Source organism: Pseudoduganella sp. GW821-FHT12E03 (genome assembly GCF_058807115.1).
The window spans coordinates 485,540-600,882 of record NZ_JBXAQJ010000001.1; the positions used below are offsets into that span (position 1 = coordinate 485,540).

A 115,343-nucleotide genomic window follows, 5' to 3' on the forward strand; every position below is an offset into this window, starting at 1 on the left:
GAGTATGCAGATGGCGTTGCGTCGGGGATCGTGACCCGTACAGGTGATACCGACCTGACGGCGAGTTATCCGCAGCATTTGTCGCCGCAGACCGGTAAGATCGTTGCACGCCTCAACACTGGTAACGGCGTGGCTGGCACGCGTAGTATCGCTTATCAGTACAGCGATGCGGCGATCGACGTCGCTGGCCGCGGTTCCCTGGGCTTCGGTACGGTGATTGCCAAGGATGAGCAGAGCGGCCTGACAACGACTGTCAAGTACAGCCACCAATGGCCTCATACGGGCATGGTGCGCTCGACGCAAGTCAGCAACAGCAGTGGCCATGTGTTGTCGATGGCAACAAATGCACCGACGTACAAGCCGATCAGCCATGCCGCCAACGGAGCGGTGACGTTTTTCCCGTATGTCGGGACAGCCCTGCAGACGCGCAGCGACGGACCGTCGTATCCGATCGGTACCTACACAACGGTCAATACTTATGGTGACAACTACGGCAATTTAACCCAACAGGATGTCACCAGCGCTGGCGATGGCGAAGTATGGCGCGGTAGTGTCATTAACCGCTATTACAACGATGAAGCGAAGTGGATTATCGGGCGCGTGACGCTGGTCGATACCAGCAGGACTGCCTTTGGCAGTACAGAGCAGACGCGCCGCATCGAGTATGACTATGACCGCGATAACGGTTTGCTGCGGGAAGAAGTTGTGGAGCAGGGTAAAGCAGAATATGAAGTGCGTACGACCTATGGACGCACCGGCAATGCATTCGGCTTGGTCAGCACGAAGACTCAGACCTGGAAAAACCCGCAGGGCAATGTGCGCATGCGAACGGCGACCACGAAATATGACACCAAGGGCCGCTATCCTTCCGAAGCCACGAACGCGAAGTTGCATAAGGAGACTTATGCGCATGATCCGGCCACCGGGGCGCGAATTAGCTTGCTGGACGCTAACAATTTGGCGGCAAGCTGGGAAGTGGACGGCTTTGGCCGCATCCGCAAGGAAAAACGCTCCGATGGCAATGAAATGCGTGTGTACCTCAAACAGTGCTACAGCTATTGTCCGGAACGCACCGATGCCGCAACTGTGCAGATCGTTGAGCAGTTCCGTGGCGCTACGCGCATTGCGGTGCCGCAGTTGACCTATGCCGATAGTGCAGGGCATATGTTGCGAACCTCGTCCATCGCATTCAATGGCCAAGGTACTTATGTGGACCAGGGTTATGACCATATGGGGCGTCCAAGCTGGATCAGTCATCCAGAGTACTACGGTAAGGATGCCAAGCGTGCAAGTGGCCGGGAGTACGACGAACAGGGCCGCGAAAAGCTGAACTACGTCTATGACGAGGCAGGGACACCGTCGGAAATGAAAACCGCGTATCAGGGCCTGAAACGTATCCTGACCAATGCACGTGGCCATTCGCGCACGGAAATGCGAAACGTGATGGGGCAGATCAAGGAAATACATGATGCTAAAGGCGGCGTAACGAAATTCGAGTATGACGGGTTCGGGAACCTGATCAAGACAACCGACCCGAGTGGTAATGAGATTTTCGTGAAATACGATCTGCTGGGACGGAAGATCGAACTGAATGATCCGAATCTGGGTATCGTAAAGTATGGTGTCGATGCGCTTGGTCGTACTTGGAAGCAAACGACTCCCAAGCAACGTGCAGCCGGTACTGAAGTCACAATGGAGTTCGACGAACTTGACCGGATGACGGCGCGTTACGAACCGGACCTGAAGAGTTACTGGGAATACGATACGGCAATCAAAGGCCAACTGACGGAAGCCTATACCGGTACATCGTCCGTCAAGGATTACCGCCGCGTACATGCCTATGACAGCGTTGGCCGTCCAAAGATGATCAGTCAGTCGCTGCGTGATGGCGTCTATACGAGCACGACCAATTACGACGACTGGGGCAGGGTCATCACGCAGACGTACCAGCGTGGTACCGATCCGGCCAAACGTTTCGATATGCGCTACAACGGCTATGGCTACCTGGCGACCGTTGAGCGCGGCAGCCTGAAACTGTGGGAGGTTCAGGAGCAGGATGCTGCCAATCGTTTGCGGAAGGCCGTGCTGGGTAATGGTTTGGTACAAACGCGCGAGTATAACGTGTACTCCGGCCGCTTTTTCGACGGCAAAGTGTTGGCGTCAAATGGGGAAGGGCGCTTGGAAGAGGGGTATACCTTTGATGCGGTGGGCAGTGTTCGTCAACGCACGCAGAGTTGGAATGGCAGCAGTTTTACTGAACACTTCGAATACGATGAGGTGGGCCGGCTGTCTTATGCGAAGCTGACGGAGATGGGCCAGGAGCGGCGTTTTGAATACCATAAAGACGGCCGCCGGGTCAGCATGCCAGGAGTTGGCACGGGACAATTCAATTATCTGCCGAGCGGAGCTGGCGCGGTACGACCTCATGCGGTGCAGAGCATTGAGGGTTTTGGTGCATTTGAATATGACGACAACGGCAACCTGACGAAAGCTCCATTGGGCCGCGAGGTGACCTGGAAGAGCTTCGATATGCCGCTGCGAATGTCGAAAGGCAGCACCTGGAGCGAGTTCACTTATGGGCCGGAGCATCAGCGTACCAACCAGGAGCGCAATGATGGCCGCATAATTTATGCCGGTGCACAGGAGGTCGAGTATAAAAACGGTGAAAAGATCGTCAGGACGTACTGGCCAATGGGGCTGGGCCTGGAGGTGGATAAGCCAGGGAAGGCGACGGAATTGCGCTGGCGTCATGTCGATCGCCTGGGTAGTCCGGTGGCAATTACCGATGAAGCGGGCGTGTTGTGCGACAAACTGGCCTATGATCCGTGGGGTAAGCGACGCGATGCAGTGACCCATACTACGCCGGACTGCCTGGACGGCAAGACGGACGATAATAAGGGATTCACTGGCCATGAAATGCTGGACCAGTTGGATCTGGTGCACATGAATGGGCGGGTGTACGATCCGTTGATCGGCTTATTCATGTCCGTTGATCCGTTGGTTGACGACATGAGCAGTGGTTTGAACCACAATCGTTACAACTATGTGCTGAATAATCCGACCAATCTGACCGACCCGACTGGGTTGGCTAGCGACGCGAATTGTAGTTCTCGCATTAGTTTTGCTCAATGTACTATGGTCGAGCGCGCAGGCAACGCCATTGTCAAGGCGGCGGCTGAAATTCTTGGCTTGGATGAAAAACAAACTGCGGAACTAAAGTCGGCATTTTGGAATCCTGAGGGCAAGATAAGTGTAACTGACGTGGCAAAGAAGTATGCTAAGAATGATTCGCCACACGGAGGGGCTGCGGCAAACAGTGGAACGGCAGCTTGCGGCCAATGTAATCGCTATCACGGCGGCGGATTGGGGCAAGAGGGACAATCTACCTTGCTTGATTTGCTTCCTGGCGTTGGCTCGGTTAAATCTGCTGGCCAGCTCGTTACTGGTAAAGATCTAGTTACTGGAGAGGAAACAAATCGAGCGGTTGAGGGCGGCGGGATTTTGCTCGGCATGCTTCCTGGTGGGAAATTATTGACGAAACTTGGGAAAGTTGGCGATGCAGCCGTCGAAGGCGAAAAGCTACTTTTCCGGCGCGGCGCAAATGACTCTAAGAAATTGCTGGAGACTCAGGCACAGGCCGCAGAGAACGTGCTCTCAAAACATGGCGTTTCGGTGAGCACAAGTGCTGCGGCAAAAGAAGGGCAAGTGGTGCGAAGCGCCACGCAGAGTTCTGTCGAGGCAGCAGGTTTTAAAGTGACGCAGACGGGCAAAGACATGAATCATCATACTGTCGAGATTCCAAAGCCAGTTACCTCAGAAATTGCAAGGATTTGGAATGAACTCTTCAAATAGACTACTTCATGATTTTTCTTCGACTTCGGGAATGCGAGGCGACCCTGGATTTGTGTTGATCGTGGCGTTTGATTATTACGATGGCCCGCAAAAGGGGTTCGCATTGTTTCCATCTGGTGTTGGCGTGCGATTCTCATCGCTGGGTGATTCAAGGTCTCGGCTCTTCCGCGCGTTCGAGTTAGTTCCGATTGAGGGCGACTGGTGGCCAAGGGTCCGGGCTTTGCAAGAGGCCATAACCTTTGAACCATCTAATAGTCGGGTAGTCGTTCCTGCGGAGAGTGGCGAAACGCTGACTCTGTTGGAACGAGATGTTTTTAATGCCGCCATGACTGGCTGCTACGTAAGCGTTGGGTCACCAAGTCTCGATTGGCTTGGCGTGTCCCCTGTCACAAGCGAGCAATTGGAGACTTTGCGGCAATTGGGTAATTCGTCGAGCGGCTTTCATTCAACTCATCAAATCATCAAGAAGAAATTGGGGAAGTAGCCGATTGCAAAATCTTTTGCAATCGGCCGCGACATCCAAAAAATAGTTCACGAGATGCAAAGCAATTTGCACTCTTCTACGAACCCGTTTAGTGCCAACCACACTGCTCGCGTTCTGAACATTGCCAGATCAGGCCAGTGTTCAGGGCGCGAGACAACGGGAACGATGAAGGACGAGACCAAACAGACTCCAAGCCTGATCGCTTCTGTTTGGTTTTTTTGTGTTTGAAAAATCTCCGTCTTGCCAGTAAATCCTGAATCGACAGGTAGGTGCCCCGTGTGTGAACAACATGCACCCAGCGGGGATGGGAGTCATCGTGCGCGCGCACGGGGGTGTGCATGGCTGGCTGTCCGACGAACGACGTAAGCGTCCATTTAGGACCGTATTGTGCGCGATGGCAGTTTAGTTGATGGCTGGCCGCAGGCCAGCATGCATTATTTGCCAAGCGCGAGGTGCTGTGCGCAGTTCCAGGGAAGGAAGTCGTCGACGCGATTGACCGGATGGTCAGCGATGTGTGCCAGCACATGGCGCAGCCAAGCCTCGGGATCAATGCCATTGAGCTTGGCAGTACCGATCAGGGAGTAAATGGAGGCGGCCCGTTCGCCGCCGCTGTCAGCGCCGGCAAACAGGTAATTCCGGCGGCCGAGCGCAATGCCGCGCAGCGCCCGTTCTGCTGCCGAGTTATCGATTTCGATCCGCCCGTCGTCGCAGTAACGCGTCAGCGCCGGCCATAGCTTCAAGGCATACATGATGGCGGCAGCGGTATCGGATTTCCGCGATAGTGTTTCGAGCGTGGCGCGGAGCCATTGCTCTAGTTGATTGAGTAGTGGCCGTGCTCTCGTCCGTCGCACCAGACATCGCTGTTCCGGTGGTTTGCCGCGCACTTCGGCCTCGATCCCGTACAGGGCGCCGATCCGTGTCAGCGCTTCGGTGGTGATAGCCGATGGCCGCGCGGCATGCAAATCATGGAATTTGCGACGGGCATGCGCCCAGCAAGCTGCTTCCTGCACTTGGTTGGTTTCAAAGATGGCGTTGAAGCCTGCATACGCATCGGCTTGCAGCACGCCCTTAAATTGAGCGAGATGGGTTTGCGGATGGATACCTTTGCGGTCCGGCGAGTAGGCAAACCACACAGCCGGCGGCACATCCGAGGCACTGTCGCGGTCATCACGCACATAAGTCCAAAGCCGTGCCGTGCGGGTGCTGCCATTACCCGGCGCCAGCACCGGGATTGGCGTGTCGTCGGCATGCAGCTTGGTGGCGGCAAACACGTGGCGCTGCACAGCATCGACCAGCGGACGCAACAAGGTGTGGCAGGCGCCGACCCAGTTGGCCAGCAGCGAACGGTCCAGTTCCACGCCTTCCCGGGCATAAATCACGCTCTGGCGGTACAAGGGCAGATGGTCGGCGTACTTGGCCGCCAATACATGCGCCAGCAGGCCTGGGCCTGCGATGCCGCGTTCCACCGGGCGGCTGGGTGCTGGCGCCTGGACGATGGCGTCGCAGCAGGCACATGCCAGCTTGGGGCGCACATGGCGGATGACGCGGAAGCTGGCGGGCACATATTCCAGCTGCTCCGCCACATCCTCGCCCAGGTGGCGCAGTGCACCGCCACAATCCGGGCAGGCCTGGTGTTCTGGCTGGTACACGCGCTCATCGCGGGGCAAGTGTGGCGGCAAAGGCTTACGTTTTTTGGATGGTGCACGCGGTTCTTGTGCCGGTTCAGCCTGCTGTGCGGCACCGGTTTCCGCTTCCAGGTCTTCCAGCTTCAGTTCCAGTTGCTCAATCTGCCGTTCAACCTTTTCGGAGCTGCGGCCAAACTGCATCCGCTGCAGCTTGGCGATCAGCAGTTTCAGATGCTCAATTTCAGCAGCGCGGGTATCGAGTTGCGCCTTCAGGCGCAGCACCTGCTCGTCACGCGCCAACAGCATGGCCTTCAGGGCAGCGATGTCGTCGGGGAGGTCGGTGGCGGTGAGCATGCACCGAGTTTACGGAACTCTCGGCACGTTTACAAGGCCGATTGTGGCCGCCAGGTGCGTTCCGGCCGGCGCCAGTCGATGCCCTCCAACAGCATCGATAACTGCGCCTGCGTCAGCATCACCGTCCCACTGATGGCTTGCGGCCAGACAAAGCGACCTTTTTCAAGTCGCTTGGCCAGCAGGCACAAGCCATCACCGGTCCACCACAGCAATTTGATCATGTCGCCACGTCTGCCTCGGAAGACGAAGACATGGCCGCTGAATGGATCTTCGGCCAGCGCGGTCTCCACTTTCGCCGCCAGTCCGTTCATGCCGGCACGCATATCGGTGACGCCGGCGGCGAGCCAGATCCGAGTGCCGGCGGGAAGGCCAATCATGCGCGCAGGCTTTGAAGTACAAGTCGCAGCAACGCAGCATCCGTGCCGGCGCCCACACGCACGGTGGCGTCGGCAATGGTGATCTCGATCGTAGCCGCGCGTGAGATGCTGTTTGACCTCTTTGCCGGCGCCGCCGCTTGCACCACAACCGGAAGCAGCGCTGTATTTTCCGTTGCAGATCCGGTCAGCAAACCCGCACGCAGATCGCGACGCCATTTGAACAGCATGTTGGTGTTGATGCCGTGGTCGTAAGCCAGCTTCGACACCGATACGCCAGGAGCGCAGGCCGCCACTGCAAGCTGATGCTTAAACTCACGCGAATAATTTGGACGCCCTTTACGATTGCCCGACTCCACTTCGGTGTCCACTGTAGTTCCCGCTAGAAAAATAACGGGAACTACTTTGGCAGAGGCTACTGGTTACGTACAGACGGTACTGGGTCGACGCTTACCGAACGACACGGAAAACACCAGTAAAGTATCGGCGGGTGCGGCAAGGCAGGACTCGGACGCTTACCCTGCTCGTTCAGTCGGCGCGTTTCCACGTAGCAGAACGCGGCCACGTCGGCATCGAGCAAGACCTTGTGGCCGCGCAGCAGGACGATGCGCTGGGTGATCGCACCAAGTTGCCACACAGGCGCAGGTTTCCCTGCACGGCATGCGGCGCGATGTGCAGGGTTTGCTCGTCGAAGAGATCGGCGCCCAGCCCGATGGCGCTCAGTTCGGTGCCGATGAAGGACTGGATCAACGGGCGCTCGACATCGTTGTCCGGCGCGCACAGTTGCAGTGATTCGGCCAATTGTCGCAGTAGGTGGCGGTAGGTGCGCATGCTATGGGGGGGCGGAAGCGGCCACTGTGGCGCATAGCGGCGGCAGCCTGCCGTGTTTGAGGTCACAGATTGTGACCTCAAAGCCCAACATGGGCCCTATGTTGGTGCCAAGTGGCGAGTCCAGCACGTTGGCGATCTTGATCGCGCCATGTATGGTGAAGCCATATGGCCGCAACATCGGGAATTTCAGCTCGGTGAAGCAGTTGCAATTTACGACCACCTTTGGTCTTTTCGCCGGCCGTAATTCGGATACCAAATGGGACGGGAAGCGTTCCTAAAAGCGCCTGACTTGTTCGTTGAGCTGCCCGGCCGGAACGCTCATACAGTTTTAAGGTCGCAAATGGCGACCTTAAAACCGCGCTTTCCTCCCTGGTGAGCGGAAACATGAAATCCGCGGGCGGCGTCCCAACAAAAAAACGGCGGCCAGGTATCAAACCCGCCGCCGTTTAGTTCGACATGCAAAGCGCAGTGATTACTTCACGCCATGCATCAACTTGTTGATCAACGGTGCGATCAGGAACAGCAAACCGCCGCCGATCATCAGGATCCAGAAGCCCGAGGTGTAGGCGTTCAACGCGGTGGCCACCGACATGCCGCTTTCGCCCGAAGCGTGCGAGGCGAAGATGCCGGACAGGTTGTTGCCGATACCGGTCGACAGGAACCAGCCGCCCATGCCCAGGCCGACCAGGCGGGTTGGGGCCAGTTTGGTCACCATCGACAGGCCGATCGGCGACAGGCACAGTTCACCGACCGACTGGATCACGTACACCATGAACAGGGTCCAGAACGGGATCTTGGCGTCGTCGCCGACCAGCGCGGTCAGGGCGAACCACAGCAGCGCGAACGCGGCGCCGTTGAACAGGATGCCCAGGCCGAATTTACGGGGGATCGACGGGTTGGCGTTGCGCTTGCCCAGCGCCACCCAGATCATCGCGATGATCGGTGCGCAGGCGATAATGGCCAGCGAGTTCACGGTCTGGAACCACGCGGTCGGGAAGGTCCAGCCGTCGAAGTCGCGGCGTACGATGTTTTCAGCCAGGAAGGTGAACGACGAACCGGCCTGTTCGAAGAACATCCAGAACATGATGTTGAAGGTGAAGATCACCATCATGGCGATGACCTTGTCACGCGCCACATTACCGTTGCGGAAGCCTTCCAGCAGCAGCATGCCGGCCAGGATGATGAACAGCACGGTCAGCACCACTTGCAGCTTCTGGCCGCCCAGCGCCAGCAGGAAGTACACCACCGGGATCACCGCGAAGCAGCCCAGCACCACGTACACCACGCGCGCCATGCTGGTCGCTTGCGGGTCGGGGGCGCCAACGCCTTTCAGGCCGCCACGGCCAATCTGGAACCAGATCAGGCTGATGATCATGCCGACGCCGGCCGCCAGGAACACCACCTTGTACGAAGGCATGCCGTCCACGCCGAACACTTTTTCCGCCAGTATCTGGGTCAGCACCGGGGCGATCAGCGCGCCGGTGTTAATGCCCATATAGAAGATGGTGAAGCCGGAATCGCGGCGCGCATCGGACACGCTGTACAGCTTGCCGACCATGGTCGAGATATTGGGTTTGAACAGGCCGTTACCCGCGATGATGGTTGCAAGGCCGACTTTGAAGATGGTGGGATCGGGAATCGCGATCATGAACAGGCCCGCGGCCATGAACACGGCGCCGACCAGGATCGAACGCTGGTAGCCGATCACGCGGTCCGCCACGTAGCCGCCGAACAGCGCAGCCGCATAGACCAGTGCGAGGTAGGAACCATAGGTCAGGTTGGCGTCCGCCTGGCCGGCAGCGCTACCGCCATGGAATTGGGCGACGATATACAGCACCAGCGCCCAGCGAATGCCGTAGAACGCGAAGCGTTCCCAGAATTCGGTCATGAAAAGCATCCACAGTGGGGCAGGGTGGCCCAACACCTGTTTATACTCGGGCGGCTGGATCTCCGCCGCCTTCTGCATCGTTGCACCGCTCATATGGTGCCTCTCCTAATTTTGGTTTTGATAAAAAAATATGGGACCAGAGCCAGGAAAAAACGCGCTTGTAACACGCCTTCCAGAGACCCGTATCCCACAAGGTGCGCCATTGTAATCTACCTTACGCGCATGTCCAGAAATTCGCTCGCTGCGCTGCAACATTGTGAACTTGATTGCAACAGCGTAGTGAGGCGCGATAGGCGTACGCTATCAATCGGAGGCCCCAAAATTGCTTACTTGGCGTATATTGGTGTCGCAGGGACAATAGTTGCAAAAGCGAATTTGAATAAGGATCTTCGTATCATGGAACATGACGTTGTCGATACCCTGATTTCCCCTGAAGGCATGCTGGAAGTGCTGACCAAGGCGGAAGTCGCCAAGTTGCTCGATTCCGGCAAGGGCGGGCTTTACAACATCTTCCGCAACTGCGCCCTCGCGGTGCTGAACTGCGGCAGCACTATCGACGATGGAAAGGAGTTGTTGGACCGCTATAAATCGTTCGACATCGACATCAAGCAGCGCGAACGCGGCATCAAGCTGGAAATCCGCGGCGCCCCGTCGATCGCCTTTGTCGACGGCAAGATGATCAAGGGGATTCACGAACATTTGTTTTCCGTCCTGCGCGACATTGTGTTCGTCTCCAATGAAGTCACGGACAACCCGAAATTCGACCTGACGCGCACTGACGGCATCACCGACGCGGTGTTCCACATCTTGCGCAACGCCGGCATCTTCAAGCCGCAATTGAATCCGAACCTGGTGGTGTGCTGGGGCGGCCACTCGATCAACCGCACCGAATATAACTATTCGAAGGAAGTGGGCTACCAGCTGGGCCTGCGCGCGCTGGACATCTGCACCGGTTGCGGCCCGGGCGCGATGAAGGGCCCGATGAAGGGCGCCACCATCGGCCACGCCAAGCAGCGCACCCATCAGGGCCGCTACCTTGGCATTTCCGAGCCGGGCATTATTGCCGCCGAATCGCCGAACCCGATCGTCAACAGCCTGGTGATCATGCCGGACATTGAAAAACGCCTGGAAGCGTTTGTCCGCACCGGCCACGGCATCATCGTGTTCCCCGGCGGCGCCGGCACGGCCGAGGAAATCCTGTATATCCTCGGCATCCTGCTGCATCCGGATAATGCCGGCACGCCGTTCCCGCTGATCTTCACGGGACCGGAATCATCGCGCGACTACTTTGCGCAGATCAACCGCTTTATCGGCACCACGCTGGGCGAAGAAGCGCAGCAGCGCTACAAGATCATCGTCGACGATCCGGAACTGGTGGCGCGCGAGATGCAGGCGGGGATCAAGGAAGTGCGGGAATTCCGCAAGGCGCGCAGCGATGCGTATTACTTCAACTGGGCGTTGCGCATCGACCAGGAATTCCAGCGCCCGTTCGCGCCGACGCATGAAAACATGCGCAACCTGAACTTGCACAAGAACCAGCCGGTGCACATGCTGGCGGCCAATTTGCGGCGTGCGTTTTCCGGTGTGGTGGCGGGCAATGTGAAGGAAGACGGCATCCGCGCGATCGAGCAGTATGGCCACTTCGAACTGCATGGCGAAACCGAGATCATGGGGCCGATGGATGCGCTGCTGGCGTCGTTTGTGGCGCAGAGCAGGATGAAGCTGGCGGGCAAGGCGTACACGCCTTGTTACAAGGTGATCCAGTAGGGCTAGTGGCCTGCTTGGCGGCTTTGTGAAAGCCGCCCTACGGGATTGGCGACCGCGCCGGTTCAGATAGAAAACGCCGCCGGGTTTGGTTTAACCGGCGGCGTTTTCTTTATACCGTTACATCAATCTTCCTTGCGCAGGTGCGGGAACAGCAGCACGTCGCGGATGTTCGGCGAGTCCGTGATGATCATCATCAGGCGGTCGATGCCGATGCCGCAGCCGCCGGCCGGCGGCATGCCGTATTCCAGTGCGCGGATGTAGTCGGCGTCGTAGTACATCGCTTCCTCATCGCCGGCATCCTTGGCTTCGACTTGTGCCAGGAAGCGGGCCGCCTGGTCTTCCGCATCGTTCAGCTCCGAGAAGCCGTTGGCGATTTCGCGGCCGACCATGAACAGTTCGAAACGCTCGGTGATGCCGGCACGGGTGTCCGATGCGCGGGCCAGCGGCGACACTTCGACCGGATAGTCGATGATGTAGGTTGGCTCCCAGAGTTGCGCTTCGGCGGTTTCTTCGAACAGCGCCAGTTGCAGCGCGCCCAGGCCCGAGTGCGCGTGCGGCTTGACGCCGAACTTCAGCAATTCAGCTTTGATGAATTCCGCATCGTTCAGCTGCGCGTCGGTGTAGCCCGGCGCGTACTTGTTGATGGCTTGCACGATGGTCAGGCGGTGGAATGGTTTTGCCAGGTCCAGTTCGCGGCCGCCGTAGGTCAGGGTCGCGGTGCCGTGCGCATCGACGGCGGCCTGGCGGATCACGGCTTCCGTGAAGTCCATCAGCCACTGGTAGTCGGTGTAGGCCGCATAGAATTCCATCATCGTGAATTCCGGATTGTGGCGGATCGACACGCCTTCGTTACGGAAGTTACGGTTGATTTCAAACACGCGGTCAAAGCCGCCCACCACCAGGCGCTTCAGGTACAGTTCCGGCGCGATGCGCAGGAACATTTGCATGTCGAGCGCATTGTGGTGGGTGATGAACGGTTTCGCGGCGGCGCCGCCCGGAATCGGGTGCAGCATCGGCGTTTCCACTTCCATGAAGTCGTTCTTTTCCATGAAGCGGCGGATCGACGACATCGCGGCGGTGCGGGCTTTAAAGGTGCGGCGGGTTTCTTCGCTGGTGATCAGGTCGACGTAGCGCTGGCGGTACTTGGTTTCCTGGTCGGCCAGGCCGTGGAACTTGTCCGGCAGCGGGCGCAGCGACTTGGTCAGCAGGCGCAGTTCCGTGACCTTGATGGTCAGTTCATCGGTCTTGGTCTTGAACAGCGTGCCTTTCACGCCCAGGATATCGCCCAGGTCATAGGTGCGCAGGGATGCCATGGCTTCTTCGCCGGTGGTGTCCAGGGTCGCGTAGATCTGGATGCGGCCGTCGCAGCGCGGGCCGGAAGCGTCTTGCAGGGTGGCGAACGCGGCTTTCTTGCCGGCTTCGCGCTTGAGCATCATGCGGCCGGCCAGCACCACTTCCACCGGCGCCGCTTCCAGCTCTTCGCGGGTCTTGTCGCCGTATTGCGCGGCCAGGCCGGCGGCCTTGTGTTCAGGCTTGAAATCGTTCGGGAAAGCCACGCCTTTTTCGCGGATGGCGGCCAGCTTGGCGCGGCGCTCGGCGATGATCTTGTTTTCTTCCTGTGGGACAGGGGCGTTGTCTGCAGTGCTCTCTTGTGTGGCCAGGTTTTCCGTAGTCATATGGGGTCCAAATAGTTTTTTTAATTCGTTTGCGCTTCCGCCGCGAACAGCGCGGCGATATCGAGTTCGCTGAAATCGCGGGCGACGGCAATCACGTTGTCGAATTCGGCAAACGCGCTGGCCGGCAGGGTGGTGGTCAGCACCACCGCGCGCATGCCGGCGCGGCGCGCCGCTTCCACGCCCAGCGGCGCATCTTCGAACACGATCGCGTTGGACGGCGCCACGCCGCAGCGCTCGGCCGCCAGCAGGAACACATCCGGATTCGGTTTGCCGCGCGCCACGTCGGCCGCGCCGACCACGGCATTGAAATGCTTGCGCAAATCCAGGCCGTCCAGGGTGAACGCGATGTTGTCGTTTGGCGCGGCGGTCGCCACGGCCAGCGCCACGTCCTGCCGCCGCGCCGCGGCCGTCAGTTCCATGAAACCTTCGACGGTTTTCAGGTGCGGCGCGTACAGTTCACGGTACAGCGCCTCCTTTTCATCGTCGAGTTCACGCGACTCTTCCTTGGTGTACGGCTTGCCGAAATACGTGCTCATGATTTCATGGCTTTGGCGGCCGGCCGTGTCGCGGAAGAAGGCATCGGCATCCAGGATCATGTCGCGGCGGGCGAAGAATTCCAGCCACGACTTCATGTGGAAGCCCATGTTGTCGACGATGGTGCCGTCCATGTCGAAGATGAAGGCGCGGCGCGCCGGGTCCATCGTCATCGTCATCGCTTAGACGCCCTGTTTCAGCGAAGCCGAAATGAAGTCGTCCAGGTCGCCGTCCAGCACGTTTTTCGTGTTGCCCGTCTCGAAACCGGTACGCAAGTCCTTGATGCGGGACTGGTCCAGCACGTACGAGCGGATCTGGTGACCCCAGCCCACGTCGGTCTTCGAATCTTCCAGCTTTTGCTGTTCGCTCATGCGCTTGCGCAGTTCCAGTTCGAACAGTTTCGCCTTCAGCATTTCCATCGCCTCGGCCTTGTTGCGGTGCTGCGAGCGGTCGTTCTGGCACTGCACGACAATCCCGGACGGGCCGTGCGTCAGGCGCACCGCGGAGTCGGTTTTGTTGATGTGCTGTCCACCGGCGCCCGATGCGCGGTAGGTATCGATGCGCAGGTCGGCCGGGTTGATTTCAATATCGATCGAATCATCGACTTCCGGGTACACGAACAGCGACGTGAACGACGTGTGGCGGCCGTTGGCCGAATCGAACGGCGATTTGCGGACCAGGCGGTGCACGCCGGTCTCGGTGCGCAGGAAGCCGTACGCGTGGTCGCCTTCGACCTTGATGGTGGCGGTCTTGATGCCGGCCACCTCGCCGTCGGACTGTTCCATGACTTCGACCTTGAAGCCTTTGCGCTCGCAATAGCGCAGGTACTGGCGCAGCAGCATCGAGGCCCAGTCCTGGGCTTCGGTGCCGCCGGCGCCGGCCTGGATGTCGATGAAGCAGTTGTTCGGGTCCATCGGATTGTTGAACATCCGGCGGAATTCCATGCCTTCGATGACTTTCTTGGTCTCTTCCGCGTCCAGCGCGATGGCTTCGAGCGTATCGTCGTCGCCTTCCTCCTTGCCCATGGCGAACAGGTCGCCCATGTCGCGCAAGTCCTGGTCGGCTTTTTCCAGGGTCAGGACGATCGCTTCCAGCGCTTTCTTTTCGCGGCCCAGGTCCTGGGCGCGTTTGGGGTCATTCCAGACGTTGGGGTCTTCCAGTTCCCCGTTTACCTGCTCGAGTTTCTCCGACTTGACAGTGAAGTCAAAGATACCTCCGAAGTTCGGCTTCGCGGGTCGTCAGATCGGCGAGCAGGGCGGAGAGGGCATTGATGCGTTCGGCTTCCATCTTATGGTCTTCTTCGTAGTGAAATCAAACCGGGAATTATACTCCAGAGCGCTCCCATCCCGGGGCAAACAGGCGCGATAACGGCATGTTTTCGCTTGAACGGCCCTGAACCTGGCAGTATCATCGCGCTCAACCTTTTGCCAAGTGGACAAACCCATGCGCCGTAGCCGCCTCCCGAAGCCTGTTTTCGCGCTGACACTGCTGTTGCTGGCGGGGTGCGCCGTCCCGCCGGCGCCGAACGGCGCGCAGGAGGGCGCCCGCGCCACCCTGGCGCTGCTGGAAACCTCGGATTTGCACGCCGCCGTGCTGGGCTACGACTATTACAAGCTGGCGGCCGATCCGAGCTCCGGCCTGGAACGCACCGCCACCCTGATTGCCCAGGCCCGGGCGGAATATCCAGACAATTTACTGATCGATAATGGCGATACGATCCAGGGCAATGCGCTGGCCGATTACCAGGCAGGTCCAAATGTCCTGCCCTGCGGCCAGCCGCTGGCCATCCACAAGGCCATGAATGCGCTGCGCTATGACGTGGGCATGGTCGGCAACCACGACTTCGATTATGGCTTGCCATTCCTGCAGCGCGCGGCGGGCAAAGGGTGTGCGGGCGCCGCGTTTCCCCTGGTCCTGGCCAATGTGGACGACGTCAACACCGGCAAGCCGCTGTTCCAGCCCTACCTCCTGATCGACAAGCGCATCCGCGCCACCGGCGCCGACGGCAAACCGGTGATGGCCACCGTGAAAGTCGGCATCATTGGCCTGACCACGCCGGTGGTGAACAGCTGGAACCGCAAGGCGCTGGAGGGGCGCGCCGTGGCGCACGGGATCGTGGAAACCGCCCGCAAGGTGATTCCGCGCATGCGCGCCGAGGGGGCGGAGATTATCGTTGCGGTGTCCCATGGCGGACTCGATGACACGCCGTATACGCCGGACATGGAGCACGGCAGCTGGCACCTGGCGCAGGTGCCGGGCATCGATGCCATGCTGACCGGCCACGCCCACCATGCGTTCCCGAATGCGGCCGGCGCTGGTCCGCAATATGGCTTGCCCGGTGTCGACAAGGTCAAGGGAACCGTGCATGGCGTACCGACCGTGATGGCGGGCCAGTGGGGCAAGCAACTGGGCGTGCTGGCGCTGGCGCTGACCATGGAGCAGGGGCGCTGGACGGTGGCGCGGGAGCGGACCGTGGCGCAAGTGCGCAGCGTCACGCCACACACGGCGCCGGACCCGGCGATTGCCGCGCTGGTGCGGGATGAACATGCCGGCGCGGTGCGCTATGTGCAGGCGCCGGTCGGGCGTTCGGACTATCGCATGACCACGTATTTCGCCGATGCCGGCGATGTCAGCGCGATCCAGCCCGTCAATCAGGCGCAGGCCGCGTACCTGGCGGCTTATGTGCGGACGAATTTGCCGCAGTATGCGGACTTGCCGGTGTTGTCGGTGTCGGCGCCGTTCAAGAGCGGCATGGCGGGGCCGGGCGACTACACGGATGTGAAGGCCGGCGTCCTGGCGCTGAACAACGCGGCGGACTTGTACCTGTATCCGAATGCGCTGGCGGGGGTCAAGGTGACGGGGGCGGGCTTGAAGGCGTGGCTGGAAAAAGCCGCGGAGCGGTTTAATACCATCGACCCGGCCGCCACCGCTGAACAGGAATTGGTGAACCAGGCCTTCGCCGGCTACAACTTCGACATGGTGACCGACAGCGCCCTGCAATACCGCATCGACGTGACGCAGCCGCCGGGCAGGCGGATCAAAGAGTTGACCTATCGGGGCAAACCAGTGGCGGACGGCGCGCAAATGCTTGTCGCCACCAACAGCTATCGGGCCAGCGGCGGCGGCAACTTCCCCGGGCTCGATGGCGGCAACATCATTTTCGCGTCGCCGGACGCCAGCCGCGATGTGCTGATCGGCTACATCCGCCAGGCGCAAACGCTGACGCGTGCCACCAATGGCGGCGCGCGCAGCTGGCGCTTTGCGCCGGTGCGCACCAGCGGGCCGGTGGTGATCCATTCCGCCCCCGGCATGCTGCAGGCGGCCCGCGATGCGGGGCTCAACACGGTGCGGGAATTGCGGCCCGACGATGGCAAGGGGTATGCGGTCTACAGCGTGGATTTGGCAGGGGATTAAGCTGGCCAAAATACATCTGGTCTATATTTGGTATCATTTTTCTAGTGCAATAGGTGTTGTGCCGATGTTAAAATCCGGGTTCCCTGACCTGGACAACATCCATGACCCTTCGCCACCTTGTCATTGCCCTGCTGGGCGCCGCCTGCGCAACCCAGGCGCCTGCCGCTGTCTTGAACAGTATCGATTTCGGCGTGGCGTCCGGCTACAGCGCGTTCATTTATGGCAACGTCAGCAAGGTGACGGACATCGAAGGCCGGGTGGCGGTGGGCGGCAACCTGCAGGCCGACGCGTATTCGTTCGGCTACCGCACGCCCTACGGCAACAGCGGCCCCAGCGTGGTGGTCGGCGGCAATATCCAGCTGGGCCATGGCAGCATCTTCAATGGCCCCACCACCAATGTGAACACCAATGCCAACATCGGCCCGAACACGGGCTACGCCATGAAGGAAGGCTACGCGGTGTATGCGGGGGCGAATAATTCCACCGTGAATTACCTGGATTTGCGCAAGGGGGCGACCGGGATCGACTTCAACGCCACAAAAACCAAGATGACGGACTTGAGCACGTCGCTGGCGGCGCTGGCGGCCAATGGCACCGTGTCGAGCGCAAATGGCGGCACCCTGCTGACGGGCGACGGCAAGTCCGACTTGCAAATCTTTAACCTGGCATCCGACAAGGTGAATAACCTGCAATTAACGAACGTGAAAGCCGGCGCCCACGTGGTGATCAACGTGCTGGGCAGCGGCACGGTCGAGATTTCCGGCGGGCAGAGCGGCCTGGAAGCACTGCGCGACCGCGTGCTGTTCAATGTCTTGAATGCCACCACGGTCAACGTCAACACGTTCAGCTGGGGTTCGCTGCTGGCCAACAAGGCCGATATCAAAGGGACCGGGCACCTGGAAGGCAATGTGATCGCCAATTCCCTGTCGTCGGCACTGGAGATCGGCTACGAAAGCTTTGCCGCCTATGAATTCCCGAATCCGAATGGGGGCGGCAAGGCGCCGGAACCGTCATCGGTGGCGCTGTTGGCGGCGGGCGCCATGATGATGGGTCTGCTGGCGCGGCGCCGCCGGCGCGCACAGTAAGGCGCTGCAGGGCTGCGGATGGTTTCGCAGCCCTGTTTGCAAACGTAAATTTGCAATTAACGAACAGTTGATGGGCCGGACCGGCAACGGCGCCGCCAGCGCGGCGGGGCGGCAGGCCGGCCGCGCGCTGTGATCGGTGGCCGGTTTAACAAAGAGCGGGCGCTAAAAGCGCTAGCATGGAATCGTTGCTTCGATGAGGACTCTGCCATGCCTGGGACTGTGCTGCTACCGGAGATTGCGCGTTGGCGCCGGGCTTTGTCGTGCGTGCCGGCAACGTCGCGTTGGCGGGCTTCCCGGGTGCTGATGGGGGCCCTGGCGCCGCTGGCGCTGCTGGCGGCTGTTCCGGCAGGAGAGGCCGCACCGGCATACGCGGCATCGTCCCGTGCCGTATCCCTGTCCGTGCCTGGCGGCCGCTTGCATGGCACGCTGACCGTGCCGGGTGCGCTTGATTGTCCGCCGCTGGTTGTGATGCTGGCCGGATCCGGGCCCACCGACCGCGATGGCAACAGTGCCTTGTTACCGGGCCGCAGCGACAGCCTGAAACAACTGGCGCAGGCGCTGGCGGCGCAGGGCATTGCCTCGCTACGCTATGACAAGCGGGGTGTCGCGGCCAGCAAGGCGGCCGCGCCGGATGAAAGCGTGTTGCGTCCCGCCACCCACGCCGCCGACGCGGCGGCATGGCTGCGGATGGCGCACGGCAGCCAGCGCTACGCTTCGGTCACCTTGCTTGGTCACAGTGAAGGTTCGCTGATCGGCATGCTGGCGGCGCACGAGGGCGGCGCCGACGGGTTTATTTCCCTGGCGGGGCCGGCGCAGGGCGCATCCGTTCTGTTGCGGCGCCAATGGCTGCCCAGGCTGACGCCGGACCTGGCGCGCGCCACCAGCAGCATGCTGGCATCGCTGGAGCAGGGCAAGGCGCAACCGCCCGCGCGCCCCGAGTTGCAAGCCGTGTTCCGGCCCTCGGTGCAGCCTTACATGATGTCGTGGTTCCGCTATGTACCGGCGCAGGAATTTGCGCGCCTGTCGTTGCCGTCGCTGATCGTGCAGGGGACGCATGATGTGCAGGTCGGCGTGGACCAGGCAAGGCTGTTGCAGCAGGCGCAGCCCGGCGCGGCCATGGCGTTGGTGGAAGGGATGAACCATGTGCTGAAAATGGCGCCGGCCGGGATGGCGCGGCAATTACCGTCATACACGATTCCAACCTGGCCGCTGGCGCCGGCGCTGGTGCGGGCGGTCACGGGATTTGTGCGCACGGCGCCGCAACGCCATGCCTGCCAGTCCAGTGCCCAGGTCAGTGGCGCGGGCCTTTTTGCTGCTGCACCAGGATAAACGGACTGACCACGCTGGCCCACAGTTCCGCGTGGGTGTCGGTCCAGCGCTGCGCCTGCTCGTCGGTGACTTTGGCCACCTGGCCGCTGGTCATCCATGCGGTGACGCTGGCTTTGTCGTCATGGGCGATGCGTACGGCCACGTCGATCAGGTCGAGTTCGTCGGCCACCCAGATCACGGTACCGGAAGCGAAATGTTTAATGAGTTCAGACCAGGCCACTCGCGCGGTTTCGCGGTTGACCTTGGTGTGAAGTTCGAGATCTTTTTCAGGTTTGGTTTGCATGGGCGACATGATAACCGATCCGGCGGGCGGCTGACTTGCGGCCGCGATCAGCCTGGGCGTAGTATCGGGTTCCATCCATCATTCTGAAGGGAGATCCGATGCGCAATATCCATCTGGCCCGTGCCGCCGCTTGCGCCACGCTGGCGCTGGCCGCAAGCGGCGCGCTGGCCGCCCCGTCCAACGCGGAATTGAAGCAGCAGGTCGCCGACACCGAGCGGGCTTTTGCCGCCACCATGAAAGCACGTGACCTGGCCGCGTTTACCGCCTTCCTGTCGGAGGAAACCGTGTTTTACTCCGGTCCCGTGCCGCTGCGTGGTCCGGCGCAGGTGACGCAATTCTGGAAGAAATTCTATGACGGCAAGGAGGCCCCGTTTTCGTGGGAGCCGGACCAGGTCGATGTCATCGATTCCGGCACGCTGGCGCATTCCTCCGGCCCGGTGTATGACCCCTCGGGCAAGCTGATCGCCCGCTTCAATTCCGTGTGGCGCCTGGAGGCGCCGGGGAAATGGCGCATCGTGTTCGACAAGGGGCAGGACGTTTGTGATTGCAAGAAATAGGTAGACGTAAAAGGCGGGCACAGCAGCGTGCGTGCCCGCACAGAAGGCGGACAGCGCGCGGCGCACCATGGGGCATCAACCAGAGGAGGCAGCCATGGACCGCTACTCAGCCACCCGTCTCGCGTTGCGCATTGGCGTATTTGTCTTGTCCATCAGTCCGGCACTGGGCCCTGCACAAGGGCAAGTCAGGGTGGGCGAGTTGATGGTGACCCCCGCGCAGGATGGGGTGACAGTCACGTTGGCACTGGCTGACCAGGCCGGACAGTTAAGAGTGCAACGGCCGGCGCCGCTGGTGGATCAGGCGCCTGGCATCCTTCCACAGCAAGAACCACAGCATCCGCAGCCACAATCACTGCCGCTGGAATCGGCGCCGGTGCAGCAAAAAATGCAGCGCCAGGAACCGCAGTATGTGCAGCTGCAACCAACCGAGCCGGAGCAGCAGCAACTGATGGCGCCGCCCGCCGTGACGCGGATTATCCTGACGGCGGACAGCCTGCCGCCGGCCCGGCCGCTTTCGCGCCCGCTGCCGCCCTTGCCCGCGCCGCGCACCCATGCGCTCGAACGCGACGTGCTGACTTTGCGGGCCGCCCACGCCGCCATGAAGCTGGAAGACCAACTGCACGACCGCAAAATGGCGGCGCTGCGCTAACGGAGCGGGCGGCGCTAACTTTAGCTTTTCTTCAGGTCGGCGTGTTTTAATACCGCCAATGAAGATACTGCTGATTGAAGACGACCTGGACCTGGGTAACGGCGTGCGCATTGCGCTGGCCAACCAGGGCATGGAAGCGATATGGGTGCGCACCCTCGACGATGCGCGGCGCCAGCTGGAAACCACAGGCTGCGACCTGGTGCTGCTGGACCTGGGCTTGCCGGATGGCGATGGCATTTCCCTGCTGGCCCATATCCGCCGGGTGCGCCAGGGCTTGCCGGTGTTGATCCTGTCCGCGCGCGATGCGCTCAGCGACCGCTTGCGTGGCCTCGATGGCGGCGCCGATGACTACCTTGTGAAACCGTTTGAACTGGCCGAATTGCTGTCGCGGGTGCGCGCGCTGGCGCGCCGCAGCTATGGCTTCGATGGCGAAGCTGTGACGGTCCGCGGCTTGTCGCTGCACGCGCCGACGCGCCGCGTGGCGGTGCAGGGCGCGCCGGTCGAACTGACCGCCAGTGAATATGAATTGCTGAAAATGCTCATCATGCGGGCCGGACGCGTGGTGACGCGGCGCAGCCTGGAAGAGCAGGCGCTGCCCGGCTCACAGTCCGGCAGCAACACGCTCGATGTGCACATGGCGAACTTGCGGCGCAAGATCGGCGACGGCTACGTGCGCACCGTGCGCGGCGTCGGCTATGTGATTGACCAGCAGGGCGCCGAATGATGCAGGCCGCCGTGGCGCCTTCGTGGATGGCGATGGCCTGGCGCGCGCTGACGGAGCCAAGTCTGGTGCGCCGCCTGCTGGTGGCGCAAATGGGTTTGCTGGCCTTGCTGTGGACCGTGGTGTTTATTTATGCCGCAACGGAAAACGGCACGGATGCGCCGGTGTTGAAGGAAACCAGTGTGTATCACGCGGTTGCGACCGTGGCGGACCACCTGGCCGACGCCCCGGCGCGCCAGTACCACAGCCTGGCGGCGCTCGATGCCGCCAACCGTCAGCGTTACGCGGAAGCGGAGGGCGTCACGGAACTGGCGCCGGGCCTGCTGGTATTGCAGCGCAGCGCCGTGGTGTACCGCTCGCCGCACGTGCCGCAGGGCGCCGATGCGGAAGCGTTCGTTGCCACCGCCGTCAGCGACGCCACCCGCAGCTATGACGATGGCCGCCGCAAGTGGCGCGTGCGGGTGGTCACCGGCGCCATGGGCGCGCGGGTGGCCATGTTCGTGCCGCAGGGCGGCTGGCACATGTTCATCACGCTGGCGTCGCATGGCTATTACCTGGTGCCAATGGTGATTTCACTGCCGTTCCTGCTGTTGCCCGCCTGGCTGTCGATCCGCCTGGCGCTGCGCCCCTGGCAACGGGTGGCGCAGGAAGTGGCGTCGCGCGGCCCGCAAGACCTGGCGCCGTTGTCGTACCGGGGCGAGCACCAGGAACTGGCGGCGATGGTGGACAGTGTCGATGCGATGATGGCGCGCGTGGCCGAAGCGTCGGCCCGCGAGCGCAGTTTTATTGCCGATGCGGCGCATGAGTTGCGCACGCCGCTGGCGGCCATGCGGATCAACGTGGAAGCGCTGCACACGCAGGCATGGGACTGGCGCCAGCGTGAATTGCTGGAGGGGATTTTGTCGAGCGGGAACCGCGCCACGCGCCTGGTGTCGCAATTACTGGTGCTGATGCGCAGCGACGCGGCCATTAACCAGGGCGATGCCGGCGTGCCGCTGGCGCTGGACGAATTGCTGCAAGACCGCATGGCCGTGATGTCCGGGCTGGCGGGCGCGCGCGGCGTGGAACTGGAATTGCAGGCGGTGACGGGCGTGACGATCGTCGGCTGGCGCGAAAGCCTGGTGTCGCTGGCCGATAACCTGGTCGATAACGCCATCAAATACAGCCCGTCTGGCGGCATGGTGCGGGTCGGGTTGTGGCACGTGGAAGGATGGGCCGTGCTGTCGGTGGAAGACCAGGGGCCGGGCATTGCGCCGGCATTGCGCGCACGCGTGTTCGACCGCTTTTACCGGGCGCCGAAACAGACGCAAGGCGGCAGCGGCCTCGGCCTGGCGATCGCACTGGGCGCGGCGCAACGGCATGGCGGGCGCATTGAATTGACCGACGGGGAGCAGGGCGGATTAAAAGTAGAAGTGTGGCTGCCGGCCGCATAATTTGCCGGAGGACGTTGCGGTATTCCGTAGGGCGGTTCGCTTGCGAGCCGCCATGCATGGGACAACGCGGCGCAAGCATGGCGGCTTTGTAAAAGCCGCCCTACGCACTCCAGGCAAGTGGGTTGGTTTCAGCGTGGCGGGATTTTACCGCTTGATCCTGGAATTGAGCTTGTCGATTTGGCGCGCCAATTCTTCCTGCATCATCGGCGACAGGTTGAGGAACTGGCAGCCGATCTGCACCTGCTCGCCCAGCAGGAACGAACGGTATGTGCGCGACAGGCGGATTTCCAGGTCGGCAATGACGACCGTGTCTTCGCCCAGTTCGATGCGCACGCGCTGCAGCTTGCGGCCGACGTGCAAGCCCTGGGCATCGCGTGGGGCGCAGCGCATTCCGACGCCGCCCAGCGAAAAGTCATACAGCTGCAATTCATGCGGCTTGCCATTCATGACGAAGGTGGCCGTGAAATACACGCCCAGCGGCGTTTCCAGGCGCGCCGACGAGCGGCGGTTCAGCACCAGGCATTTATCCGGAAAGACCAGCGGGATCAGGTGCGGCTGTTCCGGCTGTGCGGTCCACGCTTCTTGCGACAGCTTGAATTGCAGCTTGGCGCTGCGCAGCCAGGTGACAAACGTTGCTTCCCCGGGGGGAATTTGCTGGCCCTCGTTCAGTTCCAGCACGAAGTGCGGCAATTCCGGGTCCACCGATAAAATGCGCCCCAGGATCACGTCGGTGCTGGCGGACGGATAAATCGAGATGGCATCGCCATTTTCCGCCAAGATCGTCAGCGAGTCGCCGATATCGTCCGGGTCCGTCATTTCGTGCGGCTTGGCGCCCGAGACGATAGGCTCCACGGAATCCTGCAGCCGTGGCGGGCCTTTGCGCATTTCATTAGGAATGGGATCGTTCACAACCTTGGGTCTCGCTTAACGTATCTCTTTGATAAGGAACGGATTTTCACCTTAGTTTACAGTTTAGTCCAGCGTTTGGCTTGCCAATCAGAAAGTTGCAGCCTGTGCATAGGACAAACTGTGGTTAAAAGTGTTCGTCCGGCGACAAATATCGCCACTGACCTTCAGGCAAATTGCCCAGGCGAACCTTGCCAATACGAACCCTTTTTAATCCGACCACTTTCAGTCCGACCATCTCGCACATGCGGCGGATTTGCCGTTTCTTGCCTTCCCGCAGGGTAAAGCTCAACTGGTCTTCGTTTTGCCACACCACCTTGGCCGGCAGCAGGGGTTTGCCATCCATCCACAAGCCATGGTTCAGCTTGCGCAAATCCGCGTCCGGCAACCTGCCGCCCTTGGTGTACTGTACGCGCACCAGGTATTCCTTGTCGACTTCGGTGTGTTCGCCGATCAGTGTTTTCGCGATGCGCCCATCTTGCGTCAGCACCAGCAAGCCGACCGAGTCGATATCGAGGCGGCCGGCCGGCACCAGGCTGCGCAGCTGGGTGGGGTGGAAACGTTCGGTCGACGTGTCTTCGGTCCAGCGGTTTTCCGGCTTGACCAGGGTCACGGCCGGCTTGTAGCCATCTTCAGCCTGGCCGCTGACGAAGCCGACCGGTTTATTGATGAGAATGGTGACGCGCTTGGATTGCTCGGCGGCGGCTTGCCGTTCGACCGTGACGCGCTGGCTCGGGTACACCTTGGTGCCCAGTTCGCTGGCGACCTTGCCGTCCACGCGTACCCAGCCCTTGGCGATCCATTCATCGGCTTCGCGGCGCGAGCACAAGCCCAGTTCGGACATGCGCTTGGAGAGACGTAATAACTCTTCTGACATCGTTTTTCTTCTTTAAATCTTCAGTGCTTCTAATAATTCGGTTTCCAGCTGCAATTGCGTGCGCTGGTTGGACAGGGCGGCGCCATCGACCAGGAACACGTCTTCCACGCGTTCACCCAGGGTCATGACTTTCGCCGTATGCAAGTTGATGCGGTACTTGGTCAGCACGTTGGCGATCGCGTACAGCAGGCCGGTACGGTCATTGGCGGCAATCGACAGCAGGTAATACTGGCCTTTTTCGTCCGGCCGCAAATCCACGGTCGGCTGGATCGGGAAGGTGCGCGACTGGCGCGACAGCCGGCCCTTGACCGGCGACGGCAGCGGCGACTGGCTGGTCAGCAGTTCGCCCAGTTCATGTTCGATCAGGCTGATGATGTCGCGGTAGCTGTTGGCAAAGCTTTGCTCCGTCACCAGGAAGGTGTCGAGCGCATAGCCGTGTCGCGTGGTGTGGATCTTGGCGTCGAGGATGGAGAAATTCTTGCGGTCGAAATACGAGCAGATGCGCGCAAACAAGTCCGGCTGGTCTTGCACGTAGACGGCGATCTGCAAGCCTTCGCCGATCGGCGCCAGGCGGCATTTCACCACCGGCGTGGTGCTGTTGAATTTCTCGTACAGCGCGCGGGTTTGCCACGCGATGTCGGACGAGTCGTGGCGCAGGAAGTACCCCACGTCGAGCTGTTTCCACAGCGCTTCATGGGCTTGCGGATGCAAGCCGTACAGGCGCAAGGTGGCCAGCGCTTCCTGTTGGCGGTTTTTCAGTTCACGGTCGGCCGAATGCGGTTCGCCGCCCAGCACGCGCAGGGTCACCTTGTACAGGTCTTCGAGCAGCTTGGCTTTCCACGCATTCCATACTTTCGGGCTGGTGCCCCGGATGTCGGCCACCGTCAGCAGGTACAGGGCCGTCAAATGGCGTTCGTCGCGCACGGTCTTGGCAAATGCCTCGATCACGTCCGGATCGGACATGTCCTGCTTTTGCGCCACGTGCGACATGGTCAAATGCTGCTCGACCAGGAACGCCACCAGTTCCGTATCTTCCTGTGAAATGCCGTGATCCTGGCAGAATTGCACCACGTCGGCCACGCCCAGCTTCGAGTGGTCGCCGCCACGGCCCTTGGCGATGTCGTGGAACAGCGCCGCCACGTACAGCAGCCAGTGGTTCGGGAAGTTCGCCATCAACTGGCTGCAGAACGGGTATTCGTGCGCGTGCTCCGTCATCGTGAAGCGGCGCATATTGCGCACCACCATCAGGATGTGCTGGTCCACCGTGTACACGTGGAACAGGTCGTGCTGCATCTGCCCCACGATCTTGCGGAAGTTCGGCAGGTAGCGGCCCAGGATCGACATTTCATTCATGCGCCGCAAGGCATGCAGCATGCCGACTGGCGCCTGCAGGATGCGCAGGAAATATGCGCGGTTGACGGGATCGCGCCGGAACGCCGAGTCGATCTTGAAGCGTTCGTGCCACAGTGCGCGCTGGGTGCGCGCCGACATGCCTTTCAATTCCGGGTGTTCGGTCATGCGCAGGAAGACTTCCAGCATGGCCGACGGCGTGCGTTCGAAGGTATCGTCGTCGGCCATGTCGATGAAGCCGTTGACGTCATTGAAGCGCTCGTTGATGCGGACCGGCGCCCCTTCCTGCGGGAACAGCTGGGCTTCAATGTTTTGCAGCAGGATGGTGTTGAGCTGCGTGACGGTTTTCGCGGCCCAGTAGTAGCGCTGCATCAGGTGTTCGCTGGCGCGGCGGATGTGATTGCCGCTGCCGGTCGCGTGCAGGCCCACCGATTCGGCAATCGCGGTTTGCACGTCAAACACCAGGCGGTCTTCGCGCCGTCCCGCATGCAGGTGCAGGCGCACGCGGATATCCTTGAAGGCCCGCTCTTTTTCCATCAGCTGCTTGGCTTCGGTCGGCGTGATCAGGCCATTGGTGGCCAGGGTGCGCCACGAACTGGCCAGGCCGGCCGCTTTCACCATCCACAGGATCACGTGCAAGTCGCGCAAACCGCCAGGGCTTTCCTTGCAATTGGGTTCCAGCGAAAACGGCGTGTCTTCATACTTCGCGTGGCGCTGCTTCATTTCCAGCATCTTCGCGTGGAAAAATGCTTGCGGGTCCATGGCGGCGTCGTAGCGGGTGCGCAACTCGTCAAACAGCGCCGGGTTGCCGCACACCAGGCGCGATTCCAGCAGGCTGGTTTGCACCGTGATGTCGGCCTTCGACTCTTCCATGCATTCATCCACCGTGCGGATCGACGAACCGATTTCCAGTCCCAGGTCCCACAGCAGTTGCACCAATTCTTCCAGGCGGCCGCGCGTGACCTCGTCCGGCGCCTGGTGCAGCAGGATCAGCAGGTCGACGTCGGAGTGGGGAAACAGTTCGCCCCGGCCGAAGCCGCCCACCGCCACCAGCGCGGATTCGGGCGGCAGGGCGGCTTCGTTCCAGGCTGTGACGAGGACTTCGTCAACCACCTGGCGCAGGCGGCGCAGCAGCTTTTCCGGCATGCCATCCTGGCGGAATCCTTCGATAACCATCTGGCGGCCAGCTTTCAACTGGCCCTTGAGTTGTTCGCGCAACTCTTTCTTCATGGCGGCGTGCGGCATCGGCGTCAGGGCAGTGAAAAGTGAATCAAGCGGCGCGGGCGGATTGCGTGATGAAGGCGGGCGGTTGCGGCGAACCGGCCGACAGGGTCAGCACTTCATAGCCGGTGTCAGTCACCAGCACCGTGTGTTCCCATTGCGCGGACAGGCTGCGGTCCTTGGTTTTGATGGTCCAGCCGTCATTCATTTCGCGGATTTCGCGGCGGCCCGCGTTGATCATCGGCTCGATGGTGAAGATCATGCCGGGTTGCAGTTCATCGAGCGTGCCAGGGCGGCCATAGTGCAGCACTTGCGGTTCTTCGTGGAACACCTTGCCGATGCCGTGGCCGCAGAATTCGCGCACCACGCTGTAGCCGGCTTTTTCCGCATGCTGCTGGATCGCGTGGCCGATATCGCCGAGGCGGGCGCCCGGACGCACTTGCGCAATGCCCAGCCACATGCATTCATAGGTGGTGTCCGACAGGCGCTTGGCCAGGATCGACGGTTCGCCGATGAAGAACATGCGGCTGTTGTCGCCGTGGTAGCCATCCTTGATCACGGTGATGTCGAGGTTGACCACGTCGCCATTCTTCAGCACCTTGTCGCCGGGAATGCCATGGCAAATCACGTCGTTGACGGACGTGCAAATGGCTTTCGGGTACGGCGTATAGCCGGGCGGGCAATAATTGAGCGGGGCGGGGATGGTGCCTTGCACATTGCTCATGTATTCGTGGCACAGGCGGTCCAGCTCACCGGTGGTCACGCCGGCCTTGACGAATGGGGTGATGTAATCCAGGACTTCGGAGCCAAGGCGGCCGGCCAGGCGCATGCCGTCGATGTCGGCCTGGGAATGAATGGTAATGGGCATGTTTTGCGGTTCGGATGGAAACAGGTGGAATATGAATGGGATTATAGCCGACGCCCTATGGCAGAGCGGAACTTGGCGTGGATGTTGCCGTGAACGTCACTCTGATGTAAAATCTCGGGTTGCTTGAATTCGGTTTTGAGCAATGTTGTAAAAATCACTTTTTCTTAAACGCGAATCCGTTCAAAAAGGGTGCCCAATCAGTCAACTTGATGGCTGATGCAAGGGTCACTGGGCGGATTCCAGACATAACCCTGGAGTTTATAATGTCCGTAACTATGCGTGAAATGCTGGAAGCCGGTGTCCACTTCGGTCACCAGACCCGTTTCTGGAACCCAAAGATGGCTCCGTTCATCTTCGGTCACCGCAACAAGATCCACATCATCAACCTGGAAAAAACCATGGGTATGTACCAGGAGGCGATGAAGCACGTTCGCCAACTGTCGTCGAACCGTGGCACCATCCTGATGGTGGGCACCAAGCGTCAAGCACGCGACATCATCGCTGCTGAAGCGCAACGTGCTGGCGTTCCTTTCGTTGACCAGCGCTGGCTGGGCGGCATGCTGACCAACTTCAAAACGATCAAGACCTCGATCAAGCGCCTGAAAGACATGGAAGCGCAAATCGAAGACGGTTCCGTTGAGAAGCTGTCGAAAAAAGAAGCGCTGATGTTCACCCGCGAAATGGCCAAGCTGCAGAAATCCATCGGCGGCATCAAGGACATGGGCGGCGTACCTGACGCGATCTTCGTGGTCGACGTTGGCTACCACAAAGGCGCGATCACCGAAGCCGCTAAACTGGGCATTCCAGTGATCGGCGTGGTCGACACCAACCACTCCCCAGAAGGCGTTACCTACGTCATTCCAGGCAACGACGACTCCTCGAAAGCGATCACGCTGTACGCTCGCGGTGTTGCTGATGCAATCATCGAAGGCCGTGCCAATTCGACCGCCGAAGTTCTGGAAACGATCAAAGGCGCATCGGGCGACGAGTTCGTCGAAGTCAGCGAACAGGCTTAATTGATTTTCTGTCTCGGGTAACTGGGCAGAAATATTAATTCAGTAAAATCAGCAGTTTAAAAGGGGTGGCTTCAGCTCCCCCTTTTTTTTAACGACAGCGTATGGCGTGGCAACCCGAAGGCAGGCCTTCCGGCAGCCCCATACCCCCTCACAGAATTACAGGAGAAATACATGGCAGCGATTACTGCAGCGATGGTTGGTGAACTGCGTTCGAAAACCGACGCACCAATGATGGAATGCAAAAAAGCCCTGACCGAAGCTGACGGCGACATGAACAAAGCAGAAGAGATTCTGCGCGTTAAGCTGGGCGGCAAAGCAGCCAAGGCATCGGCACGCATCACCGCCGAAGGCGTGGTTGCGGTTTACATCGCCGGCGGCGTTGGCGCCCTGGTGGAAGTGAACTCGGAAACCGACTTCGTTGCGAAAAACGATGATTTCCTGGCCCTGTCCAACACCGCCGCCAAGCTGGCCGCGGAAAAGAACCCGGCCGACGTGGCTGCCCTGTTGGCACTGCCAACCGAATCCGGCCAGACCCTGGACGAAGTGCGTTCGGCCCTGGTTGGTAAAATCGGCGAAAACATGTCGATCCGCCGCTTCCAGCGTTTCGAAACCACCGCCAAGCTGGCTTCGTACCTGCACGGCACGAAAATCGGCGTGGTCGTTGAATTCGACGCCGCTGACGAACAAGTGGGTAAAGACGTGGCAATGCACATTGCTGCAATGAAGCCAGTTTCGCTGTCGGCCGACCAGGTGCCAGCTGAGCTGATCGAAAAAGAGCGTTCGGTTGCTCAAGCCAAGGCTGACGAAGATGCGGCCAAAGCGGCTGCCGAAGGCAAGCCAGCCCAGTCGCCGGAAATCGTTGCCAAGCGTCTGGAAGGTTCGGTACAGAAATACCTGAAAGAAGTGTCGCTGCTGAACCAGGCTTTCGTGAAAAACGACAAGCAATCCGTTGAGCAAATGCTGAAAGCGGCCAATGCATCCGTGAAATCGTTCACGATGTACGTGGTTGGTGAAGGCATTGAAAAGAAAGTCGACGACTTCGCTGCTGAAGTGGCAGCGCAAATGGCCGCTAACAAGGGCTAATAAAAAAACGGGCCTGGTGGCCCGTTTTTTTAGGCAGTATCCCATCGGCCTGCCGTGCGCGGGCCGATGTTGCAGTATAGTTTCACCCGAATAAAAACCTACTTAGGAGCCCCAGCTCATGTCCAAGCCAGCCTACAAGCGCGTTCTTCTCAAATTGTCCGGCGAAGCCCTGATGGGTGATGATCCTTACGGCATCAACCGCGGCACGATCGAACGCATGGTCGCCGACGTGGCCGAGGTCGCGAAAATGGGCGTGGAACTGGCCGTGGTGATCGGCGGCGGCAATATTTTCCGTGGCGTGGCCCCTGGCGCCCAGGGTATGGACCGCGCCACCGCGGACTACATGGGTATGCTGGCCACCGTGATGAATGCCCTGGCCCTGGCCGACGCCATGCGCCATGTCGGTGTGACCGCCCGCGTGATGTCCGCGATTTCCATTGAACAGGTGGTGGAGCCGTATGTGCGCCCGAAAGCGCTGCAATACCTGGAAGAAGGTAAAGTCGTGATTTTCGCCGCCGGCACCGGTAACCCGTTCTTCACCACCGATACCGCCGCAGCCCTGCGCGGTTCCGAAGTCAGCGCGGAAATCGTGCTGAAAGCCACCAAGGTGGACGGTATTTATACCGCCGACCCGAAAAAGGATCCAAACGCGACGCTGTTCCATACGATCAGCTTCGACGAAGCCATCGCCAAGCACTTGCAAGTGATGGATGCCACCGCCTTTGCGCTGTGCCGCGACCAGAAACTGCCGATCAAAGTGTTTTCCATCACCAAGCCCGGCGCGCTGATGCGCGTGATTATGGGCGAGGATGAAGGTACACTGGTTCACGTTTAAGTTTTATCGCTTTATTACCATTAATACCAATACTGCTAGACACAGGAGCAAGCAATGTCCGTAGCTGACGTTAAAAAGAACGCCCAGGACCGTATGGCCAAGTCCATCGACACCCTGAAGGCCGACCTGGCCAAGGTCCGTACCGGCCGCGCCCACACCGGCCTGCTGGACCATGTGATGGTCGACTATTACGGCAATCCGACCCCGATCAACCAGGTCGCCAACCTGACCCTGGTTGACGCGCGCACCATCGGCGTGGTGCCGTTTGAAAAGAAAATGGGCGCCACCATTGAGAAAGCCATTCGCGACTCCGACCTGGGCCTGAACCCGTCGACGCAAGGCGACATGATCCGCGTGCCGACCCCGGCCCTGACGGAAGAGCGCCGCAAGGAAATGGTCAAGCTGGTCAAGAGCGAAGGTGAAGATGCAAAAATCGCCGTGCGCAACATCCGCCGCGACGGCAATGAATCGCTGAAAAAACTCGTGAAAGACAAAGCCATTTCGGAAGATGATGAACGCCGCGGTGGCGACGACATCCAGAAGCTGACCGACAAGGCGATCGTCGACATCGACAAGCTGCTGGTGGAAAAAGAGAAGGAAATCATGACGGTGTGACCGTCTTGGGTTACCGTAGGGCGGCTGTTACACGGCCGCCATGCAGGCAGAGCGGCGGCGCTACGGCGGGTTTGTACAACCCGCCCTACGAGGCCGCCGTTTTCATTGAGTGTCACCCTTTTGGGTAGTATAGAGTTCATGAAATATTCGAGTTCGACCACTGCGGTGCCTGAAGCGCACAAGGTGCCACGCCATGTCGCCATCATCATGGATGGCAATGGGCGTTGGGCGACCAAGCGTTTCCTGCCGCGTGTCGCCGGTCACGTCAAAGGCGTGGAAACCGTGCGCACCGTGGTGGAAGCATGCGTCACGCGGGGCGTGGAGTATGTCACCCTGTTCGCGTTCAGTTCGGAAAACTGGCGCCGTCCGGAAGAGGAAGTATCGCTGCTGATGCGCCTGTTCGTGACCGCGCTCGAGCGCGAAGTCGCGAAAATGCACGCCAATAACATCCGTTTGAAAGTCGTCGGCGACCTGTCCCGCTTCAACGACAAGCTGCGCCAGATGATTGCCCAGGCTGAACGGAAAACCGCCAACAATACCGGCCTGACCGTGACCATCTGCGCCAACTATGGCGGCCGCTGGGACATCATGCAAGCCATCGGAAAAATGGTGGCCGCCCATCCAGGCGCCACGGAATTCCCCGAAGAGCAGCTGGCGCCCCATCTGGCCATGGCCTATGCGCCGGAACCGGATTTGTTCATCCGCACCGGCGGCGAAGAGCGGATTTCGAATTTCCTGCTGTGGCAGCTGGCCTACACGGAGCTGTATTTCACCGATACCTTCTGGCCCGATTTCTCGGTCGAACAATTCGACAAAGCCATCGCGTCGTACCAAAACCGTGAGCGCCGTTTCGGCCGCACCGGTGATCAATTGGCGGAAAAGACCAACTAATGCTGAAAACCCGGATCATCACCGCTGTCATCTTGCTGGCGGTATTGCTGCCCGTACTGTTTTTCAATTATGCGCCGGCATTCAACGCCGTGGTGCTGGCCTTCCTCGGCGCCGCCCTGTGGGAAGCGTCGCGCCTGTTCACTGCGCCCCGTCCCTGGCTCAACGCGCTGGCGTTGACCGCGGCATTCGGCTACACCTTCCTGCTGCGCGATATGAACGCGTCGGCCAATTTCTGGATGGCGCTGGGCGTGATGTTCTGGGTCATGCGCTTTGCGCCGGCCCTGAAGCTGGGCTTGCCGCCGATCGACAGCAAGGGCAGCCACATGCTGGGCTTCCTGTACTGCATTTCGCTGATTTCCTGCTTCGCCGCCATCGTCGTGCTGTTCCGCCACTCGGCCGCGTTCCTGCTGTCGGTGATGGCCATCGTGTGGGTGGCCGATATCGGCGCGTATTTCTCCGGCAAAGCCTTTGGCAAGCGCAAGCTGGCGCCATCGATTTCGCCCGGCAAATCGTGGGAAGGCGCGATTGGCGGCGGTATCGCGGTGTTGCTGCTGTCGGTGCTGTCGATCGTGTTTGCCGCCGGCGCACCGTGGCTGCAGGATACTTTCGCGGTACAACTGCAATCCCATAAAGGCTGGTTCATCACCGTGCTGCTGCTGGTGCTGATCACGGCCGCCAGCGTGATTGGCGATTTGTTTGAATCGATGCTCAAGCGCCGCGCCGGCATGAAGGACAGCAGCAATCTGTTGCCTGGCCATGGCGGTGTGCTGGACCGTATCGATGCGCTGGTGCCGGTGCTGCCGATGGCGGCGCTGATCACCGCGTGGATGTCTTGAAGGAATACCGCATGCAACGCATTACCATACTTGGCGCCACCGGCTCGATCGGCGTCTCCACCCTCGACGTGCTGGCGCGCCATCCCGACCGTTACAGCGTGTATGCGCTGTCGGCGCACAGCCGCGTGGAAGAACTGGCGGCGCAGTGCGCGCAATTCAAGCCGGCGCGCGCCGTGGTTGGCACGGCCGAAGCCGCCCGCCAACTGCAGGAACTGTTGCGCGCCCAGGGCGTGCGCACGGAAGTCGAATATGGCGAACAGGCGCTGTGCGCGATCGCCAGCGCGGCGGAAACCGATACCGTGATGGCGGCCATTGTCGGCGCGGCCGGTTTGGCGCCAACCCTGGCGGCGGCCCGCGCCGGCAAGAAAGTGCTGCTGGCGAACAAGGAGGCGCTGGTGATGTCCGGCCAGCTGTTCATGGACACGGTGCGCGACCATGGCGCGACCTTGCTGCCGATCGATTCCGAACACAACGCCATCTTCCAGTGCCTGCCGCACGGCTATGGCCGGGTGCCGGCTGCCGCCGGTGTAACGAAGATTTTATTGACCGCGTCCGGCGGACCATTCCTCAAGCGCGACGTGACGAGCCTCGAACAGGTGACGCCGGACGAGGCGTGCAAGCATCCGAAGTGGGTGATGGGCCGCAAGATCTCGGTGGACTCCGCCACCATGATGAACAAGGGCCTGGAAGTCATCGAGGCGCACTGGCTGTTCGGTACCCCGGCGGACCAGATCGACGTGGTGATCCACCCGCAATCGGTGATCCATTCGATGGTGTCGTACAACGATGGCTCCGTCTTGGCGGAACTGGGCAACCCGGACATGCGCACCCCGATCGCGCACGCGCTGGCGTACCCGGAGCGCATCGTCTCCGGCGTGGCGCAGCTCGATATCGCGCAGATCGGCACCCTGCAATTCGAACGTCCCGATTTCAACCGCTTCCCATGCCTGGCGCTGGCCTTCGATGCGCTGCGCGCGGGCGGCACGGCGCCGGCCCTGCTGAACGCGGCCAATGAAGTGGCGGTGGCCGCCTTCCTCGACCTGCGCATCGGCTTCCGCCAGATCGACCGCGTGATTGCACAAGTGATGGACGTCTTGCCGCATGGCGACGCCGACAGCATCGAGCTGGTGATGGCGCAGGATGCTGCGGCCCGCGCCGAAGCCGGGCGCATCATCGCCGGCCTGACGAAACCTTGAAGCTGACCCCATGAACCTGTTGCAGACCATCGTCGCCTTTGTCGTCGCGCTGGGCACCCTGATCATCTTCCATGAACTGGGCCATTACCTGGTGGCGCGCTGGTGCGGCGTCAAAGTGCTGCGTTTTTCTGTCGGCATGGGCAAGGTCGTGTGGTCACGCAAGATCGGCCCGGACCAGACCGAGTGGGCGGTCTCCGCCTTGCCCCTGGGCGGCTACGTGAAAATGCTCGACAGCCGCGATTGCGACATCAAAGGCTTGCCGGAACAAGACCTGGCGCGCGAATTCACGCGCCAGAACGTGTGGAAGCGGATTGCCATCGTGGCGGCCGGTCCGATCGCCAACTTCCTGCTGGCCATCGCCTTGTTTGCGGGCCTGTACATGGTCGGGGTGGCGGAACCCGCCGCCAAGGTCGCGCCGCCCGCCGTCAGTTCGCCGGCCGGTATCGCCGGCTTGCGCGGCGGCGACCTGGTCACCGCCATCAATGGTGAAAAAGTCCGGGTCTGGTCGGAGGTGCGCTGGCATCTGATCCAGGCCGTCATCGACAAGCGCGACGCCACCATCGACATCGAGCGTCCCGGCAGCGGTCGCCAGTCGCTGACCCTGCATGCCGATGCGCTGACCGGCCTGGACATGGAATCCGACGTGGCCGCCAAACTGGGGATCGCCCTGGCCCGTCCGCCGGCGCGCCTGGGCGACATCATGCCCGGCAGCGCGGCGGAAAAATCCGGGCTGCGCAGCGGCGACCTGATTGTCGCGATCGATGGCCAGCCGGTGTCGGACTGGATCGCCTTCACCACGGCGGTGCGCGCCGCCGGCGGCAAGCTGCTGCTGTTTGCCGTCGAGCGCGACGGCCACGTCATCGATATCCCCGTGACCCCGGATGTGGACCGTAAAGGATCTGTAACAGTCGGTAAGATCGGCGCGTACGTCGCGGCGCCGACGGATATGATCGAAGTCCAGGCCGGGCCGGTGGAAGCCGTTATCAAAGGCACGGCCAAAGTCTGGGATACCAGCGTCATGACGGTCAAAATGATCGGCAAAATGCTGGTGGGCGAAGTGTCGTGGAAAAACGTGACGGGTCCGATCACCATTGCCGATTATGCGGGGCAGACCGCCCGCATCGGGATGGCCAGCTATATCGGCTTTATTGCGTTCATCAGCATCAGCCTTGGTGTTATGAATTTGCTGCCGATTCCCGTTCTGGACGGGGGACTTTTACTGTATTATTCGCTGGAAGTTTTGACCGGACGCCCATTGCCGGAACGCGTAGGCGATATAGCCCAGCGTATCGGCGTGGGATTACTGGTCACATTAATGGCGCTGGCCGTATTCAACGACGTCGTGCGGTTGCTGTAAATACGCGGTATTTACAGCATCGCGTACGGCGTTATTGTTTTTGCGACGTCAACCGAAGAATTTGAATCACTGATTTTTGCCGATGAAATTACATTCCGAACGTTTTGCTTTGCCATCTTTTCGCCGCAGCTTGATCGGCGCCGCTGTCTTGGCGGCATGCTCCGGCAGTGCTTTTGCCATTAACCCGTTTACCGTCAAGGACATCCGTGTCGAAGGCATCCAGCGTACGGAAGCGGGCACCGTGTTCAGCTACCTGCCGGTGCGCGTGGGCGAAACCTTCGATGACAGCAAGAGCGTTTCCACCATCAAGGCCCTTTACGCCACGGGCATCTTCAAGGACGTGCGCCTGGAGAAAGACGGCGACGTGCTGGTGGTGATCGTTGAAGAACGTCCCGCCATCGCCAAGGTGGATTTCACGGGCACCAAGGAATTCGAGAAAGACACCCTGATTAAAGCGCTGAAAGATATCGGCGTGGGTGAAACCAAGACCTTCGACAAGGCGTCGGTGGACCGCGCCGAGCAGGAATTGAAGCGCCAGTACCTGTCGCGCGGCCTGTATGGCGTCAAAGTCACCACCACCGTCACACCGATCGAGCGTAACCGCGTCAACATCGTGTTCGCGGTGGACGAGGGTGAAATCGCCAAGATCAAGCAGATCAACTTCATTGGCAACAAGATCTTCTCGGACAGCGAATTGCGCGACCAGATCGCGCTGAACACGGGCGGCTGGTTCAGCTGGTACACCAAAGCCAACCAGTATTCCAAGACCAAGCTGACCGGCGACCTGGAATCGCTGAAATCGTATTACCTGAACCGCGGCTATATCGAAATGCAGGTCGATTCGACCCAGGTTTCCATCACGCCCGACAAAAAAGACATCTACATCACCATCAACATCACCGAAGGTGAAAAATACAAGGTGTCGGACATCAAGTTCGAAGGCGAGATGTTCGGCCGCGAAGAAGAGTTGCGCAACCTGGTATTGCTGCGCAAGGGTGAAACCTATTCGGGCGAGCGCCTGACCGCCACCAATAAACTGATTTCGGACCGCCTCGGCAACTTCGGCTACGCGTTTGCCAACGTTAACGCGAATCCGGAAATCGACCGTGACAAGCGCGAAGTCGCGTTCACGTTCTTCATCGATCCGGGCAAGCGCGTCTACGTGCGCCACATGAATATCGCCGGTAACACCACCACCCGCGATGAAGTGATCCGCCGCGAATTCCGCCAGTTCGAGTCGTCGTGGTACGACGCCAACAAGATCAAGCTGACCCGCGACCGCGTTGACCGCACCGGCTTCTTCAAGGAAGTCACGATCGATACGCCGGAAGCGCAGGGCACTTCCGACCAGGTCGACGTGCAACTGACCGTGACGGAAAAACCGACCGGCAACTTCCAGATCGGCGGCGCGTTCTCGCAAGCCGAGAAGTTCACGTTCAACGCGTCGATCCAGCAAGCCAACTTTGCCGGTTCGGGCAATACGGTGGGCATCAACCTGAACACCAGCAAGTACAGCCGGACCATCGAGTTCTCGAACACCAATCCGTATTACACGGATGATGGTGTGAGCCGCTCGTTCGACCTGTACCTGCGCACCATGAACCCGCCGGCGCTGAACCAGGGCTTCTATTCGATCAAGCAGCAGGGTGGCCGTATCAGCTGGGGCGTGCCGTTCTCGGAACTGGACACCGTGTACTTCGGCGCCGGCCTGGAGCGTTCGCGCATCACCACCGACTATTCGTCGCCGGTGCTGTACAAGACGTACGTGACCAACGTGACCGGCAATGTCGACGGTGTCGGCACCGCCACCACCACCGCGGTGCCGCTGACGGCGGCCTGGGCGCGCGATTCGCGTGACTCGGCCATCACGCCGACCATGGGTATGTACCAGCGTATCAACCTGGAAACCGACTTCGTGGGCCGCTCGAAGTATGTGCGCGCCGTGTATGAACACCAGTGGTACAAGCCGTTGCATCCGAAAGTCACCCTGGCGCTGCGCGGCGAGATCGACTTCGGCCACGGCCTGGCGGACAGCGCCTATCCGGTCTTCAAGAACTTCTATGCGGGCGGTATCGGTTCCGTGCGCGGCTACCTGAGCTCGTCGCTGGGTATCGTGGATCCGCGCTTCGGCGACGCCCAGGGCGGCGCTTCGCGCCTGATCGGTAACGCGGAATTGCAAATGCCATTCCCGGGCTCCGGCCAGGACCGCAGCCTGCGCTGGTTCGGCTTCCTCGACGGCGGCCAGGTGTACCAGGAAGGCCAGAAGATGCGCGCCTCCGAACTGCGCTTCTCCGCCGGCCTAGGCTTGTCCTGGATTTCCCCGGTCGGTCCGCTGAAGTTGAGTTATGCTAAGCCTTTGAACGCCAAGCCGGGCGACCGCCTGGAACGCTTCCAGTTCCAGATGGGCACGGGCTTCTAATATTTACTCGGAGAAACACGTTGAAGACTGCATCCGCACCCGCTCTGGTTGCCAACGCCATGCGCTCCGCTGCCATCGCCATGGCGATCGGCATGTGTGCGCTGTCGCCGGCACACGCGCAGTCCAAGATTGCCTGGCTCAGCACAGAGCGCATCTATAACGAATCCCGCCTGGCCAGGGCGGCCGGGGATCGCCTGGCCGAGGAATTCAAGGCGCGCGAGCGCGCCGTGCAAGACTTGGCCATCCGCCTGAAGGGCGCTTCGGAAAAGCTGGAAAAGGAATTGCCGGCCCTGCAGGAAGCGGAGCGCATCAAGCGCCAGCGCGAATACTTTGAGCTGGACAAGGAATTCCAGCGCCGCCAGCGCGAATTCCGCGAAGATTTGAACCAGCGCACCAATGAAGAACGCGCGGTGATTTCCGACAAGGCCACGCAAATCATCAAGCAGCTGGCCGCGACCGAAGGCTATGACATCGTGTTGCAAGACGCGGTGTGGGCCAGCCCGCGCATCGACATCACCGACAAGGTGCTGGCGGCGCTGGACAAGGGAAAATAAGCGGTAAATAAACTAAGACAAGGATTACCCGATGGGCACTCGACTAGGAGAATTGGTCGAACGCCTGGGCGGACAGCTGGTGGGCGATGCGAACCTGGAAGTTTCCGGGATCGCGCCGCTGGCTGACGCCGGCGTTTCGCACATCAGCTTTCTCAGCAATAGCAAATTCCGCACGCAGGCCGGCCAGTCACAGGCCGCCGCCCTGATCGTGTCGGAAAAAGACGATGAATACATCGCCGCCAACTATCCTGGCGCGCGCATCGTCTGTAAGAATCCGTATGCCTACTTTGCCCGCGCGGCGCAGTATTTCGAAGCGCTGACGGCGATCGTCAAACCGGCGGGCGTGCATCCGTCCGCGTTTATCGACCCGTCCGCGCAAATCGACCCGAGCGCCCATATCGGCCCGTTTGTTTCAGTGGAAGCGGGCGCCGTGATTGGCGCGGGGGTCGTGATTGAACACGGCTGCTTTATCGGGCGCGACGCGGAAATTGGCGCCGGTACGCATTTCTTTGCCAACGTCACGTTCCAGGCGCGCTGCAAGATCGGCCAGCGCGGCATCGTCCATTCCGGCGCGGTGATCGGCACCGACGGTTTCGGCTTCGCCAATGAAGGCGGGGTGTATATCCGCATTCCGCAGACCGGCCGCGTCATCATTGGCGACGATGTCGATATCGGCGCCTCGACCACCATCGACCGTGGCGCGCTGGCCGACACCATCATCGAAGACGGCGTCAAGCTCGACAACCAGATCCAGATCGGCCACAACTGCCGCATTGGCGCCCATACCGCCATGGCCGGCTGTGTCGGCGTGGCCGGCTCCGCCATCATCGGCAAGCATTGCACTTTTGGCGGCGCCGCCATGGTGCTGGGCCATTTGACCATCGTCGATGGGGTGCACGTGTCGTCCGGCTCGATGGTGTCGCGCTCGCTGATGGAACCGGGCCAATACACCGGCTTTTACCCGCTGGCGAAGAACGCGGACTGGGAAAAATCCGCCGCGATTGTTCGCAATTTGCCGGGAATGCGCGATAAAATCCGCGCGCTGGAAAAGAACAGTAAAACAAAGACATAACAAGGTAAATAAGATGACCACTAACGAAACCAAAACAATGGACATTTGCGAAATCAAAGCCTACCTGCCGCACCGCTATCCGCTGCTGCTGGTGGACCGCGTATTGAGCTTTGAAGAAAACAAATCCATCACGGCCATCAAGAATGTCACCGTCAATGAAGAATTCTTCAACGGCCACTTCCCGCACAAGCCGGTGATGCCGGGCGTGCTGATGGTCGAAGCGCTGGCGCAGACCGCCGCGCTGCTGTCGTTCAAAACCATGGGCATCAAGCCGGATGAAAATTCGGTGGTGTACTTTGTCGGCATCGACAATACCCGCTTCAAGCGTCCGGTCGGTCCTGGCGACCAGCTGAAAATGGACGTGGAAATCCTGCGCGTGTCGCGCGGCATCTGGAAATACAAGGCCACCGCCAGCGTGGATGGCCAGGTGGCGGTCGAAACCGAACTGATGTGCACCATCCGTAACGCAACCGACGCGAGCAAAGCAGCGGGGCAGTAATGACCAACATTCATTCCACCGCGATCGTCGACCCCAAGGCGCAGCTCGATTCGAGCGTCACGGTCGGCGCGTATTCCGTCATCGGCCCGAACGTGTCGATCGCGGCCGGCACCAAGGTCGGCCCGCACGTGGTCATCGATGGCCACACGACCATCGGGCGGGACAATGAACTGTTCCAGTTCTCGTCGATCGGCGCGCCGCCGCAAGACAAGAAGTGGAAGGGGGAGCCGACCCGCCTGGAAATCGGCGACCGCAATACGATCCGCGAATTCTGCACCTTCAATACCGGTACGGTGCAGGACAAGGGCGTGACCAGGCTCGGTAACGACAACTGGATTTCCGCCTACGTGCACCTGGCGCACGATTGCGTGGTGGGCAACAACACCATCTTTTCGAACAATGCGCAAATTGCCGGCCACGTGGAAATCGGTGACCATGTGATCATGAGCGGCTTCGCCAATGTGCACCAGTTCTGCAAGATCGGCGCCCACGCGTTTGTCGGCATGAGCACCAGCCTGACGCAAGACGTGCCGCCGTTTGTGCTGTTGAACGGTAATCCCGCCGCCGCGCACGGCGTCAATATCGAAGGCCTGAAGCGTCGTGGTTTCACGCGTGAACAGATCAATGCGATCCGCACCGCTTATAAAATCCTGTACCGCTCCGGGCTGACCCTGGAAGAAGCCAAGGCCGCCATGCTGGCGCAGGAACAGGCTTTGACGGACGACGTGGCATTGCACGCGCGCGCCATGCGCGAATTCCTGGATACGTCGACTCGTGGCATCGTCCGCTGATTCCCTGGCCAGCGGAAAACTGGCAATCGCGCTGGCCGCCGGCGAGCCGTCCGGCGATGTGCTGGCGGCGCGCCTGCTGTCCGGCTTGCGTCCGCACTTGCCGGACGCGCGTTTCCATGGCATCGGCGGTCCCGCGATGGCGCAGTACGGCTTTGAGTCGCACTGGCCGATGGACAAGCTGACGGTGCGCGGCTTGCTGGCCGTGATTCCCCGCTACCGCGAAATCAAGGGCATCCAGAACGCGCTGCGCGACCAGTTGCTGGCCGAACGGCCGGCCTGCTTCATTGGCGCCGACTATCCGGGCTTTAACCTGGGCCTGGAAATGCAGCTGAAGGCGGCCGGGATTCCGACGGTTCACTACATCGGCCCGCAAATCTGGGCCTGGCGCGGCGGGCGCATCAAGAAAATCATCAAGGCCGTCTCGCACATGCTGGTGGTGTTCCCGTTCGAAGAGGAAATTTACCGCAAGGCTGGTGTGCCGGTCAGCTATGTTGGCCACCCGATGGCCGAACTGGTGCCGCTAACCATCGATGAAGGCGCGGCGCGCCGCCAGCTGGGACTGCCGGAAGACGCGAACGTCGTCACCCTGATGCCGGGCAGCCGCATGTCGGAACTGAAGTACAACACGGCGGCCTTTGTCGGCGCCGCGAAACTGCTGCTAAAACGCGACCGCTCGCTGCGCTTCATTGCGCCGATGGCGGGCGAACGCCAGCGCCAGATGTTCCTGCAAATGGTGGCCCAGGCCGGATTGCAGGACGTCGACATCACCTTGCTCGATGGCCAGTCGCATACCGCGATAGCCGCCGCCGATGCGGTGCTGGTGGCGTCCGGGACGGCGACCCTGGAAGTGGCGCTGCATAAAAAACCGATGGTGATCGCTTATAAAATGATGGCGTTGGAATGGCAGATTTTGCGCCATTTCGGCTACCAGCCATGGATCGGGCTACCGAACATCCTGGAGCGCGCCTTCGTGGTGCCGGAATTGCTGCAAGACGACGCCAGCCCGGAACAGCTGGCCGACGCCATGTGGCAACAGTTGACCGACGCGCCGCACCGTTTGCAACTGGCGGAGCGTTTCACCGCCATGCACCACAGCCTGCTGCGCAACAGCGCGCAGGAAAGCGCGGCCGCCGTAATGAAAGTCATTGGACAATGAAATCTCCGCAACCGGGCTTGTTTGACGACTTGCCGTATTCGCCCAGTGACATCATTTGCGGCGTCGATGAGGCGGGGCGCGGTCCGCTGGCCGGCCCGGTGTTCGCCGCGGCGGTGATCCTCGACCCGAATCAGCCGATTCCCGGCTTGCGCGACTCGAAAAAGCTCACCGAGGCCAAACGCGACGAACTGGCGCCGCTGATCCGCGCCCATGCGCTGGCCTGGGCCGTGGCGCAGGCGTCGGAAGCGGAAATCGACAAGATCAACATTTTGCAGGCGTCGATGCTGGCCATGCGGCGCGCCGTCGAAGCGCTGTCGGTGGCGCCGACCTTGGCGCTGATCGATGGCAACCGCTGCCCGGTCATGAAAATCCATGCGATTGCCATCATTGGCGGCGACGACAAGGAAGAAGCGATTTCCGCCGCATCGATCCTGGCGAAAACCGCGCGCGACGCGGCGCTGGTGGAATTGCACACGCTGTATCCGGAATATGCGTTCGACCAGCACAAGGGGTATGGCACGGCGCTGCACCTGGAGCGCCTGAAAATGCACGGCCCGTCGCCGGTGCACCGCCGTTCGTTCGCCCCGGTGCGGCAAGCCCTGATGCTCCGCGATTTATTATCATGAAAACAATCACCTCGCGCGATAACGCGCAATACAAGGATTTGAAACACCTGGCCACCAGTGCGCAGGCCCGCAAGAAAGCAGGGCGCACGCTGCTGGACGGCGTGCACCTGGCGCAGGCGTGGCTGGATTTGCGCGGCTTGCCGGAACAGTGCATCGTCGCGGAATCCGCGCTGAACCACCCGGAAGTAGCTGAGATTGTCGGTAAAGTGCAGCATGTGCACGGCCATATCCTGTGCCTGCCGGATGCCTTGTATCACGCCTTGTCGCAAGTCGAGCATGGTGTCGGCGTCATGTTCTTGGTGGAAACACCCCACAAGGCGCAGCCAGCCAGCCTGACCGTCAATGCGGTGTTGCTGGACAACGTGCAAGACCCGGGCAATATGGGATCGATCTTGCGCAGCGCCGCGGCCGCCGGTATTAAACAAGTGTTTTGCAGCGCGGGCAGTGCGTTTTGCTGGTCGCCCAAGGTCTTGCGCGCCGCCATGGGGGCGCACTTTGTCTTGGACATCTTTGAAAACGTGGATTTGCCTGCGCTGGTCGCGGCGTCGGCCATCCCGGTGCTGGCCACCAGCGGCTATGCCACGAAAACCTTGTACGAGATCGACTTGAAACGCCCGGTGGCGTGGGTCTTTGGGCATGAAGGGCAGGGCGTTTCGGATGCCTTGCTGGCGGCCGCCACGCAGACCGTGGTGATCCCGCACCTCGGCAAAGTCGAATCCCTGAATGTCGCCGCGTGTGCGGCAGTATGCTTTTTCGAGCAAGTCAGGCAGAATCAATCCTGAGAAGCAATTTTCCATTCGGAAATTTTTTGGCGCGTGACAGCCTGATGCCGTAGGGTGGTTGCCGCCTTGGCGGAAGGAAACCGCCTTACGGTGCGGAGTGCCTATGGAATTATCGGAGTTGAATTTCCTGGTCGCCGAAGGCGATGCGGCGCAGCGTGAAGCGCTGGTTGCAATGCTGCAACGCCTCGGCGCCGCCCATGTGGCGGATGCCCCGGATGGGCATGCGGTCTTGCGCCACCTGTCTTCCGGCATGGCGCCGCCGATCGATATCGCTGTGCTGGACCTGGCGTTGCCGGGCGTGGATGCGCTGGAATTGATCCGCCGCCTGGCGGAAATGGGGTCGCCGGCCGGCGTGATTGTTGCAGGTGCGCAAAAGGCCGATGTGCTGTTTTCCATTGAGACCATGGCGCAGGCCTACGGGGTGAACGTGCTCGGTGCGATTGCCAAGCCCGCTGGCGAGCAGCGTATCAAGGCGCTGATCGACAATTACGCGCCGCCGGAACACCGCGCGCGCGGCCATGCGGCGCCGCAATTTCCATTTGCGGAAGTCGGGCGCGGATTACAGGCGCGCGAATTCGATCCATTCTTCCAGCCTAAAATCGAATTGGAAACCGGCCAGGTAAAAGGCCTGGAAATGTTTGCGCGCTGGCGCCATCCGCAACATGGTATTTTAGGCCCGGCCTCGTTTATGCCGGCGCTGGAACAAAATAACCGGATTGATTTTCTCGACTGGTCCATGATCGAGAAAACCGTGGCGGCCTGCCGCACCTTGCATGACCAGGGTATTCCTATTTCCTTTTCCCTGAATGTGGACCAGGCGACATTGGCGCATCCGCAATTTATTGCGCAAATGAATGCTTGCCTGCAGCGCCATCGTATTCTCGCTGACTATATTACCTTTGAAATGACGGAATCGTCCGTGTTATCGGCGGAACCGCATTTCCTCGAACGCTTGTTGCGCTTGCGGATGCAGGGATTTGGCCTGGCCATCGATGATTACGGTACCGGCCGCTCCAACTTGCAGTTGCTGGCCGCCGTGCCTTTTACGGAATTGAAAATCGACCGCAGTTTTGTCGATGGCGCGTCAAAAAAACGCGCAATCAGCACGGTATTAAAATCCTGCCTGAGCCTGGCGCGCAGCCTGGAACGCAAATCGGTCGCGGTCGGGGTGGAAACCAAGCAGGATTGGGATTTCCTGCAAGGGCTGGGTTGCACTTATGCGCAAGGGTATTACATTGCAAAGCCGATGCCGGTGGATGAATTCCCCGGCTGGCTGAACGACTGGCGCCAGTTCTTTTGAACTAACGAATTTAATCCCCACCCCCGACGCCGGCATGCGCAAGCTGCCGGCGTTTTTCTTTTGGCGAATCCTGTCTATACAAATAATGCGCCAGAAGAGGTTTTTAGTGACTTTTATGCCAATATTTGGCGCGAACATGCCAGATATTGTTGCGAAGGCCGATGCCGCAACGGTGGGGCCGATGTCGCGGCGCAAAAAAAGCCCGCCTGCTTGCGCAAGGCGGGCCGGGTGTGATGGACGGCGATCAGTAATCGCGGCGATTCGGTTTGATCTCTTGCAAGATCGTGGTCGAGATTTCCTCGATCGACTTGGTGGTGGACGACAGCCAGCGGATGCCTTCGCGTTTCATCATGAATTCCGCTTCGTTGACTTCATAGCGGCAGTTTTCAATCGACGCATATTTGCTGCCGGCGCGGCGTTCATGGCGGATTTCCGACAGGCGTTCCGGGGAAATGCTCAGGCCGAAAATCTTGGTTTTGAAGGCATATAACGCCGATGGTAATTTGCCGCGCTCAAAATCATCCGGAATCAGCGGGTAATTCGCCGCCTTGATGCCATATTGCATGGCCAAGTATAAACTGGTCGGGGTTTTGCCGGAGCGCGATACACCAACCAATATCACATCGGCGGATGACAGGTTTTTATGCGACTGGCCATCATCGTGCGCCAGCGAGAAATTAATGGCCTCGATCCGGTTTTTATATTCTTCGCTGTCCACGATATTATGCGAACGGCCGATGGTATGCGTGGATTTGACACCCAATTCACCTTCCAGCGGCGCCACAAAAGTCTGGATCAAATCCATATGCATCGCATGGGCGCGCTGAATGACTTCCGATAACTCGTTTTTTACCAGAGTGGAAAATACAATCGGACGCTGCCCGTCGGCAATTGCCGCTTCATTGATTTTTCGGACCGCTTCATACGCTTTATCGAGGGTATCGATAAAAGGCAATCGGACCTGCCGGAAACGTAAATCGAACTGGGTCAACACCGAGTGGCCAAAGGTCTCGGCCGTGATGCCGGTGCCATCCGAAACAAAGAAAACCGTACGGGCGGCTTCGGGCAGGGGCGCGGGTCGTTGCTCTTGCGTCATAGTAGTATTACTCAATCTAATAATTGTGAATCGTCAATTTGCGCTATAGGCTGTAGAATGGCACGCAACGGTACGATTGTGCTGCACAGCGTCAAGAATAACAAGAACACAGCCATGCAGCCGACCCGGAAGATTGAAGAACCGTCGCGAGCGCAGACCAACAGTGCAACGCGCAGCAGGTTCTTCGGCCTTCCGAAAAGTTTCTATCATCAGTAAGGTGTCTCTATGACTAACTTGTCTAACGTAGCAACTTTGAAGGAGCAGCAGGATGGACAGGCCACGTATGTGGCTTCGTTCGAACACTTGCGCATGACGGACGTCGAGTCCGTTGGTGGCAAGAATGCATCGCTGGGTGAAATGATTTCCCAGCTGGCCGGCGCCGGCGTGCGCGTGCCCGGTGGTTTCGCCACCACGGCCCAGGCCTTCCGCGACTTCCTGTCGCACTCCGTGGACGGCGGTAAATCGCTGGCCGACCGGATTGCCGACCGCCTGGCCGGCCTGGACATTGACGATGTCCGTTCGCTGGCCCAGGCCGGCGCGGAAATCCGTCAATGGATTATCGATACGCCATTCCAGCCACGCCTGGAAGCGGAAATTCATTCCTTCTACGAAAAACTGGTCGCCGACTCGTCGACTGAAATGTCGTTCGCCGTGCGTTCTTCCGCCACCGCGGAAGACTTGCCGGACGCGTCGTTCGCCGGCCAGCAGGAAACCTTCCTGAACGTGGTGGGCATTGAAAATGTCCTGGACGCGATGAAACACGTGTTCGCGTCCCTGTATAACGACCGCGCGATTTCCTATCGCGTGCACAAAGGCTTCACCCACGCCGAAGTGGCGTTGTCGGCCGGCGTGCAGCGCATGGTGCGTTCCGACGTCGGCGCCGCCGGCGTCATGTTCACCATCGATACCGAATCGGGCTTCAAGGATGTCGTGTTCGTCACGTCGTCGTACGGCCTGGGCGAAACCGTGGTGCAAGGCGCCGTCAATCCGGACGAATTCTATGTGCACAAGCCAATGCTGGAACAGGGCAAGTCGCCGGTGATCCGCCGCAACATCGGCTCCAAGCTGATCAAAATGGAATTCACCAGCGAAGCCAAGGCTGGCCGTTCCGTGAAAACCGTGGACGTGCCGGTGGAACTGCGCAACCGCTACTCGCTGACCGACGCCGAAGTCGTCGAACTGGCGAAATACGCTGTCATCATCGAACGCCACTACCAGCGTCCGATGGACATCGAGTGGGGCAAGGATGGCCGCGACGGCAAGCTGTATATCCTGCAAGCCCGTCCGGAAACCGTCAAATCGCAGCAAAAAGCCAACGAAGCGCAACAGCGCTTCAAGCTGAAATCGACCGGCACCGTGCTGACGTCGGGCCGCGCAATTGGCCAGAAGATTGGCGCCGGTCCGGTGCGCGTGATTTCCGACCCGTCGGAAATGGAACGCGTGCAGCCGGGCGACGTGCTGGTGGCCGACATGACGGACCCGAACTGGGAACCGGTCATGAAGCGCGCCTCGGCCATCGTCACCAACCGTGGCGGCCGTACCTGCCACGCGGCGATCATCGCCCGTGAACTGGGCGTGCCGGCGGTGGTCGGCTGCGGCGACGCGACGGACGTGCTGAAAGACGGCACCTTTGTCACCGTGTCGTGCGCGGAGGGCGACGAAGGCAAGATTTACGACGGTTTGCTGGAAACCGAAGTCACCGAAGTGTCGCGCGGCGCACTGCCGGAACTGAAGACCAAGATCATGCTGAACGTGGGTAACCCGCAGCTGGCCTTCGACTTCCAGTCGGTGCCGAACGCCGGTGTGGGCCTGGCCCGCCTGGAGTTCATCATCAACAACAACATCGGCGTGCACCCGAAAGCCATCCTGGAATACCCGCACATCGATGCCGACCTGAAAAAGGCAGTGGAATCGGTGGCCCGTGGCCATGCGTCGCCGAAAGCGTTCTATGTCGACAAACTGGCCGAAGGCATCGCGACGATTGCCGCCGCATTCTGGCCGAAGAAAGTCATTGTGCGTCTGTCCGACTTCAAGTCGAACGAGTACAAGAAGCTGATCGGCGGTTCGCGCTACGAGCCAGATGAGGAAAACCCGATGCTGGGCTTCCGTGGCGCGGCGCGCTACCTGTCGGCCGACTTCGCCGGTGCGTTCGAAATGGAATGCGCGGCCATGAAGCGCGTGCGCAACGACATGGGTCTGACCAACGTGGAAATCATGGTGCCGTTCGTGCGCACCCTGGGCCAGGCCGAGAAAGTCATCAACCTGCTGGCGGCCAATGGCCTGAAACGCGGCGAGAACGGCTTGCGCGTCATCATGATGTGCGAAGTGCCGTCCAACGCGGTGCTGGCGGACCGCTTCCTCGAGCATTTCGACGGCTTCTCGATCGGTTCCAACGACCTGACCCAGCTGACCCTGGGCCTGGACCGCGACTCCGGCATGGAATTGCTGGCGGCCGACTTCGACGAACGCGATCCGGCCGTGCAGGAATTGCTGAAGATGGCGATCCAGGCGTGCCGCAAGCAGGGCAAGTACATCGGTATCTGCGGCCAGGGACCTTCGGACCATCCGGAACTGGCGGTGTGGCTGATGCAGCAGGGGATTGAATCGATGTCGCTGAACCCGGACTCGGTGATCGACACCTGGCAAAAACTGGCGTCGATGCAATAACGAGTTGAGGTTCAGGTAACCTCCAACCCCCGCCGCCGTCATGGTGGCGGGGGTTTTTAATTTTCACTACCCTATGGCCGACTTACTGAAAAAACTGAACCGCAACCCGCTGACCGGCTGGCTGGTGCGCGCATTGGGCTTGCCGGACCCGGTGGAACTGGCGCGGCACGACGGCGGCTATCAGGCGCAGCCATTGGCCGGCAAGCGCGCCTTGCTGTGCCGCTCGCCTGAAGGCTATGCCGCCGGGCAGCTGGCGTGCGCGCTGGCGGCCGATGGCGCCACCGTGCTGCATGCGCTGCCGGCGGCGGAACAGGAGCGGGTCGATATCGTCGTGATGGACGCGACCGGCTGCGCCACGCCGGCCCAGTTGCGCGCGCTGTACGATGCATTCCACCCGGCGATGCGCCGGATTGCCCGCAATGGCCGGGTGCTGATTGCCGCCGCCGATCCGGCTGAAGCGGCCGAAGCCGGCGCCGTGGCCGCCGCCACGGCGCGCGCGGTGGAAGGCTTTTGCCGCTCGCTCGGCAAGGAACTGGGGCGTAAGGGTGTCACGGCCAACCTGGCCTATGTGCAGCGCGAAGCGGCGGACCGGCTCGACGGGTTGATTCATTTCTTTTGCGGCAAACAGGCGACCTATGTGTCCGGCCAGGCGGTGACGGTGACGATGCAGGTGAAAGCGCCGAACGCCGCGCCGATCGCCCCCGCGTTGCCGGGCAAGGTGGCGCTGGTGACGGGCGCGGCGCGCGGCATTGGCCTGGCCACGGCGGAACGCCTGGCGCAGGATGGCGCCACGGTGATTTGCGCCGACATGCCCGCCGCTTCAGCCGAACTCGATGCGCTGTGCATGCGCATTGGGGGCATGCCGCTGGAACTCGATATTGCGGCGCCGGATGCCGCCGCACAGTTGGCGGACTTGCTGATGGAGCGGTTCGGCGGCGTCGATATCGTGGTGCATAACGCCGGCATTACGCGCGACAAGACCCTGGCCAAGATGGACGGCGCCACCTGGGATGCGGTGTTGAACGTAAACTTTGCCGCGATTGCCGCCATCGATGAAGCGCTGCTGGCGCGGCGTGTGCTGCGCGATGACGGCCGTATCGTCTGCCTGTCGTCGATCAGCGGTGTGGCGGGTAATTTCGGGCAAACCAATTACGCCGCGACCAAGGCTGCGCTGATCGGCTACGTGGCGGCGCTGGCGCCGGCCGTGGCGCGGCGCGGCATTTGCGTCAATGCGGTGGCGCCCGGTTTTATTGAAACCGCCATGGTGGCGAAAATGCCGTTCATGACGCGCGAGCTAGGGCGGCGCCTGAACTCCGTGCAGCAGGGCGGATTGCCGCGCGACGTGGCGGAACTGGTCACCTTCCTGTGCACGCCGGGGGCACACGGCATTACCGGCAATACCATCCGGGTGTGCGGGCAGGGATTGATCGGCGCTTGAAAACGGGCCGTCAAATTAACAATTTTCTTAGCGGAAACTGCGAAAAATTGGCTACAATGCAAGTAAGGCGGGCGGCACGGCTGGCAGCCTGAAAAGTAAAACCTGCCGCCCGACCGGGCCGCAGGTTTTTTTTTGCCCCGGGTGCCGGGCTTTCAGGGCGGGCTCCGATTTTTAATCTCGGGTGCAGGGCCTCCAGGCTGGGCTCCTATTTTAATCTCGGGTGCCGGGCCTTCAGGCCGGGCATCCTCATCATTACGAGGCGTATATGTCTGACTGGTCGTTCTGGATGTGGGCAGCCGGCGTGACGGTGGTGCTGGAACTGCTGACGGGAACCTTTTATTTGCTGATGATTGCAATCGGCCTTGCGGCCGGTGCGTTGGCTGCCGTCGCCGGCTGCGGCATCGCGGTGCAGACGCTGGTGGCCGCCGTGGTGGGCGTGCTGGCGACCGGGCTGCTGTGGCGCAGCAAGGCGGGCCGGCCACGGACCGTGGATGCGGCGTTCGATCCCAATGTGAACATGGATATCGGCCAGACCGTCAAGGTGGCGGACTGGCAAAACGGCACCGCGCGCGTGATGTACCGTGGCGCGCTGTGGGATGTGGAACTGGCCGCCGGCAGCCCGCTGGCGGCCGGCGTGTACACGATACGCGAAGTAAGGGGCAGCCGGCTGATCGTCGGCGTCTGAATCACCAACTGGAGAATTCAATGGAAATTGGAATTGGCAATGTCTCGTTCGTCCTGTTTATCCTGGCGCTGGTGTTTGTGTTCAAGACCATTAACGTGGTGCCGCAGCAGCATGCGTGGGTGGTGGAGCGCCTCGGTAAATACCATGCGACCCTGGGCCCGGGCCTGAACATCGTGGTGCCGTTTGTCGACCGCATCGCGTACAAGCACGTGCTCAAGGAAATTCCGCTCGATGTGCCGCCGCAGGTCTGCATCACCAAGGATAATACGCAGTTGCAGGTGGACGGCATCCTGTATTTCCAGGTCACCGACGCCATGCGCGCCTCGTACGGTTCGTCGAACTACATTGCCGCCATCACCCAGCTGGCGCAAACCACCCTGCGTTCCGTGATCGGCCGCATGGAACTCGACAAGACGTTTGAAGAGCGCGACCACATCAACACCACGGTGGTGAACGCGATCGATGAATCGGCGTCCAACTGGGGCGTCAAGGTGCTGCGCTATGAAATCAAGGACTTGACGCCGCCGGCGGAAATCCTGCATGCGATGCAGGCGCAGATCACGGCCGAACGGGGCAAGCGCGCCCTGATCGCCGCTTCCGAAGGGCGCAAGCAGGAACAAATCAACATCGCCAACGGCGAGCGCGAAGCGGCCATCGCCCGTTCCGAGGGCGACAAGCAGGCGGCCATCAACCGCGCGCAGGGCGAGGCCGCCGCCATCGTGGCGATTGCCGATGCGACGGCGGCCGCGCTGCGCGAAGTGGGCGGCGCAATCCAGGCGCCCGGCGGTGAAGCGGCCGTGCAGCTGAAGGTGGCGGAACAATATGTGGGCGCGTTTGAAAAACTCGCCAAGACCAATAACTCGCTGATTGTGCCGGCCAATGTGGGCGACATGAGCAGCCTGATCGCCACTGCGCTGCAGGTGGTGAAGACGCAGCAAAAGACGTGAGTAGAATTGAATAGGGGGAGGCAATGAGTGTATGGGATATCGGGCCGTTCGATAACGACCTGGCGCTGGACTGGGTGCAGGACTTGCAGGAATCGAACGACCTGTATTACATCGAAGACACGCTGAATAATGTGCTGGACGAGGGCGATGCGGACATCCCGATGCCGTTCGCGTGCGAGGCCTTGGCCGCCATCGATGTGCTGGCGCGGCTGCAGGGGCAGCCTGGCGACGAGGCCGAGGACGATGTCGATGCGTGGGTGGAGACCGTGCGCAAGAAATTCAAGCGCCGCGCCGACCTGGTGGAAAAATCGCTGAAGGCACTGGACTTGATCGTGTCGGAGAAATCGGAACTGGCCAGGGAATGGGCGCAGACCGACGAGCATGTGGCGTGGCGCGGCATGGTTGAACAATTGCGCGCCCGTGTGGCAACAGTGTAGGAGGGCGGGATGGCGGAAGATAAGAAATACTGGTTCCCGGCGAAGAAATATGGCTGGGGTTGGGGCGCGCCGGTGACTTGGCAGGGGTGGCTGGTGTTGCTGGTGTTTTTGGGCGCGCTGACCGGTGGCGCGCTATATATCGATCCCCAGGCGTCGCCGCTGGGCTACTTTGCCTATGTGACCGTGCTGGCGGCGGCGTTCATGGGTGTTTGCTACAAGACCGGCGAGCCGCCGCGCTGGCGCTGGGGCGACAAATAACCTATGGTGGCTGGCGCACCGTGCTGGCGCCGCCACCAGCGCTTCCAGCATCGCGTTGCAAGCATGGCGGCTTTATAAAAACCGCCCTACGATCTTGGGGCGGTCCCGGCCCCTTTGGCCGCCGCCAGCGCTTCCCATCCCTTTGGCGGCGCACCATTCAACCCGGCCCGCGTGGCGAAATCAGCCACCGACTTGAAATGGCCATCCTTGCGCGGCGCCGGCCGACACGCCCGGCAGTAGCGACAGGTGTACCCGCTTGGCCGTGTTCAAGTCACCGAGCGCCGGCGCGGACGCGGCAAAACCCGGCGTGGCTTCCTTTTGAATAGCGTCAAACAGCGGGCCGGACCGCAACCTGGTTGGCACCGGCGCCGTGCCCGCACCGCTGGGGCGCGCCGGTCTTTGCGCTTCCTGGTTGAGAATCACCGGGACAAAACCCCCGGTTCTTCTGCGTTTGCGGTGCATGCGGCGCCCAGTGCGCATGCCAGCACCAGGTATTGCGGGAACTGCATGCCGTCTCCTGTGCGGTATGGGGAAAACGCCATAGCAGGCTGGTTGCCAATACCCCGTCAAAGTGGCATTGTGTAGCTTGGAATCAACAAGTCGGGACTATCGTGAGTACTACGCTGTATTCGGCCTTTGTGCCCGTATTTATCCATTATCTGCAGCAACTGCATTCCACGTTGGCTGTTGCGGAAAATCATGAGCGCCGCACGGGCCGGGCGCTGGTGGGCGCCGCGCTGGCCGAAGGCATGTTCCCTTTCGCCCAGCAAGTCACGACCGCGTGCGGCTTCACGGTGCGCGCCGTGTGCCCGCTGCTGGGCGCGGACTTGCCGGTGCTGGCCGGCGGCGACCAGGACTGGAATGCCTTGCGCCTGCGGATCCAGGCCACCGTGAGTTTTCTCGAGCAAGTCCCGGCCGATAAAATCAATGCGGCGGAAGACCGCCAGATCGTCACCACGGCGGGCCTGGTGTCGCCCGTGTTTTCCGGCAGCGATTATGCGCTGTCGTACGCGCTGCCGAACTTCTTCTTCCACCTGGTGACGGCGCACTCAATTTTGCGCAGCCATGGCGTGCCGGTCGGCAAGGAAGACTTCGACGGCTACCACCAATACCAGGCGGGTTTCAGCTTCCCGCAATCCAAATAGGGAATACCCATGCTGCAATTACGGCCCGGCTGCGAATGCTGCGACAAAGACTTGCCACCCGATGCGCCTGATGCCCGCATCTGCACCTTTGAGTGCACCTTTTGCGCCGACTGCACCGACACCGTGCTGCAAGGCGTGTGCCCGAATTGCGGCGGAGAACTGGTGACCCGCCCGCGCCGTCCCGCCAATAAACTGGCGAACAATCCCGCTTCCACCGAACGCATTTATAAGCCTGCCGGATGCGGCAAGGCCGCCTGAATCCACTGTCATTGAATCGCACTGTCATTAAATCGTTATGAGCCTGCAATCCGTACGCGAATTTTTCGCCGCACGTCAACTCGACATCCCCATCATTGAACTGGAAACCAGCACCGCCACGGTGGCGCTGGCGGCCGAAGCGCACGGCGTGGAACCCGGCCGAATCGCCAAGACGCTGGCGTTCCGCCTGGCCGAAGGGCGCGTGATCCTGCTGGTGGCGGCGGGCGACGCCCGCATCGACAACCGCAAATTCAAGGAAGCCTTTGGCAAGGGCAAAATGCTGGCGGCGGACGACGTGGTGGCACTGACCGGCCATCCGGTCGGCGGTGTCTGTCCGTTCGGGCTGGCGCATCCGCTGCCGGTGTATCTCGATCAGTCGCTGCAAGCGTACGACGTGGTGCTGCCGGCCGCCGGCGACGTGCACACGGCGGTGCGCGTCGCTGTGGCGCAGCTGGCGGAGATTACCGCCGGCATCTGGACCGATGTGTGCCAGGCGCCGGTGGCGGAAGCGGCCTGACCAGGTCACCTCCACAGCACCGGCACCCATGCGCTATTACCCGGAACACGACATCGCGGCCGGCGCCGCGGCCCTGGAAGAGTTCCTTGCGCCGCACCGCCATGTACTGGTGCTGACCGGCGCGGGGCTATCGACCGCCTCCGGGATTCCCGATTACCGCGACAAGGATGGGGTACGGCGCGGCCGGGCGCCAATCCAGGGCCCGGATTTCCGCCGCTCGGACGCGGTGCGCCGCCGATACTGGGCGCGCAGCCTGCTGGGCTGGCCGACCCTGGCGGGCGCCGCGCCCAATCCCGGCCACCTGGCGCTGGCGGCGTTGGAGCGGCAAGGCAAATTAGGGCAGGTCATTACGCAAAATGTCGATGGCTTGCACCAGCGTGCCGGCAGCCGGCGGCTGATTGAATTACACGGCAACATCCACCATGTGGTGTGCCTGGCGTGCCAGGCCCGCTATGCGCGCGCCGCTATCCAGCAGCGCCTGCTGGATGACAACCCCCATTTGCTCAGTGAAGACCTGCAAGTGAAAGTGCTGCCGGATGGCGACGCGCAAGTGGAGCCGGACGCGCTCGAACAATTCACGATCCCCGGTTGCGCGCAATGCGGCGGCGTGCTGCAGCCCGATGTCGTCTTCTTTGGCGATAACATCCCGGCCGAGCGCACGCGCGCCGCGCTGCACGCGATGGAGCAAGCCGATGCGCTGCTGGTGGTGGGATCGTCGCTGATGGTGTTTTCCGGCTATCGCTTTTGCCGCATGGCGGCGCAGGCCGGCAAGCCGATCGCGGCGATCAATGCGGGAGTGACGCGGGCCGACGATTTGATCGGACTGAAGGTCGCGGCCAACGCCCAGGACGTGCTGCCGCGCCTGCTGGAAATGGTATAAACCGTTACTGCAACAGCATCGAGCGCACGATGCCTTCCTTGGCCAGCGCGTAATCGTGCGCGGCCAGCACGTAATTCGTGTTGGGCTGGATGACTTTCACATTGACGAACACCATGTCACTGGTCTCCGCATACGAGCCCACCACCACGGCTTGCGCCTTGTGCGTCAGCGCCATGTCGCTGACTTCGCGCGTCAGCATCATTTCACCCTGGTTGCGCTTCATGTACACGCTGTTGCGCAGCTTCATTTCCAGCATGTTCATCTTGCCCTGCGCCATGCGGGTGGAGATTTGTTCGGAAATCAGGCGGCCCAGGGTGGTGGTCTGTTCCAGCGCGTCGATATTGACGACTGTCGCCATGATCAGCGGCTTGTCGGCCACCAGCTTGCCGTTCAGCTGGGCCATCAGGGCATCGGCGGCTTTATAGTTCGATGCGATGAACTGGTTCGACGAGACCGTCGCGTAATTAGGTTCTTCTTTGGCTTGCGGCACGATCGCCGAGCATGCGGTCAGCAACAGCGGAACGGAAAGCAAGGTTGCGGTTGCCAGCTTGCGCATTATTTATCACCCCGGACAGAAAATGTTTTAAAGGCCTTGTCGTCGTCTTCCGGCAAGCCGTACAAGGAACGGTCGCTGTCCGACACATAGTACGCCGAGCTGTTGCGGGCGTAGTAACGATACTGGTCGGAAATGGAGACGGTCACGATCAGTTCGGTTTTGGGCGTCGGACCGGCAGCGAATTGCGCCATATGGTAAGACGCGGCGTCCATCGCGCCCAGCGCGCCGGTCGACATCAGCACCGGATCGGCGGTGGACGCCAGCAGCCACACGCCAGCCACAATCGACGTCGGCACGCCGGCATAAATGTAGCGATGGCGGTGCGGCGAGAAGGTCAGCGCCTGCACATTGACATCGACTTTCAGCGATCCGGCTGGCACCTTCGACACCACGTAGCCGGCTTTCACCAGGGTCGACGCGATTTCCTCGGTCAGTGCGCGCTGGAATGGCGACGCTTCGGGCGGCGCTTCCGACACGTAATACGGACGCTGCGGCGCTTTGGCCAAATCTTCCGACAGGCGTGTCTGGATATTGCCGGCGATCGCGCCCCAGTGCGCGGCCGCTTGCAGCTTGAGCTGCTTCGAGGTCTCGAAGTTGGTGGGGATCGGCGCCGGGGAATAGGGGACGGCGCAGCCTGCCAACAGCACGCCGGTGGCCGCAAGGGCCAGTGCGCCTGCAATGGGTTTCGCCTGATTCACTTTTGCCATGTCATCCTCGCCTGAATTGGTGCTTGTACTTGCCACCCCAGTTTATCATGGATGTTTCTAGGGAGAAAATCAGCGCCAGCAAAAAAGCCCGGCGTGAGGCCGGGCTTTATGCCAATTCGTGGCGCAATAACGACGCGGTGATTATCGACGATGCTGCTTCATGGCGGACGCGACTTCGCGCGAGGCATCGCGGTCTTTCTCCGAAGCACGCTTGTCATGCTGCTTCTTGCCTTTCGCCAAGCCGATTTCGCATTTCACGCGGCCGCCCTTGTAATGCAGGTTCAATGGCACCAGCGTGTAGCCGGAACGGGTGGCTTTGCCAATCAGTTTATCGAGCTCATGGCGGTGCAACAACAGCTTGCGGGTGCGCACGGCGTCGGGATGGATGTGGGTGGAGGCGGTCGGCAGCGCGCTGATGTGGGCGCCGAACAGGTACAGTTCATCGCCTTTGATCGTGACGTAGGCTTCCTTGATCTGGACTTTGTTGTCGCGGATTGCCTTCACTTCCCAGCCTTCAAGCACGATGCCGGCTTCATAGCGGTCCTCAATGAAGTAATCGTGAAAGGCTTTTTTGTTATCGGCAATAGTCATGGGTGCGTAAAGTCAAGCTTGTTTGTTAAACTACGGTCTTTGCAGACCAATATCATAACAACGGTAACACAATGGCAGTAGTGCATAAGTCGGTTATTCTTGGCTTTTCAGCCGAACAAATGTTCGAACTGGTGGCCAAGGTCGAAGATTATCCCAAATTTCTGCCCTGGTGTGGCGGCGTCGACGTGCGTGACCGCAGCGAACACGCGGTCGTGGCCAGCGTGGCGATCCACTATCACGGTATCCACCAGAGCTTTACCACGTCCAACGCCAATACGCGCCCGACCAGTATTCGCATGACCCTGGTGGACGGACCCTTTAAAACGCTGGACGGCACCTGGACTTTTAAACCGCTGCGCGAAGATGCGTGCAAGGTGGAGCTGGATTTGCACTATGAGTTTTCCAGCCGTATTCTGGAACAGGTGATCGGGCCCGTGTTCAGCATGATCGCCAACAGTTTTGTCGATTCCTTCTGCAAGCGGGCGGAGACGGTGTATGGCAAATGAGCAAATCAACGTGTCCGTGTGCTACGCCACGGACACCATTGAATTCCTGCGGGAGTTGCGGCTGGAAGCCGGCGCGACGATTGCCGATGCGCTGAAGGTCAGCGGGCTGGCGTATGAAGTGCCGGGCGTCGACGTGAATACGATGACGGTCGGGATCTACGGCAAGAAGAAAACCCTGGATACCGTGCTGCGCGAGCATGACCGGGTCGAGGTGTACCGGCCGCTGATCGCCGACCCAAAGAACGCGCGCCGTCGCCGGCCGGCAAAGAAGCCCGGGTGATTGCGCGCCGCGCAAGCCGCCCTGTCAGCGCTGCCGCCCGCGCCAGCGGCAATACCGCGCACGCATCGCGGGTTTGTCCGGGCGCGGCGCCACTCCCGCCTCAGAACCGGTGCCGCAACCCCACCGCCAGTTGCCGGTTCCCCGTGCCCGGTTCTTCGCTGTTGCCCGCCGTATAACCCGCGCCGTTGCGGTTGTGGATTTGCACGCGGGCCGCATACACATCGGTGCGTTTCGAAAAGGCATACGCCGCATACAGCGCCGTCTGCACCGCATCCTGATTCCGGCGCGTGCGGTCATCCTTGTACACCACCGTCGCGATACAGGTCCATGGCCCGCGCGGCACCGACACGCCCAGCAAGGCATCGTTGCTGGCGCTGGACGCCACCGGCGCCACGCCGCCAAACGGCGCGCCCGCGCTGTTCAGGGGGGAGGAATTCAAGCCCCGGTTGACGCCATAGCCCGCGTATACTTTCGCCACCTGCAAGTCGTAGTTCGCGCCCAGCAGCCAGTTGCGCGCCGAACCCGCGTCCGGCGCTGTTGCGGTCACGTTGCTGCGGTTGTGCATGGCCAGGCGCACGGTCAGCGGACCGTTGCCGTAACCGAAGGAGCCGCCGAACTGGCGGCCGATGGCGCTGTTGCCGGCGGTTTCTCCGGCCACCACCATCGCATCGGCGCTGAACCCGTGCCAGGCGGTGCTGCGGAACAGGACCGAATTGCCGGCCCGGAAACCGCCCGGCGGCATCAGGTTGTTGGAACGGCCAACGCCATTACGCAGCGGATCGATCACGGTATTGAGCGTGGTGAACAGCGGCGTGTCCTGCAAGCCGACGCTGACGGCACCGGCCTTGCCGCGCAGGCCGGCAATGCTGGTGCGGCCGAACAGAGTGCCGTTCTGCGTCGGGATGCCGGTGTCGGCATGGATGCCGCCTTCGAGTACAAAGAAGGCGGACAAGCCGTCGCCGAGGTCTTCGCTGCCTTTGAAACCCCAGCGGCTTTGCGTCGCCATGCCGCTGGTGACGCGGGTGGACGTGCCGTTGATACCGCCACGGTCGTGGGAAATGCCGACGTCCATCACGCCATACAAGGCGAGATCGGACGCGGCGCTGCCGCCGGCCGCGCACAGGGCGGCCAGCGCGAACAAGCGCTTTTTCATGTTGTCTCCGGAATGTCTGGATGCGGCGGGTCCGCAAGCCCTGCCGCTTTGGTGCGGATTTATTGCGCGGCGGCAGGCACGGCGCTGGCGGGTTCCGGGTCGGGGATCGGTTCGATCTTGCCCAGCACGAACACGAACGACACGATGCCGACGATCAGGATCACCCCGGCCACCAGGAAGGCATTGGCAAACGAATTGGTGGCGCCCACGATCAGGCCGGTGACGATCGGCGCGGCGGCGCCCATCAGGTTGTTGGCGAAGTTCATGATGCCGCCGATGGTGCCGGCGCCGCCTTTGGGGGCGATCAGCGAGGGCAGGGACCAGCCGACTGGGGCCGCCGCCGCCAGGCCGCCCAGCGCGATGGAAATCCAGAAGATGGCCCAGGCCGGATCGGTGGTTTGCGTGGCGCCGAACACCGCCAGGCCGAACAGCATGCCGATCACCAGCACGGCCTTGCGCACCATGGATTCATTCTTGCCCTTGGCGATCAGGTGGTCGATCAGCCAGCCGCCCACGATCAAGTCCGTCACCGTCGCCACCATCCAGGGAATGGCGGCATAGCCGGCCGATTTCAGGATGCTCATGTTCATGGTTTGCACCAGGTAGCCCGGCAGCCAGGTCAGGAACAGGTAGAACGTGTAGCCATAGGCGGCAAAGCCGATGGTCAGGCCCCAGATCTTGGTCTTGGTCAGCAGGTAGCCCAGCATGTTGAAGGCGCCCGCATCGGACGGACCTTCCGGCGCCGCGCCGCCGTCGCGGATATAGCGCAATTCTTCCTTGCTGAGGTTTTTGTCGGCGCTCGGGTCGCGGTAAAACACATAAAACGCGATGAAGTAGGCAAAGCTGAGGAGGGCGGACAGGGCAAAACCCCAGCGCCAGCCATAAGCCACGATGGTGACCGCCACCAGCGGCACGCCGATCACATTGGAAAACTTGGCGGCCGCGTCAAAGATCGCCGTGGCCATGCCGCGTTCCTTGCGCGGGAACCAGTAGCCGGTGGCTTTGGAGCTGACCGGGAAGGCTGGCGCCTCGGCAATACCCAGCAAGATGCGGGCGATAAAGATCCCCGCGAACCCGCTCGACAGCGCCGTGATGGTGGAGGCCAGGCCCCACAGGAACGCACCCCAGCGTCCCACGGTGGTGGGACCGAAGCGGTCCAGCACCATGCCGACCGGGATTTGCAGCAGCGAGTAAGACCAGGCAAAGGCGGAAAACAGGATGCCCATGTCGAGTGGCGACAGGTTGAACGCTTCCTGGATTTGCGGCGCCGCGACGGACAGGCCGATGCGGTCGATGTAGTTGATCAGCACGCCAATGCCGAGCAGGGCGCCGATGCCCCAGCGCCGTTTCGGGATGTTCCTGGTGTTGTCGGTTTTCAAAATCGTCTCCTGGTATGTAAGGCTAGCGCGGTGCGGCGCCGAGAATGGTGCCGGCCAGTTGCTGCGGTGCGGCGGCAATGTCCAGCGTGAGGCCGGCTTCATCGGACTGCAGCGGTTCCAGCGCCTGTAGCTGGCTGTCGAGCAGGGCGGGGGGCATGTAGTGGTCTTTGCGGGCGGCGAGGCGTCCGGCAATCACCTCGCGCTTGCCCTGCAGGTGGGCAAAGCGCAAGGCGGGATCGCCTTCGCGCAACAGGTCACGGTAGCGCCGCTTCAATGCGGAGCACGACACCACCAGGCCACGCCCGCTTTCCCGGGCGGTGGCGATTTCCTGCCTTAAGCGCTGCAGCCAGGCGGCGCGGTCCGCATCGTCGAGTGGTATGCCGGACACCATCTTGGCGACATTGGCCGGTGAATGGAAATCATCGCCTTCGATAAAATCGGCGCCGAGGGCATCCGCGACCCGGCGCCCGACCTCGCTTTTACCGCTGCCGCACACGCCCATCACGACCCATCGGCTTGCTTGTTTTGTGTGGTTCATTTCGGTTGAGTTATGAGTTTGACATCAAAATGATAGCGCTATCAGTAAGATGAAGTGTCATCCAACATGATCCATCGGTCAAGGAAAAGTTATGCTGCAGCGCAGCATTTATGAGAATTTTGCATGGGATGTCACCCTCCGGGGTCAGACCCCAAATGTGACAAAAGCGGACATTCCGAGGCTGAAAATGTCCACTTTTGTCATCAACGGGTTCTGACCCCAGGAGGGGGGCAGGCGGTGGCGAGTGCTTACGCGCTTTCGCGCGCCATCACCGTGAAACCGAGGTCGATATGCTGCTGTTCCGGCTGGTCGCCCTTGATCAGCGTTTGCAGCAGGGAGGCCGCTTCGAAGCCGATCTTGTAGCGCGGCGTGGCAATCGTTGTGCACGACGGGTGCATCAGCGCCGATGCGGGTAAATCATTGAAGCCGCAAATGGCCAGTTGTTCCGGCACCGCGATGCCGTGCCGCTGGCAATGGAAAATCGCGCCGTGCGCCAGGTCGTCGTTGCAGCAAAAGATCGCGTCGAGCCCCGGCATGCCGGCGCGCATACGCTCGACCAGTTCGCCGCCCAGCGCCAGGGTGGAGGGATCGGGCACCATCAATTCCAGCATCGGATCGAGCTTGCCCGCTTCCGCCATCGCCATGCGGTAGCCTTCCTGGCGCTTGATGGTCCGCTCGTCGAGCTGCGCGCCCATGAAACCGATGCGCTGATACCCTTTCCGCAGCAGGTAGCGCGTCATCTGGTAGCCGGCCTGGATTTGCGAGAAACCGACCGAGACGCGGTCCGGATCGGTGGACAGGTCCATCATCGACACCACCGGCACGCGCGAGGTGGCCAGGGTTTTTTCCACGCCCTTGCTGTGCGACAGGCCCGACAGCAAGATGCCGTCCGGGTTCGACTGCATGTACACGTTCAGCAGCTTTTCTTCTTCCGCGTCGGAATAGCGCGTGTTACCGATCAGGATCTGGTAACCGTAAGGGTCGAGGGCATCCTGGATCCCCGCCAGCACCGCGGTAAACACGGCATTGGACAGGGACGGCACCAGCACCACGATCACGTTGGATTTCGACGACGCCAGCGCCCGCGCGGCGCGGTTCGGCACATAGCCCAGTTCTTCCACTGCTTTTTCGACCCGTTCGCGCAACAGCGACGACACGAGTTCCGGCTGGCTGATGGCGCGCGACGCGGTCATGGTCGCCACACCGGCATGGGCGGCCACCGCCGCCAGGGTTACACGGCCGCTGGCGCGGCTCTTGCCATTCGAAGTTCTGCTCATTGATTGTTGTTGTGTTCTTGTCTCTGAATCGTTCAGTGTACGGTCAGCGCGCACATCCCGCCAGTGCCGCCTTGTTTTGCTTGCTGCGCTCGGCGCGCTGGGCTTCGGTGAGGACGCTGCGCTGGCCATCCTTGTCGAAGGTGCTCATGCGGATGCCGGACTCCAGCGCCAACTGGTTGCTGCGGGCATTGTCGCAGTTGGCGGTTTCCGCCGCTTTCTGCGCCGCTTCCTGCGCGGCTTTCTGGCCGGCTTCGGCGGCTTCGGCCTTGCGCTTGTTGAAGTCCGCGTTGCGTTCGGCCAGCGTTGGCGGGCCTTTTGCCTTGTCGTCTGCCGCCTTGGCGCTGTCGGCGGTCGGCGCCGCGCCCTTTGCCGCCGGATCGTCGGCCGCGCCAGGGGCGGGCGCCACTTGCGCATTGCGCGGCTGGCGCAGGATGCGGTTCAACGGCACCGAGGGCGGCGGCGGCTGGTCGGACAGCTGCTTCATGCCCTTGTCATCGAGCCAGATGTAAGGCGCCTGGGCCTGCGCCAGCGGCGCGTTCAAGAGCGCGGCCAACAGCATGCCGCGCAACAGGTGAAGTTGTGAATATTTCATCGTGGCAACCTTTTTCATGACAGGCTGATTCTCCATGAAAAGCCTTTGAAGTCAACCGCCAGCATGGAATTTCCAATGGGTAAAGACGAAATGGCTGATTTTCTGTATAATCTACTTTTGCGCCAATAGGAAATGTACTATGCGTTTACTCCAAAAAGCACTCACCTTCGATGACGTGCTGCTCGTCCCAGCGTATTCCAATATTCTCCCCGCGGATACGTCCCTCAAGACTCGCCTGACCCGCAATATCTCCCTGAATATCCCGTTGCTGTCGGCAGCCATGGACACCGTGACGGAAGCCCGCCTGGCGATCGCCATGGCGCAGGAAGGCGGCATCGGTATCATCCACAAGAACCTGAAACCGAAAGACCAGGCCCGCGAAGTGGCCCGTGTTAAACGTTTCGAAGCAGGTGTGCTGCGTGATCCGATCACGATTCCGCCGGATATGAAAATCCGCGAAGTCATCAAGCTTACGGAGCAGTATGGCATTTCCGGCTTCCCGGTGATAGAGGGTAAACAAGTAGTTGGTATCATCACCAACCGCGATTTGCGCTTCGAGCAGGAGCTGGACGCGGAAGTGCGCGCCAAGATGACCCCGCGCGACAAGCTGGTCTACGTGAAAGAGGGCGCGGACACCAACGAAGCCAAGCGCCTGATGAACAAGCACCGCCTGGAGCGCGTGCTGGTGGTGGACGACACCTTCGAACTGCGCGGCCTGATCACGGTAAAAGACATCCAGAAGTCGACCGAGCACCCGAACGCATCGAAAGACAAACACGGCAAACTGCTGGTTGGCGCGGCAGTGGGCGTGGGCGCAAAAGATGAAGAACGGATCGAATTGCTGGTCGCGGCCGGCGTGGACGTGCTGGTGGTCGACACCGCCCACGGCCACTCGCAAGGCATCCTGGACCGCGTAAAGTGGATCAAGGAACGCTTCCCGCAAGTGGACGTCATTGGCGGCAACATCGCCACGGCGGCCGCCGCCAAAGCGCTGGTGGAGTACGGCGCGGACGCGGTGAAAGTCGGTATCGGCCCAGGCTCGATCTGCACCACCCGTATCGTGGCCGGTGTCGGCGTACCGCAAATCACCGCGATCTCGAACGTGGCGCAGGCGCTGGAAGGCACTGGCGTGCCATGTATCGCCGACGGCGGCATCCGCTTCTCGGGCGATATCTCGAAAGCACTGGCAGCCGGCGCCTCGACCGTCATGATGGGTTCGATGTTTGCCGGTACCGAAGAAGCACCGGGTGAAGTGATCCTGTACCAGGGCCGTTCGTACAAGTCCTACCGTGGCATGGGTTCGCTGGGCGCGATGTCCGACGGCTCCGCTGACCGCTACTTCCAGGACGCGGCCATGAAGCAGGACAAGTTCGTACCGGAAGGCATCGAAGGCCGCGTGGCCTACAAAGGCTCGGTACTGGCGATCATCTTCCAGCTGGTGGGCGGCGTGCGCCAGTCCATGGGCTACTGCGGCTGCGCCACCATCGACGAACTGCGCGAAAAAGCGGAATTCGTTGAAATCACGTCGGCCGGCATGCGCGAATCGCATGTGCACGATGTGCAAATCACCAAGGAAGCGCCGAACTACCGATCGGAATAAGCTTCACGAACGCCGGCACCAGCGCAACGCGGTGCCGGCGTTGTTTCACACGCAGTATCAGACGCACCCCATTCCCATAGCTTTTACCCACATCCATGCACTCTAAAATCCTCATCCTCGATTTCGGTTCCCAGGTCACCCAGCTGATCGCCCGCCGCGTGCGCGATTCCGGCGTGTTCTCCGAAGTTTATCCGTACGATATCGGCGACGACTTCGTGCGCAACTATGGCGCGTCCGGCGTGATTTTGTCCGGCAGCCATAACTCCACCCTGGAAGGTGATTCGCCGCGCGCACCGCAAGCGGTGTTCGAACTGGGCGTGCCGGTGCTGGGCATCTGCTACGGCATGCAAACCATGGCGGCGCAGCTGGGCGGTAAAGTGGAAAACGGCCTGGTGCGTGAATTCGGTTACGCCGAAGTGCGCGCCCGCAACCACACCAAGCTGCTGGACGGCATCAACGACTTCGTAACAAGCGAAGGCCACGGCATGCTGAAGGTGTGGATGAGCCACGGCGACAAGGTGCTGGAAATGCCGCCGGGCTTCAAGCTGATGGGCGACACGCCAAGCTGCCCGATCGCGGCAATGGCCGATGAGGACCGTCGTTTCTATGCCGTGCAATTCCACCCGGAAGTCACGCACACCGAGCAGGGCAAAGCCATCCTGGGCCGCTTCGTGCACGAAATCTGCGGCATCAAGGCCGACTGGAACATGCCGGACTACATCACCGAAGCGGTGGAGAAGATCCGCGCGCAAGTGGGCACCGATGAAGTGATCCTGGGCCTGTCGGGCGGCGTCGATTCGTCCGTGGCCGCCGCGCTGATCCACCGCGCCATTGGCGACCAGCTGACTTGCGTGTTCGTCGACCACGGGCTGTTGCGCCTGAACGAAGGCAAGATGGTGATGGACATGTTCGCCAAGAACCTGGGCGTCAAAGTCATCCGCATCGATGCGGAAGACCAGTTCATGGGCCACCTGGCCGGCGTGACCGATCCGGAACAGAAGCGCAAGATCATCGGCCGTGAATTCGTCGAAGTGTTCCAGGCTGAATCGGCCAAGCTGGTCAACGCAAAATGGCTGGCGCAAGGCACGATTTATCCGGACGTGATCGAGTCGGCCGGCAAGGGCAAGAAAGGCCAGACCATCAAGAGCCACCACAACGTGGGCGGCCTGCCGGACACCATGAAGCTGCAATTGCTGGAACCGCTGCGCGAACTGTTCAAGGACGAAGTGCGCAAACTGGGCGTGGCGCTGGGTCTGCCGCATGACATGGTCTACCGTCACCCATTCCCGGGCCCGGGCCTGGGCGTGCGCATCCTGGGTGAAGTCAAGAAGGAATACGCCGACCTGCTGCGCCAGGCTGACGCGATCTTCATCGAAGAACTGCGCAACACGCCGTACGAGGCCACAGTGGTGCCAGGCTTCGACCAGGACAGCGTGCCGAAGAACTGGTACGAAGCGACGTCGCAAGCGTTTGCCGTGTTCTTGCCGGTGAAATCGGTTGGCGTGATGGGCGACGGCCGTACCTATGAATACGTGGTGGCGCTGCGCGCGGTGCAGACGCAGGACTTCATGACGGCGCACTGGGCGCACTTGCCGCATTCGCTGCTGGGCAAGGTGTCCAATCGCATCATCAATGAAGTGCGTGGGCTCAACCGTGTCGTGTATGACATTTCCGGGAAGCCGCCTGCGACCATTGAGTGGGAATGACAGAATATTAGCTGTCGTTGTGTTTTGTAATTAAATAATGGCCTCGAATCGGGGTCATTATTTTTTTTCGGTACGCCATCGGACCACGCCCTTCGACATCGGTGCGATGCGCCATGAACGACCGTGCAGGGTTGTTCCAGGGTTAAAAGGAAATGCAATGATGACTAACCTGCTTGAAGAAATGTTGTTCTGCGAATTCATGCTGGTGTGCGAGTCCCACGACTGCCGCGCCTTTTTTGAATTCGAAGAAGTGGCCCATGATCCGATGGACGAGTGGGCCAAGCGGGCGGCTGTTGCGGCGAGGGAGTGCGGTTGGACGATCGGTCGCACGGGACTCGTGAAATGCGCAAAATGCGCCGCGCGCACTGACTGATTTCCGGTGTCCACCGTGCGGTTACTTGTGCGGTGGGCGCAGCCGCTCCGGAATGGGGCCGCAGTTCCTGCCGTATAATGTCGCCTCGCCCGCATTCCCCATCCCACATCAACACGTTCCGCTACCGCTGTCCCTGCCGCGACTGGGTACGGATGACTATTGCCATGACCAACAACACCCCGCGAGCCGCCTGGTTCACGGACCTCCGCTTAAACTTCCTGGCCGGCCTGACCACTTCATTCGCGCTGGTGCCCGAATGCATCGCCTTTGCCCTGGTGGCGCAGCTTAATCCGCTGATGGGACTGTATGGCGCCTTTATCATCTGCACCATTACTGCGCTGTTCGGCGGGCGTCCAGCCATGATTTCCGGCGCGGCCGGTTCGATGGCGGTGGTCATCGTGGCTCTGGTGGCGCAGCATGGCGTGCAATATCTGCTGGCGACGGTGGTACTCGGCGGAGTTTTGATGGCGCTGTTCGGCCTGCTGCGATTGGGGAAGTTGATCCAGATGGTGCCGCATCCGGTCATGCTGGGCTTCGTCAACGGCCTGGCGATCGTCATCGCGATGGCACAATTGGAACACTTCCGGCAGCCGCATGCGGCAGGCGGCGGCTGGCTGCAGGGCATCCCGCTGGCCGTCATGGGCGGCCTGGTGGGGTTGACCATGGTGATCGTGGTGGTGTTGCCACGCGTGACAAAAGCCGTGCCGCCCGCGCTGGCGGCGATCGTGATCGTCGGGTTGCTGGGATATGGTTTGCAATTGCCGGTCCGCACCCTCGGCGACCTGGCGCAAATGGCCGGCGGCCTGCCGGTGCTGCACGTTCCCGAGGTGCCGCTGAACGCTGAAACGCTGCGCATTATCTTTCCCTACGCGGTGCTGACCGCCATGGTCGGCTTGCTGGAAACCCTGCTGACCTTGAGCCTGACCGACGACATCACGCAGACGCGCGGACTGCCGAACCGCGAGTGCATCGCATTGGGCGCGGCCAACGTGGCCGCTGGCCTGTTTGGCGGCATGGGCGGCTGCGCCATGATCGGACAGACCATGATCAACCTCGGTTCGGGCGGACGTACGCGCTTGTCTGGCATTGTCAGTGGCGCCATGCTCCTGCTGTTCATCCTGTTCCTGTCGCCCCTGATCGGCCATATCCCGCTGGCCGCGCTGGTCGGCGTCATGTTCGTGGTGGCGGTTGAAACGTTTGCCTGGGGCTCGCTGCGGGTGCTGGGCAAGGTGCCGCGGCACGATGCGCTGGTGATGGTGGCGGTGACCGTGATTACCGTCTTCACCGACCTGGCAACGGCGGTCCTGTGCGGCGTCGTGATCGCCGCGCTGAACTTTGCCTGGCAACACGCGCGCGACATCCGCGCCGAGATCGACGACAGCGCGGCGGGCGTGCGCACCTACCGGCTGCATGGCACGCTGTTCTTTGCCTCGGCCACCCGTTTCCAGGAATTATTCGCGCCGGCGTCCGATCCGGCCCGCGTGGTGCTCGACTGCCGCCTGCTGCAGATGGCCGATCATTCGGCCATCGCCGCGATGGAAAGTCTTTACCAGCGCTATGCCAGGGCGGGCAAGCAGTTGCAGGCCAGGCACTTGTCGGCGCGCTGCGAAATGCTGTTGCAGCGGGCCGGTGTCGCGGCCGCCTGACGTCGTTCCAAGGCAGCCACTGGCGCGCCGGATCCACCTCAACAACGATGAAATTGCCCAATTGAATTTAATTGGCCTTCAGTGCTAGACTCATGCCGTTGATTAATAGGCAAGGAAAATGAAGGCAAAATACATGTTGGCCGCCCTCGCATTCGTCTTCCCCGGTGCAGCGGCGGGCGAGGCAATGCAACCGCAGCAACTGCAGCGGGAAATCACGTCCGCCACTGCGCGCTTTTTTGACCGGTTCCGCATGAAACCTGCGAACGAGAAGATTGCTGGCGGTGCCGCGCTGGACGCCTACCTTCTGTCACTGGACCAGGACCGGTTGGCGTTCTCGCAGCCTGATATAGATAAACTGGAACCCTTGCGCGCTGCATTCGATAGCATCGGTGACAGCAAGGCAATCGATGCGGCGTTCGCGTTGTTTGGCGACTATCAAGTACGTATGGCGGAGAAAGTTAGCTATGCCAAGACGTTGCTGGCGGAATCTGGCAAGACACGAGCCCTGTCACAATCACTGAGTGAACCTAAGCCGACGGCATGGGCGGCGTCGGAGGAGGCGTTGCGTGCGTTGTGGCGCCAGCGTGTGGAGCGGGATATACAACGGCTGCGCGGTGCGGGCTGTGCTGAAAAAAACATCATTCCAACGTTGCAGCGCCGCTATGACAAATATCTCGGGCGCGTGCAGTCGCTGACCAGCGCCCAGGTATTGGAAACCTTCCTGAATGCCTACGTGCAGTCCCGTGATCCCCATGCCGCGTACTTGCCGCCGGAGCTGCCTGAACCTGGCTCTGCAAAGGGCGTCGGCGTCGGGCTCACGCTGCAAAAGAAAGGGGACATGATCGTCGTGCGCGACCTGGTGCAGGGTGGTGCCGCTGTGCGCAGCGGCCAGATCGCGAGCGGTGACAGGATTGTCGGTGTGGCACAAGGGGCTGGAGAAGATATGACGGAAGTGATTGGCTGGCATGTCGACGATGTTGCCGCACTGACCAGCGGGGCGGCGGGTTCCGCCGTCATACTGGACCTGTTGCCAGCGCTTGCGCCGCCCGATGGGATGCGCAAGCGTGTTGAATTGGTACGTGCGCCCGTTCCAGCGCAGCAGCAACGCGTGCGATCGCGGATCGAGATGGTCAGCCTGGATAAAACTCCACACCGGGTCGGCGTCATTGTCATACCGGCGCTCTACCAGGATTACAACGCGCGCATGGCGGGACACAAGGACTACACTAGTGTCGCCCGCGATGTCGGCAGCGAATTGCGGACGCTGAAGGAAGCCGGGGCGCAGGCGATTCTACTGGACATGCGCAATAACGGCGGCGGACCACTGGTTGAAGTGTTCGACCTGGCCGGGTTGTTTGTACCGGGGGCGAAAGTCATGCAGCATCGTAATGGCCAGGGGCGGGTGGAGGTTGAATTTGCCCCGCCAGGCTCCCCCGTATGGGATGGACCGCTGGGGGTGTTGCTGGACAGGGGCTCAGCTTCGGGCACGGAAATTTTTGCTGCCGCGATGCAGGACTACGGCCGCGCCATCCTGATTGGCGACGCCACGCATGCGCGAGGAAGCATCCAGGTGGCGCCATCACTTGATGCTTCATCGTCGCCAGATCGGCGTTATGGCTCGCTGAAACTCACCGTATCCCAGACTTTCCGCTCGAACGGAACGCCAATCCAGTACGTCGGTGTGACGCCCGACATCCTGGTGCCGGGAGAAGCCGATATACCTGGCTCACCCGTCAAGTCGGCAGGACCGGTCATCCCGCCAATCAAGGCGGTGGATATCAAGAAGGTGGGCGACACCTCGGCGCTGGCGAAGGCGTTGGCGGAGCGGCACAGGGTCCGATCCCGGAAGGCGCGCGTGGCGGTTGCGGATGTTCGACAGGAGCAGATGGAAGATGCCTTGCGCATCATGGGTGACATGATTGCTCTGGCTGCTGGCGGCGATGTACGCTGAAAAGATCACGGACTGGCGGATTCAGGCGCAAGTTCGCTGCCCGGGGGCCAACAGGCGGTTGTGCGCAAGGAAAATTTGGTTCTTCCGCGCGCGGTCCCGTGCACTCATCGCGACGCTGGAGTCCCGGTTGAAGATGGATCTGCCGTTCGTGGCTTACCGGCAATTGGCCCTGGAGCCCTGCGAGGACAACGAAAAGGCCGCGATCCTGCGTTTCATCGCCACCAATTACCAGAACTCCGAGCTGGACCTGGCCACTGTTGCCGCAGGCACGGGGGCGAACCGCAACAAGATCAACGAAGTGTTAACAACAGAACTCGGCATGACGTTCAGCAGCTACCTGAATAAATTGCGGCTGATGGAAGCGGCCAGACTACTCACCGACCTAACCAGCGCGTCCGTGGCGGAAATCGCGCATTCGGTCGGCTATGCCAATGGCTCGTACTTCATCAAGCTGTTCAAGGAAGAGTACGGCTGCACCCCGAAGGCGTTTCGAAACCTGTCAGCCCGACAGGAAACGGCTTCCGGTCACTTTCCGGACGGCAGGTCGGACTAGTCGCTCGACAAGGTTTGCTAACCGGCAATCATCCCGCGCAGTTGCGTGCTGTTATGTTTCTCCTGTCCCTTCCGGGCATCGATGCCGGTAATGGTCCCGCCGTGGTTTGTAAACATCCAATATGTCTACAGGAAGGTGCTCGTCGCGTTGGTTTGCTATCCGCCCGCGTGGCCGTTGCCACCGTGCGCGGCGAGGAACATGGCGACGGCCGAGCGGCAATAAGATTCGATTTCGTTGTCGTCCTCTGCTGTCGCCTCATCGAAGCGCGCGATCAGCAAGAGATCGGATCCTTTGAAAAGCGCGGCAAACAAGCGGGCGGATTGGCGAGGGGCGGGCACGTTCAGAACCGCCTTTGCGTGCAACAGACGCAACAGGGCCTCGATTTGCGCAATGACATGGGCGGGCCCGGCTTCGTAATGGAGCTTGCTTAACGACTTTCGATTCTTCTTGTCGGCCATGATCATGGCTTCGACACCGCTGACGTCCGGGCTCAACAGCGTGCGAAGCAGGGATGATCCCATCGCCATGAGTTGATCTTCGGCGGAACCCTCGGCACCTTCAAAAAGCGCCCGTGGCGCAAACTGATGGCAGCGGGCCGCGATGGCCGTGCTGAACAACGCTTCTTTGTTCTCAAAGTGCCGATAGATGCTGAGTTTGGATATCTTCGCCCGCTGGGCGACCTTGTCCATTGTCGTCGCTTGAAAACCCAATTCCACGAAGAGTTCGCATGCGGCGTCGACGATCGTTTGTCCCAGCGCCTCGTTGGCTGGCCGGCCGCGCCGGCCCTGATTGTTTTCGGTCACGATAATTCCAGTACTTGACAGTATCCAAATTAAAGATTTACGATACCACGTAGTATTTTAAATGTGCAAGCCAATTCACCAGGTGCGGCCCCCTCCATCCACAACCCGGAGTTTATTACCATGAATGACGTCATCATCATCGGCGGCAGTTTTGCCGGCCTTGCCGCCGCTCTGCAGCTCGGCCGTGCCCGCCGCAAGGTCACCGTTCTCGATACCGGCCTGCCGCGCAATCGCTTCGCCGGCCACTCGCATGGTCTGCTCGGCCACGATCACAAGCCACCGCTGGACATCCTGGTCGCGGCGCGGCAGCAACTGGCGCGGTATCCCACGATCAGGCTGGTCAATGCCCGGGCCGACAGCATCTCCGGTGCCATCGACGATTTCTCCGTCCTCACTGGCGATGGCGAAAGCCTTGGGGCGCGCCGCCTGATCCTGAGCTATGGCGTTGCCGATCAGATGCCTGATGTTCCGGGCTTTGCCGAAAGCTGGGGCACATCCATCGTGCCTTGCCCTTATTGCGACGGCTTTGAAGTCGCCGGCCGGCATTGGGGCCTGGTCTGGTCCGGACCGCAGTCGCACCAGTCCGCTCGGTTGTTCCTCGATTGGACCGATAAATTAACGGTCTTCTCCGATGGCCACGACATCCCGCCCGATATCCAGGCCGATCTGGCGGGCCGCAACATACCTGTCGTCGATGGCCGGATCGTTGAGATTGCCCACCACAAGGGCCATATCACCACGGTCAATCTCGCCACCGGCCGCAACATCGCCGTCGACGTCCTGTTCGCGCATCCGCGCAACAAGCCGTCCGCAAGCCTGCATGAACCACTGGGCCTCGCCACGGTCGATACGCCCACCGGCGTCGTCCTCAAGGTCGACGAGCGCCGTCAAACCAGCATGCCAGGCATCTACGCCGCCGGCGACCTCACGACGGCCTTCTTGCCATCGGTTACCCAGGCATCATCGCAGGGTGCGATGGCGGGTATCTTCGCCCAGCAATCGATGCTGGCTTGAGAGCACAGATTCCCTGCTCCGGCCGCGTCGTCGGCTTCGAAGAGGTCGGCGCGGACCGGCGCGGTGAAGGACGGCGCGTCCAGTTGGTTAGGAACGAATTTGAACAAGGATATGACATGGCACAGAAAGATACTTATCAGATCGCCGATTGGAACGGTCAAAGCGGGGAGCGTTGGGTCGCCAACCAGGCCCGGCTCGACGCTATGGTGGCGGTATTCGGCCAGGCCGCGATTGAAGCCGCCGCGCCCGAATCGGGCGAGCGTGTGCTGGACATCGGCTGCGGCGCGGGCGCGTCGAGTCTGGCACTGGCCGCCCGCGTCGGTACGGACGGGGACGTGCTAGGCGTGGACATATCCGAGCCGCTGATCGGCCGGGCGCGCGCGCTTGCGCCACCGGATGCGCCAGTCCTGTTCCAGGTGGCCGATGCCAGCAGCGCCGAGCTGCCCGAGGGCGCGTTCGACATCCTGTTCTCGCGTTTCGGGGTGATGTTCTTCGACGATCCGACAGGGGCCTTCGCCCATATGCGACGCGCGCTGCGGCCGGGCGGGCGGGTCGCTTTCGTCTGCTGGCGCGGCGCGGCCGATAACGATTGGGTGCGCCTGCCGATGGGGGCGATCAAGGGCATCGTCCCGCCGACCGCGCCGACCGGTACCGAAGCACCCGGCCCATTTTCGTTCAGCGACCGGGAGCGGATCGCGCGCATCCTCACGGCGTCCGGCTTTGTCGATATCACTATCGCACCCTTCGATGCATCCATCCCGTTCGGCGAGGGCGGAACGCGGGACGCTGCGATCGACGACGCGGTGAGGATGGCGCTTGAGGTCGGCCCGCTGTCGCGTGCGCTCGCTGGTCAGCCCGACGACATCCGCGCCCGTGCCTCGGCCGCGACTCGTGCGGCCTTCGCGGACCTCCCCGGCGAGCGGTCGTTGATGATCAACGGCGCGGCGTGGATCGTCATGGCGCGCAATCCGGCAAGCTGACAGGGATGAAGAGGGAAGACGCCCCCTGATCGGCGCCTGCGCCGGTCAGTTTTATAATGCCGCCTATCATGTGGAATTTCTGGCCATGCAGGCTTGGGTGAGCTGGTCCCCGGCTATTAATCAGTGACATACTTTAGAAGGCCAAGCAATGATGGATAACCTGCTCGAAGAAATGCTGTTCTGTGAATTCATGCTCGTGTGCGAGTCCCATGACTGCCGCGCATTTTTTGAATTCGAAGAAGTCGCCCATGATCCGGTGGAAGAATGGGCCGAGCGGGCGGCGGTGGCGGCGAGGGCGTGCGGTTGGACGATCGGTCGCACGGGGCTGGTGAAATGCGCAACGTGCGCGGCGCGCGTTGACTAAACGTCTGGCACGGCGGCCGGGGTCTTTTCAGCGGAATAAATTTGATTTCACATGATGGGATCCAGGGTGCGGTTCCCTCGCTGAGATTTCTCAATCTACAGAAATTCGTTCCACATTGTGGTGCGTTGTTGTAAGTCATTGGTTTTATTGAATATATTCTGGACCGTTTTGTTTTCGGGTTGCCGGATTCGGGTGACGATGGCCCTTATGATGAAGTGAATGATGTGCGATCCGCTGCAAGCGGCGGATCGCAAGCGCAACCAGGTTTCTATTCACTTTCTATTCAAGGAGTCTCACATGGAACTGCATTCTGGCGAAAACCGATCGATCCCTGCCATGCCTGTTTTTTCCCGATACGGAACGACCGGCATGGAAAATCTGGCGCCGGCCGGTTTTGCTCAACCCTTCAGCCGTGTTGGCATCATGGGGGTGGGCGAAACAGGCATGGGCATGGCGGCCAGCCTGCTGGAGTCCGATATTCCGGTCACGGTCTTTGAACTTGCGCGGGAACCGCTCGATCTGGCTACCGCGTCGATGCGGTCGGCTTATCAGGACGCGGTGAGCGACGGTGAACTGACGGCGGCCCAGCGCGACCGGCGGGTGGCGTTGCTGGCAGCGACCATCAACCTGCATCACTTGAAGGACTGCGATGTGATCGTCGACGCCCTGTGCTCGAGCGCCGCTGTCAAGGACGGTATGCTGCGACGGCTCAATGAACTGGCCAAACCCGGCGCCATCCTGATCGCTTGCGTCGCCGGCGCGGACGCCACCGCCGAGGTCAGCCGGATTGCTTCGCTGATGCGGTTTCCCGAGAATGTGGTGGGACTGCGCCGCTCGAACGGTGCGGACGCGGGGCAGTGGGAGCTCATGCCTGTCAAGGCGACGTCGGAACGCGCCTTGGCGACCGCGACCCGGGTCGTGCAGAACCTCGACATGTCGCAGTTGGCCGCGTTGCCACCTGTTTTGTGACCGGCTTGTGCGGACGAGCGGTGAGGCGCACAGGACGCGGATTGAATCCGGTCCGGAAGCGTGATTTTCGGTGGTGGTATTTCTAACGGAAACGCGCCCGGTTGAGTAATGGCCCCGGTGGGGCCATTATTTTTGCCGGCGTTTTTTATGGTGGCCCGCCAAGCAGCGCCTCGATCACCTGCGCGCCGCACGCGGGCCCGTCGAAACGGCGTACGTCGCGCTGCATGACGGCCAGCGCCGCGCCCACGTCCGGCTCGGCCAGCAGGCGGTCCGCGTGCGCGCGCAACATTGCCGGATTGTGGCGCACACGCGATACGCGCGCGCCCACGCCGAGCTGTTCGAGGCGCTGCGCGACCCAGGTCTGGTCGAACACAAATGGAAAGGCAATCATCGGCACACCGCAATACAGGCACTCGGCGGCCGTGTTGTAGCCGCCATGCGCAAAGACCAGGTCGAATTGCTCCATCAGATGGAACTGGTTGACGAATGGCCTGCCAAGGATGGTGGCCTCGAGCGGCAAGTCGGCGAGCGCTTCGCTGACCAAGTCGGGCGGCGCCGAAAACAGGAACAGGCAGTCCGCCTCGTTGTGGGACAACACGATATTGCGGAAAATGCGCAACGCCACCGCGCGGTTGTGCTCCATGCCGGCCAACACCGAGCCCAGCGAAACGAAGAATTTCTTGCCCTGGAATCGGGCAATCCGGTCCGCCAGGGCCACGTCGTCGTCGCTTGGCTCGCGCCGCACAAAGCCCGGACCGACAAAGGATACCGGCACGTTGCCGGTGGTGCCGTTGGTACCGATGATGCCGTTGGTGCCGGTATCACCCATGACGCCGCTGGCGCAGGCCGCGCCCGGGTCACCCGGCGCCGCCGCGCAAAAGGCCGGCGTGGCAAAGCAGAGATAATGCGCAGGCAAGGCCTGCGCACCGGCGCCGCCTGGCACGCTGCCCATCAAACGGGCGTATAACTCCGCGCTCAGCTCGGCGAACAGCGCGTTGAACGCGCCCGCCATGCCCTTGCTGACGCAGGACGTCAGTTCGTCTTTTGGCAGGAACTCCAGCGGCGAGCTGATCGTGTAAGCAAAGCGGCAAGACAGTTCACCGGCCAGCAGCGGCGCCAGCGGCAGCAACTGGTCGAACAACAGCAAGTCCGGCGCGAACTCCCGGCAATGGCGCAAGGTGTCGGCATGGACGTCCAGGCAGAACTGTTGCAAGGCTTGCAGCGCTTCCGTTACCAGGCGGCCCTCGGCCACGGCGCCGATCGCGTGCTCGATGTTAGCCGATGGCACCGCGACGCGCCGCAGGCCCGGGGGCAGCCAGAACGGCCGGCTGAAATAGTCGATCACCAGCACCTCGTGGCCGCGCGCGCGCAAGCCCTCCGCCAGCGCCACCAGGGGCGTCATGTGGCCGAACAGTGGCGGCGCCGCACAAACGATCCGCGCCATCGCTAGCGCTCCACCGGAAACAGCGCCGGCGCGGCCGCACGATGCCAGGCCGCGTCGGGCAGTCCCGCCAGGAACGCTTGCAGGGCCGCCGCGACGGCATCGGCGCGCTGGATGACGAAGTCGTGTTCGCCTTCCAGGATGGCCAGCGCGCAGTCGTTGACCAGCGCCTGCTGCTTGCGCGCGTAGTCATGGTGCCCGGCGCGGCTCGAGTAGATCAAGGCGGTCTTGCAGGCGATGCCCTGGAATGCCGTGTCGCTGAAGGGCTGGTCGCTCAGCACCTCTTGCCGGAAGCTGGTCTGCTTCAAGACATCGAGGCGCGCCTTGACGTTCATGAGCGCGCGCCGGCGCCGTTGTATGTCGCCGCGCAAGCGCTCCTTGATCGGATCGATGAATCCGCCGCTCGGAGAAAAATCGCCGCCCAGCACCGCGCTCACGCCGTCGAGCATGGCATCGATGTCGTGCGCCGCCACCGGCAGCGGCGGCGTATCGAGGATCACCAGTCCCGCCGCCGACTGCGGATAGCGCATCGCCCATTGCGTGGCAATGTGGCCGCCATAGCTGTAGCCGACCACCACCACCGGACCGTCGGTGTGGCGGCGCCGTACCCGTTCCAGATCGTCGGCGTGGTCGGCCAGCCGGTAGCCGTCCGGCGGCGCCGGCGACAAGCCGTGGCCGCGCTGGTCGTAGGCTACGACGTGATACGCCTTCGTCAGCGCGAAGGCATAGCCGAGCACCCACAGACCGGCAGTGCCGGCCATGCCGTGCACGAACAGGATCGTGCGCCGGTTGGCCCCGCCCAGCGAAACCGCATTGAGCTCGGGCGCCGCGCCGGCCGTCACGCCGCGCGCTCCGGCTGGGATTCGGCGATGGAGGCGGCGATGAATCCGGCGATATCGCCCACCGTCATGCCGACGATCCGCTCCATGGTCATCTGCCCGAACCAGGACTCGAAGTCGACCGCGGGAAAGCGCCTGAGCATGATTTCGATCACCTTGGCGATCTCGATGCTGTCGAGCTCCAAACCCCCGCTCAAGGTGGTGTCGCCATCGATCACCATTTCCTGCGCCCATTCCTCGCCAACGACCTGGTGGACCGCGTCGCGGATCGCCTGGATGGCCTGTTCTTTTGTGATTGACATCGTTTGTTCCCTGGTTATTGTCATACTTCGTGTTGCACTTCCTGCTGTTCGCGCACCCAGCTGATCACGTGACCGTCCTTGTGGCGGCGCGCCTTGAACGCGGTCCCTTCGACCAGTCCGCTCCATCCGGCGCCGTTTCCTTGCACCTCGCGCACCCTGATCCGGCGCGGCGCGCCGGCCAGGCCACGGCCGTTGCATTTGCCCCAGGCTTCCTTCGCGGTCCAGAACAGGGTCTGCCAGAAGGCCCGCTCGGCGTCCGGCTGCGCCGCGAAAAACGCGATCTCGTCGGCGTCATAATTGAGCCGCTCGAAGGCTTCGCCGCGCGTCTCGATGCACTCGACGTCGATGCCGACGCGCCGCGTGCCACCGACGATGACGGCCGCGATATCGGGCTTGTGGCTGATCGACAGCGCCAGCGGCGCCGCATGCCCGGCCACGATGCCGAGCGGCGCGCCATGCTCGTCGTGGCCGATCTCGATCTCCGACGGGAACAGCGTGTCGACGCCGCGGTGCCGCGCCAGCCACTGCTTGAGGCCATCCTTCGCCGCCACCATGCCGCGCAATATCGCGTTGCGCTGCCCCATGGTCTTGCTGCCGTCGACCCGGGCGGTTTCGCTCCCGGTCAGGTAGCTCTTGGTCAGCATTACCCTGGTCCAGTTGGAGCGGAACGCCAGGTCGAAGACGAACAGGCCGTCCTCCAGTTGTTCACTGATCGCGTTCAGGCGCTCGGGTGTGCGGAAGATCGCGAACAGCGAGGGATCGCCGCTGAAGCGGCGGCCGGTGAACTCGCTCACCCGCACCTGCACGTGTCCGTCGCGGCTCAGCTCGAGGTCATAGACAAACTCGGTTTCGCTGATACGGCGCGTGAAGACATGGCAGTCATAACGCTCCGACGGATCGCGCAGCGCCGCCAGCGGCGCGAAGAACTCGAGCTTGCCCACCTTCAGCGGCAACACCACATTGTCCACATCGTAGTGCGAGCAGAACCATACGCCTGCGACCTGGAAGGCGCTGTCGACCAGCGCGCCCAAGCCGCCGGCGGCGGCCACCTCGCCGGTCATGCCGCTGGTGTCCATTGGCCCCAGCTGCTTGATGCCCTGGTACAGCGGTCCGTGGAATAGCCAGCGGTCCCGATAAATGTGCTCGAGCTGCAAAGGGAAGGGCGGCACATGGCCGGCGTCCATCTTGCGCCCGGCGCCTGCCGGCGCCGGCGCCACCGGCAGGCGCTCGGCCACCTCCACCTGGCAGGAAAAGCGGTCTTCGACCACCACCGCATACTGGTTGTGCTCCTTGCGGTAGAGGCGCGCCTCCAGCGCGAGCGGGCCGCGCACTTCCACGAAACGGAAGGAAAATGCCTTGTGGACGGCGCTGATGCTGTAGCCCGGCAAATAGTCCGACACCACCGCGCACGCCAGTTCGATCATCATCGTCATCGGCACCACGGCCGAGCGCTCGGCGATCGGTCTGCCCGCATGGGACTGGTAAATCTCGTGATCGTACAGCTCCGGGTAGCGCGCATGATCGATCTCGATGGTCTGGCGATGGACCACCGCATGTGGGTCGAGCGGTGGCTCGCTCGCCGCCTCGGCGTGGGCCGGTGCGCGCGTTGACGCAGACACCGATGCAGATGCAGACGCAGATGCAAATGCAGACGCCGACGCCGACGCAGATGCAGTTGCAGTTGCAGACCCAGACGCCGACCCAGACGCGGTTGCAGTTGCTGGCGCAGGCCCTGGCGCGACCACCGAGGACCGGCTCGCAACCGCGCCAAAGGCCGCCAGGACGTCGTGTTGCGCGCGCTGGAACACGTCCATGCTGTGTGCATGCAGTGCCGCGCAGCTTTGCGCGCCGGCCGGCAGCAATCCGGCAGGCGGCGCCGCTGGCGCTACCGCCGGACCCGCCAGGAACGACAGTGCGGGCATGACATGCAGTTCATTGAGGTTCCCGTCAAGCGACATCGGCGCGGTGCGATGCGGCGGCGCTGGCGCCAGCGCCGGCGCCGGGGCGGTTGCTTCGGACTGCTCCTGCAGGCACAGCCCGAAACGCTTGAAATCGATGGCTTTGCCTTCGGCGTACAGGCCGGCCGCCGCGCGCCGCAACATCTGTTCGCTGCTCTTGTCGGCGCTGCTGGCGTCGAGCGTCATGTATTCGCCGCCCTTGAGGGTGTCGGCGACAAAGCCGCTCAAGCCGGCATTGCCGACCTGCAGGAAGACGCGGAAGCCGTCCTGGTGCAGCCGTGTGACCAGCTCGCGGAAGCGCACCGGCGTGGCCATGTTGTCGATGATGACTTCCTTGACCTCGGCGGCGGCCTGCGGATAAGGCCCGGCCAGGCTCGAGGACCAGATCGGCATGGCCGGTTCGGACAGCACGATCTGCTCCACCAGCGGGCGGATGCTTTGTAATCCTGCGCGGATGTACGGCGTATGGGACGCCGCCTCGACCCCCATGTCGACCGACAACAGTCCTTGCGCGCGCAGGCGCTGCCGGGCTGTCTCCAGCGCGGTCGCGCTGCCGCAGATGACGCAATGGCCGGGGCAGTTGTCGACCGCGACGGCGACGCCGTCGATGCCGGCAAGCAGTTCGCGCACGTGTTCGGCGCCGCCCCAGACCGCCACCAGGAAGTAGCCCTTGCCCATCACGCCGTCCTGCAGGGCCAGCAGGCGCTCGACCAGGATTTCCAGCTGCGCCGCGCCGATCATGCCGCTCGACACGCAGGCGATCCACTCGCCCAGCGAGTGGCCGGCAATGGCATCGGGCGCGATGCCGAGCGCGCCGAACACGTGGTACAGGGTATTGGCGGAAAACACCGTCTGCAGGCTGCTGCTGACCAGGGCGTCGTCGCCCTTGGCCGACAGCTGCGTGAGGTCGAGGCCGAAGCGCTGCGCCAGCTCGCGGAAATCGGGGTTGACCTGGTTGCCCAGGCCGGGAAACAGGAAGGCCAGCTTGCCGCCCGCGCCGAGCAGGCCCTCGGGCGTGAAGAAAATATCCTGCTTGCCGCGCCAGGGCAGCCCGCGCGCGACGATGCGTCTGGCCTTGGCCAGCCGTTCAGGGGAGGGCGCGAACAGCACCAGCCGGCACGGCCCGGCGCCCGGATGCAACGCGCCGCTATCGAGGTCCGCCAGCAGGCTGGCCGGATCGGGCCGCGCCAGCGCCAGCACGGTTTCCCGCGTGGCCAACTGCCGCAGGTCCAGCCCGACCGGCACGCTCACCCGCGCCGGCGCGGGCGGCGCGCTCATGACCAGGTGGGCATTGATGCCGCCAAAACCGAAGGCGCTCACGCCGGCCACCCGCCCCGCGCCGTCGGCCCACGGCGTGCTGTGGCGTGGCACGTGGAAGCCCTGCGCGGCCAGGTCGGCCCGCAGTTCGCGGCAGTGCAGCGAAGGCGGCAGCACGCCATCCCTCAGCGCGCAGGCGGTCTTGATGACGCTGGCGATGCCGGCCGCGCCCAGCGTATGGCCGATCATCGACTTGACCGATCCCAGCGCCACGTGCCGCCCCTGCATGTGCGGTCCGAAGAATCGCAGCAGCGAGCCGCTTTCCACCTCGTCGCCGCGCGGCATGCCGGTGCCATGGCATTCGATGTAGCCGGCGCGGCCCGGATCGATGCCGGCGCTGCGCCAGGCGGCATCGAATGCCTGGACCTGGCCGTCCGAGCACGGCGCCAGCAGGCTTTCCGCGCGGCCGTCGCTGCGGCTGGCGACGCCTTCGATCACGGCGTGGATGCGGTCGCCGTGGGCCAGTGCCTTTGCGAGCGGCTTGAGCACCACCAGGCCGGCGCCTTCGCCCAACAACAGGCCGTCGGCGCCGCGGTCGAAGGGACGGATCTGTTCCTGCCGCGACAGCGCGCCGATATTGGTGAACATCGACCAGTAACCCTGGGTCAGCGGCACGTGCACGCCGCCGGCCAGCATCACGTCGCAGTGCCCCAGTTGCAGCTGCATGATGGCGTTTTCAATCGCCACCAGCGACGACGCGCAGGCGGCGTCGAGGATGTAGCTGGGACCGCACAGGTTGAGCCGGTTGGCCAGGCGGGAAGCGGCAAAACCCGGCACCAGGTTGCGCGTCAGGCTGTTGTCGAAACCAGCCTTGCGCTCGGCCACGAAGCGCTCGGCGAAGGCGTCGAGCTGGGCCTGGTCCAGCCCCGGAAAACTGTCACGCAAGCCCTGGCGCAACTGCGGCAGCAGCTTGATGCGGTCGAGGAAGCGCATCGTCACCGGTCCGATCGGCATGGTGCGCCCCAGGATCACGCCCACCGGCAGCGCCGGTTTCTCGCGCCCGCTGCGATTGATGCCGGCGTCGGCCAGCGCGCTGCGGGCCAGGTCGAGCATGATGAACTGGTCGGCCTCGGCTTCATCCACTTCGCGCGGCACGATGCCGTATTCGAGCGGATCGAAGGTCAGGTCCGCCACCACGCCGGCGCGGCCGCAGTACGTCTGCTCCAGGCCGGGCGCGCTGCCCGGCGTGTAATAGTTGCCCTGTTTGCCCCAGCGCTGCGCCATCGGATAGGCGCTGATGGCGTCGACGCCGCCCTGGATGTTGTTCCAGAACGTGGCCAGGTCCGGCGCCTGCGGGAAGCGGCACGACATGCCGATGATGGCGACTTTAAATCCCATGGCGGCGCCCCCGTGCGTATGTCTGTGTCTGGTGGCTCATGCGACTTCCTCGTTCCAGAACAGGGCTTCGTCCTTGACGCAGGTGGCGATCAGGCGGCTGGACCGCTTTCCGGCGCCCAGTTCGTCGAACAGGAAATCGACCCCCTGGCGGCGGCTGATGGCGTAGATGCCCATTCCCTCCAGGTGCTTTTGAAGCGTTTCGTCGATCATGCCGGCGCCTTCCCACGGCCCCCAGTTGACCGACAGGTAGTGGCCGCTGCGGCTGGCGTTCAACGCCATGGCGCGCTTGTCGAGGTAGGCGTTGGCGGCGGAATAGTCGGTCTGGCCACGGTTGCCCAGGGTGGCCGAAATGCTCGAGAAGAACACCACGAAGGTCGGTTCGGTCAGGCGGCCCAGGCTGTCGAGCACGTTTTCCACGCCGCTGGCCTTGGTGTGGTAGACCCGCGCCAGCGAAGCTTCCTGCTTGTCCTTGATGAAGCGGTCGTCCAGGATGCCGGCGCCAAACAGCACGCCATCGATGCGCTGGTAGCGCGCCATCACCTCGCCCAAGGCGGCGTCGACCTGGGCCGGCTCGGTGACGTCGGCCTGCAGGTACAGGATCTCGCCGCCGAAGCCGTCGAGCTCCTCCATTGTGCGGCGCATCTGCTTGTCGGCCAGGATGGCGCTCACCGTCGCCTCGATGTCCCTGGCGCGCATGGCGCCGTCCTGCCGCGCCAGCAATGCCTGGCGCAGCGCGGGCGCCGTGTCGACACCGGGGAAGGGCTCGGCGCCGGCTGGCAGCGGCGAGCGCCCCAGCAGCACCAGCCGGCAGCGGTATCGTTCGGCAAATGCCGAAGCGAACCAGCTGGTAATGCCCTTGGCTCCGCCGACGATCACCACCACCGCTTCCGGCGCCAGTTGCAGCGCTTCGGTCGAGCTCACGTACGGCGGGCGCGGCAACGCCTTGCGCACATGCCGGACGCCGTCGCAATACGCGACCGGCTGGGCCAGTATCTCGGGCTGGCTGAGGATTTCGCTGAGCACGCGTCCGGCCAGCGCCTCGCTATCGAGCCCCGCCGCGTCGTGCAGGATCAGCGGACGGATCATTGGCACCTTCGGCCATTCCCAGCGCAGGCTCACCAGCATGCCGCTGGCGCCGCTGCCGCACGAAGGCGCATGGTAGCCGCCATCCGCATGGCGCAGCGGCGACGGGTCCATCTGGATCGTCATCACCGTGTCGATGGCGCGTGCATCGCAGGCGCGCAAGGCATGGAACAAGCCCAGTACGTCTTGGTAGGGATCGTCATCGCGGTTGAAGTACAGGATGCCGTTGGTGTCCAGTTGCAGTCCGGTCTGGAGCGCATCGCGTTCCAGTGGTTCCAGCCGGGCGCCGAGCGCGTCCAGTGCCCGGCGCAGCGCATCGTACAGCGCCGGCGGCGCGCCGACGCAATGAATGGTCTTGCCAGCCAGTCGCGCTGGCGCCGCAGGCTGCAGCGGCTGCGCCGAATACAGGACCTCGAGCACCCTGAGCGGCACGGCCGGGGTGGGCGGTGCCGGGGAGGGCGCCACTGGCTGTTGCTCCGCATGTTGTACCGTGTGCTGCGCCGCGTGTTGCACCGGCTGTTGTCCCGATTCTTGCGTCGGCTCCTGTCCCGCCGCCGGCACCTGCTTGGGCTGGCTGTAGTCGGCCAGCCAGGCGCTGATGCCGCGCAGGGTCTTGATTTTGGAAACTTCTTCCAGGAATTGCGCGGCGTCGTCGCCCAGTTCGTCGGGCGCGCCGGTGCCGGCCAGGCCGAGTTCCTTGCCGATTTCGGACAGCAATTCGACCCGCTTGATCGAATCGATCCCGAGGTCGGCCTCCAGATCGAGATCGGCTTCGATCATTTCTTCCGGATAGCCGGTGCGGGCGCAAATCAGGGCCTTGAGCCTGGCTTCGATGGCGCCCCGGTCATAGGCCACGGGCGCGGCCAGTTCAGGCGTCGCCATCGTCGCTGGCACCGACTCCGACGCATTCGGTACCGCGCTCCGCCCCACATAGTCGGCCAGCCAGACGCTGATGCCGCGCAGCGTCTTGATCTTGGAAACTTCTTCGAGGAACTGCGCCGCATCGTCGCCCAGTTGATCGGGCGCGCCGGCATCGGCCACGCCCAAGTCCTTGCCAATCTCCGACAGCAGTTCCACACGCTTGATCGAGTCGATGCCGAGATCGGCCTCGAGGTCGAGATCGAGCTCGATCATTTCCTCGGGATAGCCGGTGCGTTCGCAAATCAGTGCCCGGAGTTTGCGCTCGATCGCCGCGCGGTCCGCCAACGGTGCGGCGGGTTTGGCGGGTGCTGCAGGTGTGGCAGATACAGCAGAGATGGCAGATACGGCCGCAACCGGCAGGGCGGCCGGCGGCGGGGCCGCCACCGCCAGCTGCGCGCCGCCGCTGATGGCGGCCGGCATTGGCATGGCCAGCGGCGCCGGCGCCGCCCCCAGGTAGCCCAGCATGACATCGCGCTGCTGCTGGACGAAGTGACTGACGCTGTCGAAATAACTGCGCATCACCGCCGCGCGCGCGCCGTCGTCGAGCAGCACGGGCTGGGCAATCGCCGGCGCCAGCGCCAGTTTCTTGCCCAGCGCGGGATCGTAGGCGTGCGCAGGCAGCTTCCCATGCAGCGGTCGGGCGTGCTGGCCATTGACACTCCACATGGTGGCCGCCAGCGGTGCCGGATGCGCCAGGTCGAGCCGGCGCAGGCGCCGGTTGGCGTACAGCGCCGCCGGCGCCAGCGGCGCACCCAGGGCGGCCAGCCGCGCCAGCGTGTTCATCAGCCCTTTGAGCGGCGGCGCATCGCGCAACAGCAGCGGCAGTGCCTGCACCGGCGCGCCATCGAGGATATTGTTCACCAGCGAACACAGGGCGCCACCCGCGCCAACTTCGACAAAGGTGCGCACGCCTTGCTCGTGCATGGCGCGGATCATGGCCTCGAAACGCACGGGCGCGGCGATTTGCCGCCCCAGGGAATCGGCCAGCGTATCGGCGTCCATGCCGTCCGGGTAAGGCACGGCGTGCTGGTTCGACCAGACCTTTGTTGCCGAAGGTGTGGGTGCCAGCGGCAACCGGCGCAGGTAGGCGCCGAAGTGCGCGGACGCCCCGCCCAGGGCGCGGCTATGGAAGGCGCAGGCGACCGGCAGGATGCGCGCGCGCACGCCGCCCTGCTTGAACTTTTGCTGGGCCGCCGCGATCGCTTCAGTGGGGCCCGCCAGCACGGTCTGGCGCGGCGCGTTCAGGTTGGCGATGTCGAGTTCTCCCAACTCGCCGAGCACCGTAGCTACCAGCGCCGCGTCGCCCTCGACCGCCAGCATGGCGCCGCGCTCCGCGCCGTCAAGACTGGCCAGGATGCTGTCGGCGCGCTGGCGGCTGATTTCCACCAGCGTGCCGGCCCCGATGCTGCCAGCGTGGCACAAAGCACTCAGCTCGCCGAAACTGTGGCCGGCCAGTTGGCTGGCCTCGATGCCGAGCGAACGCAACACCTGCGCCGCCGCCAGGCTGACGGCGGCGAGCGCCGGCTGCGCCATGCGGGTGTCGGTCAGCGCGGCTTCCTGCGCGGCGCGCTGCTGCTCCGACAAGGCGCTGGGCGGATAGATTGCCGCGCACAGCGCCTGCTCGCCGGACAGGTGCGTGCGGGTGGCCGGGAAGTAGGTGAACAGGTCGGCGCCCATGCCGATGAACTGGCTGCCCTGGCCAGGGAACAGGAAGGCCAGCTGACCCTCCAATGGCAGGCCGGCACCCACGTGGACGCCGAGCGGGTCGGCCTGGCCCTGGGCCGCGCGCGCCAGCCGGACGCCGAGTTCGGCCACGCTGGAGGCGACTACCGCCAGCCGCACCGGGCCCTCGCCCTCGTTGCCCAGGTGGTGGCTGTAGGCGATGTCGCACAGGCGTTCCTGGTGGCCGCCGGCCAGCCAGGCCTGCAGGCGCGCGACCTGGTGGCGGGCCTGATCAACGCTGTGGCCACGGAACAGCAGCAGTTCGCACGGCCAGACCTGTGGCGCGGCCGGGATGGCGGCGGCGCGGCCGGCATCGCCACGGTCGATCACCAAGTGGTAATTGGTGCCGCCGAACCCGAACGCGCTGACGCCGGCCTTGCGCTCCTGCTCGAGCCAGGGCATGGTGCGGGCGGGGAAATAAAAGGCACTGTGTTCCGGCCGGTAGTACGCGTTGGGCTGCTCCACATGCAGGGTGGGCGGCAGCAGGCCCTGTTCAACCGCGTAGGCGGATTTGATCAGGCTGGCGATGCCGGCGGCGCACTTGGTGTGGCCGATCTGGGTCTTGACCGAGCCCAGGGCGCAGGCGGCGGGGGCGCTGCCGGCGCTGGAAAACACGGTTTCCATCGACGCCAGTTCGGTGCGGTCGCCCACCACCGTGCCGGTGCCATGCGCCTCCATCAGGCCGACTTCGGCCGGCGAGATGCCGGCGCGCCGGTAGGCGCGGTTGAGCGCCCGTTGCTGCCCTTGCCGGCGCGGCGCGGTCAGGCCCAGCGACTTGCCGTCGCTGGCGCCGCCGATGCCACGAATCACCGCGTAGACATGGTCGCCATCGCACAACGCGTCTTCGTAGCGCTTGAGCACCACGGCGCCGGCGCCTTCGCCCAGCGCGATGCCGTCGGCCGTCTCGGAAAAACTGCGGCACTTGCCACTGGATGACAGCGCGTGGGTGCTGGAAAACATCAGGTAGTCATGGATGCCGTTATGGAAATCGACGCCGCCGGCGATGGCCAGGTCGCTTTCGCCGTAGCGCAATTCCTTGATCGCCGCGTCGATCGCCGCCAGCGACGAGGCGCAGGCGGCATCGACGGTGAAGTTCTGGCCGCCGAGATCAAGCCGGTTGCTGATCCGGCCTGACACGACATTGCCCAGCACGCCGGAAAAACTGTCTTCCGTCAGGCGCGGCAAGCCGGCCAGCGCTTCACCGAGCGCCGGTTCATCGAGCAATTGCGGCAACATGATGCGCAGGCCATAGGCGCCGGAGATATCGGCGCCCGGTTCGATGCCGAAGATGACCGAAGTGCGTTCGCGGTTGAAAGGCCGCTCGAGATAGCCGGCGTCCTGCAAGGCCTGGTAGGCCACCAGCAGGCCGGCGATCTGGGCCGGGTCGATCGAACCCAAGCTTTGCGGCGGGATGCCGAACAGGGCCGGGTCGAAATGGAAGTCCGGCACGAAGCCGCCCCATTTCGAATTGGTTTTTTCGCCGCGCGCGCCGGACGATTTCGGATCGTAATACAGCTCCTGGCTCCAGCGCCCGTCGGGCACTTCCACCACGCTGTCCTTGCCCTCGATGATATTGGCCCAGAATTCCTGGGCCGTCAGCGCGCCGGGGAAGATGCCAGCCATGCCGACGATGGCGATGTCGCAGGGCGAACCACGCCGCGCCGCATGCGCCGCGCGCGCCGGTGCGCGGTCATCGCGGTATTCGCGCAGCAGCTCCGCGCTGGCCGCCAGTTCCTGGTGCAGGCCGGCGATGCTGAGTACTTGCTGGCGCAGGCAGGCGACGTCGCCGATCATGTACATGCCCTCGTTCAGCTGCGTGTCGGCGTCGACCGCGGTGGCGACTCCGTCGATCCGCTTGCTGCCCTTGGAGGCGATGCGCAAATGGCCGGCGTTCAATTGTTCGAGCGCCAGGAAGATTTCGTCGCGGTTCTTGCCTTCGTCGCGCAGCCGCAGGCGTTCCTGTTCCAGGAAGTCGACATACGGCGTGCGCAGGCAGCGCGTGACGTGGCCCGGCCGGGTCTGCACCAGCGCGGTTTCGCTGCTGGCCACGGCCAGTTCCTGGTAGGCCGCCAGGATTGCGCCTTCGCGCACCGCTTCCTCTGTAAACAGATACGCCGTTCCCATCGAAATGCCGATCCTGGCGCCCCGCGCCGCTAGCGGCGCGCACATGGCGGCCAGCAGCGCGCCGGACAGGCGGTCGTGCAGGCCGCCGGCAAACAGCAGAGACAATTCGCCGCAATGGTCGAATTCCAGCGCGCGCGTAATCTGCCCCTCCCACAAGGTCATCGACGACAGCGGTCCGACATGGCCGCCGCACTCGCGCCCTTCGAACACGAAGCGGCGCGCGCCGCTGGCCAGGAAACGCTCAAACAGGCCGGTGGTGGGGCAGTGCAGGAAGACCGCGATGCCTTGCTGCTCGAACGCCTTGGCCTGATCGGGCCGGCCGCCGGCCAGGATCACATGGGACGGCGCCATGGCCAGCACCAGTTCGGCCTGCGCCTTGTACAGTTCGGGCGGCAGGAAACCCAGCAGGCCGACGCACCAGGGCTTGCCGTCGAGGCGCTCGCGGGTCTGCTCCAGGATTGGGCGGGCCCGCTCAGGCGAGAGCACGGCCAGCGCGATCGACGGCATGGCGCCGGCCTCGGCCACCGCAGCCGCGAAGCCGGGGCGGTCCGACACTTGCGCCATCGGTCCCTGCACCAGTGGATAGCGCAAGCCATGCTGTTGGGCGAACGGGGCGTCGGCGCCGAACAGCGGCGCGCGGCTGGCCTGGCGCAGGTGGCCGGCGATGGCCTCGTCGGTCGCGTGCACCAGCGCGGCCACGTCGCCGTAGAGCGAGTGGAACAATTGGGCCAGCGCCAGGTCCTCGCCGGCCAGCAGCGGTGCGGCGGCGCTTTTCATCCGCGCCAGCACCTGTTCCCGGCTGGTTTCGTCGGGGACGTCGGGCAGCAGCTTGTGGCGCAGGAAGCGGTAGCCGCCGGCGACAGCCGTCTCGGAACCATTGATCGCTCTGAACAGCGGGTGCAGCGCGGGATTGTTTCGCGCCGCCGGCATCAGCGCCAGTTGCGCGTCGTACAGTACGCCTTGGGCGCCAGCCAGCACCGTCGCCGCCGCGCCGTGCGGCCCCATGCCGCCCTGGACCCAGAACGGCAGCGCCAGGCGGCCATGGACCTGCTGCAACAAGATGAAACTGTTGAAGGCGCCGACCCGGCCGCCGCTCTCGGCACCCTTGAGGATCAGGCCGTCGGCCCCGAGGCGCTGCGCTTCCAGCGCCTCCTCAAGCGACACCACCTGCACCAGGTGGAAGAAGCCGGGCAGCGCCTGGAACTCGGACGGCGCGGCGTGCATCAGCACCTTGACGCGCTCGCGCAGTGGCGCCAGCGCCGTCTCGGCCAGGCGCACCCCTTCGGGCAGTCGCAGGCCGAAGCTGCCCGGCGCCGCCGCCTGGACCCGCTCGATCGCGGCGAGTGCCTGCGGCCAGTCGCGCCCGACGTCGAGGAAGGCAAAAGCGCCCGCGCGCATGGCGTCGGCCACCAGACGGTAGTCGGGCGTCTCGAAGGGCGACACGATCAAGACACTGTTCAGGGTGTCGGGCAAACCAGCCTCAGTTTTCATGCTTGTAGTTCCTTGCGGTTCAGATTGTAGGTTTATTTCTTGTGAAACCACGTGTGCGATACTCGACTGCAACAGCGCGGCTCTCTCCCAAACCCGCTGTCTGCCGCACTTTCAATGTCCAGGCCGCACCGGCGCCAAGACCATTTGCTGCCATACCACTTTTTGATTCTTTATCCGTACTACATAATTTTTAGCGGGACAGTATGGGTGGCGGGCTGGCGTCAGTCTTGATCTTTTTGCATGGGAAAAGGTGTTAAATCGGCACAATGGGCGGGGCTGCCGGCGTTGCGGCATGCGTTTGGCGGGGGCGTTTGCCTACCGGAATCACATTGCCTTGGAAAATGAAGCGTTCGCGCTAGAATGTTAAATATACTTAACATTAATTGAGCTAAACAATGAATCTGGCCCAAATCGGCGGCGAAATCCACAGCAAACGTATCCAGGCTGGCTTGCTGCAATCGCATGTCGCCAAATTCGCCGGTCTGTCTCGCGTGACGATCAACCAGTTGGAGAACGGCACGCTGAAGGACCTCGGCTACACTAAGTTGAAGGCAGTTATGGACATTCTTGGCCTGGACATGGAGACCGTGCAACCGTCTGGCCTTAAAAGCGCGCTGGCAGTCGCCGCGCGCAGCATCAGCGCCAGCTACCGGGAGGTGATGACGCCGGAGATGCTCTCAATGATGCTGCGTTCCGGCCAGGCGCCGGAACAGTTCCAGCCTCACTTAATGGCCTTGCTCGATGAGACGCCGTTGCCGGTCGTGGTGAAAGCCGTCGCCGAGGCGGCCACGCCCGACGTGCCCGCGAAGAAAATCATGAAAAACCTCAGCCAGTGGGCGAAACAATGGAAAGTATGCAGAACGGTTTGGTCATAAAGCAGGGCCTGCTGTTCACGCCTTGACACAGTTATGTTTTAATAATGCCCCCAATATCCGTAGCATTTGACCAAGTAATGTTTGTATTAATGACATATTTAAATAAAAGACAAGATTTGATAAAATCTTTTTTTGCGGCGCTGGTGCTGGCCCTGCTAGCCGGATGCGCTAGTCAGCAGGCAACCATTCGTCCTACTGCGACGTCCCAGGAACAAATTGCGCCCAACTATGGCGCGGTGGCGTTCAGGCTGACGATCAGTGGGCCCAACGTAAGCCAATTTTTTGCATTCTGGAACCAGGTGACAGTGAAAGGGAAGGATGCGGACGGCGGCAGTAAGCTGTACAGCGTTTCCCTCAGTAATCTTGGTGCTACCGGTTCCGCAACGTATTTTGGTGCACTGCCGGAGGGCGATTATCAAATTGACGTGTTTTCCAGTGAGAGTTGCGGCGTAGTTTGTTTGACGTCGACCGTCCGCTTTAACGGTAGCGGACCGACCTTTAAAGTTGAGCAAGGGAAAATCAGCTACCTTGGTAACTTGATTTATGCCAATTTTGGTAACAAACAGACTGGCTTGATCTCACGGCCTGTCACCGACAGCGACAATTTCCGTGTATGGCTGCAGACCTATTATCCAAGTTTCGCGAGCTTGCCGCTTAGTGGTGACACCGGCAGTTTCAAGCGCAGCGAAGCAGCGTACCGGGCGGCCCAGGACTTCACCAGCGGCTACCTGCATGGCGCGGTACTGCCGCAGGGTTCTGTGCTATTCCATAACCTATCAGGCAGCTTACGCGAGGTGACGTGGCCCGCACGTGCCCGCACCATCAACACAGGGCTGAATTCGCGCATTAATGCAATGTTGCCGTTGAACGCGGTGCACTGGGTCGTGACGGGCGATTTTGGCGAGGCACGTGAGACGCTGGATGGCGGCCGGTCATGGCGAGACGTCAAGCTCAACCTCCCAGATGGCCTGATCTACGGTCTGTACAAAGGCAAGGAGGCGGAATTGCTGGCGTTTGTCGCTCAAAAAGGTGTACTCGGTGTCTACGCGGGTCCGCTCGGGGGACCGTGGCGGCGGCTCTGGAGCGATAAGTATGAGCAATCCCTGATGAAGGGCGGTATTGCCGCTCCGGAAATTCATCCCAGCGATGACGGTAATCGCTTGTTGGTGCTAGTGCCGGGGACGCCTTCCTACCGGCTCGACACGCGCAGCTATGACCGGTCGGAATTCGAACTGCCCGGCGCAATTATGCAAGCGACGGTATCCGGTGATGACGTGATCCGCTGCCGCTGCAATAAGACCGGCCTGTGGGTAAGCACGTGGGAAAGCCGTGATGCGGGTAAAACATGGCAAGACTCCGAATTGGCGCGCACCCTGCCGCTGCCGCACTATCGTAACAAGTTGACCGGCTTTAATACCCATGAGACCGGCCTGTTCCGCACGACCGACGGTGGCAAGAATTGGGAATTGGCATACAAGCAGGAGCGCCCCTATTGGCCGTATCTATTTAAACCGTATTCCTTCAACTTTGTGTTTTCCGGAGAGCAGCGGATTGTTGCAACGGATACGCTTGATGGGTTGATTGCCAGTGAAGATGGCGGTGCGACGTGGGAGCCGGTGCGGTATTCTCGGTGAGCACCAAGTCTCGCCCAATTACTTTCCGCACTGGTTCTACATTTGCCGTGTAAGCGGGCGGGTTAAATATTTCGAGCGGGCTGGCTCAATTCGGTATCAGCGCCGCGCAGGGACGAGACTTTCCCCTGCGCGGCAGTCAACCAGCCTACTTCAACCGATCCCACAGGAAGCTATAAACCATCCCATAAAGACGGGCCTGCTGTTCCCCGTTCACCGCTCCGCCATGCCCGCCATCCATGTTTTCCCAATACAAGACCGGATGCCCCTGTTCCTTCATGCGGGCCACCATCTTGCGCGCATGGGCCGGGTGCACGCGGTCGTCCCGGGTCGAACTGGTGAAAAACACCGGCGGGTACGATCGGCTTTTGTCGAGCAGGTGGTAAGGCGAATAGCGTGAGATGTAATCCCATTCTTCCGGACGGTCCGGGTCGCCATACTCGTCCTTCCACGATGCGCCGGCCAGCATGTGGTGGTAGCGCTTCATGTCGGCCAGCGGCACCTGGCTGACGACCGCGTTGAACAGGTCGGGGCGCTGCAGCGCGGCGACGGAAACCAGCATGCCGCCCAGGCTGCCGCCCATGATGCCGAGGTGTTGCGGCGACGTGATTTTTCTGGCGATCAAATCCTCGGCAACCGAGATAAAATCGTCGTACGAGACTTGGCGCTTTTCCTTCAGGGCGGCTTCGTGCCAGCGTGGCCCGAACTCGCCGCCGCCACGGATGTTCGACAGCACGTAGACGCCGCCTTTATCCAGCCAGGCCCGGCCGACGGTGGCGTTGTACGACGGTTTCATGGAAATCTCGAAGCCGCCATACCCGTACAGCAGGGTCGGGTTGTTGCCGTCGAATGTGACGTCCTTGCGCATCACGGCGAAATACGGAATCCGCGTCCCGTCGCGGGCGACAGCAAAGTGCTGTTCCACCTTGAGGTTTGAGGCGTCGAAGAACGACGGCTGCGATTTCAACTGCCGCCGCTGGTCGCTGCCGACTTCCCCCAGGTGCAGCGAGGTCGGGGTGAGGAAGTCGTTCAGCACCACGAAGTAGCGGTCCGATTCCAGGTAGTCGAGCGGCGAGACCGACACGTTGGCGAATGCCGGTGTCGCCACCGTGCGGCGTTCCCATTTGCCTTTCTGCTGGCGCCACTCGTGCACCTGGCTGCGCACGTTGACCAGTTCGTTCAACAGGACGGCGCTTTTGGTCGTGGTGACCGATTGCAGCGAGCGGGTGGCGTCGGGCTGGTACAGGACCGTGAAATCGCGCTTGCCCGCCATGAAGCCGGAAAAGGCGATCGACAACAGCGAGCCTTGCAGGTATTGACGGTTGCCGACCTTCCAGTCCCCGCGCAGGCGGATCAGGAGCTGGTCCTGGAAGGTGAAGGCGGTCGCACTGTTCGGCTTGTCCAGCTTGACCAGCTTCCCGCCATGGCGGTAGTACAGCTCGTTGGTGAAGAACGAGGTCGACCTCAGGATAAACTCGCGGTTGACTCCCGGATACTGGTCAGCGTATCCGGCGGCGCTGATATCGGCCTGCTGCCCTTCGAACACCAGCTTCGCCGCCTGCAATGGCGTTCCCCGTTTCCATTCCTTGACGATGCGGGGGTATCCCGAGCTCGTGAGCGATCCGGGACCGAAATCAGTGGCCACCAGCAAACGATCGCGGCTGACCCAGTTCACGTCGCTCTTCGCTTCGGGAAGGGTAAAGCCTCCCGCGACAAAGCTCAGGCTGCCAGTGTCGAACTCGCGCACCACGTGCGCATCCCCGCCGCCCCGGGTGAGCGAGAACAGGCAGCGCTCGGCGTGCGGCTTGAGGCAGTCCATGCCGTGCCATACCCAGTTCTCTTTCTCTTCGCGCGCCAGGCGGTCGACGTCCAGCACCACTTCCCACTGCGGCGCGTCGCTCATGTAGCGTTCGAGCGTGGTGCGCCGCAGGACGCCGCGCGGGCGCCCGGCGTCTTTCCAGAAGTTGTAGACGTACTTCCCTTGCTTTTCGACGAAAGGAATCCGCTCGCGCGAGTCGACGACTTCGCGGATCGCGTCCGTGGTCTGCTGCATGCCCGGCAGCGTACCCAGTTGGCTGGTGGTGCGGTCGTTCCACTGCCGGACCCAGTCCAGCGCCCGCTCGGAGCTCACTTCCTCGAGCCACAGATAAGGATCGGCTTCCGGCGCGGGCGCCGGGGCCTCCGCATGCGCACTGGCGCAGAATAGCAGCGCGGCTGCCGTTGCAAGGCTTCGTGCCCTGATTGGTGTCATGTTGCGCACTCCCATCAGAACTTGTGCTCGACTGTCACCATCAAGGTGCGCGTGCGCAGCGGCATGGCGGTTGCCGGGATTGAAGGGTACAGTTTGGCCGGTTCCTTGCGGTCCAGGAGATTGAACACGTTCGCCGACACGGTGGTGCCGGGGCGGAAGGTGTAGCGGGTCCACAGGTCGACCGTCGTGTCCGAAGCAATGCGGCACTCGTCCTTGCTCACGCCCCGGTCTGCGCAGCCTTCGATACTGCTGGTGGTATCGAGCTTACCCCAGGCGAGTCGGGTGCCATCGGTAAAGTTCGCACGCAGGCCGGCCACGATCGGCCCCCGTTCCCACGACATCTTGGCGACCGCGCGCGCGCGCGGGGTGCCGCGATAGCCGACATAGTTCTCGGTGTAGGTGTTGTCGAAGCTGTTCCATTGCTGGTATTCGAACTGGTGGTTGTATTCCAGGCCCAGGTTGAGCGTCCCCGGATCGCCCAGGTTCCAGCGGCCCTTGACGTCGATATCGAGTCCGGAGACACGGGATTTGCCATAGTTCTCGTACTGCATCGCGATAGTACTGATCGGGCCGGTCGGGAAGGCGATGGTTTTGCCGGACAGTTCGAAGGCCCTGCGAGCGATGTCCAGGTCTTGCGCGGTCAGCGCGTCGCGCTGCACCAGTCCGGCCGACCTGTCTTCGTTGGCGAGGATCTGGTCGACATCCTTGACGGCGATCTCGTCACGGCGCTTGATGTTGTAATAGTCGATGGTCAGACTGAGCGCGCGGATCGGCTGGAGCACCAGGCCCGCCGTGAAGCTGTTGGTGTATTCGGGCTTCAGGCCGGGATTCGGCGTGATCGACGACGGGAAGCTGACCGTGCAGCCCAGCGCGTAGGCGGTGAGGGCCAGGTTCTTGTCCGCCGCGTTGCCGGTTTTTAAGATATCCCGGAGTTGCGTGGCGGCCGCGCAGCGCTTGGGGTCGGTGTAGTTGTTGTTGAACCAGGAGGCGCCGCCATTGCCGGTTTCCGGCAGGCTCGGGGCGCGGAAGCCCTGGGAGGCGGTGCCGCGCACCATCAGCTGGTCATTCACGGTATAGCGCAGCCCGAGCTTGGGTACGACGGCGCCGGCCTGGCCGATCACCTTGTCGCCACGCACCGCAAGGCTGGCTTCCAGTTGTTTGGTGAACGGGGCCGCGAGCTCGGCGAAGGCCGCCGCGACCGTGCGCGAGCCATCGATTTTCACGCCGCTGAAACCGACGATGCGCGCCGCCAGCACGTTGTCGCTGCTCATATGCTCGAAAGTTTCGTGCCGCAGGTCGACGCCGGTCGCGACCTGGAGCGGACCGCCGCCCAGCATGAACAGTTCGCGGTTCGCCTTGAAGTCCAGGAAGGTTTGACGGTATTCGCCGTGCGAACCCATTTCCGGGAACATCTTTTCCAGCAACTGGCGGTCATTGGTCTGGCCGAACTTGTAGGCGCCGCTGACGATGGCGTCATAGTAACCGTAACGGTCCCGGTACAAGTGCTGCTGCTGGCGGGCCTTGGAACCCATATGCCCGATCGCGCCATCCCACTCCCAGCCCAGGTTCGCGCCCTGGAGTCCGGCCAGCGCGCGGAACTGTTCCGACGAGCCGACATTCTTGAACATGTCGCGGTCGTCGGCGAAGCGGTAATTGAGGCCGATAGGGAAGTCATAGGGATTGTTCGGGTGGCCCACCGGCAATTGCGGATCGGTAAAGTACTGCATCTTGCCGCTGATCGAGTCATACCAGGACTGCGGAACGCCATTGACGTTGCTGCGCGGTGGCGCCGTGTTGTAGTTGTTGCGCGTTTTTGCCAGTTGCAGTTCGCCGTAGGCGGTCATCCCGCCGGCCAGCTTGAGCCGTCCCGAGCCCAGGAACGTGGCGCGTTCCGCCGGTGCGCGGGCCAGGCTGTCTTGCCAATAGTCATAGAAGCACAAGCCGCCTTTCAGGTTCTCCGGTGCGCAGCCAGGCGCCGCGACATTGATCGATTTCCCGGCCAGCGACGGATCGCGGTAGTTGGCGGGGTAGCGGCCGACATAGTTGCCGGGCACAGAGCCGGTGGAGGTCGCGTCACGGTCGGGGTTCATGCGGATAAGCCAGTCCGGCAGCAGCGGACGGATCTGGCGATCGGTGAATTTCCCGCGCGAATACAGTTCAAGATGCGCGAAGGCGTTATAGCCGTCCGCCTCGAAGTCACCGGCGCCGCCGATGATCGAAGCCTTGTGTTCGCGGTCGAGGAACGAGTGTTTCACCGATTGCTGGGCCGAGGCTTTGACGCCGATGCCGCGGAAATTCTTGCGCGTGATGATGTTGATCACACCAGCCACCGCGTCGGAACCATAGATCGCGGATGCGCCGTCCTTGAGGATCTCGACGCGCTCGATGACGTCGCTGGGGATGGAGTCGATGTTGACGAAGTTGGACTTCAGCCCGTCGGCGAAGCCATAGGAAGACAGGCGCCGGCCGTTGAGCAGGACCAGCGTCGCGCCCGTGCCGAGGTTGCGCAGGGAGACGCCGGTGGCGCCGCTGGCCCAGGAGTTTGTCCCGCCCAGGTCGCTGATCGCGCCGCGATCGTTGCTGGTCAGGTTATTCATGATTTGCGCGACAGTCTGCGCGCCGCTTTGCTCGATCTCCTGGCGCGACAGGACCTGGACCGGGGACGCCGTTTCCTGGTCCACGCGCTTGAGATTCGAGCCCGTTACGGTGACACGCTGGACGTTCTTGTCGTCCGCAGCCTGCGCCAGGGCGATACCGGGAAAGGCTGCAACCAGCGATGCGACCAGGACGGTGTACTGCAATTTACTGCTGTGTTTCACGACTGTCTCCTTGTTCTTCATGGGCGATTTGCTCGCTCTACATGTTGTCGCAAGGATAATTTTGGAAGGTGGTTACTGTCTTGAGGGTTTTTCGGTACTTTCACGATGAAATCGGCACACCGCTGCAAGGCGGGCGGGTGCGTGCCGCACCCGACAGGCCGACGTTGTGTAGACAACCGTCTAGGAAGCGCCCTGGCGCAGGACCGTTTGTGGCGCAAGCTCCCGCAGTGCGCCGCCCCGAACCTGATTCGATCCCGGCCCAAGGTTGCCGCCCGGCGTCAAGCGCGATATCGCCGATCGCCTGGCACCCGCAGCGAGGTCGCCGGGCCGGTTCAATCCGGTGGCGACCACGGTCACACGCATGGCGTCACCCAGCGCATCGTCGAAGACCGCGCCGAACTTGATGATGGCGTCGTCGCTGACCTGCGCGCAGATGACGTTCATCACCTGCTTGGTCTCGCGCAGTTTCAGCGTCTCCTCGGATGCGGTGATGTTGACCAGCAAGCCGCGCGCGGCGTGCAGGTTGGAGCCATCGAGCAGCGGGCAGGCGATGGCTTCCTCGGCCGCCTTGACGGCGCGGTCGCTCCCTTCGTGTTGGGCCGAGCCCATCATCGCGATGCCGGTCTGGCGCATGACGGTGCGGACGTCTTCGAAGTCGACGTTGATCATGCCAGGAACGGTGATGATTTCCGTGATACCGGAAACCGCCTTGCTCAATACCTCGTCGGCGGCGGCGAACGCCTGCTTTTGCGTGATGTCGTCGCCCAATACTTCCTCGAGGCGGCTATTGAGGACGATGACGAGCGAGTCGACACTTTTCGCCAGCAGCGCAATGCCTTCCTCGGCGACCCGCATGCGCCGCGGGCCTTCGAATTCGAAGGGCTTTGATACCACGCCGACCGTCAGGATGCCCATTTCGCGGGCCACTTCGGCGACCACGGGCGCCGCGCCGGTGCCGGTGCCGCCACCCATGCCGGCCGTGAGGAACACCATATTCGCGCCCTTGAGGGCGTCGGCAATGATGGTGCGTTCGCGCAGGGCGTTTTCTCGGCCGGCAATCGGGTCGCTGCCGGCGCCAAGGCCGCTTTCGCCAAGCTGGATCCGCTTTTCGGCGCGGGTATGCGACAGCGCCTGCGCGTCCGTGTTGGCGCAGATAAATTCGAAGGGGGACAGCCCGGAGGCCGCCATATGGTTGACAGCGTTGCCGCCGGCGCCGCCGATGCCGATGACTTTGATGACCGTCGCCGGTGGGGTATGTTTAAGGTCTGACAAGAAGGACTCCTTTCGATGGAATTGCGCCCGGCCAGCCGTGCCGTCCAGCGGCCGTCAGCAGTACTGGCCAATGCCGAGTCCGTTAGCCTACTTGCTGAGGCGCGCACGATACAGCGCATAAAAGTTTCATTCGAAAGCATTTGTAATATTGCGTGCAATTGCGGCCAGCCATGGCTGTTTTTCGCCAGGGCGGCATTTTTTTTTCGTAAAGGCGTGGAAATATCTTCCGCTTTTGGCTGAAAAAATGTATGGTATTAAATAAATTACGTACAACACTGATTTGAGCAAAGGACCATCCATGCCAACCACTCCGGCGCCCGGGGCGCCACGCCTGTTGTTGATGTCGCCTGAAGACAACTGCCTGATCGCCCGCACCACCCTGGACGCCGGCGAGGCGCTGGCGATCGACGGCGTGACGGTCGTCCTGGCTGAAACCATTCCGCTTGGCTACAAGGTGGCCCGCAGTGCGCTGCGCCAGGGCGACAAGGTGCTGCGCTATGGCGCGGTGATCGGCACCGCCACGGCGGCGGTCGCGCGCGGCGCGATGCTGCACACGCACAACCTGGCCAGTGACTATATTCCCACCTATACGCTGGGCCCGGACGCCCATGCCTTCATCGGACGCACCCACTGATCATGAACACCACCATGCCCGCACTGACGGGATACCTGCGCGCCGATGGCCGCAAAGGTATCCGTAATATCGTCGCCGTTGCCTATACCGTCGAATGCGCCCACCACGTGGCGCGCCTGGTCGTCAATGCCTTCCCCGGCAAGGAAGTGCACCTGATCGGCTTCCCGGGCTGCTACCCGAACGATTATGCCGACAAGATGATGAAGCGCCTGGTCACGCACCCCAACGTGGGCGCGGCGCTGATCGTCTCGCTCGGCTGCGAAAGCTTCAACCGCCGCGGCCTCGAAGAGGAAGCTGCCGCCAGCGGCAGGCCGGTGCATACCATCACCATTCAGAACAACCGTGGTACCCGCGCCAGCGTGGCCGATGGCGTGGAGTGGGTGCGCTGGGCGCTGGAATCGCTGGCGCCGCAGCCGCGCGTGCCGATGGCGCCCGGGGAACTGGTGGTGGCCACCATTTGCGGCGGCTCGGACAGCACCAGCGGCATTACCGCCAACCCGGCGGTCGGCGTGGCGTTCGACCGGCTGGTCGCGGCCGGCGCCGCCTGCATCTTCGAAGAGACGGGGGAGCTGGTCGGCTGCGAATTCCACATGAAGCGGCGCGCCGCCACGCCGGAGCTGGGCGAGGCCATTGTCGCCTGCGTGGACAAGGCCGCCCGCTACTACACGGTGCTGGGCCATGGCAGCTTCGCTCCGGGCAACGCCGATGGCGGCCTGACGACCCAGGAGGAAAAGTCGCTGGGCGCCTACGCGAAAAGCGGCGCGTCCCCGATCAGCGGCATCCTGAAGCCGGGCGACCAGCCCGAAGGCGGCGGCTTGTACCTGCTGGACGTGGTGCCCGATGGCGAAGTGCGGTTCGGCTTCCCGAATATTTCGGACAATGCGGAAATCGTGGAATTGATTGCCTGCGGCGCCCATGTCACGCTGTTTACCACCGGGCGCGGTTCGGTGGTCGGTTCGGCGATTTCCCCGGTCATCAAGGTCTGTGCGAACCCGGCGACCTACGAGCGCCTGTCCGAAGACATGGACGTCAATGCCGGCCGCATCCTGACCGGCGAGGCGTCGCTGCAAGACGTGGGCGGCGAGATCGTGGACCTGGTGGCGCGCGTGGCCAACGGCGAGCAAAGCTGCTCGGAAGCGCTGGGCCACCAGGAATTCATCCTGACCTACAAGCAGTTCGAGCCGAGCGGCCCGGGGTGCTTCCCCCTGAAGGCGGCCTGAGATGCGGGCCAGCGATTTGCGCACGCTGCCACGCGGCGGCATCGCGCTCAGCGGCCTGGGCCTGGGATGCGCCCAGCTGGGCGGGTTGTACCAGCCGATGAGCGATGCCGAGGCACTGGCCATCGTCGATGCCGCATGGGAGCTGGGCATCCGCTATTTCGATACCGCGCCTTACTACGGCCACACGCTGTCCGAGCGCCGCCTGGGGGCGGCGCTGAGCGGGCGTGCACGCGGCAGCTATGTCCTCAGCACCAAGGTGGGACGGGTGATGCTGCCGGACGCGCAGGTGCGGCCGGGTGAAAACGGCTGGGCCGAGCCGCTGCCGTTCCGCCCGCACTTCAATTACACCTACGACGGCGTCAAGCGCTCGCACGAGGACAGCCTGCGGCGCCTGGCGCTGGACCGTATCGATATCCTGTACGTGCACGATATCGGGCGCGTGACGCACGGGGCGCGCCAGGCGCATTACTGGGAACAGTTGACGCAAGGCGGCGGCTTCCGCGCGCTGGCGCAACTGCGCGCGGAGGGCAGCGTGGGCGCCATCGGCCTTGGCGTCAACGAATGGGAAATCATTGCCGAAGCGATCGACGTCGCCGACATCGATTGCGCGCTGCTGGCCGGGCGCTACACGCTGCTGGAGCAGGCGGCACGGGTGGCATTGCTGGACCGCTGCGCCAGGCGGGGCATCGGCATCGTGATTGGCGGGCCGTTCAATTCCGGGATCCTGGCCGGCAACCGGAAATTCAACTACGACGACGCGCCGGCCGACATCGTGGCCCGCGTCGAAGCGATCGAGGCGGTTTGCCGCGATCACGCGGCGCCGATCCAGGCCGCCGCCCTGCAGTTCCCGATGGCCCATCCGGCGGTGGTGTCCTGCGTCGCCGGCGCGCACAGCGCCGCGCAGTTGCGCCAGAACGCGGCCTGGTTCGGGCAGCCGCTGCCCGCCGGGCTGTGGCAAGAGTTGTCGCGGCGCGGCTTGATCGACAGCGGAGCGCCGCTCCCCGTGCCGCAACCCGCGGCGTGATTTTTTTACCTGATTTAAACGAAGGAATGTTATGAAACTGCTGCGCTTTGGCCCCAAGGGCAATGAGAAACCCGGGCTGTGCGATGCCAATGGCGTGCTGCGCGACCTGTCGGCCGTGCTGCCCGACCTGACCTCGGCCCACCTCGGCCGGGCCGCGCTGGACAAGCTGGCGTCGATCGATCCCGCCACGCTGCCGGCGGTTGACGGTCCGGTGCGCATCGCCCCGGTGGTGGCCGACATCGGCAAGATGATTTGCGTTGGCCTCAACTATTCCGACCACGCGGCGGAATCGGGCATGGACGTGCCGTCCGAACCGGTGCTGTTCACCAAGGCCACCAGCGCCATTATCGGCTGCAACGATGCGGTGGTGCTGCCGCGCGGCTCAGTCAAGAGCGACTGGGAAGTGGAGCTGGGCGTGGTGATCGGTACGCGCGCCCGTTACGTGGAAGAAGCGCAGGCGCTGGACCACGTGGCCGGCTATTGCGTGGTCAACGACCTGTCCGAGCGCGAGTACCAGCTCGAACGCGGCGGCACGTGGGACAAGGGCAAGGGTTGCGACACCTTCGGCCCGGTCGGCCCGTGGCTGGTCACCGCCGACGAAGTGCCCGATCCGCAAGACCTCGACATGTGGCTGGAAGTGAACGGCAAGCGCTACCAGAATGGCAACACGCGCACCATGGTGTTTTCGGTGGCGCAACTGGTGAGCTATATCAGCCGCTTCATGACGCTCAACCCGGGCGACGTGATCAGCACCGGCACGCCGCCCGGCGTGGGCCTGGGCCAGAAGCCGGACCCGGTGTACCTGCGCCCGGGCGACCGCATCACGCTGGGCATCGCAGGCCTGGGGCAACAAAACCAGACCGTCCATGCCTGGAACCCCGAGCTGATCGACGGCTGACCGGCGGCGGCGCATCGCCCCGGTAACCGCAACACCACAAGGCGCCGCCAAGCGCGCCTGATCTGGAGACACCAGGACCATGACTGAACCAAGCAGCCGGCAGACCTATGCGTTTGCCTTTGCGATGATCACCTCGCTGTTTTTCATGTGGGGCTTCGTCCATAACCTCGATCCCATCCTGATTCCCCACCTGCGCCGCGCGTTCAGCCTGAGCGTGCTGCAGTCCGCGCTGGTGGACTCGGCGGTCTTTATCGCTTATTTCCTGATGGCGCTGCCGGCCGGGCTGCTGATCCGCAGGGCCGGCTACAAGCGCACGATGATTATTGGCCTGATGCTGTTTGCCTTTGGCGCGCTGCTGTTCATACCGGCCGCCGACACGCAGCGCTACGCGTTCTTCCTGGGGGCGTTGTTCATCATCGCCTGCGGCCTGACCGTGCTGGAAACCGCCGCCAACCCCTATATTTCGCTGCTGGGCAGGCCGGACCGCGCCGTTCAGCGCCTGAACCTGGCGCAATCGTTCAACGGCCTGGCGGCGACCCTGGCGCCCATCGCCGGCGCCCGCCTGATCCTGGTGGAAGGCGCCGGCGAAGCGCAATTGCAATCGATGTCCGCCCCCCTGCGCCAGGCCGCCCTGGCGGCGGAAGCGGCCAGCGTCAAGGGACCGTACATGGCGATCGCGCTGGTCATCGTGGTCATTGCCGTGATCTTTTATTTCCTCAAGCTGCCGGAGCCCGGCGCTGGCGGTAGCGCCGATATCGCCGCGCCGGCCTCCGCCATCCCGGTCGGCGCCGCCGTGGCGCGGGCCTGGCGCCAGCCAGCCATCCGGCGCGCCGCGATCGCGCAGTTCTTTTATGTCGGGGCCCAGGTGTGCGTGTTCAGTTTCTTCATCCTGTACGCCTCCCAGGCGGCGGGGCTGTCGCAGGTCGCCGCGGCCGATTACCTGGGGTGGGGCTGCGGCCTGGCGTTCGTCACCGGCCGCTTTGCCGGCACCTTCCTGATGAAGTACGTCGCCTCGGCACGCCTGCTGTTGATCTACGCGCTGATCTGCACCGTGCTGTCCGGCGCCGCCATGTTCGCCGGCGGCCTGGCGAGCCTGGCGGCGGTGATCGGCATCGCTTTCTTCATGTCCATCATGTTTCCCACGATTTTCGCGCTCGGCATCGGCGGCGCCGGTCCGGATACGGAAATGGGCAGCAGCCTGATCGTGATGAGCATCGTGGGCGGCGCCGTCATTCCCCTGCTGTTCGGCTATATCAGCGACGCCACCAACAACCTTCAATACGGCTACGCCGCGCCGCTGCTGTGTTTCCTGATGATCGCCTGGTTCGCCCGGGCGGCGGCGCGGGAACCAGGGCCGCAGGCCGCCGTGCTATCCAACGGAGCATTGCAGCATGTTTGAACTGAACCACAAGAAAGCCGTCATCACCGGCGCCGGCAGCGGCATCGGCAAGTCGATCGCCAGCCTGTTCGCGCGCAAGGGCGCGCTGGTCCATATCGTGGACATCAGCGAAGCCGCCTGCGCGGACGCGGTGCGCGAGATCGTCCAGGCGGGCGGGCAAGCCGTCGCGCACGCCTGCGACGTGACGCGGCAGGAGGCGGTGCACGCGGTGTTCGGCGCCATCGGGCCGATCGATATCCTGGTCAACAACGCCGGCATTGCGCACATCGGCAAGGCCGACAACACGGCCGAGCAGGACTTCGACCGGGTCATGAACGTCAACGTCAAAGGGGTCTATAACTGCCTGCACGCGGCCATTCCGCGCCTGCGCGACAACGGCGGCGGCGTCATCGTCAACATGGCGTCGGTGGCGGCCTGGGTGGCGGTCGCCGAACGGTTTGCCTATTCGACCGCGAAAGGCGCGGTGATGGCCATGACCTTGTCGGTGGCCAAGGATTACCTGGCGGACCGTATCCGCTGCAATTCGATCTCGCCCGGGCGCGTCCACACACCGTTCGTTGACGGTTTCATCGCCAAACAATACCCCGGCAAGGAAGCCGAAATGTTCGAGCGCCTGGCCAAAACCCAGCCGATCGGCCGGATGGCGCAGCCGGACGAAGTGGCGGCGCTGGCGCTGTACCTGTGCAGCGACGAAGCCTCCTTCATCACCGGCAGCGATTATCCGATCGATGGCGGTTTTATCACGCTGAACTCTTGATGGCGACGGCGGAAGACATCGGAGCCGCGCCGCGCGGCGGTTGAATGAATCAAATTTGAATAAACCAGGCGAGGAAGAACGATGGAACGTATGGGCATGGTGATCGGCATAGAACCCGGCAAGATCGGCGAGTACAAGGCGCTGCATGCGGCGGTCTGGCCGCAGGTGCTGGCCACGCTGGCGGCGGCGAACGTGCGCAATTACACGATTTTCCTGCGCGAGCCGGAAAACCTGCTGTTTGGCTACTGGGAATACCACGGCAGCGATTTTGCGGCGGACATGCGCCAGGTGGCGGATGATCCGGAGACCCGGCGCTGGTGGACGTTTTGCGCCCCGTGCCAGGCGCCGCTGGCCAGCCGGGCCGAAGGCGAGCACTGGGCCATGATGCAGCCTGTGTTCCATATGGACTGACGACCGCCGGGATCCGCCGCGCCGTGCGATCCTGTGAAAATGCAGGCGAGTTTCGGTAGAATAGTGGCCCGTACATCACATCCGATTGCCAGTCCGGCGACAGATCGACTCCATGGCCAGACCTCCCACAGTTTTCAAGCGTAGCGCCAACCTGTTGCTGCAGCATATCAAGGATCACGTCGGCATCGATGAACCGCTGCCGACCGAGCACCAGATGGCCGAACTGGGCGAGGGCAGCCGGTCGGCGGTGCGCAGCGCGCTCACGTACTTCCATGCGCGCGGCCTGATCAGCGATTTGAAGGAGCGCCGGCTGCTGCGCAAGCCGCAGGCGGCCGATTACTTCGACATGGCCGAACTGCAGACCGGCGCCGACCGTATCCGGGATGTGCTGATGGAGCGCATTTACCAGCGCGATTTGCCGCCGGGTGCGGAATTCTCGGAGACGGAACTGGCGCGCGCCGCCGACGCCAGCACAGTCAGCGTGCGCGAATTCCTGATCGGTTTTGCGCGCTCCGGGCTGATCGAAAAGAAGCCGCGCGGCGGGTGGCGCCTGTGCGCGTTCGACCGCACGTTTGCGATGGAATTGGCCGATGTGCGGCAAATGTTCGAGTTTGCCGCCGTCGAACGCTTTTCCACGCTGGGGCTGGACGATCCCGCTTTCGCGCAATTGAACCAGCTGATCGCGCGGCACGAACAACTGGGGTCGGTCATGCCGGCCCGCCACAAGGACTTCCCCGCGCTCGACCGCGATTTCCACACCTTCCTGATCGGGCTGTTGCACAACCGCTTTGCGCAGGATTTCTACGACATCGTCTCGCTGGTGTTCCACTACCACTACCAGTGGGACAAGGGCGAAGAGATGGCTCGCAACCAGTACGCGGTGCACGAGCACCTGGACATCTTGCGGGCGCTGGCGCGGCGCGACGTGGCCGGTGCGCTCGACGCCATGCGCATCCATTTGAATTCGTCGCGCAGCACGCTGCTGCAAAGCATACGTGCCCGGGAACTGACGGCGCAGTCCAACTGACGGGAGCGGCGCCAGGCATTCCCGGCCGGCCTGGCACGGCTCAACTTGGTAAATTTCGAAACGCCGGTTGTGGTAATTCATAATCCCGCGCCGCGCGCGTGGGGGTAGCATTCCGACCATGCCAAACAGACGCGACTTCCTCAAAAGCGGCTTCGCCTGCTGCGCCATGGCGGCCGCACCCGCCGCCCATGCCGAACAATTCAATGTGCTGCTGTTTTCCAAGACGGCCGGCTGGCACCACGAATCGATCCACGCCGGCGTCACGGCGGTGCGGGAACTGGGCAGGCTGCATGACTTCAAGGTGTTCTGGACGGAGGATGCCGGCCGCGTCTTCACCGACCAGGAACTGGCGAAATACCAGGCCGTAATTTTCCTGCTGACCACCGGCGACGTGCTGGACGATCGCCAGCAAGCGGCGTTCGAGCGCTATATCCAGGCCGGCGGCGGTTTTGTCGGCGTGCACAGCGCGGCCGATACCGAACACGGGTGGCCGTGGTACACCAGGCTGGTGGGCCGGATGTTCGAACGGCACCCGGCCGTGCAGACGGCGGTCTTGAAGGTCGAAGACCGCAATTTCCCCGGCATGGAACGGTTTGCCGCGCGCTCGCTGGCGACCGAGGAATGGTATCAGTTCGGGCCGCCGCGCTCGGACGGGCTGAAGTACCTGCTGACAGTCGATGAAAGCACCTACAAGCCGGAAACCACGTGGGGCGGCGGCTCGAGCAAGGGCATGGGCGGCTTCCACCCGGTCAGCTGGTACCAGCATTACGATCACGGCCGCTCCTTCTACACCGCGCTCGGCCACTTGCCGGCCACCTATGGCGATCCGGTCTTCCTGCATCACCTGTATGGCGGGATTTACTGGGCGGCCACCGGCCGCACTTTCACGGCGGAGTAGGCGGCGCGGCCTGGCGCGTGAATCGCTCACCAAGTTGACTGTCGATCCGCTTGCCGGCCCGCCATATGCTGGCTAAGCTGCCCGCTTATCCCGTGCCGCGATGCCTGGCCACCAGCGCACGCGCCATGCCTGAACCGGTGCTGGCCATCCTGTTACGCGACCTATGAAAAAGCTGCTCATTGCCCTGTCTTCACTGTTATTGCTGTGCGGCGGCGCCGCCATCGCGGCCGCGCCGGCGATCGTGGATTTACAGACCGAATACACGAAGACGCCGATTGGTATCGACGTCGAACGCCCCCGCTTCAGCTGGAAAATGCTGGCCCGCGATGGCGCCAGGGGCCAGCGCCAGACCGCCTATGCGCTGGTGGTGAAGGACCAGCGTGGCGAGGTCGCATGGCAATCCGGTAAAGTCAGCGGCGCCCAGTCGCTCAACATCGAGTATGGCGGCAAGCCGCTGGCCGCCGCGCAGCGGTATGACTGGTCGGTGGAGGTGTGGGATGAACACGGCCGGGCGCAACGCGCCGCGTCATGGTTCGAAACCGGGCTGCCGGTGTCCGATGCCGGACTGGCCGGATGGAGCGGCGCGAAATGGATCGGTGGCGGCGACCGCGACATGCCGCTGTATTCCCACTACTTGCCGGTGTTCAGGCTGCATTACGCGATGCGGCTGGACCAGGCGTCCGGCAGCACCCGCGCCGGCTTCGTGTATGGCGCCAATGATCCGCGCCTGATGGACAAGTTCAAGAATCTGCACCAGTTGCAGAACGCGAAAGACGCGTCCTGGCTGATGCTGGAAATCGATATCGCGCCGCTGCGCTCGAACTCCAGCGCGGTGCTCAATATCTACCGCGCCGGTTACCACCCGCAGGACCGTGGCGATGTGCCGTTCAAGTCGTTCGCCATACCGCTCGCCGTCATCAACCAAGCCAACCAGTACCAGGCGCACCAGGTCAGCGTCAGCTCCAACCTGGGCGCCACGCGCATTGAGATCAATGGCAGCGGCAAGGAAAACCTGATAGCCGACGTCGATCTCCATCCGCTCGTCCGCGATGCCGATTCGTCTCCGGTGGTGGGCGAGATCGGCTTTTACGCCGGGCCCGGCCAGGTGGCGGCGTTTTCCCAGGTGGAAGTGCGGAATTACCGCAGCCCGTCCAACCCCATCTTTTCCGAGCAGCTCGACGGCAAATCCTATGCCGGCATCTTCGCCGGAGCGGAGCGGGGTGTCACGGTCGAACACGACGCGTACCGCATCGCGGGGGGCGGGCAGGGCCGGATGGTGCTGGCCGATCCCAGCCGGAACGCCATGCCAATGCTGCGCACCACTTTTTCCACCGGGCCCGGCCGCATCGCCCGGGCCCGCCTGTATGTGACGGCGCGCGGCATTTATGACGCTTACCTGAATGGCACCAGGGTCGGCGACGACTATTTCGGCCCGGGCCTGACCCAATACAACCGCACCCACCTGTACCAGACCTACGACGTCACGCGCCTGGTCAAGCCGGGCAGCAATGCGCTGGGCGCGATGCTGGGCGAGGGCTGGTGGAGTGGCGGCGCCACCTACCAGGGCCAGTACTGGAATTTCTTCGGCGACCGCCAATCGCTGCTGGCCAAACTGGTGATCACCTATGCCGACGGCAGGCAGGATGTGGTGGTCAGCGATCCGGCGCGCTGGCACTACTTCAATGACGGACCGCTGCGCTACGGCAGCCTGTTCCAGGGCGAAGTATATGACGCGACCAGGGAACGGCGGGTCGCCGGCTGGAGCACGGCGGCGTACGACGCGTCCGCATGGAAACCTGCGGTGGAAGCAGGCTTGTCCGGCCACGTCAACACCGATGCCTACAATGCGGAGGTCTCGATGCCGGTGGTCGACGATTACAGCCAGTGGCGCCTGCGCGCCCACTTCGGCCAGCCGGTGCGCCAGATTCGCCGCCTGCAGGCGCAATCGGTGCGGCAGGTGCGGCCGGGCGTGTTTCTGTATGACATGGGCCAGAACATGGTTGGCGTGCCGGAAATCCGGCTGTCGGGCATGACGCCCGGCACGAAGGTGGTATTACGCTTTGCGGAAGTGACGTATCCCGACATGGCGCAGTATGCCGGCAAACAGGGCATGGTCATGCTTGAAAACATCCGTGGCGCCATGGCGCAGGAAGTGTATGTCGCGCGTGGTGGCGACGAAGTGCTGGCGCCCCGGTTTACGTCGCACGGTTACCGCTATATCGAGATTACCGGCATTGACCGGGCCCTGCCGCTCATGGCGGTTGGGGGCCATGTGCTCAGCGCCGTGCACCAGCTGGCGTCGCACTACGAGACCTCCAATGTCCGGGTCAACCAACTGTGGAAAAACATCACCTGGTCGACGTACGGCAATTTCCTGTCGGTGCCGACCGATTGCCCGCAGCGCAACGAGCGCCTGGGCTGGAGCGGGGATATTTCCGTGTTTTCCCGCACAGCGACTTACCTGGCCGACCTGCCGCAATTCCTGCGCCGGCACATGCTGGCCATGCGCGACACCCAGCGCGATGATGGCCGGTTCACCGACGTGGCGCCGATGGGCGGCGGTTTCGGTGGCGTGCTGTGGGGCAGCGCCGGCATCACCGTGGCGTGGGAAAGCTACCAGCAGTATGGCGACCGGGCACTGGTGGCCGAACACTATGACGCGATGAAGCGCTACATCGACTACATCGTGGCGAAGAACTTCGACCGGCAAAGCGGCATCCTGGTCCAGGAAGACCCCACCGCCTGGAGCAACCTGGGCGACTGGCTGGGACCGGAGCAGGAAAAGAATGACAATTCGCTGCTGTGGGAAGCGCAGTTCATCAGCGACCTGCAAATCATGCGCAAGTTCGCCGCCCTGTTGAACAAGGGCGCGGATGCCGACGCCTTCGGCCGCCTGATCGACCAGCGCCGGCGGTTTTTCCGCAGCCACTATATCGATCCGCAATCCGGCAAGACGGTGCGCTCGGCCTTCAACCAGTTCCCGGCCACGCCGCGCAACGCGGGCGATCCGGTCGATACGCAGACCTCGTACGTGCTGCCGTTGGCATTCGGCCTGCTGGACGGGAAAGACAGGGATGTCGCGGCGCAACATCTCGCCACCACCGTGCAGCGCGCGAACCGCGGCGACAACGGCGCGGACTTGCCGCCGCATGCGCTGATGACCGGCTTCATCGGCACCGCCTGGATCAACCACGCGCTGTCCGACAGCGGCCGCCCGGACTTGGCATACCGCCTGCTGCAACAGACACGCTATCCGTCCTGGCTGTATCCGGTGGAGCAGGGCGCCACCACCATCTGGGAGCGGCTCGATTCGTACACCCATACCAATGGTTTTGGCGGCAATAACACCATGAATTCGTTCAACCACTATGCGTTCGGCGCCGTCGGCGCGTGGATGATGGACCATTCGCTCGGCATAGCGCGCGACGAGGCCAATCCGGGGTTTCAACATTTCATGCTGAAGCCGGAAACCGACCCCACTGGTGGCTTGCGCTACGCGAAGGGCCGCTATGACTCGATGTATGGCCGGATCGAAAGCAGCTGGACGCAAAAGGGCGGCAAGACGGAATATGCGTTCACGGTGCCACCCAATACCACCGCCACGGTATGGATTCCGGCCAGCCGCGCCGGCGCCGTGCTGATCGACGGCAAAGCGGGGGCGTCGCCTGGCGCCCGGTTCGTCAAGTTCGAAGGCGGAAAGGCCGTGTTCGAAGTCGTGTCCGGCAAGTACCGCTTCACCGCGCAATAACCGTCCGGCAGCGCAAGCTGGCGCGCATGCCGACCTGCATTCCGGTATGCCCGCCAGGGGATCCTTGCGTGACCGCGCATCCTGTTGAATTTCATGTCGGTCTTGAGCGTTTTGACTATTGCCGCGCCATGGGCACGCCTCCCACAATACATCTGTTCGGATCGCGCTGCCGTTCCGTGCCTCACTGGTCGGCAACGCAATGCCATGACCAATCATGACCAATCCGTAACGACAAGGAATGCCAACCCATGAAACACTTGCAGCACACTTGCCTGGCGGCGCTCACGGCGCTCTGCCTGCCATTGACCGCGGCGTCGCAGACGCCGGCCGCAAAGCAGGCGCCGCGCCCGATTGTCCTCGACGCGGCGCAGGCGACCAAGCCGCTCGACCGCTTCTACGACCTGTCGATCGGTTCCGATTATCCCGGCACGCTGATCCGCGACGACAGCATGGCGCAATTGAAGACGCTGGTCGACGAGACCGGCTTCCGCTACATCCGGTTCCACGCGATCTTCCACGACGTGCTGAACACCGTGCGCAAGGAAAACGGCAAGATCGTCTACGACTGGAGCAAGATCGACGAACTGTACGACAAGCTGCTGGCGCGCCGCATCAAGCCGTTCGTCGAACTGGGCTTCACGCCCAAGGCCATGGCGACGTCGAACAACCAGATCTTTTATTGGGCCGGCAATACGTCGCACCCGGAGCCGCAGGCCTGGAAAGACCTGGTGGCGGCCTTCATCGTTCACATCGAACAGCGCTATGGCAAGGAAGAAGTGCGCACCTGGTTCTTCGAAGTGTGGAATGAACCGAACCTGGACGGCTTCTGGGAAAAGGCCGACCAGAAGGCCTATTTTGAACTGTATGACCTGACCGCCAAGACCATCAAGTCGATCGATCCGGCGCTGCCGGTCGGCGGCCCGTCCACGGCGGGTGCGGCCTGGGTGCCGGAATTCCTCGACTACATGGCCAAGAGCGGCGCCCCGGTTGATTTCGTGACCACCCACACCTATGGCGTCGATGGCGGCTTCCTCGACGAGAAGGGCGAGGGCGATACCAAGCTGTCGCCATCGCCGGACGCCATCATCGGCGACGTGCGCCGCGTGCGCGAACAGATTTCCGCCTCCAAATTCCCCAAGCTGCCGCTGTATTTCACGGAATGGAGCACCAGCTACACGCCGCGCGACCTGGTGCACGATTCCTATGTCAGCGCACCGTACATCCTCAGCAAGCTCAAAGGCACGCAGGGCATGGTGCAGGGCATGAGCTACTGGACCTACACCGACTTGTTTGAAGAGCCGGGTCCGCCGACCAAACCGTTCGAAGGCGGTTTTGGCCTGATGAACCCGCAGGGCATCCGCAAGAGCGCGTATTTCACCTACAAGTACCTCCACGCGCTGAGCGGCAAGGAAATCCCCGTCAAGGACCCGCAAGCGTGGGCGGCCACCGATGGCGCCGCGCTGCGCGCCGTGGTGTGGGACTTCCAGCAGCCGGAGCAAAAGGTCAGCAACCGGCCGTTCTACAGCCGCGTCGTGCCGGCCACCAGCTCGGCCCCGGCGGCGGTCCAGTTCCGCCATGCGAGGCCGGGCCAGTACCGCCTGCAGGTGCGCCGCACCGGCTTCAAGGCCAACGATGCCTACACGGCCTACGTGGAAATGGGCGCGCCCAAGACGCTGACGCCGGAGCAGCTCGCGCAATTGAACACGCTGACCCAGGATAAGCCGGAGTCCGACCGCGTAGTCACCGTCGGCAAGGCCGGCAGCTTCGATGTCACGGTGCCGATGCGCAGCAATGACGTGGTGCTGGTGACGCTGGAGCCCGTCAACAAGCCTTGACGGGGCTGGCGTCGGCGGCGCGGCGCGCACGCGCCGTCCGCCAGCCCGCCACAGTCAGCAGATCATGGATTTCGTCGGCGCATCGGCGCCGCCACCGGTGGTAAGCGGCTAAGCCGCAACACCCGGCGTTACGAAACTCACCAACCTGCTGAATGATTTGGCCCAAGCGGTATAGTGCGGCCGCCTGGTGAGAATTGTTTCGGATATGTTTTGAACATTCCCGCTGCAACACGGGAATCGAAGCCTGTTGCCCGTGTATGGACAACAGGCTTTGCCTTATCCACATCAATAACAATTCACCAGGAGGCAGTTCAATGAAATTGATCAAAAACGTGCTCCACCGGGCGGGACCTTGGGTCGCCGCCGCATGCGGGGTGTTCGCCATGGCGGCGACCCAGCCGGCAGCGGCCTACACATGGGACACCATCGCCATGGGCGGCGGCGGCTTTGTCTCGGCGGTCATTCCCAGCAAGACGGAGTCGGGCGTGGTCTATGCGCGCACCGACGTTGGCGGCGCTTTCCGCTGGGATAACGGCAATGGCCGCTGGGTGCCGCTGCTGGACTGGGTGGCGGACGACCAGACCGGCTACCTGGGCGTGGAATCGCTGGCGATCGATCCCAAGGCCGCGCGCAACATTTATCTGCTGGCCGGGATCGATTACTTTAATGGCGGCAAGACCGCCATTTTGCGTTCGACCGACTATGGCGCAACGTTTACCACCATCGACGTGACCAGCCAGTTCAAGGCGCACGGCAATGGCATGGGCCGCCAAAATGGTGAGCGGCTGGTGGTCGATCCGGGTTCCAGCAATGTGCTGTACGTCGGCACGCGCCGCAACGGCTTGTTCAAGAGCACCAATTCCGGTTCGAGCTGGTCGCAGGTGACATCGCTGAACGTGACCACCACGCCCAACGACAACGGCATCAGCGTGGTCATGGCCGATCCGGGCAGCGTGTCGGGCGGCGTGGCGCAGCGCCTGTTCGTGGGCGTGTCGCGCTACGGTTCGGTGGGCGCGAATTTCTATCGCAGCGACAACGCCGGCGGTTCATTCACGGCAGTGTCGGGCGCCCCGTCAGGCCTGATGCCGCAGCGCGCCGCGTTTGACGGCGCCGGCAACCTGTACGTCACCTATGCCAATGGCGCCGGTCCGCACGGCAACCAGTCGGGTACGGAACCGGTGAACAGCGGCCAGATCTGGAAATACACGATCTCGAACGGGGCCTGGACCAATGTCACGCCGTCCGGCGTGACGGCCGGGTTCAGCGGCATCAGTGTCGACCCGAACAATGCGCAGCGCCTGGTGGCGTCGACGGTCAACTACTGGGGCGCGCAGGGCAGCACCAATGGCGACCACGTGTACATTTCCACCAACGGCGGCGCCAGCTGGACCGACGTGGTGGCGCGCGGCTTTGCCATGGATACCGGCGGCATCAACTGGATAGCGGGCGCCAAGATCCACTGGGCCGGCACGGCGTCGTTCGACCCGTTCAACACCAAGTCGGTGTGGCTGACGTCGGGCAACGGCGTCTTCAAGACCAGCGACATCGACGCCACCACCACCACCTGGACCTTTGTCACCAAGGGCCTGGAAGAGACGGTGCCGTTGAACATCGTCAGCATCCCGGGCGGTCCGGTGCTGTCGGCGCTGGGCGACGTGGACGGCTTCCTGCACTACAACACCACCACCTACACCAATCCGATGTATGCGCCGACCATGGGCACCACCACCGGCCTGGCCGTGGCGGACGCCAATACCAGCCTGGCGGTGCGTACCGGCAGCAAGCTGTACACGTCGGCCAATGGCGGCGTCAACTGGACACAAGCGACGATGAACGGCAGCAAGGGCCAAGTCGCGCTGTCGGCCAGCGGCGCCGCGCTGTTGCATAGCCCGGAAAATTCCACCACCACCTACCGTTCCACCAACATGGGGGCGAACTGGTCGACGGTGGGCGGGCTGGGCGTGAACAATGCGCGGCCGGTGGCCGATCCGTCGAACGCCAACAAGTTCTACGTCTACAACCCGGCGGACGGCGGCTTCATGATCAGTACCGACGGCGGCGCGTCGTTCTGGAAGTTCAGCACCATCGCCACCGGTGGTTCCGACGTGATCCGCGCCGCGCCGGGCCGCGAAGGCGATATCTGGGTGCCGCTGTACGGCGGCGGCCTGGCCCGCACCACCAGTTCGGGCTGGCAATTCACCAATTTGTCCAATGTCAGCTACTGCGCCGCCGTCGGCTTCGGCAAGGCGGCCAGCGGCGCGACGTACCCCACCGTCTTTATCTGGGGGACCGTCGGCGGCGTGCGCGGCCTGTTCCGCTCCACCGATGCCGGCGCCAACTGGACCCGCATCAATGACAACGCGCACCAGTATGGCGGCGTTGGCAATGGCCGCTTCGTGGTCGGCGACATGAATACCTTTGGCGTGGTGTACATGAGCACGGCAGGACGCGGCATCGTGGTTGGCCGTCCATAAGCTTTTTTCTCGCGCAATAAACAGCCGGCTTGCGCCGCGGTGCCATCAGGACCGCGGCGTTCAAGCCGGCTTTTCTTTTGGCGCTGTCTGCGGCAAGGCGCGCTTCACGAAATGTAGGCGGGGAAAAAAGGGGGCTTTGACACCCCCGAAAGGACCCTCGGTGCTGGTAAAACGTTGAGGGTCCGGGGAAGCGGCGGCCCCGCTGTCGCGGGGCCGGCTAAGATGACGACTGGCGTGGTGGAGCGCCGGTCAGAAGGTGTAACCCGCCTGCAACCGGAAGCTGCGGCCCGGATCGAACCACGAACGGCCCATGGCGCCCGGGGCTTGCTGGTTGGTTTGCTTGGTCACGGTCTTGGTCAGGTTGCTGACATTGAAGCTGGCGTAGAAGTGATCGTTGAAGCGGTAGCTGAGGCCCGCATCCCACTGGCCCACGGCCTCTTGCCAGACCGGAATCCCCCAGCCCACGTCCCTCGGCGCGACGCCGCCGTTGGCTGCGATACGCACCGGATCGGCGCTGGTGCCGTTGTTGCCGGACGCGCCGTACACGCCCGTTGCCAGCAACGTGCGGTCGCGCCAGCTGTACGCCAGGCGTGCCGAGATCGGTCCGCGGTCGTACATGAACGCGGTGTTGAAGGCGCGCTTGGACATGTAGGGCACCGGCA

The 115,343-nt window shown here is 62.5% G+C and carries 94 protein-coding genes and 2 pseudogenes (2 of these 96 running past the window's edge); 62 read left to right on the forward strand and 34 right to left on the reverse strand.

Features of this window, described 5'->3' with window-relative positions; genetic code table 11:
• On the forward strand, positions 1-3,852 hold the 3' portion of the coding sequence (locus AC1RRC_RS01865) for an NBR1-Ig-like domain-containing protein (RefSeq protein ID WP_493053544.1). It extends 5,550 nt beyond the left edge of the window; 3,852 of the gene's 9,402 nt are visible here — the last part of the coding sequence; its start codon lies beyond the left edge, outside the window; the stop codon is at positions 3,850-3,852.
• Between the two features lie 918 nt (positions 3,853-4,770).
• On the opposite strand, the gene tnpC is transcribed toward AC1RRC_RS01865, so the two are convergent.
• From tnpC to AC1RRC_RS01890, 5 genes are all read right to left on the reverse strand, one after another.
• Positions 4,771-6,315: an IS66 family transposase gene (gene tnpC / locus AC1RRC_RS01870; protein WP_493053545.1), complete on the reverse strand. Its 1,545-nt coding sequence runs from the start codon at positions 6,313-6,315 to the stop codon at positions 4,771-4,773.
• 29 nt (positions 6,316-6,344) lie between these two features.
• Positions 6,345-6,692: an IS66 family insertion sequence element accessory protein TnpB gene (gene tnpB, locus AC1RRC_RS01875; protein ID WP_493053546.1), complete on the reverse strand. Its 348-nt coding sequence runs from the start codon at positions 6,690-6,692 to the stop codon at positions 6,345-6,347.
• A complete protein-coding gene (tnpA, locus tag AC1RRC_RS01880; RefSeq protein WP_493053547.1) occupies positions 6,689-7,060 on the reverse strand; it encodes an IS66-like element accessory protein TnpA in 372 nt (123 codons plus the stop codon). Before tnpA ends, tnpB begins: the two co-directional genes overlap by 4 nt.
• A gap of 157 nt (positions 7,061-7,217) precedes the next feature.
• Positions 7,218-7,520, reverse strand: coding sequence for a hypothetical protein (locus AC1RRC_RS01885; RefSeq protein ID WP_493053548.1), 303 nt, complete (start codon positions 7,518-7,520; stop codon positions 7,218-7,220).
• A 472-nt stretch (positions 7,521-7,992) separates the two neighbouring features.
• Positions 7,993-9,501: a peptide MFS transporter gene (locus AC1RRC_RS01890; protein ID WP_493053549.1), complete on the reverse strand. Its 1,509-nt coding sequence runs from the start codon at positions 9,499-9,501 to the stop codon at positions 7,993-7,995.
• A 303-nt stretch (positions 9,502-9,804) separates the two neighbouring features.
• On the opposite strand from AC1RRC_RS01890, the gene ppnN reads away from it, so the two are divergent.
• Positions 9,805-11,175, forward strand: a complete 1,371-nt coding sequence (gene ppnN / locus AC1RRC_RS01895) for a nucleotide 5'-monophosphate nucleosidase PpnN (RefSeq protein ID WP_493053550.1) — start codon at positions 9,805-9,807, stop codon at positions 11,173-11,175.
• Positions 11,176-11,297: 122 nt separating this feature from the next.
• Here the strand turns inward: ppnN and lysS are convergent, their stop codons facing one another.
• The 3 genes from lysS to prfB form a co-directional block, all read right to left on the reverse strand.
• Positions 11,298-12,851 (reverse strand): lysine--tRNA ligase, encoded by a 1,554-nt coding sequence (gene lysS / locus AC1RRC_RS01900; RefSeq protein ID WP_493053551.1) that lies wholly within the window; start codon positions 12,849-12,851, stop codon positions 11,298-11,300.
• Between the two features lie 20 nt (positions 12,852-12,871).
• Positions 12,872-13,552: an HAD family hydrolase gene (locus AC1RRC_RS01905; protein WP_493053939.1), complete on the reverse strand. Its 681-nt coding sequence runs from the start codon at positions 13,550-13,552 to the stop codon at positions 12,872-12,874.
• Between the two features lie 15 nt (positions 13,553-13,567).
• A protein-coding gene (gene prfB / locus AC1RRC_RS01910) for a peptide chain release factor 2 (RefSeq protein ID WP_493053552.1) occupies positions 13,568-14,672 on the reverse strand; the annotation gives its coding sequence in 2 pieces (ribosomal slippage) (positions 13,568-14,590 and positions 14,592-14,672; 1,104 coding nt in all).
• A 156-nt stretch (positions 14,673-14,828) separates the two neighbouring features.
• On the opposite strand from prfB, the gene AC1RRC_RS01915 reads away from it, so the two are divergent.
• The 3 genes from AC1RRC_RS01915 (at position 14,829) to AC1RRC_RS01925 (ending at position 19,213) form a co-directional block, all read left to right on the forward strand.
• Positions 14,829-16,799: a bifunctional 2',3'-cyclic-nucleotide 2'-phosphodiesterase/3'-nucleotidase gene (locus AC1RRC_RS01915; RefSeq protein WP_493053553.1), complete on the forward strand. Its 1,971-nt coding sequence runs from the start codon at positions 14,829-14,831 to the stop codon at positions 16,797-16,799.
• Between the two features lie 101 nt (positions 16,800-16,900).
• Positions 16,901-17,884 (forward strand): choice-of-anchor A family protein, encoded by a 984-nt coding sequence (locus AC1RRC_RS01920; RefSeq protein ID WP_493053554.1) that lies wholly within the window; start codon positions 16,901-16,903, stop codon positions 17,882-17,884.
• A gap of 207 nt (positions 17,885-18,091) precedes the next feature.
• A complete protein-coding gene (locus AC1RRC_RS01925; protein ID WP_493053555.1) occupies positions 18,092-19,213 on the forward strand; it encodes an alpha/beta hydrolase in 1,122 nt (373 codons plus the stop codon).
• Here the strand turns inward: AC1RRC_RS01925 and AC1RRC_RS01930 are convergent.
• Positions 19,176-19,496 (reverse strand): DUF2288 domain-containing protein, encoded by a 321-nt coding sequence (locus tag AC1RRC_RS01930; protein WP_493053940.1) that lies wholly within the window; start codon positions 19,494-19,496, stop codon positions 19,176-19,178. The two genes, AC1RRC_RS01925 and AC1RRC_RS01930, sit on opposite strands and share 38 nt — an antisense overlap.
• A 98-nt stretch (positions 19,497-19,594) precedes the next feature.
• On the opposite strand from AC1RRC_RS01930, the gene AC1RRC_RS01935 reads away from it, so the two are divergent.
• From AC1RRC_RS01935 to AC1RRC_RS01950, 4 genes are all read left to right on the forward strand, one after another.
• The gene (locus tag AC1RRC_RS01935) at positions 19,595-20,053 is read left to right on the forward strand and encodes a YybH family protein (protein WP_493053556.1); all 459 of its coding nucleotides are present in this window, start codon (positions 19,595-19,597) and stop codon (positions 20,051-20,053) included.
• A gap of 94 nt (positions 20,054-20,147) precedes the next feature.
• Positions 20,148-20,702 carry a hypothetical protein gene (locus tag AC1RRC_RS01940; protein ID WP_493053557.1) on the forward strand — a complete coding sequence of 185 codons (555 nt, stop codon included), beginning with the start codon at positions 20,148-20,150 and terminating at the stop codon, positions 20,700-20,702.
• Between the two features lie 58 nt (positions 20,703-20,760).
• The gene (locus AC1RRC_RS01945; RefSeq protein ID WP_493053558.1) at positions 20,761-21,426 is read left to right on the forward strand and encodes a response regulator; all 666 of its coding nucleotides are present in this window, start codon (positions 20,761-20,763) and stop codon (positions 21,424-21,426) included.
• Positions 21,423-22,856 carry a sensor histidine kinase gene (locus AC1RRC_RS01950; protein ID WP_493053559.1) on the forward strand — a complete coding sequence of 478 codons (1,434 nt, stop codon included), beginning with the start codon at positions 21,423-21,425 and terminating at the stop codon, positions 22,854-22,856. The genes AC1RRC_RS01945 and AC1RRC_RS01950 overlap by 4 nt, the downstream gene beginning before the upstream one ends.
• A gap of 144 nt (positions 22,857-23,000) precedes the next feature.
• Here the strand turns inward: AC1RRC_RS01950 and AC1RRC_RS01955 are convergent, their stop codons facing one another.
• The 4 genes from AC1RRC_RS01955 to map all read right to left on the reverse strand — a co-directional run bounded on the left by AC1RRC_RS01955 (position 23,001) and on the right by map (position 28,078).
• Complete coding sequence (locus AC1RRC_RS01955) at positions 23,001-23,672, reverse strand: flagellar brake protein (protein ID WP_493053941.1); 672 nt, start codon at positions 23,670-23,672, stop codon at positions 23,001-23,003.
• A 217-nt stretch (positions 23,673-23,889) separates the two neighbouring features.
• Positions 23,890-24,639 carry a pseudouridine synthase gene (locus tag AC1RRC_RS01960; RefSeq protein ID WP_493053560.1) on the reverse strand — a complete coding sequence of 250 codons (750 nt, stop codon included), beginning with the start codon at positions 24,637-24,639 and terminating at the stop codon, positions 23,890-23,892.
• A 12-nt stretch (positions 24,640-24,651) separates the two neighbouring features.
• Positions 24,652-27,219 (reverse strand): [protein-PII] uridylyltransferase, encoded by a 2,568-nt coding sequence (locus AC1RRC_RS01965; protein ID WP_493053561.1) that lies wholly within the window; start codon positions 27,217-27,219, stop codon positions 24,652-24,654.
• Between the two features lie 40 nt (positions 27,220-27,259).
• Positions 27,260-28,078: a type I methionyl aminopeptidase gene (gene map, locus AC1RRC_RS01970; RefSeq protein ID WP_493053562.1), complete on the reverse strand. Its 819-nt coding sequence runs from the start codon at positions 28,076-28,078 to the stop codon at positions 27,260-27,262.
• A gap of 263 nt (positions 28,079-28,341) precedes the next feature.
• Between map and rpsB the strand changes: the two genes are divergently transcribed.
• The 17 genes from rpsB to AC1RRC_RS02055 all read left to right on the forward strand — a co-directional run bounded on the left by rpsB (position 28,342) and on the right by AC1RRC_RS02055 (position 45,106).
• Entirely contained in the window at positions 28,342-29,094 is a 753-nt protein-coding gene (rpsB, locus tag AC1RRC_RS01975; RefSeq protein WP_493053563.1) for a 30S ribosomal protein S2, read from the forward strand.
• Between the two features lie 171 nt (positions 29,095-29,265).
• Positions 29,266-30,177, forward strand: coding sequence for a translation elongation factor Ts (gene tsf / locus AC1RRC_RS01980; protein ID WP_493053564.1), 912 nt, complete (start codon positions 29,266-29,268; stop codon positions 30,175-30,177).
• 118 nt (positions 30,178-30,295) lie between these two features.
• Positions 30,296-31,012 (forward strand): UMP kinase, encoded by a 717-nt coding sequence (gene pyrH, locus AC1RRC_RS01985; protein ID WP_493053565.1) that lies wholly within the window; start codon positions 30,296-30,298, stop codon positions 31,010-31,012.
• Positions 31,013-31,066: 54 nt separating this feature from the next.
• Complete coding sequence (gene frr, locus AC1RRC_RS01990; protein ID WP_493053566.1) at positions 31,067-31,627, forward strand: ribosome recycling factor; 561 nt, start codon at positions 31,067-31,069, stop codon at positions 31,625-31,627.
• A gap of 138 nt (positions 31,628-31,765) precedes the next feature.
• The gene (gene uppS / locus AC1RRC_RS01995) at positions 31,766-32,518 is read left to right on the forward strand and encodes a polyprenyl diphosphate synthase (protein ID WP_493053567.1); all 753 of its coding nucleotides are present in this window, start codon (positions 31,766-31,768) and stop codon (positions 32,516-32,518) included.
• Complete coding sequence (locus AC1RRC_RS02000; RefSeq protein WP_493053568.1) at positions 32,518-33,354, forward strand: phosphatidate cytidylyltransferase; 837 nt, start codon at positions 32,518-32,520, stop codon at positions 33,352-33,354. Before uppS ends, AC1RRC_RS02000 begins: the two co-directional genes overlap by 1 nt.
• 11 nt (positions 33,355-33,365) lie before the next feature.
• Positions 33,366-34,550 (forward strand): 1-deoxy-D-xylulose-5-phosphate reductoisomerase, encoded by a 1,185-nt coding sequence (gene ispC, locus AC1RRC_RS02005; protein ID WP_493053569.1) that lies wholly within the window; start codon positions 33,366-33,368, stop codon positions 34,548-34,550.
• Positions 34,551-34,560: 10 nt separating this feature from the next.
• Complete coding sequence (gene rseP / locus AC1RRC_RS02010; protein ID WP_493053570.1) at positions 34,561-35,907, forward strand: RIP metalloprotease RseP; 1,347 nt, start codon at positions 34,561-34,563, stop codon at positions 35,905-35,907.
• Positions 35,908-35,989: 82 nt separating this feature from the next.
• Entirely contained in the window at positions 35,990-38,326 is a 2,337-nt protein-coding gene (bamA, locus tag AC1RRC_RS02015; RefSeq protein ID WP_493053571.1) for an outer membrane protein assembly factor BamA, read from the forward strand.
• Positions 38,327-38,385: 59 nt separating this feature from the next.
• Positions 38,386-38,880 carry an OmpH/Skp family outer membrane protein gene (locus AC1RRC_RS02020; protein ID WP_493053942.1) on the forward strand — a complete coding sequence of 165 codons (495 nt, stop codon included), beginning with the start codon at positions 38,386-38,388 and terminating at the stop codon, positions 38,878-38,880.
• 31 nt (positions 38,881-38,911) lie between these two features.
• Positions 38,912-39,952 carry a UDP-3-O-(3-hydroxymyristoyl)glucosamine N-acyltransferase gene (gene lpxD / locus AC1RRC_RS02025; RefSeq protein ID WP_493053572.1) on the forward strand — a complete coding sequence of 347 codons (1,041 nt, stop codon included), beginning with the start codon at positions 38,912-38,914 and terminating at the stop codon, positions 39,950-39,952.
• A gap of 13 nt (positions 39,953-39,965) precedes the next feature.
• Complete coding sequence (fabZ, locus tag AC1RRC_RS02030; protein WP_493053573.1) at positions 39,966-40,451, forward strand: 3-hydroxyacyl-ACP dehydratase FabZ; 486 nt, start codon at positions 39,966-39,968, stop codon at positions 40,449-40,451.
• Positions 40,451-41,242, forward strand: coding sequence for an acyl-ACP--UDP-N-acetylglucosamine O-acyltransferase (gene lpxA, locus AC1RRC_RS02035; protein WP_493053574.1), 792 nt, complete (start codon positions 40,451-40,453; stop codon positions 41,240-41,242). The genes fabZ and lpxA overlap by 1 nt, the downstream gene beginning before the upstream one ends.
• Positions 41,226-42,398 (forward strand): lipid-A-disaccharide synthase, encoded by a 1,173-nt coding sequence (gene lpxB, locus AC1RRC_RS02040; protein ID WP_493053575.1) that lies wholly within the window; start codon positions 41,226-41,228, stop codon positions 42,396-42,398. Before lpxA ends, lpxB begins: the two co-directional genes overlap by 17 nt.
• A complete protein-coding gene (gene rnhB / locus AC1RRC_RS02045) occupies positions 42,395-43,024 on the forward strand; it encodes a ribonuclease HII (RefSeq protein WP_493053576.1) in 630 nt (209 codons plus the stop codon). Before lpxB ends, rnhB begins: the two co-directional genes overlap by 4 nt.
• Positions 43,021-43,806 carry a TrmH family RNA methyltransferase gene (locus tag AC1RRC_RS02050; protein ID WP_493053577.1) on the forward strand — a complete coding sequence of 262 codons (786 nt, stop codon included), beginning with the start codon at positions 43,021-43,023 and terminating at the stop codon, positions 43,804-43,806. Before rnhB ends, AC1RRC_RS02050 begins: the two co-directional genes overlap by 4 nt.
• A gap of 103 nt (positions 43,807-43,909) precedes the next feature.
• Positions 43,910-45,106: an EAL domain-containing response regulator gene (locus AC1RRC_RS02055; RefSeq protein WP_493053578.1), complete on the forward strand. Its 1,197-nt coding sequence runs from the start codon at positions 43,910-43,912 to the stop codon at positions 45,104-45,106.
• Between the two features lie 244 nt (positions 45,107-45,350).
• On the opposite strand, the gene ppsR is transcribed toward AC1RRC_RS02055, so the two are convergent.
• Positions 45,351-46,202 carry a posphoenolpyruvate synthetase regulatory kinase/phosphorylase PpsR gene (gene ppsR, locus AC1RRC_RS02060; protein ID WP_493053579.1) on the reverse strand — a complete coding sequence of 284 codons (852 nt, stop codon included), beginning with the start codon at positions 46,200-46,202 and terminating at the stop codon, positions 45,351-45,353.
• Positions 46,203-46,427: 225 nt separating this feature from the next.
• On the opposite strand from ppsR, the gene ppsA reads away from it, so the two are divergent.
• From ppsA to AC1RRC_RS02090, 6 genes are all read left to right on the forward strand, one after another.
• A complete protein-coding gene (gene ppsA / locus AC1RRC_RS02065) occupies positions 46,428-48,869 on the forward strand; it encodes a phosphoenolpyruvate synthase (RefSeq protein WP_493053580.1) in 2,442 nt (813 codons plus the stop codon).
• A gap of 73 nt (positions 48,870-48,942) precedes the next feature.
• Positions 48,943-50,307: a 3-oxoacyl-ACP reductase gene (locus AC1RRC_RS02070; RefSeq protein WP_493053581.1), complete on the forward strand. Its 1,365-nt coding sequence runs from the start codon at positions 48,943-48,945 to the stop codon at positions 50,305-50,307.
• A gap of 265 nt (positions 50,308-50,572) precedes the next feature.
• The gene (locus tag AC1RRC_RS02075; RefSeq protein ID WP_493053582.1) at positions 50,573-50,992 is read left to right on the forward strand and encodes an NfeD family protein; all 420 of its coding nucleotides are present in this window, start codon (positions 50,573-50,575) and stop codon (positions 50,990-50,992) included.
• A gap of 20 nt (positions 50,993-51,012) precedes the next feature.
• Positions 51,013-51,939 carry an SPFH domain-containing protein gene (locus AC1RRC_RS02080; RefSeq protein ID WP_493053583.1) on the forward strand — a complete coding sequence of 309 codons (927 nt, stop codon included), beginning with the start codon at positions 51,013-51,015 and terminating at the stop codon, positions 51,937-51,939.
• Between the two features lie 23 nt (positions 51,940-51,962).
• On the forward strand, positions 51,963-52,376 hold the full coding sequence (locus AC1RRC_RS02085) for a DUF4259 domain-containing protein (protein WP_493053584.1): 414 nt from the start codon (positions 51,963-51,965) through the stop codon (positions 52,374-52,376).
• Positions 52,377-52,385: 9 nt separating this feature from the next.
• A complete protein-coding gene (locus AC1RRC_RS02090) occupies positions 52,386-52,634 on the forward strand; it encodes a hypothetical protein (RefSeq protein ID WP_493053585.1) in 249 nt (82 codons plus the stop codon).
• 180 nt (positions 52,635-52,814) lie between these two features.
• On the opposite strand, the gene AC1RRC_RS02095 is transcribed toward AC1RRC_RS02090, so the two are convergent.
• Entirely contained in the window at positions 52,815-53,096 is a 282-nt protein-coding gene (locus AC1RRC_RS02095; protein ID WP_493053586.1) for a hypothetical protein, read from the reverse strand.
• Between the two features lie 149 nt (positions 53,097-53,245).
• On the opposite strand from AC1RRC_RS02095, the gene AC1RRC_RS02100 reads away from it, so the two are divergent.
• Genes AC1RRC_RS02100 through AC1RRC_RS02115 form a run of 4 tightly spaced genes read left to right on the forward strand, consistent with a single transcriptional unit; the run spans position 53,246 to position 55,434 of the window.
• On the forward strand, positions 53,246-53,779 hold the full coding sequence (locus AC1RRC_RS02100) for a DUF1993 domain-containing protein (RefSeq protein WP_493053587.1): 534 nt from the start codon (positions 53,246-53,248) through the stop codon (positions 53,777-53,779).
• Between the two features lie 9 nt (positions 53,780-53,788).
• Entirely contained in the window at positions 53,789-54,037 is a 249-nt protein-coding gene (locus AC1RRC_RS02105) for a DUF1272 domain-containing protein (protein ID WP_493053588.1), read from the forward strand.
• A gap of 37 nt (positions 54,038-54,074) precedes the next feature.
• Entirely contained in the window at positions 54,075-54,554 is a 480-nt protein-coding gene (locus tag AC1RRC_RS02110) for a YbaK/EbsC family protein (RefSeq protein WP_493053589.1), read from the forward strand.
• Between the two features lie 28 nt (positions 54,555-54,582).
• Complete coding sequence (locus AC1RRC_RS02115) at positions 54,583-55,434, forward strand: NAD-dependent protein deacetylase (RefSeq protein WP_493053590.1); 852 nt, start codon at positions 54,583-54,585, stop codon at positions 55,432-55,434.
• Between the two features lie 4 nt (positions 55,435-55,438).
• Here the strand turns inward: AC1RRC_RS02115 and AC1RRC_RS02120 are convergent, their stop codons facing one another.
• From AC1RRC_RS02120 to smpB, 3 genes are all read right to left on the reverse strand, one after another.
• Positions 55,439-55,990, reverse strand: a complete 552-nt coding sequence (locus tag AC1RRC_RS02120; RefSeq protein WP_493053591.1) for a FlgO family outer membrane protein — start codon at positions 55,988-55,990, stop codon at positions 55,439-55,441.
• The gene (locus AC1RRC_RS02125; RefSeq protein WP_493053592.1) at positions 55,990-56,697 is read right to left on the reverse strand and encodes a hypothetical protein; all 708 of its coding nucleotides are present in this window, start codon (positions 56,695-56,697) and stop codon (positions 55,990-55,992) included. Before AC1RRC_RS02125 ends, AC1RRC_RS02120 begins: the two co-directional genes overlap by 1 nt.
• A gap of 141 nt (positions 56,698-56,838) precedes the next feature.
• Positions 56,839-57,288, reverse strand: a complete 450-nt coding sequence (gene smpB / locus AC1RRC_RS02130; protein WP_493053593.1) for an SsrA-binding protein SmpB — start codon at positions 57,286-57,288, stop codon at positions 56,839-56,841.
• Positions 57,289-57,359: 71 nt separating this feature from the next.
• On the opposite strand from smpB, the gene AC1RRC_RS02135 reads away from it, so the two are divergent.
• Entirely contained in the window at positions 57,360-57,794 is a 435-nt protein-coding gene (locus AC1RRC_RS02135; protein WP_493053594.1) for a type II toxin-antitoxin system RatA family toxin, read from the forward strand.
• Positions 57,784-58,074, forward strand: a complete 291-nt coding sequence (locus tag AC1RRC_RS02140) for an RnfH family protein (RefSeq protein WP_493053595.1) — start codon at positions 57,784-57,786, stop codon at positions 58,072-58,074. Before AC1RRC_RS02135 ends, AC1RRC_RS02140 begins: the two co-directional genes overlap by 11 nt.
• Before the next feature lie 100 nt (positions 58,075-58,174).
• On the opposite strand, the gene AC1RRC_RS02145 is transcribed toward AC1RRC_RS02140, so the two are convergent.
• The 5 genes from AC1RRC_RS02145 to AC1RRC_RS02165 form a co-directional block, all read right to left on the reverse strand.
• Positions 58,175-59,227, reverse strand: coding sequence for a porin (locus AC1RRC_RS02145; RefSeq protein ID WP_493053596.1), 1,053 nt, complete (start codon positions 59,225-59,227; stop codon positions 58,175-58,177).
• A gap of 59 nt (positions 59,228-59,286) precedes the next feature.
• Positions 59,287-60,606, reverse strand: coding sequence for an MFS transporter (locus AC1RRC_RS02150; protein ID WP_493053597.1), 1,320 nt, complete (start codon positions 60,604-60,606; stop codon positions 59,287-59,289).
• Between the two features lie 22 nt (positions 60,607-60,628).
• On the reverse strand, positions 60,629-61,144 hold the full coding sequence (locus tag AC1RRC_RS02155) for a gluconokinase (RefSeq protein ID WP_493053598.1): 516 nt from the start codon (positions 61,142-61,144) through the stop codon (positions 60,629-60,631).
• Positions 61,145-61,392: 248 nt separating this feature from the next.
• Positions 61,393-62,421 (reverse strand): HTH-type transcriptional regulator GntR, encoded by a 1,029-nt coding sequence (gntR, locus tag AC1RRC_RS02160; RefSeq protein ID WP_493053599.1) that lies wholly within the window; start codon positions 62,419-62,421, stop codon positions 61,393-61,395.
• Between the two features lie 43 nt (positions 62,422-62,464).
• On the reverse strand, positions 62,465-63,031 hold the full coding sequence (locus tag AC1RRC_RS02165; RefSeq protein ID WP_493053600.1) for a DUF4124 domain-containing protein: 567 nt from the start codon (positions 63,029-63,031) through the stop codon (positions 62,465-62,467).
• A gap of 121 nt (positions 63,032-63,152) precedes the next feature.
• On the opposite strand from AC1RRC_RS02165, the gene guaB reads away from it, so the two are divergent.
• From guaB to AC1RRC_RS02195, 6 genes are all read left to right on the forward strand, one after another.
• Complete coding sequence (guaB, locus tag AC1RRC_RS02170; RefSeq protein WP_493053601.1) at positions 63,153-64,613, forward strand: IMP dehydrogenase; 1,461 nt, start codon at positions 63,153-63,155, stop codon at positions 64,611-64,613.
• Between the two features lie 95 nt (positions 64,614-64,708).
• The gene (gene guaA, locus AC1RRC_RS02175) at positions 64,709-66,319 is read left to right on the forward strand and encodes a glutamine-hydrolyzing GMP synthase (protein ID WP_493053602.1); all 1,611 of its coding nucleotides are present in this window, start codon (positions 64,709-64,711) and stop codon (positions 66,317-66,319) included.
• A gap of 157 nt (positions 66,320-66,476) precedes the next feature.
• The gene (locus AC1RRC_RS02180; protein WP_493053603.1) at positions 66,477-66,692 is read left to right on the forward strand and encodes a hypothetical protein; all 216 of its coding nucleotides are present in this window, start codon (positions 66,477-66,479) and stop codon (positions 66,690-66,692) included.
• A gap of 164 nt (positions 66,693-66,856) precedes the next feature.
• Entirely contained in the window at positions 66,857-68,338 is a 1,482-nt protein-coding gene (locus AC1RRC_RS02185) for a SulP family inorganic anion transporter (RefSeq protein WP_493053604.1), read from the forward strand.
• Positions 68,339-68,456: 118 nt separating this feature from the next.
• Positions 68,457-70,289 carry a S41 family peptidase gene (locus AC1RRC_RS02190; protein WP_493053605.1) on the forward strand — a complete coding sequence of 611 codons (1,833 nt, stop codon included), beginning with the start codon at positions 68,457-68,459 and terminating at the stop codon, positions 70,287-70,289.
• Positions 70,258-70,842 (forward strand): helix-turn-helix domain-containing protein, encoded by a 585-nt coding sequence (locus AC1RRC_RS02195; RefSeq protein WP_493053606.1) that lies wholly within the window; start codon positions 70,258-70,260, stop codon positions 70,840-70,842. Before AC1RRC_RS02190 ends, AC1RRC_RS02195 begins: the two co-directional genes overlap by 32 nt.
• A gap of 155 nt (positions 70,843-70,997) precedes the next feature.
• On the opposite strand, the gene AC1RRC_RS02200 is transcribed toward AC1RRC_RS02195, so the two are convergent.
• Positions 70,998-71,645, reverse strand: a complete 648-nt coding sequence (locus AC1RRC_RS02200; protein WP_493053607.1) for a TetR/AcrR family transcriptional regulator — start codon at positions 71,643-71,645, stop codon at positions 70,998-71,000.
• A gap of 120 nt (positions 71,646-71,765) precedes the next feature.
• On the opposite strand from AC1RRC_RS02200, the gene AC1RRC_RS02205 reads away from it, so the two are divergent.
• The 4 genes from AC1RRC_RS02205 (at position 71,766) to AC1RRC_RS02220 (ending at position 74,972) form a co-directional block, all read left to right on the forward strand.
• Positions 71,766-72,659: an NAD(P)/FAD-dependent oxidoreductase gene (locus AC1RRC_RS02205; RefSeq protein ID WP_493053608.1), complete on the forward strand. Its 894-nt coding sequence runs from the start codon at positions 71,766-71,768 to the stop codon at positions 72,657-72,659.
• A gap of 116 nt (positions 72,660-72,775) precedes the next feature.
• Positions 72,776-73,639: a class I SAM-dependent methyltransferase gene (locus AC1RRC_RS02210; RefSeq protein ID WP_493053609.1), complete on the forward strand. Its 864-nt coding sequence runs from the start codon at positions 72,776-72,778 to the stop codon at positions 73,637-73,639.
• Between the two features lie 148 nt (positions 73,640-73,787).
• Positions 73,788-74,003: a hypothetical protein gene (locus AC1RRC_RS02215; protein ID WP_493053610.1), complete on the forward strand. Its 216-nt coding sequence runs from the start codon at positions 73,788-73,790 to the stop codon at positions 74,001-74,003.
• Positions 74,004-74,300: 297 nt separating this feature from the next.
• Complete coding sequence (locus AC1RRC_RS02220) at positions 74,301-74,972, forward strand: 3-hydroxyacyl-CoA dehydrogenase NAD-binding domain-containing protein (protein ID WP_493053611.1); 672 nt, start codon at positions 74,301-74,303, stop codon at positions 74,970-74,972.
• Between the two features lie 145 nt (positions 74,973-75,117).
• On the opposite strand, the gene AC1RRC_RS02225 is transcribed toward AC1RRC_RS02220, so the two are convergent.
• From AC1RRC_RS02225 to AC1RRC_RS02245, 5 genes and pseudogenes are all read right to left on the reverse strand, one after another.
• Positions 75,118-76,416 (reverse strand): glycosyltransferase, encoded by a 1,299-nt coding sequence (locus AC1RRC_RS02225; RefSeq protein WP_493053612.1) that lies wholly within the window; start codon positions 76,414-76,416, stop codon positions 75,118-75,120.
• A gap of 2 nt (positions 76,417-76,418) precedes the next feature.
• A complete protein-coding gene (locus tag AC1RRC_RS02230) occupies positions 76,419-77,255 on the reverse strand; it encodes an alpha/beta fold hydrolase (RefSeq protein ID WP_493053613.1) in 837 nt (278 codons plus the stop codon).
• A complete protein-coding gene (locus tag AC1RRC_RS02235) occupies positions 77,252-77,554 on the reverse strand; it encodes a hypothetical protein (protein WP_493053614.1) in 303 nt (100 codons plus the stop codon). The genes AC1RRC_RS02230 and AC1RRC_RS02235 overlap by 4 nt, the downstream gene beginning before the upstream one ends.
• A gap of 20 nt (positions 77,555-77,574) precedes the next feature.
• Positions 77,575-82,167 carry a type I polyketide synthase gene (locus tag AC1RRC_RS02240; protein WP_493053615.1) on the reverse strand — a complete coding sequence of 1,531 codons (4,593 nt, stop codon included), beginning with the start codon at positions 82,165-82,167 and terminating at the stop codon, positions 77,575-77,577.
• Between the two features lie 231 nt (positions 82,168-82,398).
• A pseudogene (locus tag AC1RRC_RS02245) lies at positions 82,399-89,193 on the reverse strand (SDR family NAD(P)-dependent oxidoreductase); the annotation flags it as partial.
• Positions 89,194-89,903: 710 nt separating this feature from the next.
• Here AC1RRC_RS02245 and AC1RRC_RS02250 point away from each other — a divergent pair.
• Together AC1RRC_RS02250 and AC1RRC_RS02255 are read left to right on the forward strand one after the other, a co-directional pair.
• A complete protein-coding gene (locus tag AC1RRC_RS02250; RefSeq protein WP_493053616.1) occupies positions 89,904-90,383 on the forward strand; it encodes a helix-turn-helix domain-containing protein in 480 nt (159 codons plus the stop codon).
• A gap of 77 nt (positions 90,384-90,460) precedes the next feature.
• Positions 90,461-92,017 carry a hypothetical protein gene (locus AC1RRC_RS02255; protein ID WP_493053617.1) on the forward strand — a complete coding sequence of 519 codons (1,557 nt, stop codon included), beginning with the start codon at positions 90,461-90,463 and terminating at the stop codon, positions 92,015-92,017.
• Between the two features lie 145 nt (positions 92,018-92,162).
• Here AC1RRC_RS02255 and AC1RRC_RS02260 read toward each other — a convergent pair whose 3' ends face one another.
• The 3 genes and pseudogenes from AC1RRC_RS02260 to ftsZ form a co-directional block, all read right to left on the reverse strand.
• Positions 92,163-94,265: a prolyl oligopeptidase family serine peptidase gene (locus tag AC1RRC_RS02260; protein WP_493053618.1), complete on the reverse strand. Its 2,103-nt coding sequence runs from the start codon at positions 94,263-94,265 to the stop codon at positions 92,163-92,165.
• 14 nt (positions 94,266-94,279) lie between these two features.
• Positions 94,280-97,084: a TonB-dependent receptor domain-containing protein gene (locus tag AC1RRC_RS02265; protein WP_493053619.1), complete on the reverse strand. Its 2,805-nt coding sequence runs from the start codon at positions 97,082-97,084 to the stop codon at positions 94,280-94,282.
• Between the two features lie 243 nt (positions 97,085-97,327).
• Positions 97,328-98,356 (reverse strand): annotated as a pseudogene (gene ftsZ, locus AC1RRC_RS02270) (cell division protein FtsZ); the annotation flags it as partial.
• 298 nt (positions 98,357-98,654) lie between these two features.
• Here ftsZ and AC1RRC_RS02275 point away from each other — a divergent pair.
• The 11 genes from AC1RRC_RS02275 to AC1RRC_RS02325 all read left to right on the forward strand — a co-directional run bounded on the left by AC1RRC_RS02275 (position 98,655) and on the right by AC1RRC_RS02325 (position 112,207).
• On the forward strand, positions 98,655-98,990 hold the full coding sequence (locus AC1RRC_RS02275; RefSeq protein ID WP_493053620.1) for a UxaA family hydrolase: 336 nt from the start codon (positions 98,655-98,657) through the stop codon (positions 98,988-98,990).
• 2 nt (positions 98,991-98,992) lie between these two features.
• On the forward strand, positions 98,993-100,210 hold the full coding sequence (locus tag AC1RRC_RS02280) for a UxaA family hydrolase (RefSeq protein ID WP_493053621.1): 1,218 nt from the start codon (positions 98,993-98,995) through the stop codon (positions 100,208-100,210).
• Position 100,211: 1 nt separating this feature from the next.
• On the forward strand, positions 100,212-101,234 hold the full coding sequence (locus AC1RRC_RS02285) for an aldo/keto reductase (protein ID WP_493053622.1): 1,023 nt from the start codon (positions 100,212-100,214) through the stop codon (positions 101,232-101,234).
• A gap of 31 nt (positions 101,235-101,265) precedes the next feature.
• Entirely contained in the window at positions 101,266-102,132 is an 867-nt protein-coding gene (locus tag AC1RRC_RS02290; RefSeq protein ID WP_493053623.1) for a fumarylacetoacetate hydrolase family protein, read from the forward strand.
• A gap of 79 nt (positions 102,133-102,211) precedes the next feature.
• Positions 102,212-103,531 (forward strand): L-fucose:H+ symporter permease, encoded by a 1,320-nt coding sequence (fucP, locus tag AC1RRC_RS02295; RefSeq protein WP_493053624.1) that lies wholly within the window; start codon positions 102,212-102,214, stop codon positions 103,529-103,531.
• Complete coding sequence (locus tag AC1RRC_RS02300; protein ID WP_493053625.1) at positions 103,524-104,288, forward strand: SDR family NAD(P)-dependent oxidoreductase; 765 nt, start codon at positions 103,524-103,526, stop codon at positions 104,286-104,288. The genes fucP and AC1RRC_RS02300 overlap by 8 nt, the downstream gene beginning before the upstream one ends.
• Positions 104,289-104,369: 81 nt before the next feature.
• The gene (locus AC1RRC_RS02305; RefSeq protein ID WP_493053626.1) at positions 104,370-104,699 is read left to right on the forward strand and encodes an L-rhamnose mutarotase; all 330 of its coding nucleotides are present in this window, start codon (positions 104,370-104,372) and stop codon (positions 104,697-104,699) included.
• A gap of 112 nt (positions 104,700-104,811) precedes the next feature.
• Positions 104,812-105,726 carry a GntR family transcriptional regulator gene (locus tag AC1RRC_RS02310; protein ID WP_493053627.1) on the forward strand — a complete coding sequence of 305 codons (915 nt, stop codon included), beginning with the start codon at positions 104,812-104,814 and terminating at the stop codon, positions 105,724-105,726.
• Between the two features lie 118 nt (positions 105,727-105,844).
• Positions 105,845-106,624, forward strand: a complete 780-nt coding sequence (locus tag AC1RRC_RS02315; protein WP_493053628.1) for a ThuA domain-containing protein — start codon at positions 105,845-105,847, stop codon at positions 106,622-106,624.
• Positions 106,625-106,787: 163 nt separating this feature from the next.
• The gene (locus AC1RRC_RS02320) at positions 106,788-110,372 is read left to right on the forward strand and encodes a family 78 glycoside hydrolase catalytic domain (RefSeq protein WP_493053629.1); all 3,585 of its coding nucleotides are present in this window, start codon (positions 106,788-106,790) and stop codon (positions 110,370-110,372) included.
• Between the two features lie 248 nt (positions 110,373-110,620).
• Positions 110,621-112,207, forward strand: coding sequence for a GH39 family glycosyl hydrolase (locus tag AC1RRC_RS02325; RefSeq protein ID WP_493053630.1), 1,587 nt, complete (start codon positions 110,621-110,623; stop codon positions 112,205-112,207).
• On the opposite strand, the gene AC1RRC_RS02330 is transcribed toward AC1RRC_RS02325, so the two are convergent.
• Positions 112,194-112,535, reverse strand: coding sequence for a hypothetical protein (locus AC1RRC_RS02330; protein WP_493053631.1), 342 nt, complete (start codon positions 112,533-112,535; stop codon positions 112,194-112,196). The genes AC1RRC_RS02325 and AC1RRC_RS02330 overlap by 14 nt on opposite strands.
• Between AC1RRC_RS02330 and AC1RRC_RS02335 the strand changes: the two genes are divergently transcribed.
• Positions 112,522-114,681, forward strand: coding sequence for an exo-alpha-sialidase (locus AC1RRC_RS02335; protein ID WP_493053632.1), 2,160 nt, complete (start codon positions 112,522-112,524; stop codon positions 114,679-114,681). The two genes, AC1RRC_RS02330 and AC1RRC_RS02335, sit on opposite strands and share 14 nt — an antisense overlap.
• Positions 114,682-114,930: 249 nt before the next feature.
• Here the strand turns inward: AC1RRC_RS02335 and AC1RRC_RS02340 are convergent, their stop codons facing one another.
• Positions 114,931-115,343, reverse strand: partial view of a TonB-dependent receptor gene (locus AC1RRC_RS02340; RefSeq protein ID WP_493053633.1) — the 3' portion only. 2,749 nt of this gene lie beyond the right edge of the window; only the last 413 of its 3,162 coding nucleotides appear in the window; its start codon lies off the right edge, out of view — the gene reads right to left on this strand; the stop codon is at positions 114,931-114,933.

Bases quoted from the DNA above. Each gene is read 5' to 3' on its own strand.
- AC1RRC_RS02050 (WP_493053577.1), top strand. From the start codon at position 43,021: ATGAAAACAATCACCTCGCGCGATAACGCGCAATACAAGGATTTGAAA.
- AC1RRC_RS02145 (WP_493053596.1), bottom strand. From the start codon at position 59,227: ATGAAAAAGCGCTTGTTCGCGCTGGCCGCCCTGTGCGCGGCCGGCGGC.
- lpxD (WP_493053572.1), top strand. From the start codon at position 38,912: ATGGGCACTCGACTAGGAGAATTGGTCGAACGCCTGGGCGGACAGCTG.
- AC1RRC_RS02095 (WP_493053586.1), bottom strand. From the start codon at position 53,096: ATGCACCGCAAACGCAGAAGAACCGGGGGTTTTGTCCCGGTGATTCTC.
- AC1RRC_RS02215 (WP_493053610.1), top strand. From the start codon at position 73,788: ATGATGGATAACCTGCTCGAAGAAATGCTGTTCTGTGAATTCATGCTC.
- AC1RRC_RS02120 (WP_493053591.1), bottom strand. From the start codon at position 55,990: ATGCGCAAGCTGGCAACCGCAACCTTGCTTTCCGTTCCGCTGTTGCTG.
- pyrH (WP_493053565.1), top strand. From the start codon at position 30,296: ATGTCCAAGCCAGCCTACAAGCGCGTTCTTCTCAAATTGTCCGGCGAA.
- AC1RRC_RS02305 (WP_493053626.1), top strand. From the start codon at position 104,370: ATGGAACGTATGGGCATGGTGATCGGCATAGAACCCGGCAAGATCGGC.
- AC1RRC_RS02085 (WP_493053584.1), top strand. From the start codon at position 51,963: ATGAGTGTATGGGATATCGGGCCGTTCGATAACGACCTGGCGCTGGAC.
- AC1RRC_RS01920 (WP_493053554.1), top strand. From the start codon at position 16,901: ATGACCCTTCGCCACCTTGTCATTGCCCTGCTGGGCGCCGCCTGCGCA.
- AC1RRC_RS02325 (WP_493053630.1), top strand. From the start codon at position 110,621: ATGAAACACTTGCAGCACACTTGCCTGGCGGCGCTCACGGCGCTCTGC.
- rnhB (WP_493053576.1), top strand. From the start codon at position 42,395: ATGAAATCTCCGCAACCGGGCTTGTTTGACGACTTGCCGTATTCGCCC.
- AC1RRC_RS01965 (WP_493053561.1), bottom strand. From the start codon at position 27,219: ATGAAGAAAGAGTTGCGCGAACAACTCAAGGGCCAGTTGAAAGCTGGC.
- AC1RRC_RS02240 (WP_493053615.1), bottom strand. From the start codon at position 82,167: ATGGGATTTAAAGTCGCCATCATCGGCATGTCGTGCCGCTTCCCGCAG.
- ppsR (WP_493053579.1), bottom strand. From the start codon at position 46,202: ATGACGCAAGAGCAACGACCCGCGCCCCTGCCCGAAGCCGCCCGTACG.
- AC1RRC_RS01935 (WP_493053556.1), top strand. From the start codon at position 19,595: ATGCGCAATATCCATCTGGCCCGTGCCGCCGCTTGCGCCACGCTGGCG.
- AC1RRC_RS02310 (WP_493053627.1), top strand. From the start codon at position 104,812: ATGGCCAGACCTCCCACAGTTTTCAAGCGTAGCGCCAACCTGTTGCTG.
- AC1RRC_RS02315 (WP_493053628.1), top strand. From the start codon at position 105,845: ATGCCAAACAGACGCGACTTCCTCAAAAGCGGCTTCGCCTGCTGCGCC.
- AC1RRC_RS02070 (WP_493053581.1), top strand. From the start codon at position 48,943: ATGGCCGACTTACTGAAAAAACTGAACCGCAACCCGCTGACCGGCTGG.
- AC1RRC_RS02335 (WP_493053632.1), top strand. From the start codon at position 112,522: ATGAAATTGATCAAAAACGTGCTCCACCGGGCGGGACCTTGGGTCGCC.
- ppsA (WP_493053580.1), top strand. From the start codon at position 46,428: ATGACTAACTTGTCTAACGTAGCAACTTTGAAGGAGCAGCAGGATGGA.
- lpxA (WP_493053574.1), top strand. From the start codon at position 40,451: ATGACCAACATTCATTCCACCGCGATCGTCGACCCCAAGGCGCAGCTC.
- AC1RRC_RS02135 (WP_493053594.1), top strand. From the start codon at position 57,360: ATGGCAGTAGTGCATAAGTCGGTTATTCTTGGCTTTTCAGCCGAACAA.
- AC1RRC_RS02225 (WP_493053612.1), bottom strand. From the start codon at position 76,416: ATGGCGCGGATCGTTTGTGCGGCGCCGCCACTGTTCGGCCACATGACG.
- bamA (WP_493053571.1), top strand. From the start codon at position 35,990: ATGAAATTACATTCCGAACGTTTTGCTTTGCCATCTTTTCGCCGCAGC.
- tnpC (WP_493053545.1), bottom strand. From the start codon at position 6,315: ATGCTCACCGCCACCGACCTCCCCGACGACATCGCTGCCCTGAAGGCC.
- AC1RRC_RS01960 (WP_493053560.1), bottom strand. From the start codon at position 24,639: ATGTCAGAAGAGTTATTACGTCTCTCCAAGCGCATGTCCGAACTGGGC.
- AC1RRC_RS02140 (WP_493053595.1), top strand. From the start codon at position 57,784: ATGGCAAATGAGCAAATCAACGTGTCCGTGTGCTACGCCACGGACACC.
- AC1RRC_RS01930 (WP_493053940.1), bottom strand. From the start codon at position 19,496: ATGCAAACCAAACCTGAAAAAGATCTCGAACTTCACACCAAGGTCAAC.
- AC1RRC_RS01885 (WP_493053548.1), bottom strand. From the start codon at position 7,520: ATGCGCACCTACCGCCACCTACTGCGACAATTGGCCGAATCACTGCAA.
- smpB (WP_493053593.1), bottom strand. From the start codon at position 57,288: ATGACTATTGCCGATAACAAAAAAGCCTTTCACGATTACTTCATTGAG.
- AC1RRC_RS02220 (WP_493053611.1), top strand. From the start codon at position 74,301: ATGGAACTGCATTCTGGCGAAAACCGATCGATCCCTGCCATGCCTGTT.
- AC1RRC_RS02275 (WP_493053620.1), top strand. From the start codon at position 98,655: ATGCCAACCACTCCGGCGCCCGGGGCGCCACGCCTGTTGTTGATGTCG.
- tnpB (WP_493053546.1), bottom strand. From the start codon at position 6,692: ATGATTGGCCTTCCCGCCGGCACTCGGATCTGGCTCGCCGCCGGCGTC.
- AC1RRC_RS01925 (WP_493053555.1), top strand. From the start codon at position 18,092: ATGCCTGGGACTGTGCTGCTACCGGAGATTGCGCGTTGGCGCCGGGCT.
- guaA (WP_493053602.1), top strand. From the start codon at position 64,709: ATGCACTCTAAAATCCTCATCCTCGATTTCGGTTCCCAGGTCACCCAG.
- ispC (WP_493053569.1), top strand. From the start codon at position 33,366: ATGCAACGCATTACCATACTTGGCGCCACCGGCTCGATCGGCGTCTCC.
- AC1RRC_RS02205 (WP_493053608.1), top strand. From the start codon at position 71,766: ATGAATGACGTCATCATCATCGGCGGCAGTTTTGCCGGCCTTGCCGCC.
- AC1RRC_RS02190 (WP_493053605.1), top strand. From the start codon at position 68,457: ATGAAGGCAAAATACATGTTGGCCGCCCTCGCATTCGTCTTCCCCGGT.
- guaB (WP_493053601.1), top strand. From the start codon at position 63,153: ATGCGTTTACTCCAAAAAGCACTCACCTTCGATGACGTGCTGCTCGTC.
- AC1RRC_RS02290 (WP_493053623.1), top strand. From the start codon at position 101,266: ATGAAACTGCTGCGCTTTGGCCCCAAGGGCAATGAGAAACCCGGGCTG.
- AC1RRC_RS02255 (WP_493053617.1), top strand. From the start codon at position 90,461: ATGTTTGTATTAATGACATATTTAAATAAAAGACAAGATTTGATAAAA.
- AC1RRC_RS02105 (WP_493053588.1), top strand. From the start codon at position 53,789: ATGCTGCAATTACGGCCCGGCTGCGAATGCTGCGACAAAGACTTGCCA.
- AC1RRC_RS02210 (WP_493053609.1), top strand. From the start codon at position 72,776: ATGGCACAGAAAGATACTTATCAGATCGCCGATTGGAACGGTCAAAGC.
- AC1RRC_RS02320 (WP_493053629.1), top strand. From the start codon at position 106,788: ATGAAAAAGCTGCTCATTGCCCTGTCTTCACTGTTATTGCTGTGCGGC.
- rpsB (WP_493053563.1), top strand. From the start codon at position 28,342: ATGTCCGTAACTATGCGTGAAATGCTGGAAGCCGGTGTCCACTTCGGT.
- AC1RRC_RS02180 (WP_493053603.1), top strand. From the start codon at position 66,477: ATGATGACTAACCTGCTTGAAGAAATGTTGTTCTGCGAATTCATGCTG.
- fabZ (WP_493053573.1), top strand. From the start codon at position 39,966: ATGACCACTAACGAAACCAAAACAATGGACATTTGCGAAATCAAAGCC.
- AC1RRC_RS02080 (WP_493053583.1), top strand. From the start codon at position 51,013: ATGGAAATTGGAATTGGCAATGTCTCGTTCGTCCTGTTTATCCTGGCG.
- rseP (WP_493053570.1), top strand. From the start codon at position 34,561: ATGAACCTGTTGCAGACCATCGTCGCCTTTGTCGTCGCGCTGGGCACC.
- AC1RRC_RS02260 (WP_493053618.1), bottom strand. From the start codon at position 94,265: ATGACACCAATCAGGGCACGAAGCCTTGCAACGGCAGCCGCGCTGCTA.
- AC1RRC_RS02090 (WP_493053585.1), top strand. From the start codon at position 52,386: ATGGCGGAAGATAAGAAATACTGGTTCCCGGCGAAGAAATATGGCTGG.
- gntR (WP_493053599.1), bottom strand. From the start codon at position 62,421: ATGAGCAGAACTTCGAATGGCAAGAGCCGCGCCAGCGGCCGTGTAACC.
- AC1RRC_RS01945 (WP_493053558.1), top strand. From the start codon at position 20,761: ATGAAGATACTGCTGATTGAAGACGACCTGGACCTGGGTAACGGCGTG.
- map (WP_493053562.1), bottom strand. From the start codon at position 28,078: ATGCCCATTACCATTCATTCCCAGGCCGACATCGACGGCATGCGCCTG.
- AC1RRC_RS02300 (WP_493053625.1), top strand. From the start codon at position 103,524: ATGTTTGAACTGAACCACAAGAAAGCCGTCATCACCGGCGCCGGCAGC.
- AC1RRC_RS01890 (WP_493053549.1), bottom strand. From the start codon at position 9,501: ATGAGCGGTGCAACGATGCAGAAGGCGGCGGAGATCCAGCCGCCCGAG.
- AC1RRC_RS01915 (WP_493053553.1), top strand. From the start codon at position 14,829: ATGCGCCGTAGCCGCCTCCCGAAGCCTGTTTTCGCGCTGACACTGCTG.
- AC1RRC_RS02115 (WP_493053590.1), top strand. From the start codon at position 54,583: ATGCGCTATTACCCGGAACACGACATCGCGGCCGGCGCCGCGGCCCTG.
- tsf (WP_493053564.1), top strand. From the start codon at position 29,266: ATGGCAGCGATTACTGCAGCGATGGTTGGTGAACTGCGTTCGAAAACC.
- AC1RRC_RS02110 (WP_493053589.1), top strand. From the start codon at position 54,075: ATGAGCCTGCAATCCGTACGCGAATTTTTCGCCGCACGTCAACTCGAC.
- AC1RRC_RS02000 (WP_493053568.1), top strand. From the start codon at position 32,518: ATGCTGAAAACCCGGATCATCACCGCTGTCATCTTGCTGGCGGTATTG.
- AC1RRC_RS02285 (WP_493053622.1), top strand. From the start codon at position 100,212: ATGCGGGCCAGCGATTTGCGCACGCTGCCACGCGGCGGCATCGCGCTC.
- AC1RRC_RS02155 (WP_493053598.1), bottom strand. From the start codon at position 61,144: ATGAACCACACAAAACAAGCAAGCCGATGGGTCGTGATGGGCGTGTGC.
- AC1RRC_RS01905 (WP_493053939.1), bottom strand. From the start codon at position 13,552: ATGGACCCGGCGCGCCGCGCCTTCATCTTCGACATGGACGGCACCATC.
- AC1RRC_RS01955 (WP_493053941.1), bottom strand. From the start codon at position 23,672: ATGACGGACCCGGACGATATCGGCGACTCGCTGACGATCTTGGCGGAA.
- fucP (WP_493053624.1), top strand. From the start codon at position 102,212: ATGACTGAACCAAGCAGCCGGCAGACCTATGCGTTTGCCTTTGCGATG.
- AC1RRC_RS02020 (WP_493053942.1), top strand. From the start codon at position 38,386: ATGCGCTCCGCTGCCATCGCCATGGCGATCGGCATGTGTGCGCTGTCG.
- AC1RRC_RS02075 (WP_493053582.1), top strand. From the start codon at position 50,573: ATGTCTGACTGGTCGTTCTGGATGTGGGCAGCCGGCGTGACGGTGGTG.
- AC1RRC_RS02185 (WP_493053604.1), top strand. From the start codon at position 66,857: ATGACCAACAACACCCCGCGAGCCGCCTGGTTCACGGACCTCCGCTTA.
- AC1RRC_RS02165 (WP_493053600.1), bottom strand. From the start codon at position 63,031: ATGAAAAAGGTTGCCACGATGAAATATTCACAACTTCACCTGTTGCGC.
- AC1RRC_RS02055 (WP_493053578.1), top strand. From the start codon at position 43,910: ATGGAATTATCGGAGTTGAATTTCCTGGTCGCCGAAGGCGATGCGGCG.
- frr (WP_493053566.1), top strand. From the start codon at position 31,067: ATGTCCGTAGCTGACGTTAAAAAGAACGCCCAGGACCGTATGGCCAAG.
- AC1RRC_RS02235 (WP_493053614.1), bottom strand. From the start codon at position 77,554: ATGTCAATCACAAAAGAACAGGCCATCCAGGCGATCCGCGACGCGGTC.
- AC1RRC_RS02250 (WP_493053616.1), top strand. From the start codon at position 89,904: ATGAATCTGGCCCAAATCGGCGGCGAAATCCACAGCAAACGTATCCAG.
- lysS (WP_493053551.1), bottom strand. From the start codon at position 12,851: ATGACTACGGAAAACCTGGCCACACAAGAGAGCACTGCAGACAACGCC.
- AC1RRC_RS02125 (WP_493053592.1), bottom strand. From the start codon at position 56,697: ATGGCAAAAGTGAATCAGGCGAAACCCATTGCAGGCGCACTGGCCCTT.
- uppS (WP_493053567.1), top strand. From the start codon at position 31,766: ATGAAATATTCGAGTTCGACCACTGCGGTGCCTGAAGCGCACAAGGTG.
- ppnN (WP_493053550.1), top strand. From the start codon at position 9,805: ATGGAACATGACGTTGTCGATACCCTGATTTCCCCTGAAGGCATGCTG.
- AC1RRC_RS01940 (WP_493053557.1), top strand. From the start codon at position 20,148: ATGGACCGCTACTCAGCCACCCGTCTCGCGTTGCGCATTGGCGTATTT.
- AC1RRC_RS01950 (WP_493053559.1), top strand. From the start codon at position 21,423: ATGATGCAGGCCGCCGTGGCGCCTTCGTGGATGGCGATGGCCTGGCGC.
- AC1RRC_RS02280 (WP_493053621.1), top strand. From the start codon at position 98,993: ATGAACACCACCATGCCCGCACTGACGGGATACCTGCGCGCCGATGGC.